114 protein-coding genes (1 of these 114 only partly in view) are annotated in these 112,806 nt (G+C 59.6%); 67 read left to right on the forward strand and 47 right to left on the reverse strand.

The features are described from left to right. Positions 1–428: 428 nt before the first annotated feature. Together M5G26_RS15120 and M5G26_RS15125 are read right to left on the reverse strand one after the other, a co-directional pair. Positions 429–1,649 carry a CaiB/BaiF CoA transferase family protein gene (locus M5G26_RS15120; RefSeq protein ID WP_273915849.1) on the reverse strand — a complete coding sequence of 407 codons (1,221 nt, stop codon included), beginning with the start codon at positions 1,647–1,649 and terminating at the stop codon, positions 429–431. A gap of 13 nt (positions 1,650–1,662) precedes the next feature. Continuing rightward, the gene (locus tag M5G26_RS15125; protein WP_007953903.1) at positions 1,663–2,844 is read right to left on the reverse strand and encodes an acyl-CoA dehydrogenase; all 1,182 of its coding nucleotides are present in this window, start codon (positions 2,842–2,844) and stop codon (positions 1,663–1,665) included. Between the two features lie 158 nt (positions 2,845–3,002). Here M5G26_RS15125 and M5G26_RS15130 point away from each other — a divergent pair, with 158 nt between their 5' ends. From M5G26_RS15130 to M5G26_RS15180, 11 genes are all read left to right on the forward strand, one after another. Then, positions 3,003–3,902, forward strand: coding sequence for a LysR family transcriptional regulator (locus M5G26_RS15130; protein WP_273915850.1), 900 nt, complete (start codon positions 3,003–3,005; stop codon positions 3,900–3,902). Between the two features lie 434 nt (positions 3,903–4,336). Next, a complete protein-coding gene (locus M5G26_RS15135) occupies positions 4,337–5,458 on the forward strand; it encodes a Re/Si-specific NAD(P)(+) transhydrogenase subunit alpha (RefSeq protein WP_273915851.1) in 1,122 nt (373 codons plus the stop codon). Between the two features lie 15 nt (positions 5,459–5,473). Beyond that, on the forward strand, positions 5,474–5,794 hold the full coding sequence (locus M5G26_RS15140) for an NAD(P) transhydrogenase subunit alpha (RefSeq protein ID WP_003187417.1): 321 nt from the start codon (positions 5,474–5,476) through the stop codon (positions 5,792–5,794). Next, positions 5,794–7,227 carry an NAD(P)(+) transhydrogenase (Re/Si-specific) subunit beta gene (locus tag M5G26_RS15145; protein ID WP_007911651.1) on the forward strand — a complete coding sequence of 478 codons (1,434 nt, stop codon included), beginning with the start codon at positions 5,794–5,796 and terminating at the stop codon, positions 7,225–7,227. Before M5G26_RS15140 ends, M5G26_RS15145 begins: the two co-directional genes overlap by 1 nt. A 215-nt stretch (positions 7,228–7,442) precedes the next feature. Then, the gene (locus M5G26_RS15150) at positions 7,443–8,936 is read left to right on the forward strand and encodes an acetyl-CoA hydrolase/transferase family protein (RefSeq protein WP_095119610.1); all 1,494 of its coding nucleotides are present in this window, start codon (positions 7,443–7,445) and stop codon (positions 8,934–8,936) included. A gap of 321 nt (positions 8,937–9,257) precedes the next feature. After that, on the forward strand, positions 9,258–9,473 hold the full coding sequence (locus M5G26_RS15155) for a DUF1127 domain-containing protein (RefSeq protein WP_007911656.1): 216 nt from the start codon (positions 9,258–9,260) through the stop codon (positions 9,471–9,473). Positions 9,474–9,730: 257 nt separating this feature from the next. Beyond that, positions 9,731–9,940, forward strand: coding sequence for a DUF1127 domain-containing protein (locus M5G26_RS15160; RefSeq protein WP_273915852.1), 210 nt, complete (start codon positions 9,731–9,733; stop codon positions 9,938–9,940). A 135-nt stretch (positions 9,941–10,075) separates the two neighbouring features. Then, the gene (locus M5G26_RS15165) at positions 10,076–10,393 is read left to right on the forward strand and encodes a DUF2388 domain-containing protein (protein WP_007911658.1); all 318 of its coding nucleotides are present in this window, start codon (positions 10,076–10,078) and stop codon (positions 10,391–10,393) included. A gap of 107 nt (positions 10,394–10,500) precedes the next feature. After that, positions 10,501–10,818 (forward strand): DUF2388 domain-containing protein, encoded by a 318-nt coding sequence (locus M5G26_RS15170; RefSeq protein WP_122596922.1) that lies wholly within the window; start codon positions 10,501–10,503, stop codon positions 10,816–10,818. Between the two features lie 43 nt (positions 10,819–10,861). Continuing rightward, complete coding sequence (locus tag M5G26_RS15175; protein ID WP_122604763.1) at positions 10,862–11,182, forward strand: DUF2388 domain-containing protein; 321 nt, start codon at positions 10,862–10,864, stop codon at positions 11,180–11,182. After that, a complete protein-coding gene (locus M5G26_RS15180; protein ID WP_273915853.1) occupies positions 11,179–13,140 on the forward strand; it encodes a DUF7844 domain-containing protein in 1,962 nt (653 codons plus the stop codon). The genes M5G26_RS15175 and M5G26_RS15180 overlap by 4 nt, the downstream gene beginning before the upstream one ends. Positions 13,141–13,187: 47 nt before the next feature. On the opposite strand, the gene M5G26_RS15185 is transcribed toward M5G26_RS15180, so the two are convergent. From M5G26_RS15185 to trpB, 3 genes are all read right to left on the reverse strand, one after another. After that, positions 13,188–13,643 carry an anti-virulence regulator CigR family protein gene (locus M5G26_RS15185; RefSeq protein ID WP_273915854.1) on the reverse strand — a complete coding sequence of 152 codons (456 nt, stop codon included), beginning with the start codon at positions 13,641–13,643 and terminating at the stop codon, positions 13,188–13,190. A 122-nt stretch (positions 13,644–13,765) separates the two neighbouring features. Beyond that, positions 13,766–14,578, reverse strand: a complete 813-nt coding sequence (trpA, locus tag M5G26_RS15190) for a tryptophan synthase subunit alpha (RefSeq protein ID WP_273915855.1) — start codon at positions 14,576–14,578, stop codon at positions 13,766–13,768. After that, the gene (gene trpB / locus M5G26_RS15195) at positions 14,578–15,810 is read right to left on the reverse strand and encodes a tryptophan synthase subunit beta (protein WP_110718260.1); all 1,233 of its coding nucleotides are present in this window, start codon (positions 15,808–15,810) and stop codon (positions 14,578–14,580) included. Before trpB ends, trpA begins: the two co-directional genes overlap by 1 nt. Positions 15,811–15,924: 114 nt before the next feature. On the opposite strand from trpB, the gene M5G26_RS15200 reads away from it, so the two are divergent. After that, a complete protein-coding gene (locus tag M5G26_RS15200; protein WP_273915856.1) occupies positions 15,925–16,842 on the forward strand; it encodes a LysR family transcriptional regulator in 918 nt (305 codons plus the stop codon). Here the strand turns inward: M5G26_RS15200 and M5G26_RS15205 are convergent. Next, on the reverse strand, positions 16,815–17,141 hold the full coding sequence (locus M5G26_RS15205; protein WP_007911686.1) for a DUF883 family protein: 327 nt from the start codon (positions 17,139–17,141) through the stop codon (positions 16,815–16,817). The two genes, M5G26_RS15200 and M5G26_RS15205, sit on opposite strands and share 28 nt — an antisense overlap. 157 nt (positions 17,142–17,298) lie before the next feature. On the opposite strand from M5G26_RS15205, the gene M5G26_RS15210 reads away from it, so the two are divergent. Continuing rightward, a complete protein-coding gene (locus M5G26_RS15210; RefSeq protein ID WP_007911688.1) occupies positions 17,299–17,514 on the forward strand; it encodes a dodecin in 216 nt (71 codons plus the stop codon). 127 nt (positions 17,515–17,641) lie between these two features. After that, entirely contained in the window at positions 17,642–17,866 is a 225-nt protein-coding gene (locus M5G26_RS15215) for a DUF1161 domain-containing protein (protein ID WP_134178483.1), read from the forward strand. Between the two features lie 158 nt (positions 17,867–18,024). On the opposite strand, the gene M5G26_RS15220 is transcribed toward M5G26_RS15215, so the two are convergent. Next, positions 18,025–19,026, reverse strand: coding sequence for an LLM class flavin-dependent oxidoreductase (locus M5G26_RS15220; RefSeq protein WP_034152274.1), 1,002 nt, complete (start codon positions 19,024–19,026; stop codon positions 18,025–18,027). Between the two features lie 241 nt (positions 19,027–19,267). Here M5G26_RS15220 and M5G26_RS15225 point away from each other — a divergent pair, with 241 nt between their 5' ends. Next, complete coding sequence (locus M5G26_RS15225; RefSeq protein ID WP_064389763.1) at positions 19,268–19,699, forward strand: OsmC family protein; 432 nt, start codon at positions 19,268–19,270, stop codon at positions 19,697–19,699. 241 nt (positions 19,700–19,940) lie between these two features. Then, positions 19,941–20,180: a DUF1161 domain-containing protein gene (locus tag M5G26_RS15230; RefSeq protein WP_134178481.1), complete on the forward strand. Its 240-nt coding sequence runs from the start codon at positions 19,941–19,943 to the stop codon at positions 20,178–20,180. A 6-nt stretch (positions 20,181–20,186) separates the two neighbouring features. Here M5G26_RS15230 and M5G26_RS15235 read toward each other — a convergent pair whose 3' ends face one another. Further along, positions 20,187–20,606 carry a PA0061/PA0062 family lipoprotein gene (locus tag M5G26_RS15235; protein WP_134178480.1) on the reverse strand — a complete coding sequence of 140 codons (420 nt, stop codon included), beginning with the start codon at positions 20,604–20,606 and terminating at the stop codon, positions 20,187–20,189. A gap of 41 nt (positions 20,607–20,647) precedes the next feature. Then, the gene (locus M5G26_RS15240; protein WP_134178479.1) at positions 20,648–21,070 is read right to left on the reverse strand and encodes a PA0061/PA0062 family lipoprotein; all 423 of its coding nucleotides are present in this window, start codon (positions 21,068–21,070) and stop codon (positions 20,648–20,650) included. Positions 21,071–21,129: 59 nt separating this feature from the next. Between M5G26_RS15240 and M5G26_RS15245 the strand changes: the two genes are divergently transcribed. Beyond that, entirely contained in the window at positions 21,130–22,221 is a 1,092-nt protein-coding gene (locus M5G26_RS15245; protein WP_273915857.1) for an aminopeptidase, read from the forward strand. 100 nt (positions 22,222–22,321) lie between these two features. On the opposite strand, the gene M5G26_RS15250 is transcribed toward M5G26_RS15245, so the two are convergent. Continuing rightward, the gene (locus tag M5G26_RS15250; protein ID WP_273915858.1) at positions 22,322–22,972 is read right to left on the reverse strand and encodes an HAD family hydrolase; all 651 of its coding nucleotides are present in this window, start codon (positions 22,970–22,972) and stop codon (positions 22,322–22,324) included. A gap of 29 nt (positions 22,973–23,001) precedes the next feature. Next, positions 23,002–23,547, reverse strand: coding sequence for a gamma carbonic anhydrase family protein (locus M5G26_RS15255; RefSeq protein ID WP_134178476.1), 546 nt, complete (start codon positions 23,545–23,547; stop codon positions 23,002–23,004). Between the two features lie 88 nt (positions 23,548–23,635). Here M5G26_RS15255 and prlC point away from each other — a divergent pair, with 88 nt between their 5' ends. From prlC to M5G26_RS15275, 4 genes are all read left to right on the forward strand, one after another. Next, entirely contained in the window at positions 23,636–25,687 is a 2,052-nt protein-coding gene (gene prlC, locus M5G26_RS15260; protein ID WP_273915859.1) for an oligopeptidase A, read from the forward strand. After that, positions 25,684–25,977, forward strand: coding sequence for a YheV family putative zinc ribbon protein (locus M5G26_RS15265; protein ID WP_134178474.1), 294 nt, complete (start codon positions 25,684–25,686; stop codon positions 25,975–25,977). Before prlC ends, M5G26_RS15265 begins: the two co-directional genes overlap by 4 nt. Before the next feature lie 111 nt (positions 25,978–26,088). Beyond that, complete coding sequence (locus M5G26_RS15270; protein ID WP_273915860.1) at positions 26,089–26,577, forward strand: hypothetical protein; 489 nt, start codon at positions 26,089–26,091, stop codon at positions 26,575–26,577. A 13-nt stretch (positions 26,578–26,590) separates the two neighbouring features. Further along, positions 26,591–28,111 (forward strand): M3 family metallopeptidase, encoded by a 1,521-nt coding sequence (locus M5G26_RS15275; protein WP_273915861.1) that lies wholly within the window; start codon positions 26,591–26,593, stop codon positions 28,109–28,111. 8 nt (positions 28,112–28,119) lie between these two features. On the opposite strand, the gene M5G26_RS15280 is transcribed toward M5G26_RS15275, so the two are convergent. Further along, on the reverse strand, positions 28,120–28,761 hold the full coding sequence (locus tag M5G26_RS15280; protein WP_273915862.1) for a dual specificity protein phosphatase family protein: 642 nt from the start codon (positions 28,759–28,761) through the stop codon (positions 28,120–28,122). 304 nt (positions 28,762–29,065) lie between these two features. Between M5G26_RS15280 and M5G26_RS15285 the strand changes: the two genes are divergently transcribed. The 5 genes from M5G26_RS15285 to M5G26_RS15305 all read left to right on the forward strand — a co-directional run bounded on the left by M5G26_RS15285 (position 29,066) and on the right by M5G26_RS15305 (position 33,953). Next, positions 29,066–29,812 (forward strand): gluconate 2-dehydrogenase subunit 3 family protein, encoded by a 747-nt coding sequence (locus tag M5G26_RS15285; RefSeq protein WP_122842075.1) that lies wholly within the window; start codon positions 29,066–29,068, stop codon positions 29,810–29,812. Between the two features lie 2 nt (positions 29,813–29,814). Beyond that, positions 29,815–31,599 (forward strand): GMC family oxidoreductase, encoded by a 1,785-nt coding sequence (locus M5G26_RS15290; RefSeq protein ID WP_007911713.1) that lies wholly within the window; start codon positions 29,815–29,817, stop codon positions 31,597–31,599. A gap of 12 nt (positions 31,600–31,611) precedes the next feature. Continuing rightward, positions 31,612–32,913, forward strand: coding sequence for a c-type cytochrome (locus M5G26_RS15295; RefSeq protein WP_273915863.1), 1,302 nt, complete (start codon positions 31,612–31,614; stop codon positions 32,911–32,913). Between the two features lie 36 nt (positions 32,914–32,949). Further along, the gene (locus tag M5G26_RS15300; RefSeq protein WP_273915864.1) at positions 32,950–33,114 is read left to right on the forward strand and encodes a hypothetical protein; all 165 of its coding nucleotides are present in this window, start codon (positions 32,950–32,952) and stop codon (positions 33,112–33,114) included. A 293-nt stretch (positions 33,115–33,407) separates the two neighbouring features. Continuing rightward, a complete protein-coding gene (locus tag M5G26_RS15305) occupies positions 33,408–33,953 on the forward strand; it encodes a hypothetical protein (RefSeq protein ID WP_150694386.1) in 546 nt (181 codons plus the stop codon). 120 nt (positions 33,954–34,073) lie between these two features. Here M5G26_RS15305 and M5G26_RS15310 read toward each other — a convergent pair whose 3' ends face one another. Then, complete coding sequence (locus M5G26_RS15310; RefSeq protein WP_134178468.1) at positions 34,074–34,376, reverse strand: hypothetical protein; 303 nt, start codon at positions 34,374–34,376, stop codon at positions 34,074–34,076. Between the two features lie 244 nt (positions 34,377–34,620). Here M5G26_RS15310 and M5G26_RS15315 point away from each other — a divergent pair, with 244 nt between their 5' ends. The 3 genes from M5G26_RS15315 to M5G26_RS15325 all read left to right on the forward strand — a co-directional run bounded on the left by M5G26_RS15315 (position 34,621) and on the right by M5G26_RS15325 (position 38,262). Then, positions 34,621–35,679, forward strand: a complete 1,059-nt coding sequence (locus M5G26_RS15315; RefSeq protein WP_273915865.1) for a PA0069 family radical SAM protein — start codon at positions 34,621–34,623, stop codon at positions 35,677–35,679. A 237-nt stretch (positions 35,680–35,916) separates the two neighbouring features. After that, the gene (locus M5G26_RS15320; RefSeq protein WP_007911720.1) at positions 35,917–36,645 is read left to right on the forward strand and encodes a carbonic anhydrase; all 729 of its coding nucleotides are present in this window, start codon (positions 35,917–35,919) and stop codon (positions 36,643–36,645) included. Between the two features lie 90 nt (positions 36,646–36,735). Continuing rightward, positions 36,736–38,262: a SulP family inorganic anion transporter gene (locus M5G26_RS15325; protein ID WP_016983437.1), complete on the forward strand. Its 1,527-nt coding sequence runs from the start codon at positions 36,736–36,738 to the stop codon at positions 38,260–38,262. Between the two features lie 122 nt (positions 38,263–38,384). On the opposite strand, the gene M5G26_RS15330 is transcribed toward M5G26_RS15325, so the two are convergent. Next, positions 38,385–39,017 (reverse strand): hypothetical protein, encoded by a 633-nt coding sequence (locus M5G26_RS15330; protein WP_273915866.1) that lies wholly within the window; start codon positions 39,015–39,017, stop codon positions 38,385–38,387. A gap of 369 nt (positions 39,018–39,386) precedes the next feature. Here M5G26_RS15330 and coxB point away from each other — a divergent pair, with 369 nt between their 5' ends. The 4 genes from coxB to M5G26_RS15350 all read left to right on the forward strand — a co-directional run bounded on the left by coxB (position 39,387) and on the right by M5G26_RS15350 (position 43,807). Then, positions 39,387–40,514 (forward strand): cytochrome c oxidase subunit II, encoded by a 1,128-nt coding sequence (gene coxB / locus M5G26_RS15335; protein ID WP_095119634.1) that lies wholly within the window; start codon positions 39,387–39,389, stop codon positions 40,512–40,514. Positions 40,515–40,596: 82 nt separating this feature from the next. Further along, on the forward strand, positions 40,597–42,183 hold the full coding sequence (gene ctaD, locus M5G26_RS15340) for a cytochrome c oxidase subunit I (RefSeq protein ID WP_064389745.1): 1,587 nt from the start codon (positions 40,597–40,599) through the stop codon (positions 42,181–42,183). Positions 42,184–42,342: 159 nt separating this feature from the next. Next, a complete protein-coding gene (locus tag M5G26_RS15345; RefSeq protein ID WP_103302941.1) occupies positions 42,343–42,894 on the forward strand; it encodes a cytochrome c oxidase assembly protein in 552 nt (183 codons plus the stop codon). Between the two features lie 25 nt (positions 42,895–42,919). Further along, positions 42,920–43,807 (forward strand): cytochrome c oxidase subunit 3, encoded by an 888-nt coding sequence (locus M5G26_RS15350; protein WP_134178466.1) that lies wholly within the window; start codon positions 42,920–42,922, stop codon positions 43,805–43,807. Positions 43,808–43,816: 9 nt separating this feature from the next. On the opposite strand, the gene M5G26_RS15355 is transcribed toward M5G26_RS15350, so the two are convergent. Beyond that, positions 43,817–44,020: a twin transmembrane helix small protein gene (locus M5G26_RS15355; RefSeq protein WP_007911731.1), complete on the reverse strand. Its 204-nt coding sequence runs from the start codon at positions 44,018–44,020 to the stop codon at positions 43,817–43,819. Between the two features lie 71 nt (positions 44,021–44,091). On the opposite strand from M5G26_RS15355, the gene M5G26_RS15360 reads away from it, so the two are divergent. Genes M5G26_RS15360 through M5G26_RS15380 form a run of 5 tightly spaced genes read left to right on the forward strand, consistent with a single transcriptional unit; the run spans position 44,092 to position 48,000 of the window. Continuing rightward, positions 44,092–44,832, forward strand: coding sequence for an SURF1 family protein (locus tag M5G26_RS15360; protein WP_273915867.1), 741 nt, complete (start codon positions 44,092–44,094; stop codon positions 44,830–44,832). After that, positions 44,798–45,391 (forward strand): hypothetical protein, encoded by a 594-nt coding sequence (locus tag M5G26_RS15365; RefSeq protein WP_273915868.1) that lies wholly within the window; start codon positions 44,798–44,800, stop codon positions 45,389–45,391. The genes M5G26_RS15360 and M5G26_RS15365 overlap by 35 nt, the downstream gene beginning before the upstream one ends. Before the next feature lie 10 nt (positions 45,392–45,401). Continuing rightward, a complete protein-coding gene (locus M5G26_RS15370; RefSeq protein WP_273915869.1) occupies positions 45,402–46,481 on the forward strand; it encodes a COX15/CtaA family protein in 1,080 nt (359 codons plus the stop codon). Next, a complete protein-coding gene (gene cyoE, locus M5G26_RS15375) occupies positions 46,469–47,368 on the forward strand; it encodes a heme o synthase (protein ID WP_134178462.1) in 900 nt (299 codons plus the stop codon). Before M5G26_RS15370 ends, cyoE begins: the two co-directional genes overlap by 13 nt. Further along, complete coding sequence (locus M5G26_RS15380) at positions 47,365–48,000, forward strand: SCO family protein (RefSeq protein WP_008081211.1); 636 nt, start codon at positions 47,365–47,367, stop codon at positions 47,998–48,000. The genes cyoE and M5G26_RS15380 overlap by 4 nt, the downstream gene beginning before the upstream one ends. A 282-nt stretch (positions 48,001–48,282) precedes the next feature. Here the strand turns inward: M5G26_RS15380 and M5G26_RS15385 are convergent, their stop codons facing one another. The 3 genes from M5G26_RS15385 to M5G26_RS15395 all read right to left on the reverse strand — a co-directional run bounded on the left by M5G26_RS15385 (position 48,283) and on the right by M5G26_RS15395 (position 50,811). Then, entirely contained in the window at positions 48,283–49,053 is a 771-nt protein-coding gene (locus M5G26_RS15385) for a MetQ/NlpA family ABC transporter substrate-binding protein (protein WP_150694375.1), read from the reverse strand. Positions 49,054–49,129: 76 nt separating this feature from the next. After that, on the reverse strand, positions 49,130–49,804 hold the full coding sequence (locus M5G26_RS15390; protein WP_273915870.1) for a methionine ABC transporter permease: 675 nt from the start codon (positions 49,802–49,804) through the stop codon (positions 49,130–49,132). Beyond that, on the reverse strand, positions 49,804–50,811 hold the full coding sequence (locus tag M5G26_RS15395) for a methionine ABC transporter ATP-binding protein (protein ID WP_016986453.1): 1,008 nt from the start codon (positions 50,809–50,811) through the stop codon (positions 49,804–49,806). The genes M5G26_RS15390 and M5G26_RS15395 overlap by 1 nt, the downstream gene beginning before the upstream one ends. Positions 50,812–51,071: 260 nt before the next feature. Between M5G26_RS15395 and katE the strand changes: the two genes are divergently transcribed. Further along, positions 51,072–53,213, forward strand: coding sequence for a catalase HPII (gene katE / locus M5G26_RS15400; RefSeq protein ID WP_273915968.1), 2,142 nt, complete (start codon positions 51,072–51,074; stop codon positions 53,211–53,213). 82 nt (positions 53,214–53,295) lie between these two features. On the opposite strand, the gene M5G26_RS15405 is transcribed toward katE, so the two are convergent. The 4 genes from M5G26_RS15405 to M5G26_RS15420 are packed head-to-tail and all read right to left on the reverse strand — an operon-like array spanning position 53,296 to position 56,095. Beyond that, entirely contained in the window at positions 53,296–54,009 is a 714-nt protein-coding gene (locus M5G26_RS15405; RefSeq protein ID WP_134176538.1) for a PA5502 family lipoprotein, read from the reverse strand. A gap of 37 nt (positions 54,010–54,046) precedes the next feature. Continuing rightward, positions 54,047–54,835: a zinc ABC transporter permease subunit ZnuB gene (znuB, locus tag M5G26_RS15410; RefSeq protein ID WP_273915871.1), complete on the reverse strand. Its 789-nt coding sequence runs from the start codon at positions 54,833–54,835 to the stop codon at positions 54,047–54,049. Beyond that, a complete protein-coding gene (gene znuC / locus M5G26_RS15415; RefSeq protein WP_007911759.1) occupies positions 54,828–55,613 on the reverse strand; it encodes a zinc ABC transporter ATP-binding protein ZnuC in 786 nt (261 codons plus the stop codon). The genes znuB and znuC overlap by 8 nt, the downstream gene beginning before the upstream one ends. Next, positions 55,613–56,095: a Fur family transcriptional regulator gene (locus tag M5G26_RS15420; RefSeq protein WP_007911760.1), complete on the reverse strand. Its 483-nt coding sequence runs from the start codon at positions 56,093–56,095 to the stop codon at positions 55,613–55,615. Before M5G26_RS15420 ends, znuC begins: the two co-directional genes overlap by 1 nt. Before the next feature lie 66 nt (positions 56,096–56,161). Between M5G26_RS15420 and M5G26_RS15425 the strand changes: the two genes are divergently transcribed. Beyond that, complete coding sequence (locus M5G26_RS15425) at positions 56,162–57,082, forward strand: zinc ABC transporter substrate-binding protein (protein ID WP_273915872.1); 921 nt, start codon at positions 56,162–56,164, stop codon at positions 57,080–57,082. A gap of 105 nt (positions 57,083–57,187) precedes the next feature. Here M5G26_RS15425 and M5G26_RS15430 read toward each other — a convergent pair whose 3' ends face one another. Further along, positions 57,188–58,141, reverse strand: coding sequence for a homoserine kinase (locus M5G26_RS15430; RefSeq protein ID WP_034152241.1), 954 nt, complete (start codon positions 58,139–58,141; stop codon positions 57,188–57,190). Positions 58,142–58,195: 54 nt separating this feature from the next. Continuing rightward, entirely contained in the window at positions 58,196–58,486 is a 291-nt protein-coding gene (locus M5G26_RS15435; RefSeq protein WP_064389732.1) for a DUF2782 domain-containing protein, read from the reverse strand. A 74-nt stretch (positions 58,487–58,560) separates the two neighbouring features. Between M5G26_RS15435 and polA the strand changes: the two genes are divergently transcribed. Beyond that, positions 58,561–61,365, forward strand: a complete 2,805-nt coding sequence (gene polA / locus M5G26_RS15440) for a DNA polymerase I (protein ID WP_273915873.1) — start codon at positions 58,561–58,563, stop codon at positions 61,363–61,365. A 408-nt stretch (positions 61,366–61,773) separates the two neighbouring features. Here the strand turns inward: polA and yihA are convergent, their stop codons facing one another. Then, complete coding sequence (gene yihA, locus M5G26_RS15445) at positions 61,774–62,418, reverse strand: ribosome biogenesis GTP-binding protein YihA/YsxC (RefSeq protein WP_008081236.1); 645 nt, start codon at positions 62,416–62,418, stop codon at positions 61,774–61,776. Positions 62,419–62,609: 191 nt separating this feature from the next. Between yihA and M5G26_RS15450 the strand changes: the two genes are divergently transcribed. The 7 genes from M5G26_RS15450 (at position 62,610) to M5G26_RS15480 (ending at position 69,975) form a co-directional block, all read left to right on the forward strand. Then, the gene (locus tag M5G26_RS15450; protein WP_038365005.1) at positions 62,610–62,900 is read left to right on the forward strand and encodes a c-type cytochrome; all 291 of its coding nucleotides are present in this window, start codon (positions 62,610–62,612) and stop codon (positions 62,898–62,900) included. Between the two features lie 43 nt (positions 62,901–62,943). Next, positions 62,944–63,555 carry a c-type cytochrome gene (locus M5G26_RS15455; protein ID WP_008081240.1) on the forward strand — a complete coding sequence of 204 codons (612 nt, stop codon included), beginning with the start codon at positions 62,944–62,946 and terminating at the stop codon, positions 63,553–63,555. Positions 63,556–63,809: 254 nt separating this feature from the next. Beyond that, complete coding sequence (locus tag M5G26_RS15460; RefSeq protein WP_273915874.1) at positions 63,810–64,451, forward strand: thiol:disulfide interchange protein DsbA/DsbL; 642 nt, start codon at positions 63,810–63,812, stop codon at positions 64,449–64,451. Between the two features lie 14 nt (positions 64,452–64,465). After that, a complete protein-coding gene (locus tag M5G26_RS15465; protein ID WP_273915875.1) occupies positions 64,466–65,344 on the forward strand; it encodes an endonuclease/exonuclease/phosphatase family protein in 879 nt (292 codons plus the stop codon). Continuing rightward, entirely contained in the window at positions 65,341–67,401 is a 2,061-nt protein-coding gene (locus M5G26_RS15470) for a GGDEF domain-containing protein (protein WP_273915876.1), read from the forward strand. The genes M5G26_RS15465 and M5G26_RS15470 overlap by 4 nt, the downstream gene beginning before the upstream one ends. A 101-nt stretch (positions 67,402–67,502) precedes the next feature. Next, positions 67,503–68,285, forward strand: a complete 783-nt coding sequence (locus M5G26_RS15475; protein ID WP_273915877.1) for an N-acetylmuramoyl-L-alanine amidase — start codon at positions 67,503–67,505, stop codon at positions 68,283–68,285. A gap of 76 nt (positions 68,286–68,361) precedes the next feature. Beyond that, on the forward strand, positions 68,362–69,975 hold the full coding sequence (locus M5G26_RS15480; RefSeq protein WP_273915878.1) for an EAL domain-containing protein: 1,614 nt from the start codon (positions 68,362–68,364) through the stop codon (positions 69,973–69,975). Here M5G26_RS15480 and M5G26_RS15485 read toward each other — a convergent pair. Both M5G26_RS15485 and algB read right to left on the reverse strand, forming a co-directional pair. Continuing rightward, a complete protein-coding gene (locus M5G26_RS15485) occupies positions 69,972–71,762 on the reverse strand; it encodes an ATP-binding protein (RefSeq protein WP_110718238.1) in 1,791 nt (596 codons plus the stop codon). The two genes, M5G26_RS15480 and M5G26_RS15485, sit on opposite strands and share 4 nt — an antisense overlap. Before the next feature lie 10 nt (positions 71,763–71,772). After that, complete coding sequence (gene algB, locus M5G26_RS15490) at positions 71,773–73,119, reverse strand: sigma-54-dependent response regulator transcription factor AlgB (RefSeq protein ID WP_038364986.1); 1,347 nt, start codon at positions 73,117–73,119, stop codon at positions 71,773–71,775. Between the two features lie 426 nt (positions 73,120–73,545). On the opposite strand from algB, the gene M5G26_RS15495 reads away from it, so the two are divergent. The 5 genes from M5G26_RS15495 (at position 73,546) to M5G26_RS15515 (ending at position 78,015) form a co-directional block, all read left to right on the forward strand. Then, positions 73,546–73,830: a hypothetical protein gene (locus tag M5G26_RS15495; RefSeq protein ID WP_095119653.1), complete on the forward strand. Its 285-nt coding sequence runs from the start codon at positions 73,546–73,548 to the stop codon at positions 73,828–73,830. Between the two features lie 72 nt (positions 73,831–73,902). Next, entirely contained in the window at positions 73,903–74,067 is a 165-nt protein-coding gene (locus M5G26_RS15500; protein ID WP_003177151.1) for a DUF1328 domain-containing protein, read from the forward strand. A 2-nt stretch (positions 74,068–74,069) separates the two neighbouring features. Further along, positions 74,070–74,534 carry an inhibitor of vertebrate lysozyme family protein gene (locus M5G26_RS15505; RefSeq protein WP_016986435.1) on the forward strand — a complete coding sequence of 155 codons (465 nt, stop codon included), beginning with the start codon at positions 74,070–74,072 and terminating at the stop codon, positions 74,532–74,534. A gap of 702 nt (positions 74,535–75,236) precedes the next feature. Beyond that, positions 75,237–76,568 (forward strand): glutamate/aspartate:proton symporter GltP, encoded by a 1,332-nt coding sequence (gene gltP / locus M5G26_RS15510; protein WP_027610250.1) that lies wholly within the window; start codon positions 75,237–75,239, stop codon positions 76,566–76,568. Between the two features lie 217 nt (positions 76,569–76,785). Further along, positions 76,786–78,015, forward strand: coding sequence for a nucleoside recognition domain-containing protein (locus tag M5G26_RS15515; protein ID WP_273915879.1), 1,230 nt, complete (start codon positions 76,786–76,788; stop codon positions 78,013–78,015). Between the two features lie 117 nt (positions 78,016–78,132). On the opposite strand, the gene M5G26_RS15520 is transcribed toward M5G26_RS15515, so the two are convergent. From M5G26_RS15520 to M5G26_RS15560, 9 genes are all read right to left on the reverse strand, one after another. Beyond that, positions 78,133–78,759, reverse strand: coding sequence for an ABC-type transport auxiliary lipoprotein family protein (locus M5G26_RS15520; protein ID WP_273915880.1), 627 nt, complete (start codon positions 78,757–78,759; stop codon positions 78,133–78,135). Then, on the reverse strand, positions 78,756–79,694 hold the full coding sequence (locus M5G26_RS15525; protein ID WP_038364971.1) for an MlaD family protein: 939 nt from the start codon (positions 79,692–79,694) through the stop codon (positions 78,756–78,758). Before M5G26_RS15525 ends, M5G26_RS15520 begins: the two co-directional genes overlap by 4 nt. Position 79,695: 1 nt before the next feature. Beyond that, on the reverse strand, positions 79,696–80,499 hold the full coding sequence (locus M5G26_RS15530) for an ABC transporter ATP-binding protein (RefSeq protein ID WP_007911797.1): 804 nt from the start codon (positions 80,497–80,499) through the stop codon (positions 79,696–79,698). Continuing rightward, entirely contained in the window at positions 80,496–81,644 is a 1,149-nt protein-coding gene (locus M5G26_RS15535; RefSeq protein WP_038364956.1) for an ABC transporter permease, read from the reverse strand. Before M5G26_RS15535 ends, M5G26_RS15530 begins: the two co-directional genes overlap by 4 nt. A 54-nt stretch (positions 81,645–81,698) precedes the next feature. Next, a complete protein-coding gene (locus M5G26_RS15540) occupies positions 81,699–82,727 on the reverse strand; it encodes a DUF5924 family protein (RefSeq protein WP_016986428.1) in 1,029 nt (342 codons plus the stop codon). A 185-nt stretch (positions 82,728–82,912) separates the two neighbouring features. Next, positions 82,913–84,292, reverse strand: coding sequence for a M16 family metallopeptidase (locus M5G26_RS15545; RefSeq protein ID WP_273915881.1), 1,380 nt, complete (start codon positions 84,290–84,292; stop codon positions 82,913–82,915). A 177-nt stretch (positions 84,293–84,469) separates the two neighbouring features. Continuing rightward, complete coding sequence (locus M5G26_RS15550; RefSeq protein WP_122596873.1) at positions 84,470–86,128, reverse strand: Na/Pi cotransporter family protein; 1,659 nt, start codon at positions 86,126–86,128, stop codon at positions 84,470–84,472. Between the two features lie 432 nt (positions 86,129–86,560). Continuing rightward, complete coding sequence (locus M5G26_RS15555; protein WP_007911817.1) at positions 86,561–87,328, reverse strand: TerC family protein; 768 nt, start codon at positions 87,326–87,328, stop codon at positions 86,561–86,563. 85 nt (positions 87,329–87,413) lie between these two features. Further along, entirely contained in the window at positions 87,414–88,721 is a 1,308-nt protein-coding gene (locus tag M5G26_RS15560; RefSeq protein ID WP_122842098.1) for a CitMHS family transporter, read from the reverse strand. A gap of 322 nt (positions 88,722–89,043) precedes the next feature. On the opposite strand from M5G26_RS15560, the gene M5G26_RS15565 reads away from it, so the two are divergent. After that, a complete protein-coding gene (locus tag M5G26_RS15565; protein ID WP_150694364.1) occupies positions 89,044–89,445 on the forward strand; it encodes a GFA family protein in 402 nt (133 codons plus the stop codon). On the opposite strand, the gene M5G26_RS15570 is transcribed toward M5G26_RS15565, so the two are convergent. Next, positions 89,446–89,772, reverse strand: a complete 327-nt coding sequence (locus M5G26_RS15570; protein WP_134176523.1) for a DOPA 4,5-dioxygenase family protein — start codon at positions 89,770–89,772, stop codon at positions 89,446–89,448. A gap of 82 nt (positions 89,773–89,854) precedes the next feature. On the opposite strand from M5G26_RS15570, the gene M5G26_RS15575 reads away from it, so the two are divergent. Beyond that, positions 89,855–90,520: an NAD(P)-dependent oxidoreductase gene (locus M5G26_RS15575; RefSeq protein WP_273915882.1), complete on the forward strand. Its 666-nt coding sequence runs from the start codon at positions 89,855–89,857 to the stop codon at positions 90,518–90,520. Between the two features lie 80 nt (positions 90,521–90,600). Here M5G26_RS15575 and M5G26_RS15580 read toward each other — a convergent pair whose 3' ends face one another. Then, complete coding sequence (locus tag M5G26_RS15580; RefSeq protein WP_273915883.1) at positions 90,601–91,551, reverse strand: choline sulfate utilization transcriptional regulator; 951 nt, start codon at positions 91,549–91,551, stop codon at positions 90,601–90,603. A gap of 114 nt (positions 91,552–91,665) precedes the next feature. Between M5G26_RS15580 and betC the strand changes: the two genes are divergently transcribed. From betC to M5G26_RS15595, 3 genes are all read left to right on the forward strand, one after another. After that, positions 91,666–93,180, forward strand: a complete 1,515-nt coding sequence (betC, locus tag M5G26_RS15585; RefSeq protein WP_273915884.1) for a choline-sulfatase — start codon at positions 91,666–91,668, stop codon at positions 93,178–93,180. A gap of 16 nt (positions 93,181–93,196) precedes the next feature. Beyond that, positions 93,197–94,117, forward strand: a complete 921-nt coding sequence (gene choX, locus M5G26_RS15590) for a choline ABC transporter substrate-binding protein (protein ID WP_105704764.1) — start codon at positions 93,197–93,199, stop codon at positions 94,115–94,117. A 257-nt stretch (positions 94,118–94,374) separates the two neighbouring features. Then, entirely contained in the window at positions 94,375–95,943 is a 1,569-nt protein-coding gene (locus M5G26_RS15595) for a SulP family inorganic anion transporter (RefSeq protein WP_273915885.1), read from the forward strand. 116 nt (positions 95,944–96,059) lie between these two features. Here the strand turns inward: M5G26_RS15595 and aroE are convergent, their stop codons facing one another. Further along, positions 96,060–96,881, reverse strand: coding sequence for a shikimate dehydrogenase (aroE, locus tag M5G26_RS15600; protein WP_273915886.1), 822 nt, complete (start codon positions 96,879–96,881; stop codon positions 96,060–96,062). Between the two features lie 9 nt (positions 96,882–96,890). Continuing rightward, entirely contained in the window at positions 96,891–97,805 is a 915-nt protein-coding gene (hemF, locus tag M5G26_RS15605; RefSeq protein ID WP_150694357.1) for an oxygen-dependent coproporphyrinogen oxidase, read from the reverse strand. Between the two features lie 149 nt (positions 97,806–97,954). Here hemF and M5G26_RS15610 point away from each other — a divergent pair, with 149 nt between their 5' ends. Then, positions 97,955–98,932, forward strand: coding sequence for an NADPH:quinone reductase (locus tag M5G26_RS15610; RefSeq protein WP_273915887.1), 978 nt, complete (start codon positions 97,955–97,957; stop codon positions 98,930–98,932). A gap of 64 nt (positions 98,933–98,996) precedes the next feature. Here the strand turns inward: M5G26_RS15610 and M5G26_RS15615 are convergent, their stop codons facing one another. The 4 genes from M5G26_RS15615 to M5G26_RS15630 form a co-directional block, all read right to left on the reverse strand. Continuing rightward, positions 98,997–99,671 (reverse strand): hypothetical protein, encoded by a 675-nt coding sequence (locus tag M5G26_RS15615; RefSeq protein ID WP_273915888.1) that lies wholly within the window; start codon positions 99,669–99,671, stop codon positions 98,997–98,999. A gap of 238 nt (positions 99,672–99,909) precedes the next feature. Beyond that, positions 99,910–100,467 carry an L-threonylcarbamoyladenylate synthase gene (locus tag M5G26_RS15620; RefSeq protein ID WP_093429535.1) on the reverse strand — a complete coding sequence of 186 codons (558 nt, stop codon included), beginning with the start codon at positions 100,465–100,467 and terminating at the stop codon, positions 99,910–99,912. 55 nt (positions 100,468–100,522) lie between these two features. Continuing rightward, complete coding sequence (gene dprA / locus M5G26_RS15625; protein WP_273915889.1) at positions 100,523–101,620, reverse strand: DNA-processing protein DprA; 1,098 nt, start codon at positions 101,618–101,620, stop codon at positions 100,523–100,525. An 83-nt stretch (positions 101,621–101,703) separates the two neighbouring features. Further along, a complete protein-coding gene (locus M5G26_RS15630; RefSeq protein ID WP_273915890.1) occupies positions 101,704–102,729 on the reverse strand; it encodes a LysM peptidoglycan-binding domain-containing protein in 1,026 nt (341 codons plus the stop codon). A gap of 160 nt (positions 102,730–102,889) precedes the next feature. Between M5G26_RS15630 and def the strand changes: the two genes are divergently transcribed. The 5 genes from def (at position 102,890) to M5G26_RS15655 (ending at position 107,602) form a co-directional block, all read left to right on the forward strand. Then, positions 102,890–103,396, forward strand: coding sequence for a peptide deformylase (gene def, locus M5G26_RS15635; protein ID WP_034152204.1), 507 nt, complete (start codon positions 102,890–102,892; stop codon positions 103,394–103,396). A 58-nt stretch (positions 103,397–103,454) separates the two neighbouring features. Next, positions 103,455–104,414 (forward strand): methionyl-tRNA formyltransferase, encoded by a 960-nt coding sequence (gene fmt / locus M5G26_RS15640; RefSeq protein WP_273915891.1) that lies wholly within the window; start codon positions 103,455–103,457, stop codon positions 104,412–104,414. Then, on the forward strand, positions 104,411–105,721 hold the full coding sequence (rsmB, locus tag M5G26_RS15645) for a 16S rRNA (cytosine(967)-C(5))-methyltransferase RsmB (protein ID WP_273915892.1): 1,311 nt from the start codon (positions 104,411–104,413) through the stop codon (positions 105,719–105,721). Before fmt ends, rsmB begins: the two co-directional genes overlap by 4 nt. A gap of 22 nt (positions 105,722–105,743) precedes the next feature. After that, the gene (gene trkA / locus M5G26_RS15650) at positions 105,744–107,120 is read left to right on the forward strand and encodes a Trk system potassium transporter TrkA (protein WP_007911861.1); all 1,377 of its coding nucleotides are present in this window, start codon (positions 105,744–105,746) and stop codon (positions 107,118–107,120) included. Positions 107,121–107,287: 167 nt separating this feature from the next. Beyond that, positions 107,288–107,602 carry a tetratricopeptide repeat protein gene (locus M5G26_RS15655; RefSeq protein ID WP_025112265.1) on the forward strand — a complete coding sequence of 105 codons (315 nt, stop codon included), beginning with the start codon at positions 107,288–107,290 and terminating at the stop codon, positions 107,600–107,602. Position 107,603: 1 nt separating this feature from the next. On the opposite strand, the gene M5G26_RS15660 is transcribed toward M5G26_RS15655, so the two are convergent. From M5G26_RS15660 to M5G26_RS15670, 3 genes are all read right to left on the reverse strand, one after another. Next, a complete protein-coding gene (locus tag M5G26_RS15660) occupies positions 107,604–107,843 on the reverse strand; it encodes a PilZ domain-containing protein (protein WP_273915893.1) in 240 nt (79 codons plus the stop codon). 73 nt (positions 107,844–107,916) lie between these two features. Further along, positions 107,917–108,804 carry a lysophospholipid acyltransferase gene (locus M5G26_RS15665; protein ID WP_273915894.1) on the reverse strand — a complete coding sequence of 296 codons (888 nt, stop codon included), beginning with the start codon at positions 108,802–108,804 and terminating at the stop codon, positions 107,917–107,919. Between the two features lie 40 nt (positions 108,805–108,844). Next, positions 108,845–109,402 carry a DNA-3-methyladenine glycosylase I gene (locus tag M5G26_RS15670; RefSeq protein WP_102902532.1) on the reverse strand — a complete coding sequence of 186 codons (558 nt, stop codon included), beginning with the start codon at positions 109,400–109,402 and terminating at the stop codon, positions 108,845–108,847. 81 nt (positions 109,403–109,483) lie between these two features. Between M5G26_RS15670 and glyQ the strand changes: the two genes are divergently transcribed. The 3 genes in view from glyQ to gmhB are tightly spaced (at most 4 nt apart) and all read left to right on the forward strand, a layout consistent with a single transcriptional unit that may run on beyond the window. Next, positions 109,484–110,437, forward strand: coding sequence for a glycine--tRNA ligase subunit alpha (gene glyQ / locus M5G26_RS15675; RefSeq protein ID WP_025112261.1), 954 nt, complete (start codon positions 109,484–109,486; stop codon positions 110,435–110,437). Beyond that, entirely contained in the window at positions 110,434–112,488 is a 2,055-nt protein-coding gene (gene glyS, locus M5G26_RS15680) for a glycine--tRNA ligase subunit beta (RefSeq protein ID WP_134176507.1), read from the forward strand. The genes glyQ and glyS overlap by 4 nt, the downstream gene beginning before the upstream one ends. A gap of 4 nt (positions 112,489–112,492) precedes the next feature. Beyond that, positions 112,493–112,806, forward strand: partial view of a D-glycero-beta-D-manno-heptose 1,7-bisphosphate 7-phosphatase gene (gene gmhB / locus M5G26_RS15685; RefSeq protein ID WP_273915895.1) — the 5' portion only. The gene runs 226 nt beyond the window's last position; only the first 314 of its 540 coding nucleotides appear in the window; its start codon is at positions 112,493–112,495; its stop codon lies off the right edge, out of view.

The raw sequence follows: 112,806 nt of genomic DNA on the forward strand, positions 1-112,806 counted from the left end.
GCGGTTGGTTAAGATCTTTCGTCTCAACCGAGGCGCGCATTCTACAGCAGCCTCATTTGCTGTCAAGTGATTATTTTCAGAAGTTTTCGAAGAATTCTTCAACAACTTCAACCACTTGCGCCTCCGATCTCTCGTCAGCGGGAGGCGAATTCTACAGCGTTACACGCTGCTGTCAACACCTCTTTTTCAACTTCCTTTCGGCTTCGATGAACTGAAGCAACCTGCTGCCGAAACCTACATAACTCATTGAATCTTAAGGAGTTTTCCGTTTCGACTGCGCCGGAAGTGGGGCGAATTATAGACATCTGAAATCTGCCGTCAACCGTTAATTGCGCTTTTCTTTCAATCACTTGCAGATTGGTTAAAAAGCGACCAGAAACATCCATAGATAGCTAGAAAACACGATCCCTTCTATATAGAAGGGATTGTCAGAGCACCCCAGCCGCCTTCAACTCAGCCACCGCCCCCGCGCCCAAGCCCAGCACACTCTGCAGAACCTCCAGCGTATGCTCACCCAATAGAGGAGGCGCTCGGCGATATTCAACCGGCGTCTGAGACAGACGAATCGGGCTAGCTACTTGGGGCACCATCCCCGCCAACGCATGCGGCAGCTCTATCGACAGGCCACGCGCTTTTACCTGCGGATCCTCAAACACCTGCGACAGATCGTTGATCGGCCCACAAGGGACACCCGCTTGCTCGAGTTCAGCAACCCATTCGCCAGTTGTCTTGAACACCGTCGCCTGACGAATCAGCGGAATCAACACCGCCCGATTGGCCACCCGCAGCTTATTGGTAGAGAAGCGCGGATCGTCAGCCCACTGCGGTTGCCCCGCCACCTCAGCAAACTTGCGGAACTGCCCGTCATTGCCCACGGTAAGAATGAAATCCCCATCGGCCGTAGGAAAGTCCTGATAAGGCACGATGTTCGGATGCGCATTGCCCAGGCGCTTCGGGGCATTGCCCGTCGTCAGGTAGTTCATCGCCTGGTTAGCCAGACACGCAACCTGTACATCCAGCAAAGCCATATCGATGTGTTGACCACCACCGTCGTGATCGCGATGAGCCAGCGCCGCCAGAATCGCCACCGTCGAATACAGACCGGTGAGGATATCCGTCAACGCCACACCCACCTTCACCGGCCCGGCACCTTCATCACCTTCGGGACGACCGGTCAGGCTCATCAGCCCTCCCAACCCCTGAATCATGAAGTCATAGCCGGCACGTTTGGCATATGGCCCGGTCTGGCCGAAACCGGTAATCGAGCAATAGATCAGATTCGGATTGATCGCCTTCAGCGACTCATAATCCAGACCATAAGCCGCAAGCCCACCGACCTTGAAGTTCTCGATGAGGATGTCCGACTTGGCCGCCAGCTCCCGCACCAGCCTCTGCCCCTCAGGACGCGTGAAGTCGATGGTCACCGATTGCTTGTTGCGGTTCGCCGATAGGTAATAAGCCGCCTCCGACGTATTCTCGCCATAGGCGTCCTTAAGGAAAGGAGGCCCCCAGGCGCGAGTGTCGTCACCATTGCCCGGGCGCTCGACCTTGATCACCTCGGCGCCAAGGTCGGCGAGGATCTGCCCGGCCCATGGCCCGGCCAACACTCGCGATAGATCCAGTACCCGCAGATGCGACAGCGCGCCCATGGTCGCTCTCCTATTAATAGAACGCCTGCAGACCGGTTTGTGCACGCCCGAGGATCAGTGCGTGGACGTCGTGGGTACCTTCATAGGTATTCACCACTTCGAGGTTGACCAAATGACGGGCCACGCCGAACTCATCGGAGATGCCATTACCGCCGAGCATGTCGCGCGCCATACGAGCGATATCCAACGATTTGCCGCAAGAGTTGCGCTTCATGATCGAGGTGATTTCGACCGCAGCGGTACCTTCATCCTTCATACGCCCCAGACGCAGGCAACCTTGCAGGGCCAAGGTGATTTCTGTCTGCATGTCGGCCAGTTTCTTCTGGATCAGCTGAGTGGCGGCCAATGGGCGACCGAACTGCTGACGATCCAGGGTGTACTGGCGAGCGGTGTGCCAGCAGAACTCGGCAGCACCCAGTGCGCCCCAGGAGATGCCGTAACGTGCGGAGTTAAGGCAGGTGAATGGGCCTTTCAAGCCGCGCACGTCCGGGAAGATGTTCTCTTCCGGCACAAACACGTTGTCCATGACGATCTCACCGGTGATCGACGCGCGCAGACCGACTTTTCCGTGAATCGCCGGAGCGCTCAGGCCTTTCCAGCCCTTCTCCAGCACGAAGCCACGGATGTCGCCGGCATCGTCCTTGGCCCAGACCACGAACACATCAGCGATCGGGCTGTTGGTGATCCACATCTTCGCGCCGGTCAGGCTATAGCCGCCGTCAACTTTGCGTGCACGAGTAATCATCGCACCTGGGTCGGAACCGTGATTCGGCTCGGTCAGGCCGAAGCAGCCGATCCATTCGCCAGAGGCCAGCTTCGGCAGGTACTTCTGTTTCTGCGCTTCAGTACCAAATTCGTTGATTGGCACCATCACCAGCGAGGACTGCACGCTCATCATCGAGCGGTAGCCAGAGTCGACACGCTCCACTTCGCGAGCAATCAGACCGTAGCTGACATAGTTGAGGCCGCTACCGCCGTATTGCTCAGGGATGGTCGCGCCCAACAGGCCGACTTCACCCATTTCGCGGAAGATCGCCGGGTCAGTCTTCTCATGCCGAAAAGCTTCAAGAACACGCGGTGCGAGGCTCTGTTGAGCAAACTGCTCGGCGGTGTCGCGGATCATGCGCTCTTCTTCGGTGAGCTGTTGATCCAGCAGCAGGGGATCGATCCAGTTGAAGCTAGCTTTACCGCCCATGAGTGTGCCCTCGCAAATCGGGTGAATTAACGTGGCATTGATCCTAGGCGCGGTTCGCCGTCGCGGCAAACGAGGATTTCGCATTCTGTTGTGCTAATTTCTCACTTCGAAACGTCGCGAAATGCCTTTTATGCGGCGCATTAGTGAGGTTGACGTACATGCGCAGGAAGATTCCCAGCACCACCGCCCTGATCAGCTTCGAAGCTGCCGCACGCCACGAGAGCTTTACCCGGGCCGCTGAAGAACTTTCCCTCACCCAAGGCGCCATTTGCCGACAGATCGCCAGCCTTGAAGAGTTCCTCAGTGTGGAACTGTTCCGACGCTCGCGACGCGGGGTAAAACTAACCGAGGCGGGACTTTCCTACAGTCGCCGTGTCGCCACGCAACTGGATGCAGTCGAACGCGACACCTTGTCGGTGATGGGCCAGCAAGGCACCAACGTGATCGAACTGGCGGTGGTGCCGACCTTCGGCACGCAATGGCTGCTACCGCGGCTCAAGGATTTCCAGCTCAAACACCCGGAAGTCACGGTCAACCTGACCAACCGCACCCGGCCCTTTCTGTTTGCCGATACCGAATTCGACGCCGCGATCTATTTCGGCGATGCCGACTGGTCCGGTACCGAATCCCATAGGCTAATGGGTGAAAATCCGATGCCGGTGTGCAGCCCGGCCCTACTCGGAAACGAGACGCTTCTGACAGCCGATGAGATTGCCGATCTGCCACTGCTGCAACAGACCACGCGCCCTTACGCCTGGCGCCAGTGGTTCAACTCGCAGGCCCTGAATATCCCCCGCGACATGACAGGTCCGCGCTACGAGCTATTCTCAATGCTCGCCCAGGCCGCGATGCACGACATGGGCATTGCGCTGATTCCACCGTTCCTGATCCAGCGCGAACTGGCCGAGAAACGTTTGGTGATTGCCAACCCGCAAGCACTCTCGAGCATCAAGGCCTATTACCTGATGATTCCAGAGCGAAAGGTCGAATCGGCGTCACTGAAAGCATTTCGTGACTGGCTGGTAAACCAGGCGCAGAGCTACAGCCTAGAAGGATAAAGGCCTACAACGATAGCTAACCCCGTAGTCAGGAATTTAAAAGCCCTACAGATATAACTATTTGTCGCAATTTCACAGACTGTATCCGAAAGTCGTACAGACGTCCCACAAGCGCCTGCCGACGTGGCTTTGAGCCTTCATCGGCGACGCATTGCTGCCTATTCACGCCACCGATGAGAAATTTTTTCATATTCGGCCAGAATCCTTACAAGGCACGGCCTGCAAGGGATTCAGCTGGCCATCTGCGACATTCGGTCACGGCATGACTTGTAGTTAATTTTCCGTCACCCGTCATAATCCCTTGAAGGGCATAAAGTTCGCCTGCAAAATGCCGCGCCCCGCCCTGATTTGGCGGGATCGTGCTGATCGGCCGCCCCAGTCGCACCATCCGTAGTGCATGGGTTTACTCAATAAGATCACGCAGGAGATTTGACGTGCACATTGGTGTTCCTCTCGAAACCCAGACCGGTGAAACACGGGTTGCTGCAACCCCGGAAACCATTAAAAAGCTGATCAGCCAAGGTCATAAGGTCACTGTGCAAACCGGCGCCGGCGTAAAAGCCAGTGTGGTCGACAGTGCCTATGAAGCGGCAGGCGCAACCATTGGCAGTGCCAATGACGCGTTTGGCGCCGAGCTGATTCTCAAAGTGGTCGCCCCGAGCGATGCCGAACTGACGCTGATCAAGCGCGGTACGGTGCTGGTGGGCATGCTCAACCCGTTCAACAACGAAACCATCGCGAAGATGGTCGAGTGCGGGATTACCGCGTTCGCCCTCGAAGCGGCGCCGCGCACCTCGCGCGCGCAGAGTCTCGATGTGTTGTCTTCGCAAGCGAACATTGCCGGCTATAAGGCTGTGTTGCTGGCCGCCCACCATTACCCTCGCTTCATGCCAATGCTGATGACCGCTGCGGGCACCGTGAAAGCGGCGCGCGTACTGATTCTTGGCGCCGGAGTGGCCGGGTTGCAGGCAATTGCCACGGCGAAACGTCTGGGTGCGGTGATCGAAGCGTCCGACGTGCGTCCGGCGGTAAAAGAGCAAATCGAATCCCTCGGCGCCAAGTTCGTCGATGTGCCTTACGAGACCGATGAAGAGCGTGAATGCGCCGTCGGTGTCGGCGGTTACGCGCGGCCAATGCCAGCGAGCTGGATGCAGCGTCAGGCCCAGGCCGTGCACGAACGCGCCAAACAAGCCGACATCGTCATCACCACCGCGCTGATTCCGGGGCGCAAGGCACCGACGCTGTTGAGCGCGGAGACTGTGGCGCAGATGAAACCGGGCTCGGTGGTCATCGACCTCGCCGCTGCTCAGGGTGGCAACTGCCCGCTGACCGTGGCCGATCAGGTCGTCGTCGAGAATGGCGTGACCATCTGTGGCCCAACCAATCTGGCCGGTGAAGTCGCTGCAGACGCCTCGGCACTGTACGCGCGCAACCTGCTGGACTTCCTCAAGCTGGTGTTCACCAAAGAAGGCCAGTTCGACGTCAACCTCGAAGACGACATCGTCGCCGCGTGCCTGATGTGCCGCGACGGCCAAGTCATCCGCAAAAACGCCTAAGCAGGGATTCAGACGATGGAAGAGCTTATCTCCCCCGGTATCTACAACCTGATCATCTTCGTGCTGGCGATTTATGTCGGTTACCACGTGGTCTGGAACGTTACACCTGCGCTGCACACGCCATTGATGGCAGTGACCAACGCCATCTCGGCGATCGTGATCGTCGGCGCCATGCTCGCGGCCGCACTGACCGTCACGCCGCTGGGCAAAACCATGGGCACCCTCGCCGTGGCACTGGCGGCGGTCAACGTCTTCGGTGGCTTCCTGGTCACCCGCCGCATGCTTGAGATGTTCAAGAAGAAAGCCCCGAAAGTAAAAGAAGAGGCGCCGAAGTAATGAGCATGAATCTCGTCACGACGCTCTACCTGATCGCGTCGATCTGTTTTATCCAGGCCCTCAAAGGCCTCTCGCACCCGACTACTTCGCGGCGCGGCAATCTGTTTGGCATGCTCGGCATGGCGTTGGCGATCCTGACCACCGTAGGTCTCATCTATAAGTTGGGCGCCGAGCTAGCGACCGCCGGTATCGGTTACGTGATCGTTGGCCTGCTGGTCGGCGGCACCGCCGGTTCGATCATGGCCAAACGCGTTGAAATGACCAAGATGCCGGAACTGGTCGCCTTCATGCACAGCATGATCGGTCTGGCAGCGGTGTTCATCGCGATCGCCGCAGTTGTTGAGCCGCAATCGCTGGGTATCGTTAAACAGCTGGGCGACTCGATTCCGGCGGGCAACCGTCTGGAGCTGTTCCTCGGCGCTGCGATTGGCGCTATCACCTTCTCCGGTTCGGTGATTGCGTTCGGCAAGCTGTCGGGCAAGTACAAGTTCCGTCTGTTCCAGGGCGCACCGGTACAGTTCGCCGGTCAGCACAAACTGAACGCTGTGCTGGGGCTGGCGACGCTGGCACTCGGCCTGACCTTCATGTTCACCGGCAACCTCACCGCGTTCGCGCTGATGCTCGCGCTGGCGTTCGTGATGGGCGTGCTGATCATTATCCCGATCGGCGGCGCCGACATGCCGGTGGTGGTGTCGATGCTCAACAGCTATTCCGGCTGGGCGGCGGCCGGTATCGGCTTCTCACTGAACAACTCGATGCTGATCATTGCCGGCTCCCTGGTGGGTTCGAGCGGTGCGATCCTTTCGTACATCATGTGCAAGGCGATGAACCGCTCCTTCTTTAATGTACTGCTCGGCGGTTTCGGCAATACGGCCGATGCAGGTCCTGCCGGTGCGAAAGAAGCCCGTCCGGTGAAATCCGGTTCGGCTGACGACGCAACTTTCCTGCTGACCAACGCCGACACCGTGATCATCGTGCCGGGTTACGGCTTGGCAGTAGCGCGTGCACAGCATGCGCTGAAGGAATTGACCGAAAAGCTGACTCACCGTGGCGTGACCGTGAAGTACGCGATCCACCCGGTTGCCGGCCGTATGCCGGGGCACATGAACGTTCTGCTCGCCGAGGCCGAAGTGCCTTACGACCAAGTGTTCGAGATGGAAGACATCAACTCCGAGTTCGGCCAGGCCGACGTGGTGCTGGTGCTCGGCGCGAACGACGTGGTCAACCCGGCCGCGAAGAACGATCCGAAATCGCCGATTGCCGGCATGCCGATCCTCGAAGCGTTCAAGGCCAAGACCATCATCGTCAACAAGCGCTCGATGGCCAGCGGTTATGCCGGTCTGGACAACGAACTGTTCTATCTGGACAAGACCATGATGGTGTTCGGCGACGCGAAGAAAGTCATCGAAGACATGGTCAAAGCGGTCGAATAATACCCCCGCTGCAATAGCGAACGCCCCGACTCGTCGGGGCGTTTTTGTTTGCGCAAACCGTCGGACAATATGCCGCGTTGTTGCAGATCCAGTAACGGTGTTTTACTTCAAACCCGCTAAATAGACGCCTCGTTTGCGACCTTGGTAGCGGGACAGGCGCCCGTCAAATTCACTAGACTGCGCATCCTGCTACTCGCTTCCCGAGATAATAATCCATGTACCGTGACCGTATTCGCCTGCCTTCGTTGTTGGATAAAGTGATGAGCGCCGCCGACGCCGCCGCTCTGATTGAGGACGGCATGACCGTCGGTATGAGCGGTTTCACCCGTGCCGGCGAAGCCAAAGCAGTCCCTCACGCACTGGCCGAGCGGGCCAAGGTCACGCCGCTGAAGATCAGCCTGATGACCGGCGCCAGCCTGGGCAACGACCTCGACAAGCAACTGACCGAAGCCGGCGTGCTGTCGCGGCGGATGCCGTTCCAGGTCGACAGCACCTTGCGCAAGGCAATCAACGCCGGCCAGGTCATGTTCATCGACCAGCATCTGTCGGAAACCGTCGAGCAACTGCGCAACCAGCAACTGAAGCTGCCGGACATCGCGGTCATCGAAGCCGTAGCCATCACCGAGCAAGGCCACATCGTGCCGACCACTTCAGTGGGCAACTCAGCGAGCTTCGCGATTTTCGCCAAACAGGTGATCGTCGAGATCAACCTGGCGCACAACGCCAACCTCGAAGGTCTGCACGACATCTATATCCCGACTTACCGCCCGACGCGCACGCCGATCCCGCTGGTAAAAGTCGATGATCGCATCGGCAGCACCGCGATTCCGATTCCGCCGGAGAAGATTGTCGCCATCGTCATCACTCAGCAGGCCGATTCGCCGTCCACCGTGTCGTCGCCGGATGTCGACACCAATGCCATCGCCGATCACCTGATCACCTTCTTTAAGCAGGAAGTCGACGCAGGACGCATGACCAACAAGCTCGGCCCGTTGCAGGCGGGGATCGGCAACATCGCCAACGCGGTGATGTGTGGCTTGATCGATTCGCCGTTCGAAGACCTGACCATGTACTCCGAGGTGCTGCAGGATTCGACCTTCGACCTGATCGATGCCGGCAAGCTGAGCTTTGCCTCGGGCAGCTCGATTACGTTGTCGGAGCGGCGCAACAGCGACGTGTTCGGCAATCTGGAGAAGTACAAGGACAAACTGGTGCTGCGTCCGCAGGAGATCTCCAACCACCCGGAAGTGGTTCGTCGGTTGGGCATCATCGGGATCAACACGGCGCTGGAGTTCGACATTTACGGCAACGTCAACTCCACCCACGTCTGCGGCACGCGGATGATGAACGGCATTGGCGGTTCGGGTGACTTCGCGCGCAACGCGCACCTGGCGGTGTTCGTGACCAAGTCGATCGCCAAGGGCGGCGCGATTTCCAGCGTGGTGCCGATGGTCAGCCACGTTGACCACACCGAGCATGACGTCGACATTCTGGTGACCGAGGTAGGTCTGGCGGACTTGCGCGGTCTGGCGCCACGGGAGCGTGCACGAGTGATCATCGATAACTGTGTGCATCCGGACTTCCGTCAGGCGCTGAATGATTACTTCACGAAGGCCTGTGCAATCGGTGGCCACACCCCGCACATCCTGCGTGAAGCGTTGAGCTGGCACATCAACCTGGAAGAAACCGGGCGCATGCTCGCGGTCTGATTCACACAGATAAACCGCCGACGCAAACACAGTTTGCGTCGGCGGACTTTCTCAAGCCCCCTACCTGACAAAAACTGTACTGCTGTACTGGTCATTTCCTACAGGCTTTGCCTACCTTTCCGAGTGAATTGAGCAAAAATGCACCACTTAAGTGCGGACAGGTACAGTTTGCTCAATTTTGACCCGTACACCCCCTATAAACAGTTAACTGGTCACTCACAATACAGTTGAACTGTATCTAGAGAGACTTGGCAAACGAGAGGATCATGGGCACCAGTCAAACCACTACCTGATCCCGCCACAAGCGGAAGGATGTCAACCATGGAACGTACACTCAGTTCCGAACTGTTCTTCGAAGACAAAGCTGTAAACACCCAGGCTTCCCTGCCTCTGCGCGTTATCGCCAACCTGATGTTGTGGCAGCGCCGCATCTCCAGCCGCCATCAACTGGCTCGTCTGGATTCGCGTCTGCTGGCTGACGCCGGTATCAGCGAAGCACAACGCTACGAAGAGCTGAGCAAGCCGTTCTGGCGCTAAGTAGCGTCGCTGGCTCTGGTCGTTAGACCCACCGCCAGCAACCCGAATTGAACAAACAAAACCCGTCGTGGGAAACCACGACGGGTTTTGTCGTTCTAGGCTCTGGAAATCTCAATACAGCTATCTGGATTGCCGACCAGTACAGTTAAACAAAATAGAAGTCTGGACAAGTACAATTTCATCCCGCTGTATCTGCCTCTTCTTCTGTCCCAGGCTCAACATGACCTTCCGCCTTCACCGGCAATAAGGAACACGTCATGAATGACTTACAGGATGTTTCAGAAAACTTCAGCCAGCCCTACCCTCGCCCAAACGCTCTGCGTCGCCTGTTTCTAGGGCTTCGGGTCAGCCTGGCACGCGCCAGAACGCGGCGACTGCTGGCTCAACTGGATGGCCGTGACCTCGCCGATCTTGGCCTCAGCCACGCCGATCGCCTCCATGAACTGGATAAACCCTTCTGGCGCTAGCATTCTGCCCACTGTGCGAATCCCGCAAAGCAGGCCTAATATCCACACAGAACGTGGCGAATGCTGTGTCACTGGCGTCTGACTCCTCAGATACCGAGCCACCTCTCTCTACGGTTTATCCACAGGAGTTACATCATGTCCCGTCTTCGTCTGCTCAGTGCCGCCGCCCTGCTGGCCGTGGCTGCCAACGCCAGCGCCACCAGCTTCATCGTGACCACCGACGCCGTTGTCGGCGCTCTGAAATCCTCTTCCGACGCCACCTCCGACGTCACTTCGTCGTTCCGTGACGACAAAATTGTCCTTGCCGCCCGTGACGACGCCGCCAGCTTCGTGGCCAGCGAAGGCGAAATCCGTGGCGTGAAACTGGAAAGCGCACTGGATCACATCCGTCACCAGGCGCCACAGCTGCAAGCCACTGACGCACAACTGGCGCAAGCCATCCTGACGATCTAAGCGTCAGGTGCAAATCGGGACACGCCCGTCGTGTCCCGATGTTTCGGCGCTGGCTCTGGCCCGGGCATTGCGCTAGCCTTTGGGCTCACCAAAAATTACCGAGTCCGATGCGCTTTCTTCCAAATCTACTGATTCCCTCCCTATTGTTCACCGCCTGCTGGACGGCGCCGGTCAATGCCTTTGATGCTTTCAACGCATCGACGCAAGGCACCGTCGTCAGTGGTTACGCCACCAGCATGGTGTCTTCCGCGCCTTTCGACCGTAAACTGCTGCTCGCCGCTCACGATGACGCGGCTGCATTTGTTGCCAGTGACGGTGAATGGCGAGGTGCCCGTCTGGAATCCGCGCTGCATTACCTGCGCAAAACCCGGCCGAAACTTCATGTCAGCGACCTTGAACTGGCAGAGGCAATTCTCGTCCAATAGTTATCCTGTACCCCCGTTATCCTTGCCCCTTCGGAGTCGTTCCATGCGTAGCCCGCTGATTGCTGCCGCCCTTGGCCTGTTTTTGTTGGCCGACGTGGCCCAGGCGCACACCCTGGTAGCCACCAGTAACATCATCGTTCGTGCCTCCCAGCGCACCATCGATTTCACCTCCGACACCACCACGTCGATTCGCGATTCGAAAATCATCCGCGAAGCACACGACGACGCTGCCAGTTTCGTCGCTACTAACGGTGATATCCGTGGCGCGCATCTGGAGGCGGCGATCAATACCTTGCGCACCCGCGTGCCGGAAGCGCGTGACGCCAGTGATCAGGTGCTCGCCGAAGCCATACTCGCACTGTGAAGTCACTCGGCACCTGGCTGCTGGCCGGGGCGTTGTTGTTGCTTGGCAACAGCGCCCACGCCGGCCTGCAATTGCAGCTCAAGACCGACGGTCTGAGCCCCGCCCAACAACAGGCCAGCCAGGCGCTGATCGATGAGGCGATGCAAAAGCTGCCGCCGAGCTTTATCGAGCGGCTGGATCGGCGCATCGATGTCGGCTGGACCGACGACATGCCCGCCAACGCCTACGGCCAGGCAACGCTGGTCGCCGAACTCGATCTGAATCGCAAACTGCTCGCCAGCCTTACCGATGGCAGCGCGGCCAAGGAAAAAACCAATCGCCCCCACGGCACTGTGCGTCAGGAACTGCTCGCCACGGTGCTGCATGAAATCACCCACATTTATGATCGCGCGCGCCTGTGGCCGACTGCCGAACGCACGCTGATCCAGCGTTGCACCCGACGCTTCAACAGCGCCGGGCTGATCGGCATACCCGACGAGTGTCGCGGTCAGAACGGCCGGCGCTTCACCCTCAGCGATGACCCGCGCCTGCTCGACCTCGCCGGTTGGCAGCAATACGTCGGCCGTCGGGGTGAACGCGAACAACACAACCGGCAGATCGCGCGTAGCCCGGACCTGTACGAAATATCCAGCCCCAAGGAGTTCGTCGCGGTCAACATGGAGTATTTCCTCCTCGACCCGAGCTATGCCTGCCGTCGCCCGGCGCTGTATCGCTATTACCAGGAGCACTTCGGCTGGGCGCCGCCAGCCAAGGACGCCTGCAGCAAGACCTTCTCCTTCCTCAATGCCGGCAACGACTTCGCCAAGCAACCCTTGGGGCAGGTCGATCCCGAGCGGGTCTACGCCGTTGACTACCTATTGGCCGAGGCCAATCAGAACTGGGTCAGCCGCTGGGGCCACAGCATGTTGCGCTTGGTGATCTGCGCACCGGGTCGCCCGCGCGGGCCGGATTGCCGGCTCGATCTGGACCAGCATCTGGTGTTGTCCTACCGCGCCTTTGTCGGCGATGTACAGCTGTCGAGCTGGGACGGACTGGTCGGCAAATACCCGTCGCGGCTGTTCGTGCTGCCGCTCGCGCAGGTCATCGACGAATACACCAAGACCGAACTGCGCAGCCTCGCTTCCGTGCCGCTGAACCTGTCACGGGACGAGATCGAAGGCGTGGTCGAACACGCCGCCGAGATGCACTGGAGCTATGACGGCAACTACTTCTTCCTCTCCAACAACTGTGCGGTAGAAGGCCTGAAGCTGTTGCGCAGCGGCAGTAACAACGCGCAGCTCACCGGCCTCGACAGCATCATGCCCAACGGTTTGCTGGAAGTGCTCAAGGGCCGCGGTCTCGCCGATACCAGCGTATTGGATGATCCGAAAGAAGCGTTGCGTCTGGGTTACCGCTTCGACTCGTTCCGCGATCGCTATCAGGCGATGTTCGATGTGCTGAAGAAGCAATTGCCGATCAAGCAGAACACCGTTGAGGAATGGCTTTCACTGACAGCCGAAGAGCGCCGTGAATGGTTCGAACGCGCCGACTTACGGACCAGCGCCGCCCTGCTGCTGTTGGAGCAGGCCAGTTATCGACGCCAGTTACTGCTGGCTCAGGATGAGGTCAAGCAGCGTTACCTCGGCGCACGGGAGCTGGAAAACGGCGGTATGGACAAGGCCAATGCGACCTTGCAGGAGATTCTCGCCAACAGCGGATTTCTTAGCCGTCCGGCGGAATTGCTCGACTCCAAGGGCTACGGATTGCCACAGCCGACCGAATTCAATCGACTCGAAGCCGAGAGCAGCCAGCGGCAGAAGAAGCTGCTGGCACTGTCCGGTGATCTGGACGCAGAAGTGCGCAAGTTGCTGGAGCCCAAACGCGCTGCCGAGATTGCCGCCAGCGAGGAGAATGTGAAGCAGATCGGCGCGCATTTGCGCAAATTGCACAAAGCCTCGGGCGGACTGGAATTGCCCTGAAAAAAAGATCGCAGCCATTGGCTGCGATCTTTTTTATTGCCTGCAGATCAGTACAAAACCCCATCGAGAATTTCGTAAATGATCCCGGTACCCACCGCGATCAGCACAATGTCGCCCCCCGCCCGGCGCCATTCGTAGCCCGGATACACCGGCAAACGACCTAACGCGCGATTATCCAGACGCTCGCCGTAATAGCCGTGCGGCAACGGCCGGCCACGCTCCAGATGAATCCCCGGAGGCGGCGGTGCACCGCGCACGAAGTAGCCATGATTGTCGCGGATGGTCTGGCGCACTGGACCAAAGTCACGCGGTGGCGGGCCACCTCGATGATCATTTTGCGGACCACGGTGATCGTCACCGTGATTGTCGCCACGGTTATCGTAATGGCCCTGCTGCGGGCCGCCGTGGTCGTGATCATCGCGCGGGTCGGCGCTGGCCAGCAGCGGCGTCGCGCTGATCATCAGCACGCCCAGTCCGGCAATCAGACGTTTCGGCATTTTCATCGGGTCTTTCCTCACGGCACAAACAGCAAAAAGGGCTTCAGAACGATGTTCTGAAGCCCTCGGTCTTGCTCATTTAGTCTGTGCCGGGAGGCGCTAATTCCTCTGTATCAGGAACTTTACCTTCAGCTGACGCGGGCCTTACGCACGCCTTCGGACAGCGCCGAACACAGGCTCAGCACACCGTCGACGGCTTGAGCTGGCGTGGTCGCGTTGGCAATGTGATCGATCAATGCCGAACCCACCACCACACCATCGGCCAGACGTGCGATGGCCGCTGCTTGCTCCGGCGTACGGATGCCGAAACCGACGCTGATCGGCAGATCGGTATGACGACGCAGACGAGTCACCGCCTCTTCGACATGCTCCAGCGTCGCCGCGCCAGCACCGGTCACACCGGCGACCGACACGTAGTAAACAAAACCGGAGCTGCCATTGAGCACTTTCGGCAGACGCGCATCGTCAGTGGTCGGCGTGGTCAGACGGATAAAGTCCAGACCGGCCGCCTGAGCTGGATCGCACAGTTCGGCGTTGTGCTCAGGCGGCATGTCGACCACGATCAGGCCATCGACACCGGCCTCTTTCGCCTCAGCAATGAAGCGCGGCACGCCATACATGTGGATCGGGTTGAAGTAGCCCATCAGCACCAGCGGCGTGTCGCTGTTGCCTTCACGGAACTCGCGAACCATTTGCAGGGTTTTCACCAGGTTCTGCTTGGCGCCCAAGGCACGGATGTTCGCCAGTTGAATCGCCGGGCCGTCGGCCATCGGGTCAGTGAACGGCATGCCCAGCTCGATCACGTCGGCGCCCGCGCCCGGCAAGCCCTTGAGGATCGCCAGGGAAGTGTCGTAATCCGGATCACCGGCGGTGACGAAGGTCACCAGCGCGGCGCGGTTCTGTTCTTTGAGGTCGGCAAAACGGGTTTGCAGGCGGCTCATCAGTGTTTCTCCTGCTTAGACTGTTCCATGTGATGCATGACGGTCTGCATGTCTTTGTCGCCACGGCCGGAGAGGTTGACCACCATCAGGTGATCCTTAGGCAGCTTCGGCGCACGTTTGAACACTTCAGCCAAGGCGTGAGCGCTTTCCAGTGCTGGAATGATCCCTTCCAGACGGCAGCATTTGTGGAACGCGTCGAGGGCTTCGTCGTCGGTCACCGAGGTGTATTGAACGCGGCCGATGTCATGCAACCAGGCGTGTTCCGGGCCGATGCCCGGATAGTCGAGGCCGGCGGAAATCGAGTGGGCGTCGATGATCTGGCCATCGTCGTCCTGCAGCAGGAAAGTACGGTTGCCGTGCAGCACACCCGGAACGCCACCATTCAGGCTGGCCGCGTGCTTGCCGGTTTCGATGCCGTAACCCGCCGCTTCAACGCCGATGATTTCAACGCTCTTGTCGTCGAGGAACGGGTGAAACAGGCCCATCGCGTTGGAGCCGCCACCGATGCACGCCACCAGGCTGTCCGGCAGACGACCTTCCTGCGCCTGCAACTGATCGCGGGTTTCCTTGCCGATGACGGCCTGGAAGTCGCGAACCATCGCTGGGTATGGATGTGGGCCGGCCACGGTGCCGATCAGGTAGAAGGTGCTGTCGACGTTGGTCACCCAGTCACGCAGCGCTTCGTTCATCGCATCTTTCAGGGTGCCAGTGCCGGCCACGACCGGAATTACTTCAGCGCCCAGCAGCTTCATGCGGAACACGTTGGCCTGCTGACGTTCGATGTCAGTGGTGCCCATGTAGATCACGCAATCCAGACCGAAACGTGCCGCAACAGTGGCAGTGGCCACGCCGTGCATGCCGGCGCCGGTCTCGGCGATGATGCGTTTCTTGCCCATGCGCCGCGCCAGCAGGATCTGGCCGATGCAGTTGTTGATCTTGTGCGCGCCGGTGTGGTTCAGCTCTTCGCGCTTGAGATAGATCTTGGCGCCGCCGCAGAACTCGGTCAGGCGTTCAGCAAAATACAGCGGGCTCGGACGTCCGACATAATCACGCTGGAAGTAGGCCAATTCTTCTTTGAATGCCGGATCTTCCTTGGCCGCTTCGTATTCGCGGGCCAGATCGAGGATCAACGGCATCAGGGTTTCTGCCACGTAACGGCCACCGAACGAGCCGAACAGGCCGTTATCGTCCGGGCCGTTACGCAGATCAGAGGTGTTCGAAGTCTGGGTCATGGGTCGCTCCAGGTGAATTCGGGTCAAAAGACAATGACGACCACTCTACCCCTGACCTTCCAGGCTGAAAACCGATAAGATCGCCACAACCTGTCAGGAAAACTCACAGATACCATGAGCCACGACCTTCCTCCGCTGAACGCCTTGCGTGCGTTCGAAGCCACCGCCCGGCTGAACAGTGTCAGTCAGGCAGCCGAACAGCTGCACGTTACCCACGGAGCGGTCAGTCGTCAGCTCAAGGTGCTGGAAGAGCACCTGGGTGTCAGTCTGTTCGTCAAGGATGGGCGCGGCTTGAAACTCACAGATGCCGGCATGCGATTACGCGATGCCAGTGGCGAAGCGTTCGACCGGTTGCGCAGCGTCTGTGCAGAGCTGACGCAAAGCACCGCTGATGCGCCGTTCGTCCTGGGTTGCTCTGGAAGTCTGTTGGCCCGCTGGTTTATTCCGCGTCTGGGGCGATTGAATGCGGATCTGCCGGACTTGCGTCTGCACCTGTCGGCGGGTGAAGGCGATCTCGATCCTCGCCGCCCGGGACTGGACGCTTTGCTGCTGTTCGCCGAACCACCGTGGCCTGCGGATATGCAGGTTTATGAACTGGCGGCAGAACGCATCGGCCCGGTCATGAGCCCATTGTTCAGTGGTTACCAACGCCTGCAAAGCGCGCCAGCCTCAGCATTGCTTAATGAACCGCTGCTGCACACTACTTCCCGCCCGCAAGCCTGGCCAAGTTGGGCACAGCAAAACCACCTCGATGCCAAAGCATTGAAGTTGGGGCAAGGTTTCGAGCATTTGTATTACTTGCTGGAAGCGGCAGTGGCAGGCCTTGGCGTGGCAATCGCGCCTGAGCCGCTGGTGACGGAAGATTTGAAGGCCGGTCGCCTGGTTGCGCCGTGGGGCTTCTGTGAAACCCCGGCGCAACTGGCGTTGTGGCTACCCAAGCGCGCCGCAGACGGGCGCGCCCGGCAACTGGCGCAATGGCTCAAGAACGAGCTGCGCCAGAGCGATCACTCGCCGCGCTTGAACAGCAAGTAAGCCGCGAGCAGACCAATCGCACCGACCGCCACACCGGCCGTCGTCCACGGATGCTCCTGGGCGTAATCACGGGTGGCAATCCCGGTTTCGCGGGTTTTCACTTTGACTTCTTCATAGGCATCGCTGAGCAGGTGACGCGAATGTTTCAGCGCGCTCTCGGCATTGCTTTTCAGCGCCTTGAGGGTCTTGCGCGACTCGTCCGAAGCGTCGTCCTTCAGGCTTTCCAACGATTTGAGCAGACTCTCGATCTCGGCTTCCATGCTTTGCAACGAGGCTTTACGTAAAGAGGTGTTGGCCATGGTGGCTCTCCTGCATTGGTGATGAGTGGCGTGTGTTGGTTGGGACTTCAGCGGTTTGAGAAAGTGCAGAAAATCTGAACTTCGCCTGCGCAAAGCCACCGAAATCAACAGTGCAGATTCACTGCTAGTCTCAAATCCACACGCCAAGGAGATCGTTATGAGTGACCATCACACGTACAAGAAAGTAGAGCTGGTCGGTTCGTCCGCCAGCAGCATCGAAGACGCCATCAACAACGCGCTGGCCGAAGCCAACAAGAGCATCAAGCATCTTGAGTGGTTTGAAGTGGTCGACACCCGTGGCCATATCAAGGACGGTAAGGCTGCGCACTTTCAGGTGACGCTGAAAGTCGGCTTCCGCATTGCCAGCAGCTGAGTTTGGTCTAGTCTTCTGAACTTGCGCGCTGGCCGAGTGCCATAGGAATGGCAAAGCGCTACAGGGTGAGTGCATCGGGTCAACGCTCGATGCCCGCCTCTTTTAATCCGACCAGGGAGTGCGACCGATGAAGAAGTTCATGTTGGCAGTAGGTTTGTTGAGCCTTGCCGGTGGTGCGTTTGCTGCCGGCAAGCCTTGTGAAGAGCTGAAAAGCGAGATCGCGGCGAAAATTGATGCCAAAGGTGCGTCCAATTACTCGCTGGAGATTGTCGATAAAGGCGCAGCGGCTGACGGTAAAGTGGTCGGCACCTGCGAAGGTGGCACCAAGGAAATCGTCTACAAACGCGGTTGATCGCGCCTGAAATACAAAAGCCGACGCCAATGCGTCGGCTTTTTTGTGTCTCATGTAGGAGCTGCGGCACGCTGCGATCTTTTGATCTTGCTTTAGAAAACAAGGATCAAAAGATCGCAGCCTCGTTTCACTCGACAGCTCCTACGGGGGGCCGCGCGTTATCCCTTCATGACTTGTGCCAGCAATTCGTAGGAATGCACGCGATCAGCATGCTCATACAAATCACTGGTAAAAATCAGCTCATCCGCCTGTGTCTGTTCAACCAACACCTCCAGCTTGGCGCGAATCTTCTGCGGGCTGCCGACCATCGCCAGACCGAGGAAATCCCCCACCGCCTCACGCTCATGGGGCAACCACAGGCCATCCATGGTTTTCACCGGCGGACGCTGCACCAGACTCTGCCCACGCATCAACGCGAGAATGCGCTGGTACACCGAGGTCGCCAGGTAATCGGCTTGTTCATCGGTATCCGCAGCCACCAGCGGCACACCGAGCATCACATAGGGCTTGTCGAGCACCGCCGACGGCTTGAAGTGATTGCGATAAACGCGGATCGCCTCGTGCATGAAGCGCGGGGCGAAATGCGAGGCGAAGGCGTAAGGCAAACCGCGCTCACCGGCCAGTTGCGCACTGAACAGACTGGAACCGAGCAACCAGATCGGCACATTGGTGCCGGTGCCCGGCATGGCAATCACACGCTGATCCGGGGTACGCGGGCCGAGGTAGCGCACCAGTTCGGCGACGTCTTCGGGGAAATCATCGGCGCTGCCGGAGCGTTCGCGGCGCAGCGCCCGAGCTGTCATCTGATCGGAACCGGGCGCGCGGCCCAGACCGAGGTCGATCCGCCCTGGATACAGGCTTTCCAGGGTGCCGAACTGCTCGGCGATCACCAGCGGCGCATGGTTGGGCAGCATCACGCCGCCGGAGCCGACACGAATGGTCGACGTTCCGCCCGCCAGATAGCCCAGCAAAACCGAGGTCGCGGAACTGGCGATGCCGTCCATGTTGTGGTGTTCAGCCACCCAGAACCGCGTGTAGCCGAATTTCTCGACATGCTGCGCCAGGTCCAGCGAGTTGCGCAGCGACTGCGCCGGGCTGCCGTTCTCGCGCACCGGCACCAGATCGAGGGTGGAAAATTTTACGTCGGACAGTTGCTTCATAAACCTGCGTCTCCGAGTCGGGAGGCAGGTTGTTGATACGAACGAAAACCTGCCGAATTCATAAGCGTGTTTTATGCAATGAGGGCATATACCCGAGTTTCAATAGCCGAGTCGAAATTTCCTACTAAAAAAGTCAACGATTCAACCGGGCTGAACTTTGTTCCGGCGTCTATCCTCAGAAGCCTTGCAAGCAAAAACCACGACGACGCGGCGTTTCCGCGCCAGAGACGAGGAGGAAGACATGGCTATCGTGAAGAAAGCATCCGCACATTGGGCAGGTGATCTGAAAACCGGTATCGGCTCGATTTCCACTGAAACCGGCGTACTCAGAGAAGCCCCCTACGGTTTCAAGGCGCGCTTCGAAGGCGGCAAGGGCACCAACCCGGAAGAACTGATCGGCGCGGCGCATGCCGGTTGTTTCTCCATGGCGTTTTCGATGATTCTGGGCGATGCGGGCCTGAAGGCCGACAGCATCGATACCAATGCGGAAGTGACCCTCGATCAGGTTGACGGCGGCTTCGCGATCACCGCGGTGAAGCTGATCCTCAAGGCGAAAATCCCGGGGGCGACGCAGGCGCAATTCGAAGAGCTGAGCAACAAGGCCAAGGAAGGGTGCCCGGTGTCCAAGGTACTGAATGCGAAGATCACCCTCGAGGCTTCGCTGGTCAGTTGATTCGGCGCTGGCTGATCTGGCGCCTTCGCGAGCAGGCTCGCTCCCACAGGGATTCGTGTGGCACACAGTTCCAATGTGGGAGCGAGCCTGCTCGCGAAGGTGATTTTAAAATCAACACAAGGTTTGAAACCTTCAGCACAACTTGTGAGCGAAGGCAGAACCCTCGCTGTCAAAATATGATCGAATACACGACAGCAGCTTCAGCGCACATCCGTGCGCGCTGCCTCAGGGAGCTTCACTCATGAAACGTATTGGCTTGGCGATCCTCTGCAGTGCACTGGCCACTTCTGTCATTGCGGCACCCAAAGACTGTGAAGAACTGAAAAAAGAAATCGAAGTGAAGATTCAGGCCAAAGCCGTGCCCTCATACACGCTGGAAATCGTCAGCAAGGAAGAGGCGGCCAAACACGACATCGCCATGGTGGTGGGTTCGTGTGAGAACGGCACCAAAGCAATCATCTATCAGAAGAACGACTCCTGATAACGCTTAAGGCACGCAGTTGATCTGCCGTTCTTCGGCAACGATCTGCCCCTGACGATTGATCAACCGGGCGCTTGGCGTGAAGGCCAGCGACCGTGCTTCGAGCCGGTAACGTTGCCCGGCTTCGAAGTGGTCATAAGGCACGGTCATGTAGCACAGGCGTTCCTGCGGATCGGTATCCATTCCCTGACCGCCGCCGAAGATCTCGAAATCAAAGCGAACCGTCAGCTCATGACTGCCCGGCGCGACCTGAAAAAAGCGCCCGTCCTGCAGGCGCACATTGTCCAGCCGTTCCGCCATCAGCACTTTGCCACCGGGTGTCGGCATCGCAAAGTCGACCCAGGCTTTGCCGGGATCCGCCGCTGGCAGCGGGCTCTGACAGCCGGCAAGCAGACTTGCAGCGAGCAACAACGTCAACCTGCGCATGATCAAATGTCCTGTGATTTGGACATCCAGCATACCGCCGATCAGGTCTTCTGGCAGCCCGCCGGTGTACCCTGCCCAACGACTTTGCGCTGCTCATCATAAAGCTTGGCCCAAGGCCGGAAACCGATGCTGCCCGCCTGCAACTGATAACGCTGGCCGGCATTGAAATCCTTGAATTTCACGTTCAACTGGCAATCGCGCCACAACGGCTCGGCATCAGGGCCGATATTGGTCGCTTCCACCGGAAACTGATAACGCACCTTCAGCTCATGGCTGCCGGGCTGCACTTCAAAATAGCGTTTGTCGGCGGTCGCCTGAGTATCGACCTGCAGCGCTTGCAGCGCCGTGTCCTGCTGCCGGGCATCAAGATCGATCCAGGCTTGCGAAGGGTCAGGATCGGGCATTCCGAATCCGGCACAACCGGCCAGCGTCAGCAGGCCTCCTGACAGCATTAACATGCGCATAGCAGTGCTCCTTTAGGCGGGATAGTCTTGCGAGCAGACTCTCCGGGGGATTTCTTATTTTGAGCAGGCCGATTCCAAGCCTTGGGTTACTTGATCGCGTTTTTCGGGTTTTGTTTCCGGGTGTGTTGTTTTTGTTGCTCAACGGTTGCGCCAGCGTCAGCTATTACGCTCAGTTGGCCAGCGGTCAGCTGCAATTGCTGCGGGCGCGCGAGCCTGTGGAAAAGGTAATCGATGACCCGAGCCGCGACGCCACACTGCGCGCACACCTGGCGCAATCGCAAAAGGCCCGCGCCTTTGCCAGCGAGCATCTGCACTTGCCGGACAACCAGAGCTATCGCCTGTACGCCGACATCCATCGACCGTATGTGGTGTGGAATGTGTTCGCCACTCAGGAGTTCTCCCTGACGCCGCAGAATCATTGCTTTCCGATTGCCGGGTGTGTGGCCTATCGCGGTTACTACAGCCAGAGTGCGGCGCGGGGTGAAGCGGCGATTCAGCGCCTGCAGGGCATGGACGTGTCGATTGGCGGCGTTGAGGCCTATTCGACGCTGGGCTGGTTCAACGACCCGATCCTTAACTCGATGATGGGCTGGGGTGATGAGCGCCTGGCCACGCTGATCTTTCACGAACTGGCGCATCAGCGCTTCTATGTAAAGGATGACACCGAGTTCAACGAGTCCTTTGCCACGTTTGTCGAGCAGGAGGGCACGCGGCAGTGGCGGGCGTTTCGTGGGTTGCCGGCGGACACCGATTCGCGGCTGAAGCAGCGCGATCAGTTTATTGAATTGGTACTCCAGACCCGTTCACGACTGGAGAAGCTCTATGCGCAACCATTGCCGTTTGAGCAGATGCGCGAACGCAAAGCGGCAGAGTTCGAACAGTTTCGCCGGGACTATCGGGTGAAGCGAGACACCCAGTGGGCTGGGGACAAGCGTTACGACGCTTGGGTGAATGCGCCGCTGAATAATGCGCGGTTGTTGCCGTTTGGGCTGTATGACCAGTGGGTGCCGGCGTTTGCGGCGTTGTTCAAAAAGGTCGGGGGGGATTGGATGAGGTTTTATGCGGAGGTGGAGAAGTTAGGGGAGCTGCCGGCCGCTGAGCGCAAAGCGGCGCTGAAAGCGTTGGCAGACTCTCAGACCTTTCGTGGCTGAATTGGCCTCATCGCTGGCAAGCCAGCTCCCACAGGGACAGCGGTGAACCTGAGTACATCACTCACCTGTGGGAGCTGGCTTGCCAGCGATGGCGTACTGATCAGCGCTGCAGAAACGCCTGATGTAACTCGTCCAGCGTTTCAAAGTGATAAGCCGGCGCCTCCGCGCTCAACTCTTCAAAACTGCCAAACCCATAACCGACCGCCGCCGCATCCAGGCCATTGCTGCGCGCCCCGATCAGGTCATGCTTACGATCGCCGATCATCAGCGTATTCGCCGGGTCCAGCCCTTCTTCCGCCATCAAGTGCGCAATCAACTCAACCTTGTTGGTGCGCGTGCCGTCCAGCTCGCTGCCATAGATCACCTTGAAGTGCCGGGCGAAATCAAAGTGCCGGGCAATCTCACGGGCAAATTCCCATGGCTTCGAGGTGGCGATGTACAACTGCCGTCCTTGGCCACTGAGGGTTTCCAGCAAGGGCGTCACGCCCTCAAATACGCGGTTCTCATACAGACCAGTGACCTTGAAGCGCTCACGATAGAAATTCACCGCCTGCCACGCCTTGGCCTCGTCAAACTCATAGAACTGCATAAATGCCTGCAACAACGGCGGGCCGATGAAATGCTCGAGTTTGCTCAGATCCGGCTCATCGATACCGAGCTTGGCGAGGGCGAACTGGATGGAACGGGTGATGCCCTCACGCGGGTCGGTCAGGGTGCCATCGAGGTCGAACAGTACGGTTTGGTAATGCATGAGTATTCCTGAGCAGTCGCGAATTCGATTCAGAGTGTGTCGTAGCCTTCGGCCAGATGCAGGTCCTTGAGCTTCACGTAGTTCGCCGCGCTGTAGGTGAAGAAGGCCTTTTCCTTATCAGTGAGCGGACGCACCTGCTTCACCGGGCTGCCCACATAAAGGAAGCCGCTTTGCAGATGCTTGCCCGGCGGCACCAGGCTGCCGGCGCCAATGATCACATCGTCTTCGACCACCGCACCGTCCATGACGATGCTGCCCATGCCGATCAGCACGCGGCTGCCGACGCTGCAGCCATGCAGCATGACTTTGTGGGCGATGGTCACGTCATCGCCGATCAGCAGCGGGAAGCCGTCCGGGTTGAACGGGCCGGCGTGGGTGATGTGTAGCACGCAGCCGTCCTGGACGCTGGTGCGCGCGCCGATACGGATGCGGTGCATGTCGCCACGGATCACGGTCAGCGGCCAGACAGAGCTGTCTTCACCGATTTCGACGTCGCCGATAACCACCGCCGAGGCGTCGACAAACGCGCCTTTGCTCAGGCTGGGGGTGTGATTCTGGTACTTGCGAACGGACACGATAATTTCTCTCTCTGTCGCCGATAGCTGCGGTGAATGCCGATTGTAATTAAGATGGGGCAATGTTTCCCCAGCCAAGGTGCCAACCGTGAGCGTGAACAACCCTCTGCTGCAGTCCTACGACCTGCCACCGTTCTCCACGATCCGTGCCGAACACGTCCTGCCCGCCATCGAAACGATCCTGGCCGACAACCGCGCCGCCATCGCCGAAATTCTCAAGACTCAAGGCCAGAACCCTACATGGGCCGGCCTGGTTCTGGCGATGGACGAACTTAACGATCGCCTCGGCGCTGCCTGGAGCCCGGTCAGCCACCTCAACGCCGTGTGCAACAGCGCCGAACTGCGCGAAGCCTACGAATCGTGCCTGCCAGCCCTGAGCGCCTACTCCACCGAGATGGGCCAGAACCGCGAACTGTTCCAGGCCTATGAAGCGCTGGCCAACAGCCCGGAAGCCGCCGGTTTCGACGTGGCGCAAAAGACTATTCTGGAACACGCCCTGCGTGATTTCCGTCTGTCGGGTATCGACTTGCCGGAAGCCGAGCAAAAGCGCTATGCTGAAGTGCAGAGCAAACTGTCCGAGCTGGGCAGCCGCTTCTCCAATCAATTGCTCGACGCCACCCAGGCGTGGACCAAGCACGTCACCGACGAAGCCGCCCTCACCGGCCTGACCGATTCGGCCAAGGCGCAGATGGCGGCCGCTGCACAGGCCAAAGGCCTCGATGGCTGGCTGATCACCCTGGAATTCCCAAGCTACTACGCGGTGATGACCTACGCGCAAGACCGTGCGCTGCGTGAAGAAGTCTACGCCGCCTACTGCACCCGCGCCTCGGATCAAGGCCCGAACGCCGGCCAGAATGACAATGGCCCGGTGATGGAAGAGATCCTCGACCTGCGCCAGGAACTGGCCAAGTTGCTGGGTTTTGCCAGCTTCTCCGAGCTGAGCCTGGCGACGAAAATGGCCGAGTCCAGCGATCAGGTGCTGAGCTTCCTGCGTGATCTGGCCAAGCGCAGCAAGCCGTTTGCCGCACAGGATCTGCAACAGCTGCGCGCCTATGCCGCCGAACAAGGCTGCGCTGATCTGCAAAGCTGGGACAGCGGTTTCTACGGCGAGAAGCTGCGTGAACAACGCTACAGCGTCGCCCAGGAAACCCTGCGCGCCTACTTCCCGATCGACAAAGTGCTGGGTGGTCTGTTCGCCATCGTTCAACGTCTGTACGGCATCGAGATCGCTGAACAGAAAGGCTTCGATACCTGGCACCCGGACGTGCGCCTGTTCGAGATCAAGGAAAACGGTCAGCACGTCGGCCGCTTCTTCTTCGATCTCTATGCCCGCGCCAACAAGCGTGGCGGTGCGTGGATGGACGGCGCTCGCGATCGGCGTCGTACCGTCGACGGCGTGCTGCAAAGTCCGGTGGCCAATCTGGTGTGCAACTTCACCCCGGCCGACAGCGGCAAGCCTGCGCTGCTGACCCACGATGAAGTGACCACGCTGTTCCACGAATTCGGGCATGGTTTGCATCACCTGCTGACCCGCGTTGATCACGCCGGTGTTTCCGGCATCAACGGCGTGGCGTGGGATGCGGTCGAGCTGCCAAGCCAGTTCATGGAAAACTGGTGCTGGGAGCCGGAAGGCCTCGCGCTGATTTCCGGTCACTACGAAAGCGGCGAGCCGCTGCCGCAGGACCTGCTGGAAAAAATGCTCGCGGCGAAGAATTTCCAGTCCGGCCTGATGATGGTCCGTCAGCTCGAGTTCTCGCTGTTCGACTTCGAATTGCACGCCACCCACGGTGACGGCCGCAGTCCGCTGCAAGTGCTCGAGGGCGTGCGTGACGAGGTGTCGGTGATGCGTCCACCGGCCTACAACCGCTTCCCCAACAGCTTCGCGCACATCTTCGCCGGCGGTTATGCGGCGGGTTACTACAGCTACAAGTGGGCAGAAGTGCTGTCGGCCGATGCCTTCTCGAAGTTCGAAGAAGACGGCGTGCTCAACGCAGAAACCGGTCGCGCCTTCCGCGAAGCGATTCTGGCGCGCGGCGGTTCGCAGGCACCGATGGTGCTGTTCGTCGACTTCCGTGGCCGTGAGCCATCGATTGACGCACTCTTGCGCCACAGCGGCCTGAGTGAGGACGCGGCAGCATGAGTGAGGCACCTGTGATTACCAAGAAACGCTTTATCGCCGGGGCGGTCTGCCCGGCGTGCAGCGAGCCGGACAAGTTGATGATGTGGAACGAAGACCTCGTCCCGCATCGTGAATGTGTGGCCTGCGGTTACTCGGACACGCTCAACGAGCAAGGTCTGTCGGTGCCGAAAGAGCTGGGCACGCGGGTCAACACCAGCGCGCTGAACAAACCTGCGCCGGACAAGACCGTGCAGGCGGTGCAGTTTTTTCCCAACCCGAAACTGAAAAAGAAACCTGACCAGCCGAATTGAGCTGTGGCTACTTCGCACCGAATCAACGGTGCGAGGTGGTATCTATGTAATGCCTTGCCCTTGCGCTTTCTCCGTAGGCTGATTTTTCAGCCTACGGTCAAGGAAGACGCGATGCCCCCTACCAATCCCCTGCTACAACACTGGCAGCTGCCGGCCTGGTCCGACGTAAAGGCCGAGCACCTGGCACCCGCCATCAATGCCATCGTGGCCGATAACCAGCGGATCATCGCCGAAGTGATCGCCACCCAGACCGACCACCCCAACTGGGATGATCTGGTGATAGCCGTCGCCGAAGCCGACGCACGGCTCGCTGAAACCATGGTTCTCATCGACGTGCTCTCGACGGTCAAAAGTGATGTCGACTGGGTAGAGCAGAGCGCCCTGTGCAGTATTACTGCGGCACGCTATCGGGTGCAGAAGTCTGCCAACCTCGAGCTCTATCACACCTATCAACGTCTGCAGCAGAGTTCGATCGCCGACAGTTTCGATGACTTTCGCCAAGCGTCGTTAGCCAACGACCCTGCGCGCTTTTCGTCTGTCGGGCATCGAATTGCCAGCCGAACAGCGCCAGCGGTTAACCGCGATAAACCTCGACATTGAGCTTCAGGAGCAATTGTTCCAAATCAATCTGGAGCGCAGCAATGCCGCCTGGAGCAAGCAGGTTGACCAAGCGGCGACGCTCGACGGCCTGTCAGCCGCGTTCAAGGATCGGCTGGCGCTCAATGCGCGTCGAACGGGAAAAAGCGGCTGGTTGCTGACGCTGGATCGCAACACTTACGAATACATCATGAAAAATGCGCGAAACCGGAGTTTGCGCGAAGAGTATTTCCGCGCCTATTGCACCCGGGCCTCGGACCAAGGACCGCATGCTCTTCAGTTCGACAACGGTCCGGTCTTGCAGAAGTTACTCGGGTTACGCCATGAAAAAGCCAGGTTGCTGGGTTTCGAGAGCTTCGCCCATCTGCGGTTTGCAAATCACATGGCCACCTCACCCACTCAGGTCGAACATTTTTTAAAGCAACAGATCGAGCAAAATCGTGCCGCACTGGATCAGGACACGCAGGCGCTGCAAGCATTCGCCGTAACGCAGGGCGTCGCAGAACTGCAGGCCTGGGATTTCGAGTTTTTTGCTGAGCAATTACGCCAGCTACGCTCGGCGAGCACACTGAAAGGACTTCGCGAGTATTTTCCGCTGGATGAAACGCTGCGCCGGTTCTGCCAGTTCAATGAATACCTGTTCGGTATCAAATTAACCGAGCAGCAAGACCTCAGCCATTGGCACGACGAGGTGCGGCTGTTTGAAGTCAGCGAATACGATCAGGTGATGGGTTACATCTACTTTGATCCGTTTCATCGTGAGGACGCCCCGGACTTTGCCTTGACCAATACCGTGCGCAACCGACGAATCAATGCCGAGGGCCGGCCGGCCCTGCCGATTGCCATCCTTCACTGCAACTTCCCGCCCGCGACCAGCGAGTATCCCTGCCTGCTTTCACACAAGAACCTGCGCGTGCTATTCCACGAGTTCGGGCATTGCCTGCAACAGGTGCTGACCCGCTCGCCCCACCACAACCTGTCGGGTATCTCGCAACTCGCGCGTGATACAGCTGAGTTCACCGGGCAACTGTTCGAACAATTGAGCCTTTCAGAAGAGCTGCTTCAGTGGCTGGCAGTACATTACAAAACCCGCGCGCCACTAAGCCGCACACGGCTAACGTCAGCACTGGCCGCGATCGCGACGCACACCAGCCGCGATACCGCCACGCTGCTGCTTGAGTCTTTACTCGATCTTGAATTGCACCGTAGCGAAAAAAATGGCCGAAACGCGCAATCGTGCTTCGAAGCGGTGCTGCAACAAATTCCGCAGCTGCAATTACCCGCCTATTGCCGCTTTGCCAACAGTTTCGATTATCTGGTGACCGGTTACGAGGCCTCGGTCTACGCCTACAAATGGTCAGGCGTATTGGCCAGCAAAGCGTTCAAGCGTTTTGAGCGTGATGGAGTATTCAATACGCAAACCGGCCGGGAACTGCGTGAAGCGTTCTTCTCCGGTGATTCGACTTCGCTGCTCAGCGCACTGGAGACCTTTATGGGTCAGCCGGTAGCTGCTGATCTGGCAGCGCAACCGGACTGACCCGCCGATCACTCGACGTGGGCGGACTTGAACCAGCTTTTCATCGAACAGGTGGCGAAAGCACTGGTACTGCAATCGCCATTGACCAACGCCGCGCGCAATTTTTCGACATCCACCTGCGTCATGTAACGCACCCCGTCCTTGAAATGAATACTGTCGCCAAAACCGCCTTGGGTCATCTCGCTCAAGGCATCCTCTTTGCTCCACCCCTGAATCACCACTCGATACATCGCCGCCATCAGACCGGTGCGGTCGGAACCGTGCTTGCAATGCATCAGCACCGGACCATTGGCTTCGGCAGCCTGAATAGCCCGCAGGGCCTTGAGTACATCGGCGTCGTCAACGTGATTGGTGCGATAGGGAAGTTGCACCTGATGAATGTCGGGGTCAGATAACCAGTCGTCTGCTTCCGGCAGAAAGTTGATCACCGTGGCGACCTTGAGACTTTTCAGCAGCGGCACCGCGCCGTCATCCGGCAAGGCACTGCGATAGAGCGTCGGTGACATCTGGAACAGGTTGTATTGCACTTCGACCGGTTGCGCCCACTCAGCGGGGCGGGCCGACGCTGTCGTCGCAGCCTGGGCCGGCATCCAAGGTAAAAGCACTACAAGCGATAAACACAAAGCAGGAAAAAAACGCACTCGGGACATGCTGGTTTAACCGTGTCGGGATTCATCGATGAGGGGAAACGTAGCTTCGGCGTTGCGCGGTCAAAGCCCTGTGAGGCGCCTGTCAAAGAAACGTGAATCCGCACGCATTCCAGCACTGCCGTAAAGAAAACCGGTGTTTTTTCCGCTGAATCGGTTCATCCGTAAGCTTAGCCTGCTACCATTTGTCACATCATGTTGCAGACGCGTCCCCTTTTTCCGGGTCAGACCGGATCCGTCTCGACGAAAAATCCTCAAGCCGTTCGCAGAAACGGCTGTCCCCTAATGCCTGATGAGGTGCACCCCCATGTCTGATGCAGATCGAGACAACCCGCGGCGTGAGTTTTTGCGCAAATCCCTGACCCTGATTCCGGTGGTCACCCTGGCCGGCACCGGTCTGGGCAGCAGCGTCCTGCAAGCCGCCCCCGAAGCCGCACCGGCTGCACCCGCGCCGCAACCACTTCGCGCGGATGCCGGCGTATATCAGCCGAGCTATTTCACCGCCGAAGAATGGGCGTTCATCAATGCCGCCGTCGCGCAGTTGATCCCCAACGATGCCCAAGGCCCGGGCGCGCTGGAAGCCGGTGTGCCGGAATACATTGATCGGCAGATGAACACGCCGTACGCCGCCGGTGCCCTTTGGTACATGCAAGGCCCGTTCAATGCCGACGCCGCGCCGGAAATGGGTTGGCAGAGCAAACTGGTGCCCAAAGAGATCTATCGCCTCGGCATCGCCGCCACGGATCAGTGGGCAAAATCCCTCAACGGTAAAGTATTTGCTGAGCAAGACAGCGCTACCCGAGACGATTTGCTCAAGCAACTCGAAGCTGGCAAGCCGCAATTCGACGCCGTTCCAGCGAAGATTTTCTTCAATCTGCTGCTGCAAAACACCAAGGAAGGATTCTTCTGCGACCCGATCCACGGTGGCAACAAAGGCATGGTCGGCTGGACCATGATCGGCTTCCCCGGCGCCCGCGCCGATTTCATGGATTGGGTGGAACGCAACGAGCAATACCCCTTCCCGGCAGTTTCGATTCGCGGCGAGAGGGCGTAAGCATGGCAACGGTAATGAAGAAGGTAGATGCGGTCATCGTCGGTTTCGGCTGGACCGGCGCGATCATGGCCAAGGAACTGACCGAAGCGGGTCTCAACGTGCTGGCGCTGGAGCGCGGGCCGATGCAAGACACCTACCCCGACGGCAACTATCCGCAGGTGATCGACGAACTCACCTACAGCGTGCGCAAAAAACTCTTTCAGGACATCTCCAAAGAGACCGTCACCATACGTCACAGCGTCAACGACATCGCCCTGCCGAACCGCCAGTTGGGCGCGTTCCTGCCAGGCAATGGTGTTGGCGGCGCCGGCCTGCACTGGTCGGGCGTGCACTTCCGGGTCGACCCGATCGAGTTGCGCATGCGCAGCCACTACGAAGAGCGCTACGGCAAAAGCTTTATCCCCAAAGACATGACCATCCAGGACTTCGGCGTCAGCTATGAAGAGCTGGAGCCGTTCTTCGATTTCGCTGAAAAAGTCTTCGGCACCTCGGGGCAGGCGTGGACCGTGAAAGGTCAACTGGTCGGTCAAGGCAAGGGCGGCAACCCATACGCGCCGGACCGTTCCAACCCGTTTCCGCTGGAAGCGCAGAAGAATACGGTTTCCGCACAGCTGTTCGGCAAAGCGGCTACGGAAGTCGGTTACAAACCCTACAACCTGCCGTCCGCGAATACGTCCGGGCCGTACACCAATCCCTACGGCGCGCAGATGGGCCCGTGCAACTTCTGCGGTTTCTGCAGCGGCTATGTTTGCTACATGTACTCCAAGGCGTCGCCGAACGTGAACATTCTGCCGGCGCTCAAACCGCTGCCGAATTTCGAGTTGCGGCCTAACTCGCACGTACTGCGGGTCAACCTCGACAGCACGAAGTCCAAAGCCACCGGCGTGACCTACATCGACGGCCAGGGTCGCGAGATCGAGCAACCGGCGGATCTGGTGATCCTCGGCGCCTTCCAGTTGCACAACGTGCGTCTGATGCTGCTGTCCGGCATCGGCAAACCGTACGACCCGATCAGCGGCGAAGGCGTGGTCGGGCGTAACTTCGCCTACCAGAACATGGCGACCATCAAGGCGTTCTTCGACAAGGACACCCACACCAACAACTTCATCGGCGCCGGCGGCAACGGCGTGGCGCTGGACGACTTCAACGCCGACAACTTTGATCACGGCCCGCACGGCTTCGTCGGCGGCTCGCCGATGTGGGTCAACCAGGCCGGCAGCCGGCCGATTGCCGGCACCTCGAACCCGCCGGGCACCCCGGCGTGGGGCAGTGACTGGAAACGCGCGACCGCCGATTACTACACCCACCAGGTGTCGATGGACGCCCACGGCGCGCATCAGTCCTACCGGGGCAATTACCTCGATCTCGATCCGGTGTACCGCGATGCCTACGGCTTGCCGCTGCTGCGAATGACCTTCGACTGGCAGGAAAACGACATCAAGATGAACCGCTTCATGGTCGAGAAAATGGGCAAGGTCGCCGAAGCGATGGGGCCGAAAGCCATCGCGGTGATCGGCAAGAAAGTCGGTGACCACTTCAACACCGCGTCCTACCAGACCACCCACCTTAACGGTGGCGCGATCATGGGCACTGACCCGAAGAAGAGCGCGTTGAATCGCTACCTGCAGAGCTGGGACGTGCACAACGTCTTCGTTCCAGGCGCCTCGGCATTTCCGCAAGGCTTGGGTTACAACCCGACCGGCCTGGTTGCCGCACTGACCTACTGGTCGGCGAAGGCGATCCGCGAGCAATACCTGAAAAACCCCGGCCCGCTGGTTCAGGCTTAAGGAGCGATGACCATGAAAAATCTCGTTATCGCGACTTTGGCGCTGCTCGGCAGTGCCTCGATCCATGCGACTGAAGTTGATCAAAGTTTGATCAAGCAAGGCGAATACCTCGCCCGCGCCGGTGACTGCGTGGCCTGCCACACCGCCAAGGGCGGCAAACCGTTCGCCGGTGGCCTGCCAATGGAAACGCCGATCGGCACGATCTACTCGACCAACATCACCCCGGATAAAACCGGCGTCGGTGAATACAGCTTCGAAGACTTCGATCAGGCCGTACGCCATGGCGTCGCCAAAAACGGTAGTACGTTGTACCCGGCGATGCCGTATCCGTCCTACGCCCGCGTCAGCGAAACCGACATGCAAGCGCTGTACGCGTATTTCATGCACGGCGTCGAACCGGTGGCACAGGAGAACAAGGCCAGTGATATTCCATGGCCGTTGAGCATGCGCTGGCCGCTGATGGGCTGGCGCTGGATGTTTGCGCCGAAGGTCGAGGATTACAAAGCGACGAGTGCCGACCCGGTGATCGATCGTGGCGCGTATCTGGTCGAAGGCCTCGGCCACTGCGGCGCCTGCCATACGCCACGTGCGCTGACCATGCAGGAAAAATCCCTCAGCGCCGCTGACGGCAAAAACTTCCTCGCCGGCAGTGCACCGCTGGAAGGCTGGATCGCCAAAAGCCTACGCGGCGACCACAAGGACGGCCTCGGCAGCTGGAGCGAGGAGCAACTGGTGCAGTTCCTCAAGACCGGGCGTAGCGATCGCAGCGCCGTGTTCGGCGGCATGAGCGATGTGGTCACCCACAGCATGCAATACATGACCGATGCCGACCTGACGGCGATTGCCCGCTACCTGAAATCGCTGCCGGCCACTGATCCAAACGATCAACCGCATCAGTACGATGAGAAAGCAGCCAAGGCGCTGTGGAACGGTGACGACAGTCAACGCGGCGCGTCGGTGTACATCGACAACTGCGCGGCCTGCCATCGCACCGATGGCCACGGTTACACCCGGGTGTTCCCGGCGCTGGCAGGCAATCCGGTGCTGCAATCGGAAGACCCGACGTCGCTGATCCACATTGTGCTCAAGGGCGGTACGCTGCCTGCGACACACACCGCGCCATCGACCTTCACCATGCCGGGTTTTGCCTGGCGCCTGTCGGATCAGGAAGTGGCGGATGTGGTGAGTTTCATCCGTGGCAGTTGGGGCAACAAAGGCGCGCCGGTAAAAGCCGCCGATGTGGCCAGCTTGCGCAAGAACGATATGCAGACCACTTCCGGGGATGACCTGGGGCAAGTCTCCTCACACAACTGACCTTGAATAACGCTGACATTGCATGGGATCTGTGCAGTGTCAGCGGGCTACTCAACGCCGGGACTGAAAGCCCGTGAATTGCGCGCAGGCATTCGCCAGCTGCAAGTAAAGCTTCTTGTCGTATTTATCGATGGCACCATCAATGGTGTCTTCGGAAATCAAGGCGTAACGGCCATTGCCTTCCTAGGAAAAAGCGAATAACGAGTACTCGTAATCCATCATTTCGGTCGCGTCTTCATCGTAATGTTAATAGCAATCTCCGGAATGCCGTCCCGATCCATATCTGCTATCTCGAGCAACATCTTGATAGCCATGGTTTTTATCCCGCCTGATTCGTGCGTATCTGGAAGTTAAAACCTGAGATGAATCCGTTCTACTGTCAGACTTGACAGGTACACCTGTCAAGTCTGACAGTGGTCGCCATTTGCGGTCTGATATACCGTGCGAAGTAACGCAATATACATCTCGGTATTGCGAAGCACGGAGCAAATCACATGAACTATTCAGTCGTGGTCGAATTCAAGGACGCTGATGCAAGCGGAGCACGAAAGGCCGTAATCTCCCGCTACAACAATGGTGACGCAATCAATTCGAAGCCCGATGTAGTGGTAACAGCCTATTCAAATACTGCCAACGGGAAATATGAAACCGTTACAGGATTCGATGATGTCGAGGGAGACGGCGACATCGATGATGATGACGCCTCTTATTACGCTCTCGCGGCCGATCTTGCCTCCGCCGTGGTTGGTTTGAGTGCAGTCGGTGAGGGTCGTCGCTACCGCTGCATTCTTCTTTCATTCGGCAGTCAGATATCAAACAGCCGATTGGCAGATGTCAACATCGGGTTGTTTAACGTTTCCAACCAGGACCTTAATCAACCTGACGCCGTTGTGACAGTCAGAGACTATAGCAACGGTCTTTATAAAACAGTGCTGGGTTCCACGGACGCAGACAGCGATGGCGATATTGATCTGGACGATCAGTTCATTTTCAGAAAGATCGCGGGCTCCTTTGCATCGATGAGGGACTTCAAGATCTGAACCTCTCGGCTATCGTCACTTCTTCATATTGACCCAAGCACGAGAAATAAAAACCCTGCATTGAGTGACTCATGCAGGGTTTTGTCATGTGCTGTTAAAACTACGCTAAAGCGTTGGAACTCATGGAGTGATGATACTCGCATAAGCCTTGGCTAGCGCTGCCAACTTGGCTTTGTCATCAGCATCAATATCACCGTCGCCGTCCACATCCGCTTTATCGGTACGAATCGTGAAAGAATTACCACGATCACTGGACACCGCGACGACATAAACAGAATCGACCAACGCCTCGGTCGACAGCTGCTCTTCGGCATCCCAGCCCAGTTCCTTGCGAGCAAGTTGCATCGAAACAATGGTATTGGGCTCAGATTGGTTCGGCAGCATCATTTGCAGAAAAACACCACGCTGATTGAGAAACGACATAAATTAAATCCTTTTAGAATTAATACACAGGCATCAGTGCCGGTAAGTTTCGAAGGCTATATTTGATAACTTCCCTTCACAACCAAACATATGTTTCCCGGGTTGTCTCTGGTTCTAACTATTTATATAAACAGCTAACAGAACCGCAGAATGATCCGCGACGGTTTTTCTTTGGCCGAACGGTACTGGATCGTCCAGGCCCTGCTCATATACTGTATGCATATACAGACACGGGATTCGCCCAATGATCAGCCCTCTCCCACCTCGCGGTCGCGGCACAGCCAGCAACCCGCACAACCGCTTCGCGCCGAACCGTTCGGTGGCCGAGGATGACGGCTGGTATCAGGAAGTGCCACTGACCCAAGGCACCGAGGTGATGATCGAAACCGCAAAAACCATCATCACTCGCAACACCTCTCCGGATCTGCCCTTTGACCGCTCGATCAATCCTTATCGCGGCTGCGAACATGGCTGCATCTATTGTTACGCGCGGCCCAGCCACGCCTATTGGGACATGTCGCCGGGGCTGGATTTCGAAACCAGGCTGATCGCCAAGACCAACGCCGCCCAGGTGCTGGAAGAGCAGCTCGGGAAAAAAGGCTATCAATGTGCACCGATCAATCTGGGTTCCAATACCGACCCGTATCAGCCGATCGAACGTGAACACAGAATCACACGCCAGACCCTCGAAGTGCTGCTGCGCTATAAGCACCCGGTGACTATCGTCACCAAGGGTTCGCTGATCCTGCGCGATCTCGACCTGCTCACCGAACTGGCGCAGCAACGGTTGGTGGCGGTGATGATCAGCCTGACCACGCTGGACGATGAACTCAAACGCATCCTCGAACCGCGCGCCGCTGCTCCCAAGGCGCGATTGCGCGCTATTCGGGTCATGCGTGAAGCAGGGATTCCGGTCGGCGTGTTGTGTTCGCCGATGATTCCGATGATCAACGACAGCGAAATCGAGAGTCTGCTCACTGAAGCACACGCGGCCGGTGCGCAAAGTGCGGCGTACATGATGTTGCGCTTGCCGCTGGAAGTGGCGCCGCTGTTCGAAGAGTGGCTGAACGCGCACTACCCGCAACGCGCCGCACATGTGCTGAGCCTGATCCGCCAGAGCCGTGGCGGCGAGCTCTACGACAGCCGTTTCGGCGCGCGGATGCGCGGCGAAGGGCCGTTTGCCGACCTGCTCGCGCAACGTTTTGCCAAAGCGATCAAGCGTCTTGGCATGAATCATCGCGAAGGCTATAACCTAGATTGCACGGCCTTCTGTCCGCCGGGTCGCCAGATGTCTTTGATTTAGCGACAATTGGCTTATGGTTGAGGGGTTGGAATCCTTCCGCCGAAATCACCCAGTCAAGTTTTTTGTGACCTGGAACACACGTTCTAGAGCGTTTGATTCAGTTTGAGTTAAGTTTCGGCGGCTACCTTGTTCATCGAGTGACTGACGGGTCGGGATGGCCCGGATGTTTAAACAGCCACTGGCTTCATACCGGAATACATGGGAATGACTCCCCTAATCCGCCAAAGAGGATGAATCATGAGTGACAAGGATAAACAGCCGTTGGCTGCGTCGGCGCAAACCCCTGAAGCGGAATCCGCCGATGCAGCGCTGCGCCAGATCGTAGACGGCTTTTTGCATTTTCATCATGAGGTCTTCCCACAGCAGGAAGAGCTCTTCAAGAAACTTGCCACGGCCCAAGCGCCCAAGGCGATGTTCATTACTTGCGCCGACTCGCGCATCGTCCCTGAGCTGATTACCCACAGCTCGCCCGGCGATCTGTTCGTAACCCGTAACGTCGGCAACGTCGTGCCGCCTTATGGGCAGATGAACGGCGGCGTTTCCACCGCAATCGAATACGCGGTACTGGCGCTCGGCGTGCAGCACATCATCATCTGCGGCCACTCCGATTGCGGCGCCATGCGTGCAGTGCTCAATCCGGACAGCCTGGAAAAAATGCCGACGGTCAAAGCCTGGCTGCGCCACGCTGAAGTCGCGAAAACCATGGTGCATGAAAACTGTAACTGCGCCGACGAAAAAGAAAGCATGCCGATCCTCACCGAGGAAAACGTCATCGCCCAACTGCAGCACTTGCGTACCCATCCTTCGGTAGCCTCGCGCATGGCGAACGGTCATCTGTTCATCCATGGCTGGGTCTACGACATCGAAACCAGCGAAATCAAAGCTTACGACGCGGATCAGGGACGTTTCCTGCCGCTCGACGGTAGCCATCCGATTCCGGTGGCGACGCCCAAAGCGCGCTTCTAGATCTTCCTAAACATCTGTGTGGTTTGACGCCGGCCGCTGTTTCAGCGGTTCGGCGAAGCCATGCCTGAAGAAAACTTCGGGAGAATCGCCATGCGTGCGGCTCAATTGAAAGCGGTGTTGCCACGGGAGTTGCTCGCTTCAGTGGTTGTGTTTCTGGTCGCGTTGCCGCTGTGCATGGGTATCGCGATTGCGTCAGGGTTGCCACCGGCTAAGGGTTTGATCACCGGGATCATCGGCGGTCTGGTGGTCGGTTGGCTGGCGGGTTCGCCGCTACAGGTCAGTGGGCCGGCGGCGGGCCTGGCGGTGTTGGTGTTCGAACTGGTGCGCCAGCACGGCATCGAGATGCTCGGGCCGATTCTGCTCCTGGCCGGATTTCTGCAATTGGTGGCCGGGCGCTTGAAACTCGGTTGCTGGTTTCGGGTTACGGCGCCAGCGGTGGTTTACGGGATGCTGGCGGGGATTGGCGTATTGATCGTGCTGTCGCAGGTGCATGTGATGCTCGATGCATCACCGAAGCCCTCGGGGCTGGATAACCTTACGGCGTTCCCGGCGGCAGTGGCGCAGGCCTTGCCGTCGTTCGGCTGGCAGGCCGGGCTGCTCGGACTGTCAACGATTGCGGTGATGTGGCTGTGGGAAAAATTCCGCCCACATTCGTTGCGCTTCGTTCCGGGTGCCTTGCTCGGTGTCGGTCTGGCGACCGGGGCAAGTCTGTTGCTCGCTTTGCAGGTCAAGCGCGTTGAAGTACCGGCGAATCTGGCGGAGGCCATCGATTGGCTGAAACCTGCTGATCTGCTCAGTCTGGCCGATCCGACGCTGCTGATCGCCGCGTTCGCGGTGGCCTTCATCGCCAGTGCCGAAACGTTGCTGTCCGCCGCTGCGGTGGATCGCATGCACAGCGGCGTGCGTTCGGATTTCGACCGGGAACTGTCGGCGCAAGGAGTCGGCAATATGCTCTGCGGTCTGCTCGGTGCGCTGCCGATGACCGGGGTAATCGTGCGCAGTTCGGCCAACGTCCAGGCCGGTGCGACCACGCGTTACTCGACGATCTTCCATGGCCTGTGGCTGCTGGCGTTCGTGTTGTTGCTGTCGAGCGTGCTGCAAAGCATTCCGGTGGCGAGCCTGGCGGGTGTGCTGGTGTATACCGGGTTCAAGCTGGTCGATCTCAAGGCATTTCGAGGCTTGGGTCGTTATGGACGCATGCCGATGTTCACTTATGCGGCGACGGCGCTGGCGATCATCTTCACTGACCTGCTGACAGGTGTGTTGATCGGTTTCGGTTTGACGATGTTGAAACTGGCGTTCAAGGCGTCGCGGTTGAAGATCAGTCTGATCGATCTGCCCCAGGACGGTGAGATGGAGTTGCGTCTGGTCGGCGCGGCGACATTCCTCAAGGTGCCGGCGCTGACCCAGGTACTGGGCAGTATTCCGCAGGGGACGACGGTGCATGTGCCGCTCAACAATCTGAGCTACATCGACCATTCGTGTCTGGAGTTGCTGGAGGAGTGGGGCCGGGCGAATGCGGCGAAGGGTTCGAAGCTGTTGATTGAGTCGCGGGGGTTGAAGCGCAGGCTTGAAGGACGGATTCGAACCACTACCGGTATCGGTGCTGCCGGCTAAATCTCCGGTTGAACTCAACCCCTGTAGGAGCTGCCGCAGGCTGCGATCTTTTGATCTTGTTTTTTACAATCAAGATCAAAAGATCGCAGCCTGCGGCAGCTCCTACAATGGATCGTGTGAAATCAGGCAGCGGGTTGATCGAGTTCCAGGCCTACGCCCAGTCGGCGGCTCATGCACGGCCAGCGCTTCCACGCGGCGCCGGTGTCCGGGCTGCTGAGTTTGTCGCGATAGGCTTCTACCGATTCCAGCGCAAAGCTGTCGTCGTCGAGCATGCTGTCTACCGCGTGGTGCACGACTTCATCCAGTTCGTTGGCAAATTTCTCACCGAGCAACTGGTGAGCAATCAGGTTGGCGACCGTCATGTCCAAGGGGATCAGTGGCTGGCCGAAATGCTTGATGTACAGGTCGTTGACCTCTTCGACAAAGCGGTGCGCCAGATAGGCCTCGTCCAGCAGATGTTCCAGGCCAACCGGAGGCTGGAGGAAATACTGCTCGGCGATTTTCAACACCGGTTTGATCTGTGACTCGATTCCCGCTTCCCTGGCGACTTCATTGGCTGCGTCCAGCAGGTCAGGTACTTCATCGATGTAGGCTTCGACAAAGCGCGTCAATACAGCCTTGGCGTCCGTCTCCGGCAATTGAATCGACGGGTGCAGGTGAGGCAATTGTTCTTCCAGCTGACGGGTCAGCCGTCCGGTTTCGTTTTCGGTTTGTCGGGCTTTTTGGATCTGCTCGCGCAATGCGGCGGTGTTCATGAAAACTCCAGGAAACAAGGCAATGAAATAGGGAAGACATAAGTTAGCTGGCTTACGAAAAATGCTAAGACGCATTTGTCATAATTATTTCATCCTTGATGCGCCTGCGTTATATCGGTTTGCCACCACTCGTCTGCATCCTTCTCCATTCGTGCCCTTGAACGCAAGTCCCGGCTGTTTCAGTTCATTTACGTGTGCACATTGCAATTTCCCGCCGCTGTCTATACTCGCCAGTGAATGGAGTTAGCTGATGACGCCCGACTGCACCCGCAGCAAGGCCCGGCGATTCAAGTTCGTAGTCTGATGCAGCCGCTCCCTTGCCGCAGGCGAAAGCCGGCGGGATAACAAGAACGATAAGGGGAACCCGCAATGATGCGACATCCACACGTCTGGATGGGCCTCCTGTTGTGGTCGATTTTCAGCCAGGCCAACGCCGCCTGGACTGTGAATATGGCGCCTGGAGCGACTGAAATCAGTCACGCAGTATTCGACCTGCACATGACCATTTTCTGGATCTGTGTGGTGATCGGGATCATCGTCTTCGGCGCCATGTTCTGGTCGATGATGGTGCACCGCCGTTCTACCGGGCAGGTCGCCGCAAAATTCCACGAAAGCACCGGCGTCGAAATCATGTGGACCGTCGTGCCGCTGCTGATTCTGGTGGCTATGGCCGTACCGGCGACCGCCACCCTGATCAAGATGTACGACACCAGTGAGCCGGACATCGATATCCAGGTCACCGGTTATCAGTGGAAGTGGCACTACAAATACCTGGGCCAGGACGTCGAGTTCTTCAGCAACCTGGCCACCCCCGCCGAGCAGATCCACAACAAGGAAGCCAAGGGCGAGCACTATTTGCTTGAGGTCGACAAGCCATTGGTGCTGCCGACCGGGGCCAAGGTGCGCTTCCTCGTGACCTCCGCCGATGTTATCCACTCCTGGTGGGTGCCGGCGTTTGCGGTCAAGCGCGATGCGATCCCGGGGTTCGTCAATGAGGCCTGGACGCGTGTCGACAAGCCCGGACTTTACCGTGGCCAGTGCGCCGAGCTGTGCGGCAAGGATCACGGCTTCATGCCGATCGTGGTCGAGGTCAAGGACAAGGCCGACTACGACAAGTGGCTGGCCGAGCGCAAGGCCGAGGCCGCGCAGCTTAAAGAGCTGACCAGCAAGGATTGGACCCTCGACGAACTCAAGGAACGCGGCGACAAGGTTTATCACACCACCTGCGTTGCCTGTCACCAGGCCGAAGGCCAAGGCCTGCCGCCGATGTTCCCGGCGCTCAAGGGCTCGAAAATTGCCACCGGCCCGATCAAGGATCACTTGAGCATTGTCTTCCACGGCAAACCCGGCACCGCCATGGCGGCGTTCGGCAAACAGCTGTCGGAAGTCGATATCGCAGCGGTCGTGACCTACGAGCGTAACGCCTGGGGCAACAACAAGGGCGACATGGTCACGCCAAAAGAAGTGCTGGAGCTGAAACAGGCGGAAAGCAAATGAGCCGGTCTATCGCGTACCTCGTGAACCGGCCGGGACACCACGCCCCGGCCCGCCCCGCCCACTCACGTAAAGGAGACCGGCCATGAGCGCTGTCATCGATGACCACGGTCATGCCGACCACGCCCACGGCCCCGCCAAAGGCCTGATGCGCTGGGTGCTGACCACCAACCACAAGGACATCGGCACGCTGTACCTGTGGTTTGCGTTCCTGATGTTCCTGCTTGGCGGCTCGTTCGCCATGGTGATCCGTGCCGAGCTGTTCCAGCCCGGTTTGCAGATCGTCGAACCGGCGTTCTTCAACCAGATGACCACCATGCATGGTCTGGTGATGGTTTTCGGTGCGGTGATGCCGGCGTTCGTCGGCCTCGCCAACTGGATGATTCCGCTGATGGTCGGCGCACCGGACATGGCCCTGCCACGGATGAACAACTTCAGCTTCTGGCTGCTGCCGGCGGCGTTTCTGCTGCTGGTCTCGACCCTGTTCACCCCCGGTGGCGGGCCGAATTTCGGCTGGACCTTTTATGCGCCACTGTCGACGACTTACGCGCCGGAAAGCGTGACCTTCTTCATCTTTGCCATCCACCTGATGGGGATCAGTTCGATCATGGGCGCGATCAACGTGATCGCGACCATCCTCAATCTGCGCGCCCCCGGCATGACCCTGATGAAAATGCCGCTGTTCGTCTGGACCTGGCTGATCACCGCGTTCCTGCTGATCGCGGTGATGCCGGTGCTGGCCGGGTGCGTGACGATGATGCTGATGGACATCCACTTCGGCACCAGTTTCTTCAGCGCTGCCGGTGGCGGTGACCCGGTGCTGTTCCAGCATGTGTTCTGGTTTTTCGGGCACCCCGAGGTGTACATCATGATCCTGCCGGCGTTCGGCGCGGTCAGCCAGATCATCCCGACCTTCGCGCGCAAACCGCTGTTCGGCTACACCTCGATGGTCTACGCCACGGCGAGCATCGCGTTCCTGTCGTTCATCGTCTGGGCGCACCACATGTTCGTGGTCGGCATTCCGTTGGTGGGCGAGCTGTTCTTCATGTACGCGACCATGCTCATCGCGGTGCCGACCGGGGTCAAGGTGTTCAACTGGGCCAGCACAATGTGGCAAGGCTCGATGACCTTCGAGACGCCGATGCTGTTCGCGGTGGCGTTCGTGATCCTGTTTTCCATCGGCGGTTTCTCCGGGCTGATGCTGGCCATCGCCCCGGCAGACTTCCAGTATCAGGACACCTACTTTGTGGTCGCGCACTTCCACTATGTGCTGGTGCCGGGGGCGATCTTCGGGATCTTCGCTTCGGCCTATTACTGGTTGCCGAAATGGACCGGGCACATGTACGACGAAACCCTCGGCAAGCTGCATTTCTGGCTGTCGTTCGTCGGCATGAACCTGACCTTCTTCCCGATGCACTTCGTGGGCCTGGCGGGGATGCCGCGACGGATTCCGGACTACAACCTGCAGTTCGCCGACTTCAACATGGTTTCGTCGATTGGCGCGTTCATGTTCGGTGCCACGCAGATCTTCTTCCTGTTCATCGTGATCAAGACGATTCGGGGTGGCGAGCCTGCACCGGCCAAGCCTTGGGATGGCGCGGAAGGCCTGGAGTGGAGCGTGCCGTCACCGGCGCCGTATCACACCTTCACCACGCCGCCGGAAGTGAAATGAACACCATCAGTCCTGTGACAAACCCTATGGGAGCTGCGGTGCGACGATTCGACTTGCCAGCGATAGGGCCAGCGCAGTGTGTCAGGCAGGCAGCCATCGCTGGCAAGTCGAATCGTCGCACCGCAGCTCCCACAAGGATTCATGTGGAGGCTGAAAATCATGGCTGACTCGATCTCGATGAAAAAACTCGTCACCCGTCTGCTCGGTGTAGTGGTGGCGATGTTTGTCTTCGGCTTTGCCTTGGTGCCGATCTACGACGTGATGTGCAAGGCCTTCGGCATCAACGGCAAGACTGCCGGGCAGTACGAGGGCGAGCAGGTCGTCGACACTTCGCGTCAGGTGCGCGTGCAGTTTCTGTCGACCAACACCGCCGATATGCCATGGGACTTCTACCCCAAGCATGACGAACTCACCGCCAACCCCGGCGCGGTCAACGAGATGATCTTCATCGCGCGCAACCCCACCGATAAACCGATGAGTGCGCAAGCCGTGCCGAGCATCGCGCCGAGCAACGCCGCGGCGTATTTCCACAAGACCGAATGCTTTTGTTTTACCCAGCAGGTGTTGCAGCCCGGTCAGCAGATCGAGATGCCGGTGCGCTTCATTGTTGACCGCGACATGCCCAAGGATGTGAAGCACCTGACGCTGTCCTACACGCTGTTCGATATCACCGCCCGACATCCGCCGGTGGCTGTAAACACTGGCGGTTGAGCGTGCCCGATAAGGAGAACAATAAATGGCAACTCATGAGCATTATTTCGTTCCGGCCCAGAGCAAATGGCCGATCATTGCCACGGTCGGGATGCTCGTCACCGTGTACGGCCTGGCCACCTGGTTCAACGATCTGAAGGCCGCGCGCCCGGAATCCCACGGCCCGCTGATATTTTTCGTCGGTGGCCTGCTGGTGGCGTACATGCTGTTCGGCTGGTTCGGCACGGTGATCAAAGAAAGCCGCGCGGGACTTTACAGCGCACAGCTGGATCGCTCGTTTCGCTGGGGCATGAGTTGGTTCATCTTCTCCGAGGTGATGTTCTTCATCGCCTTCTTCGGTGCGCTGTTTTACGTGCGACACATCTCTGGGCCGGCGCTCGGCGGTGAAGGTACCAAAGGCATCGCGCACATGCTCTGGCCGAACTTCCAGTTCACCTGGCCGCTGCTGCACACGCCGGATCCGAAACTGTTCCCGCCACCAAAAGACATCATCAGCCCGTGGGGCCTGCCGCTGATCAACACGATCCTGCTGGTGAGTTCCAGCGTGACCATCACCATTGCCCACCATGCCCTGAAGAAGGGTCATCGCGGCGCACTGAAAATCTGGCTGGCGATCACCGTGCTGCTCGGCTGCGCGTTTCTCGGTTTCCAGGCTGAGGAATACATTCACGCCTATCACGAACTGGGGCTGACCCTCGGTTCGGGCATTTATGGCGCGACGTTCTTCATGCTCACCGGTTTCCACGGCGCCCACGTGACCATCGGCACGATCATTCTGTTTGTGATGCTGATGCGCATCATGAAGGGCCACTTCGACAACGAGCACCAGTTCGGCTTCGAAGCGGCGAGCTGGTATTGGCACTTCGTCGACGTGGTGTGGATCGGCCTGTTTATCTTCGTTTACGTGCTCTGAGGACCAGAGCTACCAAGGCGCATGCGACACCAGTTGGCCGCTGTAAAAGCCCCAGGCGATCAAGCCGACGGTGGCAGCGGCCAATGCCACCCGAACACTCAAGGCGATGACCAGGCGATTCGAGCTGCTGTCGTCCTTGACCAGGAAAAACAGGCCGCTGAACAGGCTGATCACCGTGGCAATCAGCATCAGGACGATCGCTGTTTTGAGCATGGGAAGAACTCCGGGGGACAGGCGATGCAGTTGAGTATAGCGATCGCAACGACTGACTTTGTGGCGCAGCCATGAAGCGTTTTCGCCCGGGCGTGATACCGACCGTGGTGGTGGCGTTGTTGCTGCCGCTGCTGGTGTCGCTGGGCTTTTGGCAACTGAGCCGGGGCGCCGAAAAAACCGCCCTGCTCGCCAGTTACGCCGAACGCCGCGCCGCGCAACCGATGGCCAGCAGCGAGTTGCTCAATAGCGCGGATCCCGCTTATCGCCGTGTGCATCTGCACGGCCAGTTCGATGCCGCGCACAGTCTGTTGCTCGACAACCGTCAGCGCGACGGCAAGGTCGGCGTCGAGTTGCTGCAACCGTTTCAGGATCAACGCAGCGGTTTGTGGCTGCTGGTCAATCGCGGCTGGTTGCCGTGGCCGGACCGCCGCGTGCCGCCGCAATTCACCACGCCTTCCGAAGCCTTGAATGTCGACGCCTGGGTCTACGTCGCCCCCGGCGCGACCTTCCAGTTGCACGCCGATCCGGTCAGCAACACCTGGCCGCAAACCATCACTGCTGTCGAGCCCGCAAAGCTGTGGAAAACCCTCGAGCGCGACGGCTTCGCCTATGAATTACGCGCCGAACCCGGTCCGGCCAGCTACCAGACCGATTGGCCGGTAGTCGCGATGGGCCCGGAAAAACACCTCGGTTACGCCGTGCAGTGGTTCGCCATGGCCACCGCCCTGCTCGGCCTCTACGTCTATTTGGGCTTGCACAACGCAAAGGAGAAACACCATGGGAACGGCCATGAATCCACCCAGCATGTCTGAGGCGAAACCTGCCGCCAGCCGCCGTCGCGGGCGCATTCAGTTGTTGCTGATCGTGCTTGGCGTGGTCGGCCCGATGCTGCTCGCCACCGGCATGTACAAATTGCAGTTCTGGGTACCGGAAGGTCGCAGCTATCACGGCGAACTGATCGGCAACGGCCAGACTCGCGCCGACCTCGGCGTGCAAGCCGATGAAGAACGCTGGCAGATGCTGGTCACCGCGCCGAAAGATTGCGCGGTGGACTGCCAGCAACTGGTGTATCTGGCGCGGCAGATCCAGATCGGTCTCGGTCGTGAGGCTGGCCGCGCCAGCCACGCCCTAGCCGTGGCGCAACCGGTGAGCGCCGATTACGAGGCCAAGCTGAGCCGTGAATATCCACAGCTGCAACGCTATCCGCTGGACGCTGGCGTGTTCAGCAAAACCACTGGCGACAAAGCCACGCCGCAGCTGTGGATCATCGACCCCCACGGCAACCTCGTGCTGCGCTACGAGCCGAATGTGAAAGGCAAGGATCTGCTCAACGACCTGCGTCACCTGCTGAAACTGTCGAACATCGGATAAGGGCATCGTCATGGCCAAACCTGGATTTCGCCTCGCGCTGTTTGCCACCCTGCTGGCACTGATTGTGGTGCTGCTCGGCGCCTATACGCGCCTGACCCACGCCGGCCTCGGCTGTCCGGACTGGCCGGGCTGCTACGGCTTTATCAGCGTGCCGAAAAGCGAAGCCCAACTGGCTCATGCCGAACTGCATTACCCCGATTCGCCGGTGGAGGCGCACAAGGGCTGGAACGAGATGATCCACCGCTACTTCGCCGGCACCCTCGGCCTGCTGATTTCGCTTCTCGCCGGGCGCGCGTGGGTCAATCGGCGTCATCCGGGGCAGCCGTTGAAGCTGCCGTTGTTTCTGCTGGCGGTGGTGTTTGCGCAAGCGGCGTTCGGCATGTGGACGGTGACGCTCAAGCTCTGGCCGCAGGTGGTCACCGGGCATTTGCTCGGCGGCTTTGCGACGCTGAGCCTGTTGTTTTTGCTGACGTTGCGATTGTCCGGCGTGCTGCCGGCGCTGACCGTGCCCAAGCGTTTGCAGTATTGGGCGACGGCGGGATTGTTGCTGGTGATCGGCCAGATCGCGCTCGGTGGCTGGGTCAGTTCCAACTACGCGGCGGTGGCGTGCATCGATTTTCCGACCTGCCACGGGCAATGGTTGCCGCCAGCGGATTTCGCCAATGGTTTTCACCTGACTCAACATATCGGCCCGAATTACTTGGGCGGACAACTCGACAGCGATGCGCGCACGGCGATTCACCTGACTCACCGGATCGGCGCGTTGCTGGTGACGTTGGTTCTGCTCGGCTTGGCGTGGCAATTGAAAGTGGTCGGCATGACGCGGCTGGCCGGTCTGGTGCTGATCGCCCTCGCCGCACAGATCAGCCTCGGCATCAGCAACGTGTTATTCCATCTGCCGCTGCCGGTGGCGGTTGCGCATAACGCCGGCGGTGCGGCGCTGTTGCTGACCATGGTGCTGGTCAACTATCACGCGCGCACCAGTCTGGTTCGGGTCAAACAACCGGTGCTCGCACGCTGGCGCTTGAGCCCGCGTAAACACGCGGCCGCGCCCATCACCATAAAAGGAGAAACGCCGTGGCGATTCTGATTGGCGAACGTCCGCATCAGGCGATCTGGCGTGATTACCTGGAGCTGACCAAACCGAAAGTCGTGGTGCTGATGCTGATCACCTCGCTGGTCGGCATGTTCCTCGCGACCCGTGCCGGGGTGCCGTGGACGGTGCTGGTGTTCGGCAATCTGGGGATTGCGTTGTGTGCCGGCGGCGCGGCGGCGGTTAACCATGTGGTGGATCGGCGCATCGATGCGGTGATGGCGCGTACGCATAAACGGCCATTGGCCGAGGGCCGGGTTTCACCAGCGGCGGCGCTAACCTTTGCGTTGGTGCTGGCGCTGCTCGGTCAGGCCTTGTTGCTGACCTTCACCAATCCGCTGACGGCGTGGCTGACCCTCGCTTCGCTTCTCGGTTATGCGGTGATCTACACCGGTTTCCTCAAACGCGCGACGCCGCAGAACATCGTCATAGGAGGCCTTGCCGGCGCCGCCCCGCCGCTGCTCGGCTGGACCGCTGCCACCGGCCATGTCAGCGCCGAACCGTTGTTGCTGGTGCTGATCATCTTCGCCTGGACGCCGCCGCACTTCTGGGCGCTGGCGATCCATCGCAAGGAGGAATACGCCAAGGCCGACATCCCGATGCTGCCGGTCACCCACGGCGAGCACTACACCAAGGTGCACATTCTGCTCTACACCTTCGCGCTGCTGGCGGTGAGTCTGCTGCCCTACGTGATCCACATGAGCGGCATGCTCTACCTGATTTGCGCCCTCGTCCTCGGCGCAAGGTTTCTGCAATGGGCCGTGGTGCTGTACCGTGGCACTCGGCCGCACGCGGCGATCAACACCTTCAAGTACTCTATTTGGTACTTGTTTCTGCTGTTCATTGCCCTGCTCGTAGACCACTACTTACTGTTGAACCTATGACTCGAACCCAGAAAACCGTCTTCATCCTCGTCGCCGTGATCGCGCTGATCCTCGGCCTGACCGTCAACAAAGTGCTGAGCGGCAAGGGCCAGGGCGACCCGACGGCGCTGATCGACGCCGGCATTATTCTGCTGCCGCAGAGCCGCAACCTGCCGGACGTGACGATGACCGATCAGGACGGCAAACCGGTGGCGATCAATGAGTTGAAGGGTAAGTGGAGTCTGTTGTTTTTTGGCTATACCTTCTGCCCGGACATCTGCCCGACCACATTGGCGCAGCTGCGGCAGATCAAGAGTGAGTTGCCGAAAGACGCTGTGGACAAGTTGCAGATCGTGCTGGTCAGCGTTGACCCGAACCGCGATAACCCGAAGCAGTTGAAGCAGTATCTGGGCTATTTTGATCCGCAGTTCATTGGCCTGACGCCGACTTCGATCGAAGAGCTGCAGAAGGTGGCGAATGCGGTGAGTATTCCGTTTATTCCGGCGGATACGAGTAAGCCGAATTACACGGTGGACCATAGCGGCAATCTGGCGGTGATCGGGCCGGATGGCACGCAGCGTGGGTTTATTCGAGCGCCGTTGAATAATGCCAAACTGGTTGCGCAGTTGCCGGTGATGCTTAACCGCAAATAAAAGCTGAAGAGCGAAAAGCCCCTCACCCTAGCCCTCTCCCGGAGGGAGAGGGGACTGAATGGGGGATATTCAAGAATTACGCCGAAATGAACGTGCTGCTTTGAATCCATAATCGACTGGATCTTTCAGGTCGATGTATGACACCCGACACCTCGGTCGGCCCCCTCTCCCTCCGGGAGAGGGCTGGGGTGAGGGGCAGCTTCACAACAGTTCCAAAGCCGAACACAAGACACAAAAAAGGGGACGCTCATGGCGTCCCCTTTTCGTTGCAGCATTCCTGAATCAGAACGCCGGCAATACCGCGCCTTTGTACTTCTCGGTAATGAATTTCTTCACTTCCGGGCTGTGCAGCGCAGCCGCCAGTTTCTGCATGGCATCGCTGTCCTTGTTGTCCGCGCGGGACACGAGGATGTTCACGTACGGCGAATCATTACCTTCGATTACCAGCGCATCCTTGGACGGATCGAGCTTGGCTTCCAGCGCGTAGTTGGTGTTGATCAGCGCCAGATCGACCTGGGTGAGCACACGCGGGATGGTCGCGGCTTCCAGTTCACGGATTTTCAGGTCTTTCGGGTTCTGCGCGATGTCTTTGACGGTCGACAGGATGTTGGTCGGATCCTTCAACGTGATCACGCCAGCCTTGGCCAGCAGCAACAGGGCACGGCCGCCGTTGGTGGCGTCGTTCGGAATCACCACGTTGGCACCGCTTGGCAGATCCTTCAGATCCTTGAGCTTGCTCGAGTAAGCGCCCAGCGGCTCCAGGTGCACACCGGTCACGGCGACCAGGCTGGTGCCCTTGGCCTTGTTGAACTCATCGAGGTACGGCTGGTGCTGGAAGAAGTTGGCGTCCAGACGCTTTTCGGCGACCTGTACGTTCGGCTGAATGTAGTCGGTGAAGACCTTGACCTTCAGATCCACGCCTTCTTTGGCCAGCGCCGGTTTCACGAACTCGAGGATTTCCGCGTGCGGCACTGGAGTGGCGGCAACGGTCAGGGTTTCGGCGTGGGCCGAGAATGCTGCAACGGCAGCAAAAGCAGCGATCAGTTTTTTCATTCAGCTAACTCCTTATGAGGCGCCCGTCTGGCGCCTGCCAGCGAATGGCCGGCTCATCTGTTCAATACAAAACCGCTTATTTGCGCGAGAAATGCACGACCAAACGGTCGCCCACCATCTGCAGCACTTGCACCAGAATCAGCAGCAACACCACAGTGACGATCATCACGTCAGTCTGGAAACGCTGGTAACCGAAACGGATCGCCAGGTCGCCCAGACCACCGGCGCCAACCACACCGGCCATTGCCGTGTAGGACACCAGTGTAATCGCCGTCACCGTAATCGCTGCGAAGATGCCCGGACGGGCCTCCGGCAGCAGGGCGTTCATGATGATCTGCCGCGTGGTCGCGCCCATCGACTGGGTCGCTTCGATGATGCCGCGATCGACTTCACGCAGCGCGGTTTCCACCAGACGCGCGAAGAACGGTGTCGCACCGACTACCAACGGCGGAATCGCACCGGCCACGCCCAGCGACGTGCCGGTGATCAGCACGGTGAACGGGATCATCACGATCAACAGAATAATGAACGGCAACGAACGCAGAATGTTCACCGCCAGCGACATGAATGCGTAGAGGCCACGGTTTTCCAGCAACTGACGCGGGCTGCAGAGGAACAGCAACACGCCCAGCGGCAGGCCGAGCAGCACGGTGAACAGCAGCGAACCACCGAGCATCAGCATCGTGTCGCCGGTGGCCAGCCAGATTTCGTACCCGTCGATGTTGGTGAAGAAACTGATCAGGTCTTCCATTAGCGCAATACCTCCATGTGAACGTCAGCGGCGGTGAAGCGGGCGAAGGCCGCTTCCATGTCGCCACCGGTGACGGCGAGGGTCAATTGCCCGTAAGGGATGTCTTTGATGCGGTCGATGCGACCGGCGAGGATGCTGTAGTCGACGCCGGTTTCCCGGGCGACGGTGCCGAGCAACGGCGCGTAGGTCGCTTCGCCCTGGAAGGTCAGACGCACGATGCGGCCCGGCACGTGAGCGAAGTCATCACGCTGCTCGCTTTCGTCGATCTGCTCGCTTTCCTGAACAAAGCGCTTGGTGGTCGGATGTTTTGGATGCAGGAACACATCGGCCACCGAACCTTGCTCGACGATCACGCCGGCATCCATCACCGCCACTTGATCGCAGACGCGACGGATCACATCCATCTCGTGGGTGATCAGGACGATGGTCAGTTTCAGCTCGCGGTTGATCTCGGCCAGCAGTTGCAGGACCGACGCCGTGGTCTGCGGGTCGAGGGCACTGGTAGCCTCGTCGCACAGCAGAATCTTCGGCTTGGTCGCCAAAGCGCGGGCGATGCCGACGCGCTGCTTCTGACCGCCGGACAATTGCGCCGGGTACTTCTTGGCGTGGTCGGACAAACCGACGCGCGCCAGCAATTCGGCAACACGCTTGTCGATTTCGCTGCCCGACAGTTCGCCGGCCAGGGTCAGCGGCAACGCAACGTTGTCGGCCACGGTCTTGGAGGCGAGCAGGTTGAAGTGCTGGAAGATCATCCCGACTTGCTGACGGAAACGGCGCAGGCCGTTGGCGTCCAGCGCGGTGACTTCTTCGCCGTCGACGATGATCTTGCCGCCGCTGGAGTTCTCCAGGCGATTGATCAGACGCAGCAGGGTACTTTTGCCCGCGCCGGAATGACCGATCAGGCCGAACACTTGCCCGTTCTCGATAGAGAGACTGGTCGGGTGCAGCGCGGGAATATCCTTACCGGCGACGCGGTAAGTCTTATGGACGTTTTGAAACTCGATCACGTAGCGAACCTTGTGGGGCGCGTTAGAAAAGGATCAGCGGTTAGCCGGGCGCGCATTTTAGCCTGTCCGTATAGAGGTTCTTAGCATTTATTTCGCAATTAACCTTCGATTTGGCAATAACAAGATCAAAGGTCATAAAAAAGGAACGTCCAAAGCAGCCCATCAGTCACTAAGTAAGCGACTTGAAAACCCTGGGTGCCGTGCCCGGGAACCACTCAAGAGTCCCCGGCCAGCATCGGGGTCAACCGAGGAGTTTACGACTGATGAGCAAGAAGCCTACGTCCGACAAAAGCCAGATGGCCGGAACCGATGCCCCGGATCGCGCCAACACCAACGCCAAACTCGACAGCCTGGAAAAGTTTCGCTCCGACGCCACCGGCCAGGCGCTGCGCACCAACCAGGGTGTGAAGATCGCCGACAACCAGAACACGCTCAAGGCCGGCCCGCGCGGGCCGTCGCTGCTTGAAGACTTCATCATGCGGGAAAAGATCACGCATTTTGACCATGAGCGGATCCCGGAACGCATCGTTCACGCGCGCGGCACTGGCGCGCATGGCTTCTTTCAGACGTACGAGAACCATTCGGAGCTGACCAAGGCCGGTTTCCTACAGGATCCGGGGAAAAAGACCCCGGTATTCGTGCGCTTTTCCACGGTGCAGGGGCCGCGTGGCTCCGGCGACACCGTGCGCGACGTGCGCGGCTTCGCGGTGAAATTCTTCACCGATGAAGGCAACTTCGATCTGGTCGGCAACAACATGCCGGTGTTTTTCATCCAGGACGCGATCAAGTTTCCCGACTTCGTCCACGCGGTGAAACCCGAGCCGCACAATGAAATCCCTACCGGCGGCTCGGCCCACGATACCTTCTGGGATTTCGTCTCGCTGGTACCGGAATCGGCGCACATGGTCATCTGGGCGATGTCCGACCGCGCGATCCCGAAAAGCCTGCGCAGCATGCAAGGCTTCGGTGTGCACACCTTCCGGCTGATCAATGCCGAGGGCAAATCGCGCTTCGTCAAATTCCACTGGCGCCCTACCGCCGGCACGTGCTCGCTGGTCTGGGACGAGGCGCAGAAGCTCGCCGGTAAAGACACCGACTACCACCGTCGCGACCTCTGGGAAGCGATCGAGATGGGCGATTACCCGGAATGGGAACTCGGCGTGCAGATCATCGAGGAGGAAAACGAGCACGACTTCGATTTCGACATCCTCGACCCGACCAAGCTGATCCCCGAAGAAATCGTGCCGATCACGCCGCTGGGCAAGATGACGCTGAACCGCAACCCGGACAACTTCTTCGCCGAGACCGAGCAAGTCGCGTTCTGCCCTGGCCACATCGTGCCGGGCATCGACTTCTCCAATGACCCGCTGCTGCAGGGCCGACTGTTTTCCTACACCGATACGCAGATCAGCCGACTCGGCGGGCCGAATTTTCATGAGCTGCCGATCAACCGCCCGGTGGCGCCGTTCCACAATGGCCAGCGCGATGCGCAGCACCGCACGGTGATCGACAAGGGCCGCGCTTCGTATGAGCCGAACTCGATTGATGGCGGCTGGCCGAAAGAAACGCCGCCGGCTGCGCAGGAGGGTGGTTTCGAGAGTTATCCAGAACGAATCGATGCCAACAAGATTCGTCAGCGCAGCGAGTCGTTCAGCGACCACTTTTCTCAGGCGACATTGTTCTTCAACAGCATGAGCGACCACGAGAAAGAGCACATCATTGCGGCCTACAGCTTCGAGTTGGGCAAGGTAGAGCGTGAATTTATCCGTGCGCGGGAGGTGAACGAGATTCTGGCCAATATCGATCTGGAACTGGCCAAGCGTGTGGCGGCCAACCTGGGTCTGCCGGCACCGAGCAAAGGCACGGTGGATGTGCGCAAGGTGTCGTTCGATCACTCGCCGTCATTGAGTCAGGCCAATTTGCTACCGGAAAACATCAAGACGCGAAAAGTGGCGATTCTTGCTGCCAACGGCGTCGATGGTGCAGCGATTGATGCAATGAAGAAAGCATTGGCGGCTGAGGGAGCGCACGCCAAGTTGCTCGGCCCGACTTCGGCGCCGGTGAAAACCGCGGACGGCAAAATGTTGCCTGTGGATGCTTCGATGGAAGGCATGCCGTCAGTGATCTTCGATGCGGTGTTTGTGCCGGGTGGCGCGGCGTCGGTCAAAGCGTTGAGCGGCGACGGCGTGGCGTTGCATTACCTGCTGGAGGCGTACAAGCATTTGAAGGCGATTGCGCTACACGGGGATGCCAAGCAGTTGCAGGATCTGCTGAAGCTGGAGGCGGATGCTGGTTTGCTGCAGGGCAAGGATGTGCCGTCGTTGACCAAGCCATTCTTTGCGGCGATCGGGCAGCATCGGGTTTGGGATCGGGAGCCTAAGGCGAAAGCCATCCCTGCGTAAAAAGCAAAAGATCGCAGCCTTCGGCAGCTCCTACAGGGTGTACCTCATTCCCATGTAGGAGCTGCCGCAGGCTGCGATCTTTTTACGGTTTACGCGGGCTCAAAACCATCTGCGCCGGCACGGTGCGCACAATCTGCTTCTCAATTTTCAGTTCAAAATCCGGATTCAGTTTCTTGACCCGCTTGGTCAGCAACGTCGCCAACCAAGGATAGTCATTGGTGCGTGGCGCCTGAATCGTCACCCCACACTCATAATTCACCACATCCGCAGCGATCGCATCGAGTTGACGGCGAAGTTTGCGGCTATCAGTGATATTCAACGCAACCGTAGTGCTCTCGGCAGTCGGATCAATCACCTTGGCTTTCGGTTTGGCTTCGGCTGCCAACAGCGCTGCTTCGGCTTTTTCCAGCTCAGCCTTGCGCGCTTCGGTGATGGCGCCATTCACGCCACCGGTCAGCGCCGGTGCTTTCGGCATCAACGCGCGAGCACGGCTCAACGCCGTAGCCGCTGCATTCACATCACCCTTCTGCAGCACGATCTGGCTGCGGCGCAGATACGCCTCGGCCAGTTGCCGCTGGTATTGCTCCAAGGATTGGTCGTTTGGGGTTTCTTTCTGCAAAGCGGCCAATTGATCTTCGGCAGTGGCCAATTCGCTGCTGGCCAGGCTTTGTTCCAGCTGTGCGATGGCCGTAGCCCGCGCATCGGGGACTTCAGCCACCGGCGGGGTACTTTGGCAGGCGCCCAGCAGCACTGAAAATGCGACAAGGAGCAGATAACGGGAGGCGAACGGCTTCATTCCTGCGACTCTCTATTTGCGCAAAAAGCGGCCAAGTCTACACCCCGCGACGGGGCAGAACAAAACTCAACAGAAACAGTGCGGCCGCCGTCACAACGATGGACGGCCCGGCCGGGGTGTCCTTGAACCACGACAAGGCCAGCCCGCCACACACCGCGAGCATGCCCAGCAGGCTCGCGCCCAGTGCCATCTGCTCCGGCGAACGGGCGTGACGCTGTGCCGCAGCCGCCGGGATGATCAACAGCGAGGTAATCAGCAACACACCGACGATTTTCATCGCCACCGCGATTACTACCGCAATCAACAACATCAGCGCCATGCGCAGACCTGCAACCGGCAGGCCTTCGACCTTGGCCAACTCTTCGTGCACAGTGATCGCCAGCAATGGCCGCCACAGCGTTATCAGCAACACCAGCACCGCCGCGCTGCCGCCGAGGATCCACGCCAGATCGGTCGGGCTGATCGCCAGCAGGTCGCCGAACAGATAGGCCATCAGGTCGATCCGCACTTCATGCATGAAGCTTAGTACCACCAGACCGAGAGAGAGCGTGCTGGGTGCGAGAATTCCCAAAAGCGTGTCAGACGCCAGCGGTTGACGCTGTTGCAGCGTGACCAGCAGCACCGCCAGCAACAGGCAGCCTACGGTCACCGCAACGGTCGGGCTGACATCCAGCAAAAAGCCCAACGCCACGCCGAGCAATGCGGCGTGGGACAAGGTGTCGCCGAAATAGGCCATGCGCCGCCAGACCACGAACGAACCCAGCGGACCTGCAACAATCGCCAACGCCAGACCTGCAAGCAGGGCATACAACAGAAAATCAGCCATGCTTGCAGTTGTCTCCGTGAACGTGAGGTTGGCCAATAACCGGCCCTTTGACCACCGAGCCGTGCAGGTCGTGAGCGTGGTCGTGATGGTGGTGATAAACCGCCAGGCTCTGCGCGTTCTTGCCGAACAGCTCGACAAACGCCGGATCGCCACTGACCTGCTCGGGATGCCCGGAGCAGCAGACGTGACGGTTGAGGCAGACCACTTGGTCGGTGGTGCTCATCACCAGATGCAAATCGTGGGACACCATCAGCACGCCGCAGCCATGGCGGTCGCGCAGACGGGTGATCAGGCTGTACAACTCGGCCTGGCCGGCGACGTCGACGCCCTGCACCGGCTCGTCGAGCACCAGCAATTCAGGTTCGCGCAGCAACGCCCGAGCCAGCAGCACACGCTGCATTTCACCACCGGAAACGCTTTGCACCGGGCTGTCGATGACGTGTTCGGCACCCACTTCTTTCAATGCGGCCAGCGCACGCGGACGATCAACGCCCGGCACCAGGCGCAGAAAGCGCAGCACCGACAGCGGAAGAGTCGGATCAACGTGCAGTTTTTGCGGCATGTAGCCGACGCGTAGCTTCGGCTTGCGCCAGACGCTGCCGCTGTCCGGTTTCAACAGTCCGAGCACGGCGCGCACCAGCGTAGTCTTGCCGGCGCCGTTGGGGCCGATCAGGGTGACGATCTGCCCCGGCTCGACGCTCAACTCGATGTTGTCCAGCACAGCCTGCCCGGCAAACGTGACGGCGACCTGCTCCAGACGGATCAGCGCGTTGCTCATCAAGCCCCCTGACAACCGGAGCACAGGCCGACGACTTCGACGGTCTGCGCTTCGACGATGAAACCAACGTCTTTGGCGCTGTTGATGATTGCGTCGCTGATCACTTTTTGCTCAAGCTCGATGGCAGCATGGCAATCGCGGCAAATCAGGAACTGGCCCTGATGCGCATGCTCCGGGTGCACGCAGCCGACGAAGGCGTTGAGCGAGGAGATGCGGTGCACCAAGCCGTTTTCCAGAAGGAAATCCAGCGCACGGTACACAGTTGGCGGCGCAGCGCGGCGGCCGTCCTGCTCGCTGAGCACGGCAAGAATGTCGTAAGCGCCCAGCGGCTTGTGGCTCTGCCACACCAGTTCCAGCACCCGGCGGCGCAACGCGGTCAGGCGCAAGCCTTTCTGGGCGCACAAGGTATCGGCCTCGGACAAAGCGCTGTGCACGCAATGTGAGTGGTCGTGGGGACGGCTGGCGATCGGTGTAATAGGCATGGGCGGCGACGAGTTTTGATAGAGACGTTATTATGTTACCCGTTCTCGCCTCCTTGAGTGGTCATCGTGTCCCGACTTTTTTCTGTTTTTGTGGCTTTTGTCGCCAGTTTTCTGCTGATCGGTTCGGCTCAGGCCGAGGTCAAAGTCCTCACCAGCATCAAACCGTTGCAGCTGATTGCAGCGGCCGTGCAGGACGGCGTGGCGATTCCCGAAGTGCTGCTGCCGCCGGGTGCTTCGCCACACAATTACGCGCTGCGACCATCCGACGTACGGAAGGTGCAATCGGTGGATCTGCTCTACTGGATCGGCCCGGACATGGAAGGTTTCCTGCCGCGCGTGCTCAGCGGTCGTACGCTGCCGAGCGTCGCCGTGCAGGATCTGCCGGGGATGAAACTGCGGCGTTTTGCTGAAGACAGTCATTCCCACGCCGAAGACGCCGACGAGCATGATCACGATCACCGTCCGGGCACGCTGGATGCGCATTTGTGGCTATCGCCGGTCAATGCGCGGGTAATCGCCGACAAAATGGCCGCAGACTTGAGCACCGCAGATCCGGCCAATGCCGAGCGCTATCAGAAAAACGCCAAGGCGTTTGACGAACGTCTGGACGCACTGGATCAGCGTTTGAAGAAGCGTCTGGCCAATGTTGAAGGCAAACCCTACTTCGTCTTCCACGAAGCATTTGATTACTTTGAAGAGGCTTATGGCCTGAAGCACGCCGGTGTGTTCAGCGTGGCTGCCGAAGTGCAGCCGGGCGCGCAACATGTCGCGGCGATGCGCAAGCGTTTGCGGGAAGTGGGCAAGACGTGTGTGTTCAGTGAGCCGCCGTTGCGCCCGCGTTTGGCCGAGACTTTGGTGGCTGGGCTGCCGGTGAAACTGGCTGAGCTGGATGCGTTGGGCGGGTACACCCCGGCGACGGCTCAGGGTTATGAGCAGGTGCTGGAAAAGTTGGGCAATGATTTGGCGGGATGCCTGGAATCTCTGTAACCCCATAGAAAAAGATCGCAGCCTTCGGCAGCTCCTACAGGGTGTACATCAATCCCATGTAGGAGCTGCCGAAGGCTCGGGCCGCGTTCGGACGATCTTTTGATCTTAAAGGGCGAAAGGTAGCGGCGTGTGTACCTGCTGCCGCTGCGCCAAGCGCTGCTCAAACTCCTTGGGATCGTGAATCAACACGTCCTGCCCGGCAAACTGCTCCGCCGCGATCAACCGCGACAGCCAGAACCGCACACAGGCCACGCGCAGCATGGTCGGCCACAACTCAGCCTCCGCCGCCGTGAACGGGCGCAGCGCCGCATAGGCACCAAGGAATGCTCGGGCACGCGGGCCATCAATTAAACCGTCCTCATCAGAACACCAGTCGTTCAAGGCAATCGCCACGTCATAAAGCATCGGCCCCGAGCAGGCGTTGTAGAAGTCGATCAGTCCGGTCAGGTGCGTGCCTTCGAACATCGCGTTGTCGCGGAACAGGTCGGCGTGGATGTTGGCGCGAGGCAGCGCAAGAATCTTGTCTTTGCGCTCGGTGATTTCATCCAACGCCTTTTGCAGCAAGGCACGCGGTTCATCGCTCAGGTGCGAAAGAAACTCCGTGCCCTCCTCCAGCATCCAGTCCAGGCCACGATCGGTCTTGCGCTTGATCATGCGCTCGCCCTGGGTCGCCAGGTGCAAGTGCGCCTGCAACTCGCCGACCTGCGCGCAATGCTGCGCGTTGGCGACCTTGATGTGCTTGCCGGACAGGCGCGGTTGCAGCAATGCCGGTTTGCCTTTGAGTTCACGCAATGCCACGCCGTCGGTGGTGCGCAGCGCGTACGGCACCGGCAGATCGGCTTCGTGCAGGACATCGAGCAGGTCGATGAAAAACGGCATCTCCTGCACCGGGCCGCGTTCGACCAGGGTCAGGACGAATTCGCCCTGCTCCAGGCTGATAAAGAAATTGGTGTTTTCGCTGCCGGCGGCGATCCCCTGGAAATCAAGCAGACGGCCAAGCCCGTAAGGGGCGAGAAAGGTTTCCAGCTCGGGCCGAGCCAGGGGAGTGAACACAGACATGTTTAAACTGCCAGTACGGGCACCGCAAATGGCGGCGCCGGGTGAATTAAAAACTTACTTCCATTCGAAAATCTTCCATGACGGAATCAGCATATCCGGCTGATCCGAGCGGATGAAGTTGGCATCCGTCCCGTCTGCGCGCACCAGAAAGTAAGGCGGCGCGCCCTTTGGCGTGACTTTGATCGCGTACAGGAACCCGTTTTGCCGGTACTCCTGAATCGTCTTGTCGCCTTCCGTGCGAATGGTGACTTCAGGATCTCCCGACGGCGCATCATCCGCCGCCATCGCGGCCAACGGTGAGGCAGCAATCAGACCGACCAGCAGCAAGCGATTTAACGTACGCATGATAACCTTGTCCCTTTGTCGTCAACGGTCCCGCTATTCTAGCGCCGGACCCGCCGAAAAGGTTGATCCTGCTCATGAGCCAAGCCCCCCTCGTCCTGGTGGACGGTTCGTCTTACCTATACCGCGCCTTTCACGCGCTGCCACCACTGACCACCTCCAAAGGCCTGCCGACCGGTGCGGTCAAAGGCGTGCTGAACATGCTCAAGAGTCTGCGCAAGCAGTACCCGGACAGCCCGTTCGCCGTGGTGTTCGACGCCAAGGGTGGGACATTTCGCGATGAAATGTACGCCGAATACAAAGCCAACCGCCCAAGCATGCCCGACGACATGCGCGTGCAGATCGAGCCGCTGCACCAGAGCGTGATCGCTCTTGGTTTCCCGCTGCTGTGCGTGGAAGGCGTCGAGGCCGACGACGTCATCGGCACCCTCGCCCGCAGCAGCGCCGCGGCAGATCGCCCGGTGGTGATCTCCACCGGCGACAAGGACATGGCGCAACTGGTCGATGGCCACATTACCTTGGTCAACACCATGTCCGGTAGTTCGATGGACGTGGAAGGCGTGAAGGAGAAATTCGGCGTCGCACCGGAGCAGATCATCGATTATCTGGCGCTGATGGGCGACTCGTCCGACAACATCCCGGGCGTTCCGGGCATCGGCCCGAAAACCGCCTCCGGGCTGTTGGTCGGCGTCAATGGCGGCCTCACCGAGCTGTACGCCAATCTCGACATCGTCCCGACCCTGCCGATTCGCGGCGCGAAAACCCTGCCGGCCAAGCTTGAGGAGCACAAGGAGATGGCGTTCCTCTCCTATCAACTGGCGACCATCAAGGTCGACGTGCCGCTGGACGTCGAACTCGACGATCTGCAAATGGGCGCGGAAGACCCGGCCAAGCTCTACGAGCTGTACTCGCTGCTGGAATTCAAAAGCTGGATCAATGATCTGGATCGCGACGCCAAGCGTCTGGAACTGAGCGCGGCCGCCGAGCCTGCTCCGGCCGGCGATCTGTTCAGCGCGCCAGATATCGAAACTCCCGCTGCTCCGACCGAAGCGGCATACGAGACGATCCTCGATCAGGCGCGTTTTGATGTCTGGCTGGAAAAGTTGAACAACGCCAAGCTGTTCGCCTTCGACACCGAAACCACCGGCATCGACGCGCAGCAGGCGCAACTGGTCGGCCTGTCGTTCGCCGTGCAGGCCAACGAGGCCGCGTACATTCCGCTGACCCACTCCTACATCGGCGTGCCGGAACAGCTGGATCGCGACACCGTGCTGCGCGCACTCAAGCCGATTCTCGAAGACCCGAGCAAGCTGAAGGTCGGCCAGCACGCCAAGTTCGATATGAATATTCTGGCCAACTGCGCCATCGGTGGCGACCAGAACAACGGCATCACCGTGCGCGGCATCGCCTTCGACACGATGCTTGAGTCCTACGTGCTCAACTCCACCGCGACCCGCCACGACATGGACAGCCTCGCGCAGAAGTATCTGGATCACACCACCGTGAGCTTCCAGGACATCGCCGGCAAAGGCGCCAAGCAGCTGACCTTCGACCAGATCGCCCTGGAACAGGCTGGGCCGTATGCCGCCGAAGACGCTGACATCACCCTGCGTCTGCACCAGACTTTGTTCGAAAAACTCAGCGCGATCCCGAGTCTGGCCAGCGTGCTGACCGACATCGAGATCCCGCTGGTGCCAGTGTTGGCGCGCATCGAACGCCAAGGCGCGTTCGTCGACGCCGAGCTGCTCGGCATCCAGAGCATCGAGCTGGGCAACAAAATGGTGGCGCTGGAGCGCGAAGCGTTCGAGATCGCCGGGGAAGAATTCAACCTTGGCTCGCCGAAGCAACTGGGCGTGATTCTCTACGAGAAACTCGGCCTGCCGGTGCTGAAAAAAACCGCCAAGGGTCAGCCGTCGACCGCTGAAGAAGTGCTGGCGAAACTCGCCGAAGACGATCACCGCTTGCCGAAGGTGCTGATGGAGCACCGCTCGATGAGCAAGCTGAAAAGCACCTACACCGATCGCCTGCCGGAGCAGATCAACCCGCGCACCGGGCGTATTCACACCTCGTACCATCAGGCTGTAGCGTCGACCGGGCGCTTGTCCTCCAGTGATCCGAACCTGCAGAATATTCCGGTGCGTACGGCTGAAGGTCGACGCATTCGTCAGGCGTTCGTCGCACCGAAAGGCTACAAACTGCTGGCGGCGGACTATTCGCAGATTGAGTTGCGGATCATGGCGCACCTGTCCAAGGACGAAGGCCTGATGAATGCCTTCCGCAACAACCTGGACGTGCACACCGCCACCGCTGCCGAAGTGTTCAAGGTCGAACTCAACGAGGTGACCTCCGACCAGCGCCGTGGCGCCAAGGCGATCAACTTCGGTCTGATCTATGGCATGGGCGCGCAGAAGCTCGGCAAGGACATCGGTGTCGATACCAAGACCGCCAAGGCTTACATCGACACCTACTTCGCCCGTTATCCGGGGGTTCGCGAATACATGGAGCGCACCCGCGCGCAGGCGGCGGATCAGGGTTATGTCGAAACCTTCTTCGGTCGTCGCCTGTACCTGCCGGAAATCAACTCGAACAAACCGCAGGAACGCGCCGCCGCCGAACGTACGGCGATCAACGCGCCGATGCAGGGCACGGCGGCCGACATCATCAAGAAAGCCATGGTGGCGGTGGATGAGTGGCTGGCGACGTCTGGCCTGGACGCCCGAGTCATTCTGCAGGTACACGATGAATTGGTGCTGGAGGTTCGCGAGGATCTGGTCGAGCAGGTCAGCACCGAGATTCGCGTGCACATGAGCGAAGCGGCGAAACTGGATGTACCGCTGCTGGTCGAAGTGGGCGTGGGAAACAATTGGGATGAGGCTCATTGAGCCATTTGCAGACGGTTTTGCCGCGACATGACGTCGCGGCAGCCGCTGAAAATCTGCTTATTTCGAAAAGCGCTTGGGATTATTCCAAAGCTTTTTGAAAAAAATCTGAACTAATCTGGAAGGACACCACTCAGAGTTACTGAATGGCTGGTGAAGCCCTTCGATGCTCCTATGTTGTGTTAAGTGTTGGCAGATATCTGAACCCCGCCCTAGCGGTTCGGAACTTAAACCCCGGAACTTCTCCCTCCCCAATGAAGTCCGGGGCTTTTTTTGCCCCAAAACTGGCTGTGATGCCGTCATGCTGCGTTAAAAGCACCGCTAAAAATGCTCATTTAGGTACCCTAAACTCCGCTTTTTAGCGGTGCTTTCGCCTTGCCTGACAGCACCACAGCCAGTTTTGAAATTGTCTTACTCGGCTGCCGCCTCGGCGCCTTTGTCTGCCAGTTCCATCCAGCCGGCCAGTACAGTGTAGGCCTCTTCCAGGCCCATGCGTTTTGGCGCGGAGAACAGCTGGATGGTGACCAGATCGCCCCAACCCTTGCGGATTTCCGACTGCACTTTGAGCAAGGTGTTCTTAGCTGCGCCGTAGGTGAGCTTGTCGGCCTTGGTCAGCAGGATGTGCATCGGCATGCCGGCCGCAACAGCCCAGTCGAGCATCAGCAGGTCGAAGTCGGTCATTGGATGACGGATGTCCATCATCAGAATCAAACCCTTCAAACTCTCACGGCCACCGAGGTAAGCCTCAAGGTGACGCTGCCAGTGCATCTTCAGCGGGATCGGTACTTTTGCGTAACCGTAGCCCGGCAGGTCGACCAGACGCCGATCTTCGTCTAGCTTGAAGAAGTTCAACAGCTGTGTGCGACCCGGGGTTTTCGAGGTGCGCGCCAGGCTGGCGTGAGTCAGGGTGTTCAGTGCGCTGGATTTGCCGGCGTTGGAACGACCGGCGAACGCCACTTCGAAGCCTTCGTCGTCAGGGCATTGATCGACTTTGGCGGCACTGAGCATGAACGTGGACTGTTGGCACAGGCCGAGGATGGGATTCTTGAGTTGCATGGGATTTCCGATGTGGGCGGCGCCGGGATTGGGCGCGGAACGCGGTGTCGCTTCCGTTTCAGTGACGCCAGTATATAATGCCGCAGATTTTGTGTGTGCTTTGTCCCAGCGTAGGATGAAGTTCACGAGAGCGACAGACCTTGATTGCGCATTAGAACGCAGAACGCTCTCAACCCTGAAAAGGTCGTTTTATGACGAAATGGCTGCTGGCTGCCGGAGTCTTGATGCCGCTTTACAGCGCACAGGCTACACAGGATCCGGAAGCTGTGTACAACCGTGTTTGTGGTGCCTGTCATTCCGGCCAACTACCCATGGCGCCCAAAAGAGGCGATCAGGAAGCTTGGACGCCGAGGTTGGCGAAAGGTATGGGGACGCTGGTGCAACACGTGACCCAGGGTTTCAAGGCGATGCCGCCGCGTGGTTTGTGCATGGACTGCAGTGCCGAGGATTACCAAGCCATCATCCTTTGGATGAGCGAGTAAACCCGGTCCATAACTTAACCCTTAGCCGTAGTTGGATTAGCTGATGAACAAATTGATCGTGAGTCTGCTGTTGACCGTGGGAATCTCAGGCTTCGCCCATGCTGCCGGTGATGCCGCAGCAGGCCAGGCAAAAGCCGCCGTATGTGGAGCCTGCCATGGCCCGGACGGGAACAGCATGGCGCCAAACTTTCCGAAACTGGCCGGTCAAGGTGAACGCTACCTGACCAAGCAACTGCACGACATCAAGTCGGGCAAGCGCACCGTTCTGGAAATGACCGGCCTGCTGACCAATCTGAGTGATCAGGACCTGGCCGACATCGCCGCCTACTTCGCCAGCCAGAAAGGCAGCGTCGGCGCCGCCGATCCGAAGATCGTCGCGCGCGGTGAAGCGCTGTTCCGTGGCGGCAACCTGGCCAAGGGCCTGCCAGCCTGCACCGGCTGCCACTCGCCGAACGGCGCCGGCAACGCAGCTGCCGGTTTCCCGCACTTGGGTGGCCAACACGCTCAATACATCGCCAAGCAACTGACCGATTTCCGCAAGGAAGAAGGCGGCCGCACCAACGACGGCGACACCATGACCATGCAGACCATCGCCAAGCGCCTGAGCGACGAAGACATCGCAGCGGTCTCCAGCTACATTCAGGGTCTGCACTAAGCGCGCCGGATCGGGTGTTGAGCGAGGCTGAAGATCAAAAGATCGCAGCCTTCGGCAGCTCCTACAGGGGGTTACGTGACCCAATGCAGGAGTGCAATGTTAACGCTCGATTAATCCGTCGCAGCAAGTATAAAAAGGGTGGCTTTGGCCGCCCTTTTTTGTGGCCGCTACCGTTACACTACAGAACTCATGCCCGCCAGGATCTGTCTGAAAACAGGTCGCGCGAGGCGACCCAAATTGTCCAGGAGTAAAGCATGCGTAATCTGATCATCAGCGCCGCTCTCGTCGCTGCCAGCCTGTTCGGCGTGACCGCTCAAGCCGCCGAAGCACCTGCCGCCCCTTACGTGGAGCTGGCCAACCCGGTTCCGGTTGCAGAGCCTGGCAAGATCGAAGTGGTCGAGCTGTTCTGGTACGGCTGCCCGCACTGCTACGCCTTTGAGCCGGTGATCAACCCTTGGGTTGATAAACTGCCGTCCGACGTCAACTTCGTACGTATCCCGGCCATGTTCGGCGGCCCGTGGGACGCTCACGGTCAAATGTTCCTGACCCTCGAAGCCATGGGTGTCGAGCACAAGGTTCACAACGCCGTGTTCAACGCAATCCAGAAAGAACACAAGAAGCTGACCGACAAGAACGACATGGCTGACTTCCTCGCCACTCAAGGCGTGGACAAGGACAAGTTCCTCGCCACCTTCGACTCGTTCGCCATCAAGGGTCAGATCGTAAAAGCTCGCGAACTGGCCAAGAAGTATGAAATCACTGGCGTTCCAACCATGATCGTCAACGGCAAATACCGTTTTGACATCGGCTCTGCCGGTGGTGCCGAGCAAGCGCTGAAACTGGCTGACCAACTGGTCGCCAAAGAGCGAGCGGCAACCAAGGCTGCTGCCAACTAAGCGCGGCAACCGCCATGCGCCGCTGGAAGTCTGAACGCATCGTTGGCCTGCATGACCCGCAGGTCAACGAGCATCACCTGGAGTCCACGGGCCTGCCCGCAGACCAGCGTCTGCGTCTGCTCAGTTTCAATATCCAGGTCGGCATCAGCACCGAGCGCTATCGGCATTACCTGACGCGTAGCTGGCAGCACCTGCTGCCGCACAACGGCCGCTCAGGCAACCTGCAAAAGATCGGCGACCTGCTGGGCGACTTCGATCTGGTCGCCCTGCAGGAAGCCGATGGCGGCAGCCTCCGTTCGGGCTACGTCAATCAGGTGGAACATCTGGCGCAACTCGGCGCCTTCCCTTACTGGTATCAACAACTCAATCGCAACCTCGGCCGACTGGCCCAGCACAGCAACGGCGTGCTCAGTCGTCTGAAACCGTCGGCGATTGAAGATCACCCGCTGCCCGGCCCGAAAGGTCGCGGGGCGATTCTGCTGCGTTTCGGCGAAGGCCCGGAAGCGCTGGTGGTGGTGATGATGCACCTGGCCCTTGGCGCGCGAACCCGCAGCCTGCAACTGGCCTATATTCGTGAGCTGATCGGTGGCTATAAACACCAAGTGTTGATGGGCGACATGAACACCCATGCCAGCGATCTGCTACAACATTCTCCGTTACGCGATCTCGGCCTGCTGGCCCCGCAGGTGGAAGCGACATTCCCCAGCTGGCGCCCGCAGCGTTGCCTTGATCATATTTTGCTCAGCCCGACCCTGACCCTGGAAAAGGTCGAAGTGCTGGCACAACCGATTTCCGATCACCTGCCGGTCGCGGTAGAGATTCGTCTGCCGGGTTCGCTCACGGCCGATGCATTGCCCGCGTTGAGTCCTGCCCCTCGCGGAAACCCTGAATGAGCGACGACGCCCAGCGCTGGAAAGAGAAGTACCTCAAAAGCATCGAACAACAGGACAAACTCGAACGTCGCTGGGCCGCCAGGCTCGATTTGTTGCGTCGCGGCCTGGTGCGCAGCACGCTAGCGGCCGAAGGCACCGATAAAGTCGTTGATCAGTGCATGAAAGAGATGCGCGACGTGGTGCGCACTGACGACATGGACGCCGGCCTCGCCGCCCTGCTGCCGCGCCTGGAAAAAGCCGTGCTCGACTCCGAGCAGCGCCGCGAAACCCGCATCGATCAGGTCAGCACCGCGCTGACGTCGCTGGTCACCCAGTTGCAGGCATTGCCGTTGCCGCGTGAAGTCGCTCAGCCACTGAAGAAATTCGCCAAACAACTGGATGGGCGCGTTGGGTCTGCGCGGGAAATGCCATTGCTGTTGAGTGAACTCAGCGGCTTGCAGGGCAAGGCATTGAGTCAGCTGGAAACGCCCGCAGAGCCGGGTCGTCCGGGCCTGTTGCAGCGTTTGTTTGGTAGCCGTGATAGCGAAGAGGCGCCCGCCAAAGAATCACCCGCACCGACTCAGGTCGCGCAGCCGCTTGCTGCCCCACTGCCTGAACCGGAAACCGCAGAGCCGGCCCCTATCGCAGCGATTGAACCGGTGACGGCGGTTCCCGCCCTCGAAACCCCAGTGCCTGTCGAAAAAACAGCGCCAGCCACGCAAAACCGGCTGGAAGTGGAAGAAGTGGTGGCTTTCGAGCCGCCCACGGTCGTCAGCGAAGTTATCAGTGACCCGACCGAGCCCAAGGCCGAGCACTTTGAACCCGAGCCTGTTTTCGCGGCAGCTCCAGCTCACACGCAGATCACGCCTGCCGCCATCAATCCTGATGAACTGATCCTCCCCGGTGATCCAGCGCCGCTGATCCTCGACAGCCTGCCCCTTCCTGAACCCATCGCGCAGGCGCTGGCCGCCATCGACCCGGAGCAATCCGAACACGACATTCTGTTCGCCCTGCCGGACACCCCGGAGCCGTCCTACAGCTCCGTGGCCAAGCACATCGAGGACACCCTGATCGGTCTCCTCGACGACCTGACCCTGCCAGAACGTCACCGCCCGCAAGCCGAAGCCATGCGCGAAAGGCTCAAACACGGTTTGAACTGGTACGAACTGATCCCGATCCTCGACGATCTCGCGACATTGATGCTGGCAATCACCGACAGCGGTCAACACGAGTTCGAAGCGTATCTGCAGCAACTCAACGAACGCCTCGAAGCGTTCCAGAGCAATCTGCAAGCCGCCAGCGAAGGGCATGCCGACAACAGCTCGGCGGCGCGGGCCATGGATACGCAGATCCGCGAGCAAGTCGATGGCTTGCAGACCAGTGTCCAGGAAGCCGCCGACCTCGATGACCTCAAGCAAGTGCTGGAGAACCATCTCGAAGGCCTGCTCGGCACCATGGACCAGCACCAGAAGCAGCGTGACGCTCGTGAACAGGAAGTCGCCACGCGACTGAAAAGCCTGTCCGAGCGCGTGGCGCACATGGAGCAGGAAGCCCAGGGTTTCCGCGAACACCTTGAAGTACAACGCCAGAAAGCCCTGATCGACCCGCTCACCGGCCTGCCTAACCGCGCCGCGTGGAGCGAACGCCTCGAGCATGAAATCAAGCAGTGGCAGCAACACGGCAACACCCTGAGCCTGGCGATGCTCGACCTTGATCACTTCAAACGGATCAATGACAACTACGGCCATCTGGCCGGCGACAAGGTCCTGAAAATCATTGCCACTGTGTTGCGCAAACGCCTGCGCGGCTCCGACTTCATTGCCCGTTTCGGCGGGGAAGAGTTCGTTCTGTTGATGCCGGCAACGCCGCCAGCCGTCGGCGCCAAACTGCTGGAAACCCTGCGCGCAGCGATCGAAGCCTGCCCGTTCCACTTCAAGGGCGAGCGGGTGACCATCACCATCTCCATGGGACTGGCAACATTCCGCGCTGGAGAACACAGCGATCTGGTACTGAAAAGAGCCGATCAGGCGCTTTACCGCGCTAAAAATGCAGGACGCAATCGGGTCGAGCTGGGCTGAGCAAATTGTTCCATTTTGTTTAAATCCGCCCGCTGACCGTCGAGACGCAAGGCAGTACGTTACACTGTTGCATTACTGTCTTGCGTGTACTGCCCTCTGCCATGAAATTCTTTGCCCTCCTCGCTTCGCTGCTTGTTCTGGCCGGTTGTACCAGCGCCCCGCGCTACGACACCAGCCATCCTTCGGCCAATTACGACAGCCGTATCCAGTTCGTGGTCGTCCACTACACCTCGACATCGCTGGAGCGCTCGCTGCAATTGCTGACCCATGGCGAAGTCAGCAGCCATTACCTGATCGGCGACGACAAGAGCGGCACCATTTACAAACTGATGGATGAAAACCAGCGCGCCTGGCACGCCGGCGAAAGCCAGTGGCAGGGCCGCACCTGGCTGAACTCAAGCTCCATCGGTATCGAAATCGTCAATCCGGGCTTCAAGGACACGCCGACCGGGCGACTGTGGTATCCGTACAGCGAAGCGCAGATTCAATCGCTGATCGTCCTGCTCAAGGACATCAGCAAACGCAACGGTATCAGCCCCCGACACATCATTGGCCATAGCGACATCGCGCCGCTGCGCAAACTCGATCCGGGGCCAATGTTCCCGTGGAAGCGCCTCGCCGCTGAAGGCCTGGGCCTGTGGCCAAACGAACAAGCGGTGGTGCGCCAGCAGGCGCTGTTCAACAGCAGTGAACTGCCGAGCATCAGCTGGTTCCAGGCGCAATTGGCGCACTTGGGTTACGACACGCCGCAGACCGGCGAACTCGACGTTGCCACACGCCACGTCCTCGCCGCGTTCCAGATGCACTTCCGGCCTTCGCGCTTCGACGGCACGCCGGATGCGCAAACGGCAGCCCTGTTGCTGGTACTCAATCAGACAAAATAATGACGCCCGCCCGACGGTCAGGGCGAAATTGCAATCAGCAGCTATAACTCATTGGTAATTCTTCGGATATTCCATAATGGTTGCTACCCGAGAGACGCTGCGTAGCTGGTTTTATCGCCCCTGGTTTTTGGCGATGATCGCGGCTGTCCTCAGTGCCTGCCTGCTGATCGCCGGCGGTATGTTCGTGGCGATGCGTCAGGTCGAGCAAAGCGAAAGCCAGCAAATGAACGCGCAAGGCGAGCGTTTCCTCGCCCGCCTCGAACAATTGTTCGGCCAGTTGCGCGAAAGTCTCGACGACCTCGAAGCGCAACCATTGCGCAGTTGTGACGATGAAATGATCGCCACCCTGCAACAAGTCACCTTCAACTATCGCTTCGTCTATGAAGCGGCCTATATGGACGCCTCGCGGATCTGCTCCAACCGTCCGCGTCAGGAAGGCGTGTCGGTAGTACGGGCGCCGGATATCAGAGGGCCGACTTACAGTTATTGGCTCAATACCACCACCGAACCCGATGAAAACCGCGCCGCGCTGATGCTGGGCCGCGGCAATTTTCGTGTGGCCACTTCACGCGGGCATCTGACCGACATGGTCGATCTGTCGCCCGGCAGCAGCCTGCTGGTGGTACTCGACCATGGTGCCCGTGCGATACCGGTGCTCGGCACAGCGCAGGTCTGGCCACCGACCGAACATTGGCCACCGAAAAGTCGCGAGTCATTACAGGTCACTCAGACCCGGCTGATCTACCGCATGCCCACGGATAATCCGGAGTATCAGTTGGTGCTGATCACACCCAGAACCAGCATGCACATTCCGGCTGTCTGGTGGTGGATGATCCCGGTGTGTCTGCTGCTCGGCGCCTTTGTCGGATTTTTCGTGTTCTTACTGGTTCGCCAGCGCCAGTCACTGGATGCCGAACTGCATGGCGCGATTCGTCGCGGTGAGTTGCAGGTGCTCTATCAGCCGATCTTCGATCTCGACAGCCGCAACTGCGTGGGCGCCGAAGCCCTGCTGCGCTGGCGCCGCCCGGACGGCACACTGACCAGCCCTGACCTGTTTATCCCGATGGCGGAAAACACCGGGCAAATCCGCCAGATGACCGACTTCGTCCTGCAGCGCCTGCTGGAGCAACTGGGCCAGTTGCTGCGCGCCAATCCGCAGCTGTACATCTCGGTCAACCTTGCCGCGTGCGACGTGATGGTGCCGCGCATCGGTCTGGTCATGGCGCGCTTGCTCACATTGCATCGAGTGGCCGCGCGGCAGATTGCCTTCGAGGTTACCGAACGAGGTTTGATTGATGTGGTAGTGGCGCGGGAAAACCTGCAAGCCTTGCGTGATGTCGGCCATCAGGTATTGATCGACGACTTCGGTACCGGCTATTGCAGCCTCGCCTACCTGCAAACCCTACCGGTCGATTGCCTGAAAATCGACAAAGCGTTCATTGATGCACTGGGCCATGACGCCGCCAGCAGCGGCGTCGCCCCGCACATCATTCACATGGCCCAGGCGCTGGATCTGAAGGTGATTGCCGAAGGCATCGAGCTGGAATCACAAGCGCAATTGCTCCGCAGCGAAGGAGTGAAGTTCGGTCAGGGCTGGTTGTTCGCCCATGCGCTGAGCGCGGTGCAATTCATTGAGTTGATCACCCGGGGCCGACGCCTCGCGGGAAGGCGCATGGACGACGAAGCCTAAACGGCGAGCGCCATATAGAACTGCGTGCCCTGCCCCGGCCGCGAATAAACCCCCATACGTCCGCCATGCAGCTGGACGATTTCCTTGCACAGCGCCAGACCCAGTCCGGCGCCGCCCTTCTTGCGCCCCACCTGCACGAACGGTTCGAAGATCCTTCCTTGCTGGCCGTAGGCAATGCCTTCGCCGTTGTCTTCGACACTGATAATCACCCGCTCGCCATGTCGGCGAGCCTGTAAACGGATCTGACCGTCGCGGGCGGTATGGCGCAAGGCATTGTCGATCAGGTTGTCGAGCACGCGATCGAGTTGCGCCTGATCGGCCTGCAAACGTGGCAGCGGTCCCTGCACTTCGACATTCAGGGCAATGCCCTTGGCCGCCGCCGAATCGGCAAAACGCAATTGCGCCTGCTCCAGCAAGTCTTCGATGGAGCACGGTGCCAGCGTGAGCTTCTGCAGGCCGTTCTGATAACGCGAGAAGTTGAGCAGGTCATTGATCAACTGCATCAGGCGCTGCATTTCCTCGTTCACGGTGTCGAGCAGATCAGCCTCGCGGGACTCTGCTGGAAACTTCGCCCGCTCACGGAACAAACCGAACGCCATATGCATGCCGGTGACCGGCGTGCGCAGTTCGTGGGAGGCACGCAAGACGAATTCGCTGCGCACTCGCTCGAAGGCGCGCTGCTCGGTGACATCGTGCAGCACCATCACTGCGCCGAGGATATGGCCTTGGGTATGACTGACCGGCGTCAGGCTATAAGTCAGCAGGCGGGATTCGCCGTCGACCTCGATACTCAAATCTTCCGGCGCCCGCTCCAGCGTGCCGCCGCGCAGCACCAGTTGCAGCTGCGCATCCAGCTCCGGCCGCTGCAGCGCCGTACCCAAGCCTTGGCCGAGACGATCATCGTCCCAACCCAATTGCCGCTGGGCGACCGGATTGAGGTGCTCCAGATGCCCTTCCCGGTCGATCATCAGCAAGCCGTCATCGATGCTGTCGAGCACCGCCTGCAAGCGTTGCTGGCCGGCCAGCAGCTCATCGACATTGGTCGCCTGATGCTCGCGCAGTGCCTCGGCCATCAGGCCGAAGCGTTTGGTCAGCTGATTCATTTCCATCGCTGAAGAGATCGGCAGAGTCACTTCAAAATTGCCTTGGCCGATATTGTCCGCCGCTTGCGCCAGCGCCTCGATCGGCGCGCCGAAACGCCTGGCAATGCCGTGGGCCGTGATGAAACCGATGATCAGCACCGCCAACCCGACAAATCCAAGCAGACCGGCGATCAACAAGGCTCGGTCACGCGCCTCACTCTGTACCGCGTTGATGTTGTCCAGTGCATGCTTGTGCTCGGTGATCAGTCCGTTGCGCAGCGTGTTGAAGCGCTCCCGGAAGTCAGCGCTGCTGCTTATGGAGCCGGCCGGGTCACGGGACAAATCGAATGCTTCGAGAAAGCTCAGATAATCCGCTTTTGCCCGACTGAAGCCATATAGCCGGCCATCGCCCTCTTGCTCTTGGGCGATGCCTTGATCCAGCAACTCGAAGTAATGCTGTTTCGACGCTTCGAACGCCACGGGATCAGGCTTTTCCGCCAGCATGATGATCAGTTGATCACCCAGCGTCTGCCGCAACTTGAGCCCCAGATCCAGAGTGACGAAGTTGCTGCGCACCAAAGCTTCTTGAGTACCGGCCATCTGCATCACGCTGACCAGCCCGAGCAGCAGCCCGAGCAAAGCCACGGTGATCAGCGCGGAAATGCTCAGGAACAAACGGGTCCGCAACTTCATCGCCAGTTTCATCGTCGATCGCTCACAGGTTGTACTGCTTGCGCTTGCGGTACAGGGTCGAAGCATCGATACCGAGGGTTTTTGCCGCTTGATCCAGGGTGCCGGCGGTGGCGAGAACCGCGCCGATGTGGGCTTTTTCCAACTCGTCGAGACTCAGCGCCGCGCCGACGCGAGGGGCGTTGTTGGCCGGTTGTTCGGCCATGCCGAGGTGGCTGATTTCCACGCGCTCCTGCGGGCAGATGATGCTTGCCCGCTCGACAACGTTACGCAGCTCACGAATATTGCCCGGCCAGCGATACCCCAGCAGCGCTTCACGCGCCTCGTCGCTGAAGCCCCTCGCCGGGCGTGCGTACTCTTTGACGAAGCGCGCGAGGAAGCGATCGGCCAAGGTCAGAATGTCCTCGGTGCGCTCGCGCAGTGGCGGCAAGTGCAGGGTGATGACGTTCAGGCGATAGAGCAAATCCTCACGGAAACGCCCGTCACGAACCATGTCTTCGAGATTGAGGTTGGTCGCCGCCAAAATACGTACGTCAGCGCGACGGGTCACCGGATCCCCTACCCGTTCGTATTCCTTGTCTTGAATGAAACGCAGCAACTTGGGTTGTAAGGTCAGGGGAAAATCGCCGATCTCGTCGAGAAACAGCGTGCCACCGTCCGCTTGATTGACCCGGCCCAACGTACTTTCGCTGGCCCCGGTGAACGCGCCGCGACTGTGACCGAACAGCTCGCTTTCCATCAATTCCGCCGTCAGCGACGGGCAGTTGATGGTCACGCAGGATTTCTTCTCGCGCTTGCTCCAGCCATGAATCGCCCGGGCCAACTCACCTTTACCAGTACCGGATTCGCCAAGGATAAGGATGTTGGCGTCGGTGCTGGCAACCTGGCGAGCCGTTTCCAGTACGACCTTCATCGCCGGGCTGTGGGAATCGAGGCCGTCCTTCGGTTTGCGGATCTCGCCTTCAAGCGCTTCGAGACGCGCCGACAGTTGGCGCACTTCCAGTTGCTTGGCGGTGGCCAGACGCAACTGATCCGGGCTGCACGGTTTGACCAGATAGTCGGCGGCGCCCGCCTGGATCGCATCGACGGCGGTATCCACGGCCGAATGCGCGGTGACGATCACTACGCGCATCCACGGCGCCTGAATGCGCATCTGCGCCAGCACGTCGAGGCCATTGTCTTCGCCCAGACGCAGATCAAGGAAGCACAAGTCGAAAACCTGCCGTTGCAGTAAGGCATCAGCCTGGGCCGCGCTATTGGCAGTGGCGACCGTATAGCCTTCGTCTTCGAGGCAATAACGGAAGGTACGCAGGATGGCGGATTCGTCGTCCACCAGCAGAATGCGGCCTTGATGCTCAGTGGCAGATTCCATTTTTCCTACGCTCCATAGTGATTGGTCTTGGGTTAGTCCCGGAAAAATCGGGCAAGTTGCATGGTTGATTCTGAACGATGCCAGCCATAGGAGGGTAGCTCTCTCCTGCGTTTACAGCCAATACGTTGATTTTGTTGGTTTTTTAAACAAATGCCGATTTGCAGGCATTCCCTGCGTACTTTTCTGACATCTGCGCCCTGCTCTCAATTCCATAAGAATGAAATCTCCTACGAAAAAATCGTGCATTGCGCACGATCCCAGAAGACCCATCGTGCAGGATGCGTCGCAAACGATTTTCTGCATACGCATAACTTATTGATTTTATTGGATATTTTTCAAGTAAAAAACTGGCATGCAGGCTGCAATACCTCATTCAGCCCGGGCAGAAATGAATTGCCCTAACCGAATAAGAGTGAGGAACCCAGGATGACTCGCCAACGTGCCGCCCAAGTGCGTATCTCGCCACTGCATATCCAGCAAGGTCTGTTTGGCGTATTGGCGCTGTTGATCACCCTGATCGCCTGTCAGCAATACCTGCGCTGGGAAAACAGCCAGAAAGTTGAGCCGCTGATCTCGATCCAGCACAGCACGCAATCGCACTTCAGCGCCGTCAGCAGCAGCCAGGCCGAGAGCGCTTCGATGCGCATGATGGATGTCGATCAGGCGCAGCCGCTGGATCAACTGCCACGTGAAGAGCGTTGGGTTTTCTAAAGAACAAAAGAATTCGGGCGCGCAGCGCCGGAACACGTAACACCCCTAAATAGAGAAGTAAGGAGAATCACCATGTTGAGCTGGGCAATTACATTCTTGATCATTGCCATCATCGCTGCAGTACTGGGCTTCGGTGGTATCGCGGGCACCGCCACGGGTATCGCCAAGATTCTCTTTGTCGTGTTCCTGGTGATGTTCATCGCTTCCTTCTTCTTTGGCCGTCGCGGCCGAGGTTAACGATGAGTGCTTTAAAGACACTGGCAGCCGCCCTGCTTCTGGGCGGCAGTGCCATGGCGATGGCGGCCAATGACGGCCAGACGCGGGTCAACGAACTGTTGAGTTCCGACCCGCAATACCGCGAAACCTGGGAAGGCGTGGTGAAGAAGGAAGAACGCCTGCCGGAATGGGTGATGAACCTGTCCGGCACGCCTGACCAACAGATGAATGCCGTGACTGAAGATGGCGACCAGTATCTGGTCGGCCCGCTCTGCGAATCCGCAGACAAGTGCCTGAACCACCGCTTGATCGTCGCGTTCAGTTTCGACAAGAAAGACGCATACGCCATGCTCGTCGATGTGCCCGAAGGACTGCCGGCCGACAAGTCGCCAACGCGACATGCGACCTACCGCTTCCTCGGCAAACCCGATCAGGGCATGCAGGATCTGCTGATGGAAACCCTGAAGAAAGATCCGAAGTGGTACTGATTCGAACATGAAGGCAGCAGCCCTGCTGCTTTCCATTGCGCCCACCTGAGGAAGGCAGGCGCATGACCAAGGGGCCGGGACGTTCTGACTGTTACAGGGTCGGAGTGACCTACGGGTACAAGGAGTGCCTGCGCAAGGGCCGGGTCAGGGTAAAAGCTGCGCCGCAGGTTCGCCGACCCACAGTGGTTCGACGGACTTGCGCAGAGCTTTCAATCAGTCAAAACATTGATCCAGAGCGTCCAGCTCGTGGATTTTATCGCTGACACTGCGCGCGAAAACATTACGCGGTGTTTCCTGGCGACCGTATATCGACAAAAAAACCGTTTAAACAGTAGGACTTCTAGTCTTCCAACGTAGGCTTTTTCCTAAGTTTTTAGTCGATTTTTCTTGTTCAAAAAACAACCAATCTCCGCTGTGATGGCCGGTTCACGGCACTTATGCCGGCCGAAATGTCACAATCGAACCGGTTGGGACGCCAGTTTCATTAAAAAAAGCTCATGCCGATTCGGCATAGGGTAGGCGTTTACGGCATTAGACGGCGCAACCTTGCATCGGAATAGTTGCGCCTTTTTTCGCCTGCCGAAGAGCCGTAAATACGCGCTTCGGGGCACCTTATACGGAGGCAGATGCACAGACTTTTCCGCTAAAGAGCGTTCCAGTTCCTGCATGTGCCTGAGTCAAACGCAAGTAAGGGTAAAGATAATGAAGAAGGCAAAACTTAGCCTCGCCTGGCAGATCCTCATCGGTCTGGTATTGGGTATTGCAATTGGTGCGTTGCTCAACCACTTCAGTGCCGAGAAGGCCTGGTGGATCAGCAACGTCCTGCAACCAGCAGGCGATATCTTTATCCGTCTGATCAAGATGATCGTGATCCCGATCGTCATCTCCTCCCTGATCGTCGGCATTGCCGGCGTGGGCGACGCCAAGAAGCTCGGGCGCATCGGCCTGAAGACGATCATCTATTTCGAAATCGTCACCACTATTGCCATCCTCGTTGGCCTGGTGTTGGCAAACGTGTTCCATCCGGGCGCCGGCATCGACATGAGCACCCTGGGCACGGTGGATATCTCCAAGTACCAGGCGACCGCCGCCGAAGTGCAGCATGAACACGCGTTCATCGAGACCATCCTCAACCTGATCCCGTCGAACATCTTCGCGGCCATGGCCCGCGGCGAAATGCTGCCGATCATCTTCTTCTCCGTGCTGTTCGGTCTCGGTCTGTCGAGCCTGCAGTCGGACCTGCGCGAGCCGCTGGTGAAGATGTTCCAGGGCGTCTCGGAAAGCATGTTCAAAGTCACCCACATGATCATGAACTACGCGCCAATCGGCGTGTTCGCCCTGATCGCGGTGACCGTGGCCAACTTCGGCTTCGCTTCCCTGCTGCCGCTGGCCAAACTGGTGATCCTGGTTTACGTCGCCATCGCCTTCTTCGCCTTCGTGGTGCTGGGCCTGATCGCCAAGCTGTTCGGTTTCTCGGTGATCAAGCTGATGCGCATCTTCAAGGATGAGCTGGTGCTGGCCTACTCCACCGCCTCTTCGGAAACCGTGCTGCCGCGCGTGATCGAGAAGATGGAAGCCTACGGCGCACCGAAAGCCATCTGCAGCTTCGTGGTACCGACCGGTTATTCGTTCAACCTCGACGGTTCGACCCTGTACCAGTCCATCGCAGCAATCTTCATCGCTCAGCTGTACGGCATCGACCTGTCGATCAGCCAGCAACTGCTGCTGGTCCTGACTCTGATGGTCACCTCCAAAGGTATCGCCGGTGTACCGGGTGTGTCCTTCGTGGTGCTGCTGGCCACTCTGGGCAGCGTGGGTATTCCGCTGGAAGGTCTGGCGTTCATCGCCGGTGTCGACCGCATCATGGACATGGCCCGTACTGCACTGAACGTGATCGGGAATGCCTTGGCCGTGCTGGTTATCGCACGCTGGGAAGGTATGTACGACGACGCCAAGGGCGAGCGCTACTGGAACTCCCTGCCGCACTGGCGCAGCAAGGAAAAACTGCCAGCAGGCGAAATCTCGAAGAACTGACACACCCCTGTAGGAGCTGCCGCAGGCTGCGATCTGTTGATCTTGCTTTTTAAAAACAAAATCAAAAGATCGCAGCCTTCGGCAGCTCCTACAGGAGATTGAGGTCAACCCGGTAAATGGGGTGGCAGCAGGTACACACAAACCCCGGAGAAATCCGGGGTTTGTCGTTTCTGGCGACCCCGCTATCATTCGCCGCATTCTTCGGGGGATTTGACTGATGCTTAATGGCCTGTGGCTTGGCTTCTTCATCGTGGCAGCCGTGTCGGCGCTGGCGCAGTGGCTGATCGGCGGCAACGCCGGGATCTTTGCGGCGATGGTGGAAAGCATTTTCGCCATGGCCAAGCTCTCGGTCGAAGTCATGGTGCTGCTGTTCGGCACCCTCACCCTGTGGCTGGGCTTCCTGCGCATTGCCGAGAAGGCCGGGATCGTCGAATGGCTGGCCAAGGTGCTCGGCCCGCTGTTTCTGCGGCTGATGCCGGAAGTCCCGCCCGGTCACCCTGCCCTCGGCCTGATCACCCTGAACTTCGCTGCCAACGGTCTGGGCCTCGACAATGCCGCGACGCCCATCGGCCTGAAAGCCATGAAGGCGCTGCAAGAGCTCAATCCCAGCGCCACCATCGCCAGTAACGCGCAAATCCTCTTCCTGGTGCTCAACGCCTCCTCCCTGACCCTGCTGCCGGTGACAATCTTCATGTACCGCGCCCAGCAAGGCGCGCCGGATCCGACGCTGGTGTTCCTGCCGATCCTGCTGGCGACCAGTTGCTCGACGATTGTCGGCTTCCTCTCGGTAGCGTTCATGCAACGGCTGCGGATCTGGGATCCGGTGGTGTTGGCGTATCTGATCCCCGGTGCGCTGATTCTCGGTGGCTTCATGGCGCTGTTGGGTACTCTTTCGGCAACGGCATTGGCGGGATTGTCGTCGATTCTCGGCAATCTCACGCTGTTCGGGTTGATCATGCTGTTTCTGATCATCGGCGCTTTAAGGAAAGTGAAGGTTTACGAAGCGTTCGTTGAAGGCGCGAAGGAAGGCTTCGACGTCGCGAAGAACCTGCTGCCGTATCTGGTGGCGATGCTCTGTGCGGTGGGCGTACTGCGCGCATCGGGGGCGCTGGACTTCGGTCTGGATGGCATTCGTCATCTGATCGAGTGGGCTGGCTGGGACACGCGGTTTGTCGATGCGTTGCCGACGGCGATGGTCAAACCGTTTTCCGGCAGTGCAGCGCGGGCGATGTTGATCGAGACGATGAAGACTTCGGGCGTCGACAGCTTCCCGGCGCTGGTCGCGGCGACGATTCAGGGCAGTACCGAGACCACGTTTTATGTGCTGGCGGTGTATTTCGGCGCGGTGGGGATTCAGCGGGCGCGGCATGCGGTGGGGTGTGCGTTGTTGGCGGAGTTTGCCGGTGTCGTGGGTGCGATCTTCGTCTGCTACTGGTTCTTCGGCTAAACAAATATCCAATGTGGGAGCGAGCCTGCTCGCGAAAGCGGTGTGTCATTCACGTTGATGTGTCTGACACGACGCCTTCGCGAGCAGGCTCGCTCCCACAGGGATTGGTGTTGGGGCTTAAGGTCTTTGGGGGGCGAGCGTTTGGCCTTGGTCGACGGCCCAGGCGACGACTTTGGCGGTCAGGCGATCACTGGCCTGACCAAACCCGGCGACCACCGCTGGCACCTGCACATCGCTCAACGGCTGGCGCTCTTCAAAGCGGCGACTGGCCAGAATCCGCTGGTCATAACCGCGCACGAGCAACGCATCAACCCGCACCACGACGCTGGCCTGCGCGCCCTGATACTCGGTCTGAAACGCTTGCAAACTCCCACCCAATTCCAGATCCGCAGCAAAGTTGCTGTCATCGGTACTGAGTAGCGTCACCCGACCATCACGCGCAAAGCCGTCGAGCAAACGATTACGCACCAGTACCGTTGCCGGATCGCTCCAGCGCGAACCCTTGTAGCTGCTGATCACGTCACCCTGCGGAATCACCGCAATCGTCGGCCGGTTCAACGCTTCACTGGCCTGCAGCTTGTTCAGCCGCAGCGACCAGGACTGAGTTGCCGGTGAAATGGTCGAGGCGGGCGCCTGGGCAGTCGGCAGGCGATAGACATCCGACGGCTCGGACTTAGGCAGAATCGAGCAGGCGCTGATCAAGGCAAAACCGGCAGCGAAGAGGGCGAGTCGAGTCAGCTTCATGGCGTGAATTCCTTGTTCTTGTCACGGCCCAGCAGATAGCCGCTGGGGTTGGCCTCAAGGCGTTGGGAAATAGCGCGCAGCGAGGTCAGCGTCTCACGCAGTTCGCGGATCGCCGGGGCCAGGCCATTGAGACCCTGCATGCCGTTGTCGAGGGAGTTTTCGTTTTTGCTGAGCAAGGTGCTGATGGTGGTCGTGCTTTGTTCCAGCGACTTCATCGCTTGCTCCGCGCTGCCCAGCGCCTGTTTGCCCTGATCGTTGATCAAACCGTTGGCGTTGCGCATCAGCAGCGACGTCTGTTCGAGCATGCTGCCGGCCTGTTTACCGACGGTCGCCAGTTGCTGCATGGCTTGCTTGATGTCACCGCGCTGATCGTTGATGGTGCCGGTGGTTTGCTCCAGATGCGCGAGGGTCTTGCTGACGCGCTCGACATTCTCGGCAGAGAACATCTGATTGGCGTTCTGCAGCAACGCAGTGATGCCGGTCATCAAATCGTTGGAGTCATTGAGCAAACGCGAAATAGGCGAGGGCGAGGCGACAATCAGCGGCAGTTTGCCGTCATGGCCGGTCAGTTTCGGGCTCTCGGGCGTACCACCGCTGAGCTGGATGATCGAAGTGCCGGTGATCCCGGCCAGCGCCAGTTTGGCCTGAGTGTCTTCCTTGACCGGGGTGTCACCGGCCAGACGAATCCGCGCCAGCACCCGTCGTGGGTCTTTTGGATCGAGGCGCAGGTTGATCACATCGCCGACCTTGATCCCGCTGTACTGCACCGGGCTGCCCTTGGACAAGCCACTGACCGCCTCGCTGAAGACAATCTCGTAATCCTTGAACTCGGTGTCGACACTGGACTTGGCCAGGAACAGACCGAAGAGCAGGGCGCCTGCCACCACGATCACGGTGAACAGGCCGATCAACACATGATGCGCTCGGGTTTCCATGTCAGACCTCGTTGAGCAATTTGGCGGCGTCCAGCGCCGAGCGGCCGCGCGGGCCGTGGAAGTATTCGTGAATCCACGCGTCATCGGTTTCCGAGACGACGTCGATAGGCCCTGCGACCAAGACCTTTTTCTGCGCCAGCACCGCCACGCGGTCAGTAATGGTGTAGAGCGTGTCGAGGTCGTGGGTCACCAGAAACACGCTAAGGCCGAGCGCATCGCGCAGGGTCAGGATCAATTGATCGAATTGCGCCGCGCCAATCGGATCGAGGCCGGCGGTGGGTTCATCGAGAAACAGGATGTCCGGATCCAGCGCCAGCGCCCGGGCCAGCGCGGCGCGCTTGATCATGCCGCCGGACAGCGACGCCGGGTATTTGTCCGCCGCCGACAACGGCAGACCGGCCAGCGCCAGCTTCACCGCCGCCAGGTGCTCGGCGTCGTTGCGGCTCAAGCCGGCGTGTTCGATGAGGGGCAGGGCGACGTTTTCGGTGACGGTCAGCGAGGAGAACAGCGCGCCTTTCTGGAACAGCACGCCAAAACGCCGCTCGACCAGCGAACGCTCATGCTCGGACAGGCTCGGCAGGTTCTTGCCGAACACTTTGACCATACCTTCGCTGGGCCGGCGCAGGCCGACGATACTGCGCAACAGCACCGATTTGCCACTGCCGGAGCCACCGACCACGGCGAGGATTTCGCCTTTGTACAAATCCAGATCGAGGTTCTCGTGCACGCTCTGGCTGCCGAAGCGATTGCACAGGCCACGGACTTCGATCACCGCCTCCGAGGGCGCACGGGGTAGACGACTCACCAGCCCATCTCCATGAAGAACAGCGCGGCCACCGCGTCGAGCACGATCACCACGAAAATCGACTGCACCACGGCGGACGTGGTGTGGGCGCCGACCGATTCGGCACTGCCGCTGACCTTGAAGCCTTCCAGACAGCCAATCGCGGCAATGATGAAGGCGAAGATCGGTGCCTTCACCAAGCCGACCAGAAAGTGCTGAACGCCGATGTCCGACTGCAGGAGCGTCAGGAACATCGCCGGTGAGATATCCAGCGACACTGCGCAGACCACGCCGCCGCCGATAATCCCGCAGAGCATCGCCAGGAAGGTCAGCATCGGCAACGCCACCAGCATCGCCAGCACGCGCGGCACCACCAGCAGCTCCATCGGGTCGAGGCCGAGGGTGCGGATCGCATCGATTTCTTCGTTGGCCTTCATCGAGCCGATCTGTGCGGTGAAGGCACTGGCGGTGCGCCCGGCCATCAGGATCGCTGTGAGCAGTACGCCGAACTCGCGCAGGAACGAGAACCCGACCAGGTCCACGGTAAAAATCGTCGCGCCGAAACTGGCCAGCACCGTGGCGCCGAGAAACGCCACCACCGCGCCGACCAGAAAGGTCAGCAAGGCCACGATCGGCGCGGCGTCGAGGCCGGTCTGTTCGATGTGCGCGATCATCGGCGTGATCCGCCAGCGCTTGGGCCGGAACAGGCTGCGCGCGATGGTTTCCATGATCAGGCCGACGAAGCCGAGCAATTGCAGGGTGTCTTGCCAGACGGTGTCGACGGCGCGACCGATGCGCGTGAGCAATTGCACACTGACGCTGATTTCCGGTTCCTTGATCGGCACGCAGAAATCGGTCATCGAGCAGTACACGGTTTGCAGCAGCGCGCGGTCGGCGGAGGTCAGGGTGCAATCGGGGTGTTCGGCGGATTGGCCCAGGCGTTCGGAGCCGAGCAGTTCGACCAGCAACGAAGCGCCAGCAGTGTCGAGAGCGCCGAGGCTGTTGAGGTCGATCGGGGTGTTGCCATCGTACTGGCCGTGGAGCTTTTCGCTCAGTTGCTTGAGCTCGGCGTAATGGGCAAGCGTCCAGTCCCCCGTGACCCGCAGACGAGCAGGGGTTATCGACGTGTCCAGTTGGGCATTACCGCTGATCGAGCTGCTGGTCATAAGCTCCGTGCTTGTTCGGCCTTTATGCGAACTAACGTAATAGCACGAACCGGATTACTTTTCTTTGATCGCTGTGCTGTCCGTGACTTCGAAGCGCAGTACGCCAATCACCTGGCCATCCTCGGTCAGCACGCGCACCTGCCATTTGCCCGCCGGGTTACCGGGGAAGTTCTGCTTGTGCGTCCACGCCCGGTAGCCTTCCTTACGCCCGCCGTGGATATCGAGGGCGATGCGGTCGACCTCTTTGCCGTTGAATTGCCAAACGTGATAAATCCGCTCATCCAGCCCGCGCGGCGCATTGATCGCGGTGTAGGCATACAGGCCATCGCCACGAATCTGCTCGGCGCTGACCGTGTCGAGGCTGGCGCCGGGGGTGCGATCCTGCATTTGCGTGCTGATCGCCACATCCGTCATCCACAGCGTCGCCGGCGGCACCCACGAACGCAGCGCCCAACCAACGCCACCGATGCCGACGGTGATGCACAAGATCGCCAGGGCATTGCGCACCGTGCGGATCGGGAAGATCGACGCCAGACTCGGGAACGACAACAGCACGGCAATGCCAAGCGCCCACTTGAAGCTTTGCGCGGTGGTCAGGTGCATGATCACCGGCAACGCGGTGAGCAGGGCGGCGAACAGGGTCAGGGTGTGCAGTGCGAGAAACGCCCAGCGCCGTGGCGCCAGCCATTTGTAATAGAGCGGATCGACGATCGAGATCAACGCGGCGACGCTGAGCAGGCCGGTGAAAAACAGCTGTCCGCTATTCCACGTCGTGGTGATGAAAAAGAACGGCAGGACGAAAAACAGGCTTTCCTGATGGATCATCTGCGTCGCGTAACGCAGCAGTGGCTGGGGAATCTCGCGTTTGAATACGCGGGTGAAGAGGCCGGTCAGGGTGTTTTCCAGCATCAGCCAGATCCAGCTGAGCAGCATGATCACGGTGATCCAGCTCGCCAGCCCTTGCTGACGATCGACCATGATGAAACTGCCGACCCCGGAAATGAAACCGCCGAGCGCAATAACCCCGGGATAGCGCTTCATCAGTTCGAGGATGCGCTGGATCAGGAGCTGTATTTTTGGCATTTGGGCAGTTCACGACTTGAGGGGAAAAAACCTCGACAGAGTAGCGCCCGCCGGGCGTTGTGGCGAGGCTGCCGGTCACTTATTCGGTGCATTTCAGGGCCTCAAAAGATCGCAGCCTGCGGCAGCTCCTACATTTGGAACGCAATCCCCTGTAGGAGCTGCCGCAGGCTGCGATCTTTTGATCTTCAACCCCGCTTGCGGTGCAAACGCCAGCCGATCAGGATCAACAACACCAGACCCAACCCACCCGCACTCAACCACAACAGCTGATCATCACTGATCAACGGCTTCTCGATCCGCAAATACCCCGGTTGCAACAGCAACTCACGCATGGCCTTGTTCGCCGCTTCCAGGGTCACTCCTTGCAGCTCGCGCGCGGGGTTGGCAAAACGGCCGTCCTGGTAATCACCGAGGGCGCTCCAGTAGTAATCCGCCATCGCGCTGTTGCCCTGGACCGCCCAGGCCTGATGGGCGATCGAGGCTTGTTTGATCCGCGCAAAGGTGTCCGGGTCGAGGCCGTTTTTCAGCAGATCAGCCTTGAGGTCTTCCATCACCTGAATGGCCTCGTCGACATCATCGCGATCGAGGTCGGCATTCAGGCTCATGAAGCCGACGCCGCCAAATACTTCACGCTCAGCCCACGGCCCGTAGGACAAACCGTGGTTGAGGCGGATCTGTCGGTACAGCGCCCAGTCGAGGTAATCCTTGAGAATGTCGAAGGTCTGGTCGTACTGATCATCGATCACCGGCTCCGGCACCAGCCAGTGCAGCTTGGCGCTGTCGCCGATAAAGCCACGGGTGAGGGTGCGTTCATGGGCGGCGCTGGTACGGATGTCCGGCAGCGGGCGGTGCTCGCTCGGATCGACCGCTTCGAGGGCGCCCCAAGTGCGTTCCAGATAGGCCGGCAGCAGTTTGTCGAGTTCGCCAACGACGATCAGGGTCATGTTGTTCGGCGCGTACCAGGCCTTGCGCACCTTCTCCAGTTGTTCCTGAGTCAGATGGCCGACTTCGGCCCGTTGCGGGCATTTCAGGCCCAGTTCGACGGCGAGCTGATTGCTCGCGGTGTGGCCGAGATCCTGACGATCGAGAAAGCGTTGCAGGCGTGTGTAGTGGCCGCCGTCCTCGCGCTCGACCACACGTTTGGCGGCGTTGATCGCGTTGTCGTCAATGCGCGTTTGCGTAAGCAGAGCGAGCAGCAGGTCGAGCACTTTGCGCTGGTTTTTCGCCGGGGCCTCGATGACAAACGTGGTGTCGGCGTTGCTGGTGAACGCATTCCAGTCACCACCCAGCGCCTGCATGCGTTCTTCCAGACCCCCTTCGCCAGTGGCATCGATGCCGCTGAACAACAAGTGCTCGAGCAAGTGTGGCAGCTCTTTGTCATCGCAGTCGAAATCATCGAGGCCGACGCCGACCACCAGCCGGATCGCCACATGCCCGCGCTCGGTGCCGGGCTTGAGCAGCAACTGCAAACCGTTGGGCAGCGCATAGCCTTCGACCTGAAAACGATCCAGGGCGAATGAGGGCAGGGAACCGAGCAACAGACAGGCGAACAACAGGCAACGCATAACAGGCTTCCGTACGGCTGATTTGGAGATCCGTGTCGTCAGTCAGGGCCCCATCGCTGGCAAGCCAGCTCCCACAAGGATTTGCGGCGTTCACAAAACCCTGTGGGAGCTGGCTTGCCAGCGATGAGGCCCTTGAGGCTGAACTCTGTGTTACTGACTGACCTTAACCCCAGTCGTTCAAGGCGAATGCGTAATGTCGGCAATATCATCCGCCGCCAGCGCCCCGGTATCCGCCGTTTCCAGCACCACATAAGCACTGCCGCAAAACAGCGAATTCAAGCGTTTCATGTCGGCAATCAACTCCAGGTGCAGCGAACTGGTCTCGATACTCTGCACGATCTTGCGTTGCAAACGGCTGACATGCGCATGGGCCAGACGGCGCTCCTGCGCGCGAAAGCGGCGCTTCTCGCGCAACAACTGCCGGGCACTTTCGCGGTCACCACTGAGGAACACCGAAAGGCCCAAACGCAGGTTGGAAATCAGTTGCTGCTGCAGTCCGGCGAGATCTTCCAGACCTTCTTCAGAAAACGAGCGGCGCTGCGAGGTCTTCTGCTGCTGGATCTTGCGCAGCATGCGTTCGATCAGGTCGCTGGCCAGTTTCAGGTTGATTGAAAGCTCGATGATCTCGGCCCAGCGTCGACTGTCCTGCTCGCCGAGGTCTTCGCGGGGCATCTGCGCCAGATAGAGTTTGATCGCGCTATACAAGGATTCGATGTCATCGGTCAGCCGACGTATTTCCTGGGTAACAGCGGTCTGCTTGCCGCGCAACACATCGAGGGTGGCGTCGAGCATGTTCTCCAGCAAATCGCCCATGCGCAGGGTTTCCCGCGCGGCGTTGGCCAGCGCCAGACTCGGTGTGACCAGTGCGGTGGCGTCGAGGTGACGCGGCTTGGCGGTGCCGTTGACCTCGGGGCGCTCCGGCAGCAGCCACGCGCAGAGTCGCGCCATCGGCCCTACCGACGGCAGCAGAATCAGGCAACGCGCAGTGTTGTAGAGCAGATGAAAGCCGATGACCATTTCCTGCGGGCTGAAATCGAGGCTGTCGATCCAGTGCACCAGCGGGTCGAGCACCGGAATGATCAACAGCAGACCGATCAGTTTGTACAACAGACTGCCCAGCGCCACTTGCCGGCCGGCGGCGTTCTGCATGCTGGTGCTCATGAAGGCGAGAATGCCGCTGCCGATGTTGGCGCCAATCACTAGACCGATCGCCACCGGCAGGCTGATCACACTGGCGCCGGCCAGGGTCGCGGTGAGCAGTACGGCGGCGAGACTGGAGTAGGAAATCATCGCGAACAACGCGCCGACCAAGGCGTCGAGGAGGATATCGCCAGTCAGCGAGGCGAAAATCACCTTCACGCCTTGCGCATGGGTGATCGGTGCGGCGGCCTCAACGATCAATTGCAGCGCGAGAATAATCAGCCCCAGCCCGATGGACACCCGGCCCATCTGCCCAAGGCGCGTCTGTTTGCGCGACAGAAAGAAAATCACCCCAAGGAAAATCAGCAGCGGCGACAGCCACGACAGGTCGAACGTCAGCACCCGCGCCATCAGCGCGGTACCGACGTCGGCACCGAGCATGGTCGCCAGCGCCGGGGTCAGCGCCATCAAACCCTGACCGACGAAAGACGTCACGAGCATGGCGGTGGCGTTGCTGCTCTGCACCATCGCGGTCACGACAATGCCAGCGACGAAGGCCAGCCAGCGCTTGGACATGTTCTGGCCGATCACATGCCGCAAGTTGGTGCCGTACACCCGCAGAATGCCGGTTCGGACGATGTGCGTGCCCCAGATCAGCAGGGCCACGGCGGAAAGCAGATTGAGCAGGGTGAGCATGCAGACCCCCTGTAGTAGCAGCGCCCCAGAGGGGCAAGTGGACGGTACCGCGCGGTTTCTACGTTTTTGATACTTAAGCTGTAGTTGGCTAACGGTCTGGGCGCCAGCATTGCACAGCTAAAGTGCCGATTGAAACAAAAGTGTCATGAAAAGCGCTTCATACACTCCCTTTAAATCAACGCCGTCTCCTGTGGGAGCTGGCTTGCCAGCGATGGCGTCGGCACAACCAACATTGATGTCGCCTGACACTCCGCTATCGCTGGCAAGCCAGCTCCCACAAGGTCCGCAGTGACTGAATGTTGCACAAACAACTGTGGGAGCGAGCCTGCTAGCGAAAGGGGTGGATCAGCCAACTTTTCAGTCGACTGACACTCCGTCTTCGCGAGCAGGCTCGCTCCCACAGGGGGTACTGCGTATTGCCGGACTAGCAGATTACTGGCCCGGGATGTCCTTGCGCAGTTTCACCGGATCTTGCTGCTGTCTCTTCTTGGCCATCGCGCCGCGCAGCTTGATGTTGATCGCTTCCACCGCCAGCGAGAACGCCATGGCGAAGTAGACGTAGCCTTTCGGTACATGCACGTCGAACGACTCGGCAATCAGCACGGTACCGACCACCAGCAGGAACGACAGCGCCAGCATTTTCAGCGACGGGTGCTTGTCGATGAACTCGCTGATCTTGCCCGAGGCCAGCATCATCACCAGCACTGCCACGACAATCGCCGCGACCATCACCGGCACATGAGAAACCATGCCGACGGCAGTGATCACCGAATCCAGCGAGAAGACGATGTCGATGATCGCAATCTGGATGATGGTGTAGAGGAAGTTGCCGCCCTTGCCACCCGGGGTTTCGTCGCTTTCGTCTTCGCCTTCCAGCGCGTGGTACATCTCTTGCGAGCTCTTCCACAGCAGGAACAGACCACCGAAGAACAGAATCAGGTCACGGCCGGAAATGCCCTGACCGAACACTTCGAACAGGTCGGCGGTGAGGCGCATGACCCAGGTGATCGACAGCAGCAACAGGATGCGGGTGATCATGGCCAGGCCAAGACCGAAGATCCGGGTGCGCTGCTGCATGTGTTTCGGCATGCGGCTGACCAGGATCGAAATCATGATGATGTTATCGATGCCGAGGACGATTTCCAGGGCGGTCAGGGTGAAGAAGGCAACCCAGATTTCGGGGTTGGTCAGCCATTCCATGTGTATTCCTTTGAGCGATTGTTAAACCGAAAAAGGTCCGGGCTTCAAACCGCGAAGCCAGGACCCGAAACGGTGAGTCTTGGGCTTATAGAGTGCTGAACATCGGGAAAGTCCCCAACAGCAGTGCAGCAATCAGAATGCAGATACATACCAGGATCGCCCATTTCAGGGTGAAACGCTGGTGGTCACCAAAATCAATGCCGGCCAGGGCTACCAACAGATACGTCGATGGCACCAACGGGCTCAGCAAGTGGACGGGCTGACCGACGATCGAGGCACGGGCCATTTCCACTGCGGTGATCCCGTAGTGACTGGCGGCCTCGGCCAACACCGGCAACACGCCATAGTAGAACGCATCGTTGGACATGAAGAAAGTGAACGGCATGCTCACCAGCGCCGTGATCACGGCCAGATACGGGCCGAGGAAATCCGGAATCACTGCCAACAGGCTCTTCGACATCGCATCGACCATGCCAGTGCCGCTCAGGATACCGGTGAAGATACCCGCCGCAAAGATCAGCCCGACCACTGCCAGCACGCTACCGGCGTGAGCCGCAACGCGATCCTTCTGCATCTGCAGGCAAGGGTAGTTGACGATCATGGCAATACTGAACGCGACCATGAACAACACCGGCAATGGCAGCAGGCCGGCGATCAGCGTGCACATCAGGCCGAAGGTCAGCGCACCGTTGAACCAGATCAGTTTTGGACGGCGTGCGTCGGGGAATTGCGAGACGCTGATTTCGCTGTGATCGACATCATCGCCAACCAGATGCAGCTCACCGAGACGTGCACGCTCACGCTTACCGTAAAAGTAGGCGATGACCAGGATCGCCAGAACACCAGCCGCCATCGCCGGAATCATCGGCACGAAGATGTCCGACGGGTCGACATGCAGCGCACTGGCGGCACGGGCAGTCGGGCCGCCCCACGGGGTCATGTTCATCACACCACCGGCAAGGATGATCAGACCGGCCATGATCCGCGGGCTCATGCCGATGCGGCTGTACAGCGGCAGCATCGCGGCCACGCAGATCATGTAGGTAGTCGCGCCGTCACCGTCGAGGGACACCACCAGCGCCAGCACGGCGGTGCCGACCGACACCTTCAGTGGGTCGCCCTTGACCAGTTTGAGGATCTTGCGCACGGCCGGGTCGAACAGGCCGGAGTCGATCATCAGCGCGAAGTAGAGAATGGCGAACATCAGCATCACGCCAGTCGGCGCCAGCTTGGTGATGCCTTCGAGCATCATCGGGCCGATCTTCGGTGCAAAGCCACCGAACAGCGCAAACAGGATCGGAATAATGATCAGCGCGATCAGCGCGGACAGGCGCTTGGTCATGATCAGGAACATGAACGTGATGACCATGGCGAAGCCAAGGAAAGTCAGCATGGGAATACTCCAGGCGTAGCGCGGCTAGTTAAATGAGCGGATCGGGCCGATCAGCGCAGAACGGGAAGCACGAGACGTACGGGCGGAGTTGAAGCGAGGAGGCGGGTTACAGAGGACATCAGAATCACCATTGTTGTTGTTAATTGGGCCGTTCGTGCGAGGTATCACACGCGTTGGCCAACCGGTCTGTTGCCGGAAGTGGAGGCGATGCTAATCGCGGAAGCTTTCAGCTACCTTTCGCTGAAGAAAGCTTTGGGTGAACGGTCAACCGGTCGTCGGATGCGAACCAGAGTCAATAAACACGGGAAGGAGGGCGTTCGACATGAGCGAATTGCACAGCGGCGGCTGCCATTGCGGACACATTCGTTATCAGTTCAGCGGGGCGTTGCAGGATATCGCCCATTGCCATTGTTCGATTTGCCGCAAGGTCAGCGGTGGGATTGTCACAACCTGGATCACCGTGCCGGCGGCAAATTTCCAATGGCTGGCCGGTACGCCGTCGCGTTACGACTCGTCCGCCAGTTGTGCGCGGTTCTTTTGCCCGCAGTGCGGCGCGCAACTGGCGCTGGTGACGTTGCTCAGTCCTGAAAGCATCGACGTGACCATCGCCACACTTGATCACCCAGAGCAGGCACCCGCCGAGCGACACATCTGGACGGACAGCCAATTGCCCTGGCTGCACCTGGACGAGCATCTGCCGGGCGAAGCCGAAGAAACGCTGTGATCAGAAAACAGACAGATTCAGCGGCCTGATCGCCCCCATCCAGATCGCATGCTCAGTGTGGTCGAGCAAATCATTGCCGGTGTCCGGGTGCAGGAATACCACCAGGCCTTGGCGATTGAGCGCCAGCCACGGCAGTACATCGGCGATCAGCTCCGGGCCGAAGGCCAATTGGCAGCTCCAGTCCGGATGCGGGCCGACCGGGCGTTCGTGGACGCGGCCCATTTTCAATGGAAACAACTGCGCGGCTTGCTCACACAACGCGCGCGCCTGATCGATGGTGTCGGCGTCGAAATAGACGTGGGCGTGGTAACCCTTGATCGCTTGCATCTGAAAGCCTCTGAATCGGTTCGAACCCTCGGCGTTGCCCGTATGTCACACGCCATACAAGGGATAACAAAAGGGATCAGCCATGAAAAATGCCGAAACCCCGGCGGTAAAAGTGGTGCTCTATGGTGCCATGAGTAGCCTGGGCTGCGCGTTGATGGCTGAATTGCTGCGCCGTCAGCATGAAGTCATCGCCATTCTCGACGATCTGACAGCGCTTGCGCCGCGTCCGGGCTTGCGCACCAAAACGGGTGATCTGTTCGATCTGGAGCGGGTCAATCAGAGTGTGGCGGGCAGCTCGGCGGTCATCTGCTTACTGGATGCGCCGGGCTTGCCGTTCAGCAGCGATCATGTGGAACGCTCGGTCGTGCTAGGCCCGGTCGAACAGGTGTTGGCCGTCGACGCGTTGGTCGATGGCCTGCAAGCGGCCAATGTTTCGCGGCTGTTTCTGGTGGGGGATTTTGCCGTGCTCGATGAGCCGGATGTCGATGATCGCCTGCAACGCCATGCCGCCGAAGAAATTCTCGAAGCCGTGCAAAGCAGCCCGCTGCACTGGACGCTGGTGAATGCGCCGCACGGCGTGGCCGGGCTGACCATTGAGCATTTCAGTCAGGTTGGCGGCAATCTCGAACCGGGTCTGGCCGAACCCCTGGAGCGCTTGAATCGCGTAGCGGTGGGGATTGCCGATGAGCTGAGGCTGAATTTACATGTGGGTGAACATGTAAATTTTGTGGCGGCTGCAGGTTCGTAAAAGATCGCAGCCTTCGGCAGCTCCTACAGGGGACCGCGTTCCAGATGTAGGAGCTGCCGCAGGCTGCGATCTTTTGACTTTCAAACCGCGATAGAAGGCAGTGCGAGTCCATTAAGCGACTCAGCGCTACTCGCCTGCTCCACCATCAACCAATCGACAAACTGTTGAATCAACGCCCCTCGCCGTTTGCGCTGCGGCAGCACCACGTAATAACCCAACCGCGACAGGGTCGTTTCAGCAATCGGCCGGCATAACAAACCCTGCGTGAGCAAGTTATCCACAAGGTGCCGCCAGCCAATGGCCACGCCTTGGCCGCCAATCGCCGCTTGAATCAACAGCGTGTAATTGTCGAAGCGCAATTGCCCCGGCGCCGGCGGTGTATTGATACCGAGTTCACGGAACAGACCACTCCAGTCAAACCAGTTGCTGCTGTTTTCCCCGCGCAGGTGCAACAACGGAAACTCCAGTAACGCCTGAGCAGGCAGGGGCAGGGCGCGATCCTTGAGCAACTGCGGACTGCACACCGGGAATACTTCTTCGCTGAACAGCCAATGGCTTTCGCCCTGTTTAAAACGCCCATCGCCAAACAGGATCGCCACGTCGATGTCGGTGCGCAGCATGTTGTGGTTGCGTTCGCTGGTGACGAGGCTGACGTCGACGTGCGGATTCGCTTCATGAAAGCGATGCAGGCGCGGCATCAGCCAATACGCGGCGAAGGCGAAATCGGTAGCGACCTGCAGCACCTCATGCTGCTGTTGTGCGCTGATCGCACTCAATCCTGCGTCGATATTCTGCAAACCCAGGGCAACTTGCTCGAACAGGATCACCCCGACTTCCGTCAGTTCGATGCCTCGGTAGATTCGGTCAAACAGCCGCGTGCCGAGCTGTTCTTCCAGCCGTTTGATCTGCTGGCTGATCGCCGGTTGCGTGGTGCCAAGCTCAACCGCGGCCGCAGTAAAACTGCGCTGCCGAGCCGCCGCTTCGAACGCGCGGAGCAGGTCGAGCGACAGATCACCCAAGGCTTCATACATAAGCGGTGCTTATCCTAGTCATTGTCCGGCGCGGGCTTTACCGGATACAGCATGGACTCCATGCTCGATCGCAGCAATGTCGCATAAATATTCACTATGGAATGCCGCGATCACATGAAGCGCAAGAATATTCTTTTCATCATGGCCGATCAGATGGCCGCGCCAATGTTGCCGTTCTACGGCCCTTCGCCGATCAAACTGCCGAATCTTTCCCGCCTCGCCGCCCAAGGCGTGGTGTTCGACGCCGCTTACTGCAACAGCCCGTTGTGCGCGCCGTCGCGTTTTACCCTGGTCAGTGGCCAGTTGCCGAGCAAGATCGGCGCTTATGACAACGCCGCTGATTTCCCTGCCGATGTGCCGACTTACGCCCATTACCTGCGCCGCCTCGGTTACCGCACAGCGCTGTCGGGCAAGATGCATTTCTGTGGCCCCGATCAATTGCACGGCTACGAAGAACGTCTGACCAGCGATATCTACCCGGCCGATTACGGTTGGGCGGTGAACTGGGATGAGCCGGATGTGCGGCCGAGTTGGTATCACAACATGTCTTCGGTGCTGCAGGCCGGGCCCTGCGTGCGCACCAACCAACTGGATTTCGACGAAGAGGTGGTGTTCAAAGCGCAGCAATACCTGTTCGATCACATTCGCGAGGAGGGCGATCAGCCGTTCTGCCTGACCGTATCAATGACTCATCCACACGACCCGTACACCATTCCCAAAGCATTCTGGGATTTGTATGACGATGCTGATATCCCGTTGCCTACAGCGCCGGATCAACACGAACTCGATCCGCACTCGCAACGTCTGCTCAAGGTTTACGACCTGTGGGACAAGCCTTTGCCTGTGGATAAGATCCGCGACGCACGCCGGGCGTACTTCGGTGCATGCAGCTATATCGACGCCAACGTCGGCAAACTTCTGCAAACCCTCGAAGAAACCGGGTTGATAGACGACACCATCATCGTGTTCTCCGGCGACCATGGCGACATGCTCGGCGAGAAAGGCCTCTGGTACAAAATGCACTGGTACGAAATGGCAGCCCGTGTGCCCCTGTTGATAAGTGCCCCGGGGCAGTTCGAGTCAGGCCGCGTCAGCGCAGCCGTGTCGACCGCCGACCTGCTGCCAACCTTCGTTGAACTGGCCGGCGGCAGGCTGGAGCCGGGTTTGCCGCTGGACGGCCGCTCACTGGTTTCTCACCTGCAAGGGCAGGGCGGCCATGACGAAGTGTTCGGCGAATACATGGCCGAGGGCACCGTCAGCCCGTTGATGATGATCCGTCGCGGTGCCTACAAATTTATCTACAGTGAAAGCGACCCTTGCCTGCTCTTCGACGTAGACAACGATCCGCGCGAACTGGAAGAACTCAGCCAATCGCCGCAGCATCGCCAGATTTTCGACGATTTTCTCGCCGAAGCGCGGGCCAAGTGGGACATTCCGGCGATTCACCGGGAAGTCCTCGCCAGCCAGCGCCGGCGGCGTTTTGTTGCCGACGCGCTGACCATCGGCAAGCTGAAGAGCTGGGATCACCAGCCACTGGTGGACGCCAGTCAGCAGTACATGCGCAACCACATCGACCTCGATGATCTGGAGCGCAAAGCACGTTATCCACAACCCTGCCAAAACCAATAATGTTAAGGGGAAGTCCATGCGTAAGTTATCCACAGTAGTGACGGTTGGCCTGCTCGCGCTAAGCAGTGCTTCGGCGTTCGCCGAGCAAAGCTGCGACACGGTGAAAATGGCCGACCCGGGCTGGAGCGACATTGCCGCGACCAATGCGATCACCGGGTTTCTGCTGGACGGCATGGGCTACAAGGCCAAGGTCGACACACTCGCGGTGCCAATCACCTTTGGCGGGTTGAAGGATGGCCAGGTGGATGTGTTCCTCGGCAACTGGATGCCGGCGCAGCAGGGCTTCTACGACAAATTCGTCGCCACCGGTGACGTCACGCAATTGGCGAAGAACCTCGACGGCACCGAATTCACCCTCGCCGTGCCGGACTACGTGTGGGACGCGGGTGTGCATAACTTTGCCGACCTGAACAAATACGCGGACAAATTTGAGCGCAAGATCTACGGCATCGGCTCGGGCGCGCCGGCAAACATCTCGCTGCAGGAGATCATCAAAAAGAACGACTTCGACATGGGCCAGTGGAAGCTGATCGAGTCCAGTGAACAGGCAATGCTGGCTGAAGTATCCCGAGCGGTGAAGAAGCAGAAATTCGTCACCTTCCTCGGCTGGACCCCGCACCCGATGAACGTGCAGTTGAAGATGCATTACCTGAAAGGTGGCGAGAAGTACTTTGGCGATACCGGCAGCGTGTTTACGTTGACGCGCAAGGGCTACGCCGAGGCCTGTCCGAATGTGGGTAAATTGCTGACCAATCTGTCGTTCACGCAGGAGATGGAGAACAGCATCATGGCCGAAGTGGTGAACAAGAAGGTCAGCAATGCCGAGGCGGCGAAGGCGTGGATCAAGGCGAATCCGGCGGTGTTGGACAAGTGGCTGGATGGGGTGAAGACCGTAGATGGCAAGGATGCGTTGGCGGCGGTCAAAGCCAAGCTCTGATCGTGGGATTGCTGGAATTGTGCACTGCTTGAGATTTTTGCCCCCTCACCCCAGCCCTCTCCCCCAGAGGGGGCGAGGGGGAAAGGGAGCCGATATTTGTTGCATTCAAAACTTGCGCTCAACTTTGAAATCGCATGTTGATGAATCTCTGACAGACACCTCGGTCAGTCCCCTCTCCCTCTGGGAGAGGGCTAGGGTGAGGGGCCTTTCCCCTGACACCCTGATAACCTTGAACAAAACCCCAACCGCGAGGACCCATGGCCTTCCCCAGCCGCCACTCTCTCTTGCCCTTCCTCACCTGGCTACCGCGGCAAACCCGCGCAAGCGTCGGACGGGATCTGATCGTCGGCCTCAGCGGCGCAATTCTCGCGTTACCCCAGTCGATTGCCTACGCGCTGATCGCCGGTCTCCCACCTGAATACGGCCTCTATGCCGCAATCATCCCGGTGCTGATTGCCTGCCTGTGGGGCTCGTCATGGCATTTGATCTGTGGCCCGACCGCGGCGATTTCGATCGTGCTGTACGCCAGCGTCAGCCCTTTGGCCGTACCAGCATCGCAGGACTACATCACGCTGATCCTGCTGCTGACCTTCCTCGCCGGGCTTTTCCAGTGGCTGCTTGGCTTGCTGCGCTTCGGTGCGCTGGTGAACTTCGTTTCGCATTCGGTGGTGCTGGGGTTCACCCTCGGTGCGGCAGTGGTGATTGCCATCGGGCAGTTGCCTAATCTTTTAGGACTCGAGCTGCCGGCCAAAGCCACGGCGCTGGCGAGTCTGATGGATCTGCTGCACCACCTGCGGACTGTGGATAAACCTTCGCTGGTATTGGGTTTGGCCACGGTGGTCGTCGGTCTACTGCTCAAACAATGGCTGCCACGCTGGCCGACGCTGCTGATCACGCTGGTGCTGGCCAGTCTGCTGGTGTGGCTGTGGCCGGCGATGTTCGGCCACGTGCATCTGGTCAGCGCCTTTGTCGGGCGTTTGCCGCCGTTCAGTGCGTTGCCGCTGGATCTGGATTTGATCTTGCGCCTGCTGCCCAGCGCTGTGGCGGTAGGCATGCTTGGACTGGTCACCAGTCTGTCGATTGCGCGCTCGATTTCGGCGCGGTCGCAACAGCTGCTCGATGCCAATCAGGAAGTCCGCGCGCAGGGACTATCGAATATTGTCGGCGCGTTTTTTTCCGGATCATTGTCGGCAGGCTCGTTTACTCGCTCGGGACTGAGTTATGAGGCAGGCGCCTGTTCGCCACTGGCCGGGGTGTTTTCGGCGATCTGGGTTGCGCTGTTCGCGATATTCGGCGCCGGGCTGATCGCGCACATTCCGATCCCGGCGATGGCCGGGAGCATTCTGCTGATTGCCTGGGGACTGGTGGATCACCGCGGCATTCGTGCCTTGTTGCGGGTCAGTCGTGCCGAGTTCGTGGTCATGGCCCTGACCTGTCTGGCGACCTTGTTGCTGGAATTGCAGACGGCGATTTATGCCGGTGTGCTGGCCTCGCTGTTCTTCTACCTCAAGCGCACCTCGCAACCGCGCGTGCAGCATTGGCGAGATGGCGAGGACGATGTTTTGCGCGTCGGTGGTTCGATCTTTTTCGGCGCCAGCCATTACCTGCAAGTGCGTCTGCAACGGATGCATGGCGCGCGGGTGGTGATCGAGGCGCAGCAGATCAACTTCATCGACTATTCAGGGGTAGAGATGCTGCATCAGGAGGCGCGACGCCTGCTGGGCCAGAATCGCAGCCTGACCTTGCGCCGGGCGCGGCCGCAGGTGGTGGAGGAGTTGCGCAAGCTTGAAGGGCCGGAGAAATGCCCGATCCGGTTTGAGGATTGATTGGCGATCGAGGTAATCCTTGTGGGAGCGAGCCTGCTCGCGAAGACTGCGGCACATCCAACATTGATGTGTCAGACAGACCGCTTTCGCGAGCAGGCTCGCTCTCACATGGGAATTTATTGCGCCAGTTGGCGGCGCAGTTCGGCGAGTACCGGTGCGGTATCAGGGCGCACACCGCGCCACAGGAAAAACGCCTCGGCCGCCTGTTCAGCGAGCATGCCCAAGCCATCCATCGACACTGCCGCGCCATGCTCACTGGCCCAACGGCAGAACGCCGTCGGCTCTTTGCCGTACATCATGTCGTAGCACAGGGTTTTACCCGGCTCGATCAGGCTCGGCGCAATCGGCGGCACATCGCCGGTGAGACTCGCCGACGTGGCGTTGATGATCACGTCGACCGGTTCACGCAACCAGTCGAAACCACTGGCCGACACCGGCCCGAGGTCGCAGAACAACTCGGCCAGCAATTCAGCCTTGTCCACTGTGCGATTGGCGATGATCACCGACGCCGGTTGCTCTGCCAGCAACGGCTCCAGCGCACCGCGCACCGCGCCACCGGCACCGAGCAGCAGGATACGTTTGCCGTTCAGGCTGAACCCGGCATTCACCGTCAGATCACGCACCAGCCCGGCGCCGTCGGTGTTGTCACCGAGCAGAGAGCCGTCAGCCAGTTTGCTCAAGGTGTTCACCGCACCGGCACGCTGCGCGCGCGCGGTCAGGCTATTGGCCAAACGGTAAGCGTCTTCCTTGAACGGCACGGTAACGTTGGCACCGCGACCTTCCTGGAAAAACGCCGTGGCGCAGCCAGCGAAATCATCAAGCGGCGCCAGCAAGGTGCTGTAGTCGAGTTGCTGACCGGTCTGCGCAGCGAACAGCTTGTGAATCATCGGCGATTTGCTGTGGCCGATCGGGTTACCGAAAACGACGTAACGATCCATCAAAAATCCTCAGGCTTCGCCTAGCCAGTCGCGGTCTTGCAGGAAGTACTCGGTCAAACGCGCCTCTTCGCTGCCAGGCTCGGCCTTCCAGTCGTAGCCCCAGCGCACTTGCGGCGGCAGCGACATCAGGATCGACTCGGTACGCCCGCCCGATTGCAGACCGAACAGCGTGCCACGGTCGTACACCAGGTTGAACTCGACGTAACGACCACGGCGGAATTCCTGGAATTCACGCTGCTGCGCGGTGAAGGCATCGTTTTTACGGCGCTGCACGATCGGCAGGTAGGCGTCGATGTAAGCGTCGCCGATGGCGCGCATGAAGGCGAAGCTGGTGTCGAAGTCCCACTCGTTCAGGTCATCGAAGAACAGACCGCCGATGCCGCGCGGTTCGTGGCGATGCTTGATGTGGAAGTAGGTGTCGCACCAGGCTTTATAGCGCGGGTAGACATCCGCCCCGAACGGCGCACAGGCCTGCTCGGCGACGCGGTGCCAGTGGATGCAGTCTTCTTCGTTGCCGTAATACGGGGTCAGGTCGAAGCCGCCGCCGAACCACCAGACCGGCTCTTCACCTTCCTTCTCGGCGATGAAAAAGCGCACGTTGGCGTGGGACGTTGGCACATGCGGGTTGTGCGGATGGATCACCAGCGACACGCCAAGGGCTTCAAAACCGCGACCGGCCAGTTCCGGGCGATGGGCGCTGGCCGATGGCGGCAGGCCGCTGCCGAACACGTGGGAAAAGTTGACGCCACCCTTTTCGATCAACGTGCCGTTCTCGATCACGCGGGTGCGTCCGCCACCGCCGGCGGGCCGGGTCCAGGCGTCTTCGACGAAGCGTGTGCCGCCGTCCTCGGTTTCGAGAGCCGCACAGATGCGGTCTTGCAGATCGAGCAGATAGGCCTTTACGGCGTCGGTGCGGGTCGTCATGGCTTCACCTTGAATCGAGCGGCGCCCCGCAGGCGGGCGACGCAAATGGGCGCGTAGCATACCACCGCACAACGACCCGCCGCAGTTGACGAAGATCAAGCATGGGAGTTGGATAGGGGGCTTAGAACAGACCCAAGGAGAGCAGGCAGATGGCAAAGCGTATCCAGTTCCGCGCCCACGGCGGCCCCGAAGTGCTCGAATATGTTGACTACCAACCCGCCGCCCCCGGCCCGACTCAGGTGCGCGTGGCCAACAATGCCATCGGCCTGAACTTCATCGATACCTATTACCGCAGCGGTCTGTATGCGCCGCCCGCCTTGCCGTCCGGCCTGGGGGCGGAAGGCGCGGGCATTGTCGATGCCGTGGGCAGCGACGTCACCCGGTTCAAGGTCGGTGATCGCGTCGCCTATGGCAGCGGCCCATTGGGCGCTTACAGCGAATTGCATGTGCTGCCCCAGGACAATCTGGTGCACCTGCCCGACGAAATCAGTTTCGAAACGGCTGCCGGGGTCATGCTCAAAGGCCTGACTGTGCAATACCTGCTGCGCCAGACCTATGAGCTCAAGGGTGGCGAAACCATTCTGTTTCATGCCGCTGCCGGGGGTGTCGGTTCGCTGGCCTGCCAATGGGCCAAGGCACTGGGCGTGAAGCTGATCGGCACCGTCAGTTCCAAAGAGAAAGCTGAACTGGCAAAGGCCAACGGCGCGTGGGCGACGATCGATTACAGCCACGAAAACGTTGCGCAGCGCGTGCTGGAATTGACCGATGGCAAGAAAGTCCCGGTGGTTTATGACGGCGTCGGCAAGGACACTTGGCTGACATCTCTCGACAGCGTGTCCCCACGCGGCCTGGTCGTGAGCTTCGGCAATGCCTCCGGTGCGGTGGACGGCGTGAATCTGGGGATTCTCTCCGCCAAGGGTTCGCTGTACGTGACCCGACCGACGCTGGCGACCTACGCCAACAGTGCAGAGAACCTGCAGCAGATGGCCGATGAACTGTTCGAGATGATCATCAGCGGCAAGCTGAAGGTGGACATCAGCCAGCGTTATTCACTGGCTGATGCGGCGAAGGCGCAAACCGAACTCTCGGCGCGACGCACCACCGGCTCCACCGTTCTGCTGCCTTGATACCTCCCGGCGTCCTGCCAGTCAGGGTTTCACAATCATGACTGGCAGGACGCTTAGAGCGTATTCAAAACCTCGATGGATGACTCGCCAACGGTTTTTGCGCCCGATGACCGACAGGCGCGGGATCAGGCTGTTGAACCGCTGCGAGGATTTGCCGCCACTCGGCTGACAACACCCAGTAATCACCGCGTGCGCGCTGTTCAATCTGCATGGGATTGGAGGCGACCGGCATCAGACCGAAACGCTGGTACAGGCGCAACTGCGATGCCCTGCACAACGCTGTGACACCTTCATAGCCCTGTTTTATCGCCCACTCGGCAGCGGCCGCCAGCAGACTGTTGACGACGATGGGCTGTTGGCTGGGCACGTGCGAGATCAAGCGACTGAGTTCGACATGGCGTGACAACGCCACTGTAGGCGAAACATGTTGCTGCGCCAGCGATGCCCACTCGAACGGCGCCGGAGTGGCCCTCAATACTGCCTGCAACTGATCGTGCCGATACAACAGAAAGTGGGTACTGCGCGAGCGTGTCGCCAGTCGGGATTCGAGCATCCGCGCCCTGGACGTCAGCATGTAATGCTGCAGCCGAAGCCGAAATTGCCGTTCGATAAACCGATCGAACACTTGGGTATCCGACCCCGCTTCCAGCATCACGATACGGCATCCCTCCTGATGACTGTTTAACGTCACCTGGAGCGCCTGCAGGTAATCCGTGAGTTGCAAATCCGTAGTGTCCATTCTTTCTCCGCAGTCCATAACTTATCGAAGTGTTCCGAGTGCAGGGAAAGGATGGTTGCTTTTGACGATACCGCCACGAAACGCGGTCTGATAATCAGGTGGGAAAATTCAGTTGATCCAAGCAGTTGAGGACTTTTCCGACGCAACAACAAGCATCATTGCAGGATAAATCGCAGGCACGTGTAGTACTCCTCGCTCAAGGCGATGAGTACTCACGTTACAAATGTTCGAGGCTGGATCAGTCGGGACGAATGACTTTGCCGGTCGCCAGATCACGGATCACGCTGGGGTTCTTGCGCCCACCCAGTTGCCCGCCCAGTATCAGATCGATCTGCCCACGGAAATACTGCTCGACACGCAATCGGGTGCGCGCCGCCGGGCGACCCTGCGGGTTGGCAGAGGTCGAAATCAATGGCCCGACCATCGAACACAGATCGCGCACCTGCGGGTGATCACTGACCCGCAGCGCCACGGTGTCGTGCATACCGGTCACCCATTCCGGCAACAAGCCTTGGTGCGGTACCAGCCAGGTGTTCGGTCCCGGCCAGGTGCTGGCCATGCGGTCGATCCATTCTTGCGGGAAGTCTTCGAACAGGAAGTCGAACTGGCGAATGTTGTCGGCAACCAGAATCAGCCCTTTGACCACCGATCGATTCTTGATCGCCAGCAACCGATCCACTGCCTCTTCGTTCCACGGGTCGCAACCCAGCCCCCAGACGGCTTCGGTTGGATAGGCAATCACCGCCCCGGCGCGAATCTCTCGTGCGGCTTGTTGCACACGCCAACTGTTGACCATGAAAAAACTCTCCGCAATCAGGTTTCGCGCAGTTTACCGATCTTCCTTGTAAAACCTAGCGTGTCCTGGCCAACCAGCGGCCGTTTTCGCAGACCGCGCGGCCATCCATTTCCAGTTCGGTGAGCGCCGCCAACACTTTGGGCAATGTCCAGCCGCTGCTGTCGGCCAAGCCTTCGCTGGTGTGCGGGGCGGCGTGGAGCAGGCTGAGCAACGGGTGATCGACGTTCGCCGTGTCATTAGATAGCGGCAGATGCTGCCAACCGCGCAGGGCTTCGAGGATGTGCTCGATGGTTTCCACCAGCACCGCGCCGTCGCGAATCAATTGATGGCAACCGCGCGCGCCGGGATGATGGATCGAACCGGGAATGGCATAAACCTCGCGACCCTGTTCCGCGGCCAGCCGCGCGGTGATCAATGAACCACTGGCGACACTCGCCTCGACCACCAGTACGCCAAGGGACAAACCGCTGATGATCCGGTTGCGGCGCGGGAAGTTGCTCGCCGTCGGCCCGGCGTCCAGCGGAAACTCGGAAAGCACCGCACTGCCGGATGCAATCATCGCGTCAGCCAAGCGTCGATTGCGCTGTGGATAAAAGTTTTCCAGCCCCGTGCCAAGCACCCCGACCGTCAGCCCACCGACATCCAGCGCGGCCTGATGCGCTGCGGCATCGATGCCCAGCGCCAGACCGCTGGTAATGACAAATCCGGCCCCGGCGAGGCTGCGGGAAAACGCCGCCGCCGTGTCCATACCCGGACGCGAGGCGCGGCGACTGCCGACCATCGCCAGTTGTGGTTTTTCCAGGATCAATGGATCACCCGCTACAAACAATAGTGGTGGCGGATCGGGAATCTGCGCCAGCAACGCCGGGTAATTCGCTTGGTCCCACATCAGCAAATGATGCTCCGGACGCTCTAGCCAGCGCATTGCATGGCTGGCGCCATCGCGAACCTCGGGACAGCGCCGTGCTTCGGCGCACGTCGCCGGCAAACCCAGCGAACGCCAGGCGCTGGCCGGTGCGCTGATGGCTTTGGACGCCGAGCCGAAAGCCTCGAGCAATTTGGCAAAGCGCTTGGGGCCGACATCGGGCAAGCGATGCAGGCGCAAACGCGCTTCCAGTTCCGCCGGGGAAACTGGTGTACAGACAGACAACATGATGGATCATCCTTGATCGTTATAAGCCCCGAACCATTCGGAACAAGCTGTGGATAACTCTGTTGGTAACTTGTGAAGCACGCTTACGGATTTCGCACCTTGTCGAGCACCGCCAACGAGCGCGATGCGTTGAGGACGAGGCCGTAGCTGAGTTTGTCGTAAGTGCGGAACACCATCAGCAACCCGGCGCGTTCATCGGGAATCTTCAGTGGCTGGCCGGTGATGCGGTCACGCACGGTTTCGCCGGTTTTCATCACCACCAGCACGTTGCCTTCGGCCAGACCGTCGCGCTTGCCTTTGTTCAACGTGACCACGTCCATCACGCCAATCTGGGTGACGCCGCGCGGTACATCGATGATCACGCCGTTGATACTGGTGGTTGGCGCGCTGGGCATGAAGGTCGAGTTGATCGAGCGCTCTTCGCCGCTGAACAAACGGTCGCCGAGGCGCACTTCCTGGGTGGTACGTTGCAGGGCGAGGGTGGCGACGTCGCCTTCGGTAGCGACGATTTCGCCGCCGCCGATGTCGTCGGCGTTGATTCCCAGGAACTCCTTGGTCTGTGGATCGGTGTAGACCTTGCCCTGACGGAAGATGCCGTAGACCGGTTGATCAGGATCAAAATGGCCGCGAGCGAAAATTCGATCACCGGTACCGCTGAGCACGCGCTCGGCATCGCCGGCGACGATGTACGGCGCCTTGTCGAAGTCCTCGACCTTGTCGACGATGCGGTTGCTCAGCAAAAAGCTGTTGATGGATTTCAGCGGAATGCTCGGAATAGCCTCGGCCACCGGGCTGGTGCGGATCCGTGGAGAGAGCTTGATGGTGCCGCGCGACTCGCCACGATTGACGGTCAGACGCGGCTGGCCATCGACATAACTGAGCGTCAGCGTGTCGCCGGGATAGATCAGGTTGGGGTTTTCGATTTGCGGATTGACTCGCCACAGTTGTGGCCATTGCCAGGGCTCGCGCAGGTATTTGCCGGAAATGTCCCAGAGCGTGTCCCCCGAAACCACCGTGTATTGCTGTGGAAAACCATCCCTGAGTTGCACTTGCCCTTGCGCCACGCCGGCCGAAGCCAACAGCAGCAGGGCGAGTAGTGTTTTCCTCATGCAGTGAATCCCTTTATCATGTGCATTCGCGTGAACCGTCAGAGCCCCCGTGGCTCGCTTGTGCAAAATGCACAAGCTACGCTTCACAACGGTAGCCTGCATCTTCGGACCTGCCAGGCCATCGCCCGACTTTACTCAACGTGTGCAGCAATCAAAGCCTATGGCCATTTTAAACATCCTCGAATTCCCGGACCCGCGTCTGCGCACTATCGCCAAGCCTGTGGCTGTAGTGGACGACGAAGTGCGTCAGTTGGTCGATGACATGTTTGAAACAATGTATGAAGCGCCGGGCATCGGCCTTGCCGCGACCCAGGTCAACGTGCACAAACGTATCGTCGTGATGGACCTTTCCGAAGACCGCACCGAACCGCGGGTGTTCATCAACCCCGAGTTCGAATCGCTGACCGACGAAATGGACCAATACCAGGAAGGCTGCCTGTCGGTACCGGGTTTCTACGAAAACGTCGACCGCCCGCAAAAGGTCAGGATCAAGGCGCTGGACCGCGACGGCAAGCCCTATGAGCTGATCGCAGAAGGCCTGCTCGCGGTGTGCATCCAGCACGAATGCGACCACCTCAACGGCAAATTGTTCGTCGATTACCTGTCCACGCTCAAACGCGACCGGATCAAGAAGAAACTGGAAAAGCAGCACCGCCAGAACGCTTGATGCCCCTCCTTCAAAGGCTTGCTGCGGCAAGCCTTTTTCTTTTTATGAGACGCCCTTCATGACTGAGCCACTGCGCATCGTTTTTGCCGGCACCCCGGAATTCGCCGCCGAACACCTCAAGGCCCTGCTGAACAGCCCTTACGAGATTGTTGCGGTCTACACCCAACCGGATCGTCCGGCCGGTCGCGGGCAAAAACTGATGCCGAGCCCGGTCAAACAGCTCGCCCTGGAAAATAATATCCAGGTGTTGCAACCGCCGACTTTGCGCAACGCCGATGCACAGGCTGAACTGGCCGCGCTGAAACCGGACTTGCTGGTGGTGGTCGCCTACGGCCTGATCCTGCCGCAAGTGGTGCTGGATATTCCGCGTCTGGGCTGCATCAACAGTCACGCGTCCCTGCTGCCACGCTGGCGCGGTGCGGCGCCGATTCAACGCGCCGTGGAACACGGTGATGCGGAAAGCGGCGTGACCGTGATGCGCATGGAGGCCGGCCTCGACACCGGACCGATGCTGCTTAAGGTCGTCACGCCGATCACCGGTGAAGACACTGGCGGCAGTCTGCATGACCGCCTCGCCGAAATGGGCCCGCCAGCCGTGGTGCAGGCGATTGCCGGTCTGGCTGCCGGCACCCTGGAAGGCGAAGTGCAGAACGATGAGCTCGCCACTTACGCACACAAGCTGAACAAGGACGAAGCACGCATCGACTGGAGCCGTCCGGCGGTTGAGCTGGAACGCCTTGTGCGCGCCTTCAATCCATGGCCGATCACCCACAGCACCCTCAGCGGTGAAGCGCTGAAAGTCCTGGCGGCAACACTCGCGGACGGCAAAGGCGCACCGGGTGAAATCCTCAGCGCCAGCAAGGACGGTTTGGTCGTCGCCTGCGGCGAACAAGCGCTGTGCCTGACCCGTCTGCAATTGCCCGGTGGCAAAGCGTTGAACTTCAGCGACCTGTTCAACAGCCGCCGTGAGAAATTTGCTGTCGGCACCGTACTCGGCGCAGCGGTGGACACGCAATGAATCCGCGTCTGGCCGCCGCCAAGGCACTCGCCGCCGTGCTCAGCGGCAAAGCCTCGCTGAACAGCTCCCTGCCGACGCAACTGGACAAGGTCGAGGATCGCGATCGCGGTTTCACTCAGGATCTGGCCTTCGGCACCGCACGCTGGCAGCCGCGTCTTTCGGCGCTGGCCGAGAAACTGCTGCAGAAACCGTTCAAGGCCGCCGACGCCGATGTCGAAGCGCTGCTGCTGGTCGGTCTCTACCAATTGCTCTACACCCGCGTCCCGGCACACGCCGCCATCGGCGAAACCGTCGGTTGCGCCGAGAAGCTGAAAAAGCCGTGGGCCAAGGGTCTGCTCAACGCCGTGCTGCGCAATGCCCAGCGCGAAAGCGAAACGATTTTCGCCGAGCTGGAACGTGATCCGGTGGTGCGCACCGCTCACCCGCGCTGGCTGCAAAAATCCCTCAAGGCGTTCTGGCCGGAACAGTGGGAGGCCATTTGTGAGGCGAACAACGCGCATCCGCCGATGATCCTGCGGGTCAACCGCCGTCATCACAGCCGCGATGCTTACCTCGGTTTGTTGACCGAGGCAGGGATTGCCGCGACGCCGTGCGTTTACAGTCGCGACGGCATCATTCTCGAAGCCGCTGCCGACGTGCGCAGCCTGCCGGGTTTCGCCGAAGGCTGGATCAGCGTGCAGGACGAGGCCGCGCAACTGGCTGCCGACCTGCTTGATCTGGCGCCGGGCCAACGCGTGCTCGACGCTTGCTGCGCTCCCGGCGGCAAGACCTGCCACATCCTCGAAGCCGAACCGGCGCTGGCCGGCGTAGTCGCGGTGGATCTGGAAGCCAAGCGTCTGGTGCGCGTTAAGGAAAACCTGGAACGCCTCGGTCTAAACGCTGAACTGATCGCCGCCGACGGTCGCGACATCGAGAAATGGTGGGACGGCAAACCGTTCCAGCGCATTCTGCTCGACGCACCATGCTCGGCCACCGGCGTGATCCGCCGCCATCCGGACATCAAGCTGACCCGTCAGCCCGACGACATCGTCGCCCTCGCGCAATTGCAAGGCGAACTGCTCGATGCGATGTGGAAAACCCTTGAGGTCGGCGGCATCCTGCTCTACGCCACTTGCTCGACATTGCCGACCGAGAACACTGAAGTCATCGCTGCGTTCCTCGAGCGCACCCCAGGTGCCCGCGAACTCGATCTGGCCACCACGGCCGGAATCAAACAGCCCCATGGTCGCCAATTGCTGGCCCAGCAGGGCGGGCATGACGGGTTCTACTACGCCAAGCTGATCAAGATCGCTGCCGCGCGCGGCTAAACGGATTCAACGGAGTGACTGGATGAAAATCATCATCCTCGGTGCGGGACAGGTCGGCGGTTCGCTGGCCGAGCATTTGGCCAGCGAGGCCAATGACATCACGGTGGTCGACACCGACGGCGAGCGCCTGCGCGACCTTGGCGACCGCCTCGACATCCGCACCGTGCAGGGCCGTGGCTCGCTGCCGTCGGTGCTGCGTCAGGCCGGCGCCGACGACGCCGATATGCTGGTGGCGGTGACCAACAGCGACGAGACCAACATGGTCGCCTGCCAGGTCGCCCACACCCTGTTCCATACCCCGACCAAAATTGCCCGGGTGCGCGAAGCGTCTTACCTCAATCGCGAGGAGCAACTGTTCCAGAACGAAGCGATTCCGGTCGACGTACTGATCAGCCCCGAGCAAGTGGTGACCAACTACATCAAGCGCCTGATTCAGCATCCCGGCGCCTTACAGGTGATCGACTTCGCCGAAGGCGCGGCGCAACTGGTCGCGGTGCGCGCCTATTACGGCGGGCCGCTGGTCGGTCAGCAACTGCGCCAGTTGCGTGAACACATGCCGAATGTCGAAACCCGCGTCGCCGCGATTTTCCGCCGCGATCGGCCGATCCTGCCGCAAGGCGATACGGTGATCGAGGCGGATGACGAAGTCTTCTTCATCGCTGCCCGTGAGAATATTCGCGCAGTGATGAGCGAAATGCGCCGCCTCGACGAAACCTACAAACGCATCGTCATTGCTGGCGGCGGGCAAATTGGCGAGCGTTTGGCCGAGGCCATCGAAAGCCGGTATCAGGTGAAGATCATCGAGATGAGCCCGGCGCGCTGCCGTTATCTCTCCGACACCCTCGACAGCACCGTGGTCTTGCAGGGCAGCGCTTCTGACCGTGATTTGCTGCTTGAGGAGAACATCGCCGACGCCGACATTTTCCTAGCGCTGACCAACGACGACGAAGCCAACATCATGTCGTCGCTGCTGGCCAAACGGCTGGGGGCGAAGAAGGTCATGACGATCATCAACAACCCGGCCTACGTTGATCTGATCCAGGGCGGCGACATCGACATCGCCATCAGCCCGCAACTGGCGACCATCGGCACGCTGCTGGCCCACGTGCGCCGTGGCGATATCGTCAGCGTGCACTCATTGCGTCGCGGTGCAGCGGAAGCGATCGAGGCGATTGCCCACGGTGATGCGAAATCGAGCAAGGTCATCGGTAAACCGATCGAGAAGATCGGCCTGCCACCGGGCACCACCATCGGTGCGGTCATTCGCAACGAACAGGTGATCATCGCCCACGATGACACGGTGATCGAGGCGGGCGACCATGTGATTCTGTTCCTTGTGGATAAAAAACATATTCGCGATGTGGAGAAGCTGTTTCATGTGGGCCTCAGCTTCTTCTGATCCTGAATGAGCGATGCCTTCATTGGCCCCATCGCTGGCAAGCCAGCTCCCACAGGTTTTTCGGTTGTTCACAAATGTGATGTGCACCCGAGATCCTTGTGGGAGCTGGCTTGCCAACGATGGCGGCACCGCAGATCTTTCTGACGCACTAGAAAAGGAATCCACCGATGCTCGAATCCCTGGAAAAAATGCTCGCCAAGGGTGTGGATAACTCCTTGCTGCGCTTCGGCCTGGGCAAGGGTTATCTGGATCTGGGCGAAAACGCCAAGGCCGCCGAGCATTTCCAGCGCTGTGTCGGTTTTGATCCGAAGTATTCGGCGGCATGGAAACTATTGGGCAAGGCGCATCTGGCGCTGGGCGATCACGCCGCCGCGCGGCAAGCCTGGGAACAAGGTCTGGAAGCGGCCCGCGCCCATGGCGACAAGCAGGCCGAAAAGGAAATGACGGTGTTTCTAAAGAAACTCGATCGTCAGGCGCAGTGAATCAAAGGTAACGAAGACCGATACCGTCGGCATTCACTGTCACCACTTCCATGCGCACCCGTGGCGCGCCTGTGGGTAACCCCTGCACCTGGCCGTAAACCACTGCACCTTTGGGCAAAGAAGCCAAAACCGGATGCTGCACAAACACACCGGTAGGCGACAGGTTGCGCGTCTGCCCGAGGCATTCGCCAAAGCTGTCGTGGGTGATCTTGATGCGGAAGGATTTGCGGTGTTCGGACATCTTGTTGCGCCCTTTGATGAACGGTTGTGGATAACCTCACCAGAGAAGTTATCCACAGATCATGCCAATGAGCTCAATACCAGCGCTCTTCGCCCGGCGGGCGTTTCTTGAAGCGCTTCATGCTCCACATGTACTGGCTCGGATACGCCGCCACATAACGCTCGACGACTTTACTCATCGCTGCGCAGGATTCGGCGGTATCGGTGCTGTACATGGCTTCCGGCGCGGCTTCGAGGATGACTTTGTAGCCAGAACCGTCGGGCAGGCGCAGCGCGTGGAGGAACACGCCTACGGCTTTGCCACCGGCCAACATGTTCGGTACGAATTTGCTGGTCAGCGCTTGGGTGGCGAAGAACGGCACGAAGATCCCGGCGGATTCGGCCGGTTCCGGGTCAGCGGGAATGCCTACTGCACCACCTTTGCGCACTTCCTTGATGACGCTGAGGATGCCTTCCTTGGTGGAAGCAGCGACCTTGTTGCCCAGTTGCACGCGCTGTTTGCGCAGCAATTCGTCCACAGCCTTGAGCTTCGGCGGCCGGTAGAAAATGATCGGTTTGCACTGGCTGCAATAGAAGTGGTTGAGCACTTCCCAATTGCCCAGGTGGCTGGTGATGCCGACCACGCCTTTGCCCGAGGCCAGTGCATCCTTGAGAACGTCGAGACCTTCGACTTCGCGCACTAGATCAATCGAACGCTGCGCTGGCCAGATCCACGCGCAGGCGCTTTCGGTCAACGACTTGCCGATGTCTTTCAGGCTCTGCCCGACCAGACGCTCACGTTCGGCCGGATCCATCTGTGGAAAACATTTCGCAAGGTTGATCCGCACCACTTCGCGGGAGCGGTTGGGGGTTTTCCACATGATCCAGCCGATCGCCGAACCCACGGCCTGCACGGCCCGCCATGGCAGCAGGGCAAACAGCCGCAGAGCGCCTACCAGCAAGGCGCCTTTAAACTTTTCCACAGGTCACTCCTGATCTTGTGCGGTGCGCGAGGCGGCCATTCTAACCGCCGTTGACGAGCTGCGCGTAGCGGTCGCAGTCCTGAGTGTGGTCCATGACCATGCCCGAGGCCTGCATCAGTGCGTAGCAAATGGTCGGGCCGACGAACGTGAACCCGGCCTTTTTCAAGGCTTTGCTCATCGCCAGCGCTTCGGGGGTGATCGCCGGGACTTCGCTGCGATCCTTGAAATGATTGATGATCGGTTGGTCGTTAACGAACGACCACAGGAACGCCACCGGATCCTCCAGCGCCAGCCAGGCCTGGGCATTACGGCGGGCGGCGTTGAGTTTTAGGCGATTGCGGATGATCCCCGGATCGAGCATCAACTCGTCGATTTCGGCGTCGCTCATCTGCGCCACGCGCTGCACATCGAAGCCGAACAACACCTCGCGATAACGCTCGCGTTTGCGCAGCACGGTGATCCACGACAGCCCGGCCTGGAACCCTTCGAGCAAAAGCAACTCGAACAAACCCTGCGCATCGCGTAGCGGCGTGCCCCACTCCTGGTCGTGATAAGCCATGTACAGCGGATCTTCGGTACACCAAAAGCAGCGTGGCATAAGGCTCCAGGGGGCGTGCGCAGCAATGAATCGGGTATACTCCCGCTCTTTAAATCGCAGCCCAAGAAACAGGTGAATTTCGTGAGCCAGCCTACGCCAGCCGTGCGTACCTTCCAAGACTTGATCCTCGCGCTCCAGCAATACTGGGCCGAGCAAGGTTGCGTGGTACTTCAGCCCTACGATATGGAAGTAGGCGCCGGCACTTTCCACACCGCGACCTTCCTCCGCGCCATCGGCCCGGAAACCTGGAACGCCGCCTACGTACAGCCAAGCCGCCGTCCGACTGACGGCCGTTACGGCGAAAACCCGAACCGTCTGCAGCACTACTATCAGTTCCAGGTCGTCCTGAAGCCGAACCCGGACAACTTCCAGGAACTGTACCTGGGCTCGCTCAAGCATGTCGGCCTGGACCCGCTGGTCCACGACATTCGCTTCGTCGAAGACAACTGGGAATCGCCGACCCTCGGCGCCTGGGGTCTGGGCTGGGAAGTCTGGCTGAACGGTATGGAAGTGACCCAGTTCACTTACTTCCAGCAGGCTGGCGGCATCGAGTGCTACCCGGTGACCGGCGAGATCACTTACGGTCTCGAGCGTCTGGCCATGTATCTGCAAGGCGTGGATTCGGTCTACGACCTGGTCTGGGCTGACGGCCCGATGGGCAAAGTCACCTACGGCGACGTGTTCCACCAGAACGAAGTGGAGCAGTCCACTTACAACTTCGAACACGCCAACGTCGACAAACTGTTCGAACTGTTCGACTTCTATGAAAGCGAAGCCAAGCGCCTGATCGAACTCGACCAGCCGCTGCCGTTGCCGAGCTACGAAATGGTGTTGAAGGCTTCGCACACCTTCAACCTGCTGGATGCGCGCCGGGCGATCTCGGTGACCGCGCGTCAGCAATACATTCTGCGCGTACGCACCCTGGCGCGTTCCGTTGCGCAAGCCTACCTGCTGGCACGCGCCAAGCTGGGCTTCCCGATGGCGACCCCGGACCTGCGTGACGAAGTACTGGCCAAGCTGGAGGCAGCACAATGAGTGCGCAAGATTTTCTGGTTGAACTGGGCACCGAAGAACTCCCGCCAAAAGCCCTGAACACCTTGGCTGAAGCGTTCCTCGCCGGTATCGACAAGGGCCTGCAAGCCGCTGGCCTGAGCTACGAGACTAAAACCGTCTACGCCGCACCGCGTCGTCTGGCTGTGCTGATCACCGCGCTGGCTACCCAGCAACCGGATCGCAGCATCAACCTCGATGGCCCGCCACGTCAGGCGGCATTCGACGCTGACGGCAACCCGACTCAGGCAGCACTGGGCTTTGCCAAGAAGTGCGGCGTTGATCTGAGCGAAATCGACCAGAGCGGTCCGAAACTGCGTTACAGCCAGAGCATCGCCGGCAAGCCGACCGCGAGCCTGCTGCCGACCATCGTCGAAGATTCGCTGAACGACCTGCCGATCCCGAAACGCATGCGTTGGGGTGCGCGCAAGGAAGAGTTCGTGCGTCCGACCCAATGGCTGGTGATGCTGCTCGGTGACCAGGTCATCGACTGCACCATCCTCGCGCAGAAGGCTGGCCGTGACTCCCGTGGTCACCGCTTCCATCACCCGCAAAGCGTGCGCATCGGTTCGCCGTCGAGCTACCTCGCCGACCTGCGTGCCGCTTACGTGCTGGCCGACGCCAACGAGCGTCGCGAAATCATCAGCAAGCGCACCGAAGAACTGGCCACCCGTCAGGAAGGCACGGCAATCGTTCCGCCGGCACTGCTCGACGAAGTGACCGCGCTGGTTGAATGGCCGGTGCCGCTGGTGTGCTCGTTCGAGGAACGCTTCCTCGACGTACCGCAAGAAGCGCTGATCACCACCATGCAGGACAATCAGAAGTACTTCTGCCTGCTGGATGCCGACGGCAAGTTGCTGCCACGCTTCATCACTGTGGCCAACATCGAAAGCAAAGATCCGCAGCAGATCATCGCCGGTAACGAGAAAGTGGTTCGCCCACGTCTGACCGACGCCGAGTTCTTCTTCAAGCAAGACAAGAAGCAGAAGCTCGAAGCTTTCAACGATCGCCTGAAAAACGTGGTGTTCCAGGAAAAACTTGGCAGCGTCTACGACAAAGCCGAACGCGTATCGAAACTGGCTGCGTACATCGCCGCACGCATTGGCGGCAACGCTTCGTGGGCTGCTCGCGCTGGCCTGCTGTCGAAGTGCGACCTGGCCACTGAAATGGTCGGCGAATTCCCGGAGATGCAAGGTGTCGCCGGTTACTACTACGCCCTCAATGACGGCGAGCCGGAAGACGTCGCGCTGGCGCTGAACGAGCAGTACATGCCACGCGGTGCCGGTGCAGAACTGCCAGCCACCCTGACCGGTGCGGCCGTCGCGATCGCTGATAAGCTCGACACCCTGGTCGGTATCTTCGGTATCGGCATGCTGCCAACCGGCAGCAAAGACCCGTATGCCCTGCGCCGTGCGGCACTGGGTGTGCTGCGTATCCTCATCGAGAAAAAACTCGATCTGGACCTGAACGACGCCGTCGCATTCGCGGTGAATGCGTTCGGTGCCAAGGTCAAGGCAGCCGGTCTCAACGAAGCCGTGCTGGAATTCATCTTCGACCGTCTGCGTGCGCGTTACGAAGACGAAGGCGTCGAAGTGGCCACTTACCTGTCGGTACGTGCTCTGAAGCCGGGTTCGGCGCTGGACTTCGACCAACGTGTGCAAGCGGTGCAGGCCTTCCGCAAACTGCCGGAAGCGGCAGCGCTGGCGGCGGTGAACAAGCGTGTATCGAACCTGTTGAGCAAACTCGAAGGCGCGGTACCGACCGAGGTGCAAGCCAAGTACTTCGACAACGCCAACGAGTTCTCGCTGTACTCGGCGATCCAGCAAGCGGATCAAGCGGTGCAACCAATGGCCGCCGCGCGTCAGTACAACGAATCGCTGGCACGCCTGGCAGCATTGCGCGAGCCGGTGGATGCGTTCTTCGACGCGGTGATGGTCAATGCCGACGACGCCAATGTGCGGGCCAACCGTTATGCGCTGCTGGCGCGTCTGCGTGGCCTGTTCCTGGGTGTTGCCGACATTTCGCTGCTGGGTTGAGGGATTGCTGTTGAAACTGCTGATTCTCGATCGGGACGGAGTGATCAATTACGACTCCGACGCTTACATCAAGTCAGTGGCGGAGTGGATTCCGTTGCCCGGCTCGATCGAAGCGATTGCGCAGTTGAGCAAGGCCGGCTGGACGGTGGCGGTCGCCACCAACCAGTCGGGCATTGCTCGCGGCTATTACGACCTCGCCACCCTCGACGCCATGCACGCGCGCCTGCGCGAGCTGGTCGCGGAGCAGGGCGGTGAAGTCGGGCTGATCGTGTATTGCCCGCATGGGCCGGACGAGGGTTGCGAATGCCGCAAGCCGAA

Origin of the sequence: Pseudomonas sp. TNT2022 ID642, from assembly GCF_028656995.1 — a bacterium.
Taxonomy (GTDB): Bacteria; Pseudomonadota; Gammaproteobacteria; order Pseudomonadales; family Pseudomonadaceae; genus Aquipseudomonas.

Coding starts and splice junctions, on each gene's coding strand:
- M5G26_RS15120 (WP_273915849.1), bottom strand. CDS start 1,649: ATGGGCGCGCTGTCGCATCTGCGGGTACTGGATCTATCGCGAGTGTTG.
- M5G26_RS15125 (WP_007953903.1), bottom strand. CDS start 2,844: ATGGGCGGTAAAGCTAGCTTCAACTGGATCGATCCCCTGCTGCTGGAT.
- M5G26_RS15130 (WP_273915850.1), top strand. CDS start 3,003: ATGCGCAGGAAGATTCCCAGCACCACCGCCCTGATCAGCTTCGAAGCT.
- M5G26_RS15140 (WP_003187417.1), top strand. CDS start 5,474: ATGGAAGAGCTTATCTCCCCCGGTATCTACAACCTGATCATCTTCGTG.
- M5G26_RS15145 (WP_007911651.1), top strand. CDS start 5,794: ATGAGCATGAATCTCGTCACGACGCTCTACCTGATCGCGTCGATCTGT.
- M5G26_RS15150 (WP_095119610.1), top strand. CDS start 7,443: ATGTACCGTGACCGTATTCGCCTGCCTTCGTTGTTGGATAAAGTGATG.
- M5G26_RS15155 (WP_007911656.1), top strand. CDS start 9,258: ATGGAACGTACACTCAGTTCCGAACTGTTCTTCGAAGACAAAGCTGTA.
- M5G26_RS15160 (WP_273915852.1), top strand. CDS start 9,731: ATGAATGACTTACAGGATGTTTCAGAAAACTTCAGCCAGCCCTACCCT.
- M5G26_RS15165 (WP_007911658.1), top strand. CDS start 10,076: ATGTCCCGTCTTCGTCTGCTCAGTGCCGCCGCCCTGCTGGCCGTGGCT.
- M5G26_RS15170 (WP_122596922.1), top strand. CDS start 10,501: ATGCGCTTTCTTCCAAATCTACTGATTCCCTCCCTATTGTTCACCGCC.
- M5G26_RS15175 (WP_122604763.1), top strand. CDS start 10,862: ATGCGTAGCCCGCTGATTGCTGCCGCCCTTGGCCTGTTTTTGTTGGCC.
- M5G26_RS15185 (WP_273915854.1), bottom strand. CDS start 13,643: ATGAAAATGCCGAAACGTCTGATTGCCGGACTGGGCGTGCTGATGATC.
- trpA (WP_273915855.1), bottom strand. CDS start 14,578: ATGAGCCGCCTGCAAACCCGTTTTGCCGACCTCAAAGAACAGAACCGC.
- trpB (WP_110718260.1), bottom strand. CDS start 15,810: ATGACCCAGACTTCGAACACCTCTGATCTGCGTAACGGCCCGGACGAT.
- M5G26_RS15200 (WP_273915856.1), top strand. CDS start 15,925: ATGAGCCACGACCTTCCTCCGCTGAACGCCTTGCGTGCGTTCGAAGCC.
- M5G26_RS15205 (WP_007911686.1), bottom strand. CDS start 17,141: ATGGCCAACACCTCTTTACGTAAAGCCTCGTTGCAAAGCATGGAAGCC.
- M5G26_RS15210 (WP_007911688.1), top strand. CDS start 17,299: ATGAGTGACCATCACACGTACAAGAAAGTAGAGCTGGTCGGTTCGTCC.
- M5G26_RS15215 (WP_134178483.1), top strand. CDS start 17,642: ATGAAGAAGTTCATGTTGGCAGTAGGTTTGTTGAGCCTTGCCGGTGGT.
- M5G26_RS15220 (WP_034152274.1), bottom strand. CDS start 19,026: ATGAAGCAACTGTCCGACGTAAAATTTTCCACCCTCGATCTGGTGCCG.
- M5G26_RS15225 (WP_064389763.1), top strand. CDS start 19,268: ATGGCTATCGTGAAGAAAGCATCCGCACATTGGGCAGGTGATCTGAAA.
- M5G26_RS15230 (WP_134178481.1), top strand. CDS start 19,941: ATGAAACGTATTGGCTTGGCGATCCTCTGCAGTGCACTGGCCACTTCT.
- M5G26_RS15235 (WP_134178480.1), bottom strand. CDS start 20,606: ATGCGCAGGTTGACGTTGTTGCTCGCTGCAAGTCTGCTTGCCGGCTGT.
- M5G26_RS15240 (WP_134178479.1), bottom strand. CDS start 21,070: ATGCGCATGTTAATGCTGTCAGGAGGCCTGCTGACGCTGGCCGGTTGT.
- M5G26_RS15250 (WP_273915858.1), bottom strand. CDS start 22,972: ATGCATTACCAAACCGTACTGTTCGACCTCGATGGCACCCTGACCGAC.
- M5G26_RS15265 (WP_134178474.1), top strand. CDS start 25,684: ATGAGTGAGGCACCTGTGATTACCAAGAAACGCTTTATCGCCGGGGCG.
- M5G26_RS15270 (WP_273915860.1), top strand. CDS start 26,089: ATGCCCCCTACCAATCCCCTGCTACAACACTGGCAGCTGCCGGCCTGG.
- M5G26_RS15280 (WP_273915862.1), bottom strand. CDS start 28,761: ATGTCCCGAGTGCGTTTTTTTCCTGCTTTGTGTTTATCGCTTGTAGTG.
- M5G26_RS15285 (WP_122842075.1), top strand. CDS start 29,066: ATGTCTGATGCAGATCGAGACAACCCGCGGCGTGAGTTTTTGCGCAAA.
- M5G26_RS15290 (WP_007911713.1), top strand. CDS start 29,815: ATGGCAACGGTAATGAAGAAGGTAGATGCGGTCATCGTCGGTTTCGGC.
- M5G26_RS15295 (WP_273915863.1), top strand. CDS start 31,612: ATGAAAAATCTCGTTATCGCGACTTTGGCGCTGCTCGGCAGTGCCTCG.
- M5G26_RS15305 (WP_150694386.1), top strand. CDS start 33,408: ATGAACTATTCAGTCGTGGTCGAATTCAAGGACGCTGATGCAAGCGGA.
- M5G26_RS15310 (WP_134178468.1), bottom strand. CDS start 34,376: ATGTCGTTTCTCAATCAGCGTGGTGTTTTTCTGCAAATGATGCTGCCG.
- M5G26_RS15315 (WP_273915865.1), top strand. CDS start 34,621: ATGATCAGCCCTCTCCCACCTCGCGGTCGCGGCACAGCCAGCAACCCG.
- M5G26_RS15320 (WP_007911720.1), top strand. CDS start 35,917: ATGAGTGACAAGGATAAACAGCCGTTGGCTGCGTCGGCGCAAACCCCT.
- M5G26_RS15325 (WP_016983437.1), top strand. CDS start 36,736: ATGCGTGCGGCTCAATTGAAAGCGGTGTTGCCACGGGAGTTGCTCGCT.
- M5G26_RS15330 (WP_273915866.1), bottom strand. CDS start 39,017: ATGAACACCGCCGCATTGCGCGAGCAGATCCAAAAAGCCCGACAAACC.
- coxB (WP_095119634.1), top strand. CDS start 39,387: ATGATGCGACATCCACACGTCTGGATGGGCCTCCTGTTGTGGTCGATT.
- ctaD (WP_064389745.1), top strand. CDS start 40,597: ATGAGCGCTGTCATCGATGACCACGGTCATGCCGACCACGCCCACGGC.
- M5G26_RS15345 (WP_103302941.1), top strand. CDS start 42,343: ATGGCTGACTCGATCTCGATGAAAAAACTCGTCACCCGTCTGCTCGGT.
- M5G26_RS15350 (WP_134178466.1), top strand. CDS start 42,920: ATGGCAACTCATGAGCATTATTTCGTTCCGGCCCAGAGCAAATGGCCG.
- M5G26_RS15355 (WP_007911731.1), bottom strand. CDS start 44,020: ATGCTCAAAACAGCGATCGTCCTGATGCTGATTGCCACGGTGATCAGC.
- M5G26_RS15360 (WP_273915867.1), top strand. CDS start 44,092: ATGAAGCGTTTTCGCCCGGGCGTGATACCGACCGTGGTGGTGGCGTTG.
- M5G26_RS15365 (WP_273915868.1), top strand. CDS start 44,798: ATGGGAACGGCCATGAATCCACCCAGCATGTCTGAGGCGAAACCTGCC.
- M5G26_RS15370 (WP_273915869.1), top strand. CDS start 45,402: ATGGCCAAACCTGGATTTCGCCTCGCGCTGTTTGCCACCCTGCTGGCA.
- M5G26_RS15380 (WP_008081211.1), top strand. CDS start 47,365: ATGACTCGAACCCAGAAAACCGTCTTCATCCTCGTCGCCGTGATCGCG.
- M5G26_RS15385 (WP_150694375.1), bottom strand. CDS start 49,053: ATGAAAAAACTGATCGCTGCTTTTGCTGCCGTTGCAGCATTCTCGGCC.
- M5G26_RS15390 (WP_273915870.1), bottom strand. CDS start 49,804: ATGGAAGACCTGATCAGTTTCTTCACCAACATCGACGGGTACGAAATC.
- M5G26_RS15405 (WP_134176538.1), bottom strand. CDS start 54,009: ATGAAGCCGTTCGCCTCCCGTTATCTGCTCCTTGTCGCATTTTCAGTG.
- znuB (WP_273915871.1), bottom strand. CDS start 54,835: ATGGCTGATTTTCTGTTGTATGCCCTGCTTGCAGGTCTGGCGTTGGCG.
- znuC (WP_007911759.1), bottom strand. CDS start 55,613: ATGAGCAACGCGCTGATCCGTCTGGAGCAGGTCGCCGTCACGTTTGCC.
- M5G26_RS15420 (WP_007911760.1), bottom strand. CDS start 56,095: ATGCCTATTACACCGATCGCCAGCCGTCCCCACGACCACTCACATTGC.
- M5G26_RS15430 (WP_034152241.1), bottom strand. CDS start 58,141: ATGTCTGTGTTCACTCCCCTGGCTCGGCCCGAGCTGGAAACCTTTCTC.
- M5G26_RS15435 (WP_064389732.1), bottom strand. CDS start 58,486: ATGCGTACGTTAAATCGCTTGCTGCTGGTCGGTCTGATTGCTGCCTCA.
- polA (WP_273915873.1), top strand. CDS start 58,561: ATGAGCCAAGCCCCCCTCGTCCTGGTGGACGGTTCGTCTTACCTATAC.
- yihA (WP_008081236.1), bottom strand. CDS start 62,418: ATGCAACTCAAGAATCCCATCCTCGGCCTGTGCCAACAGTCCACGTTC.
- M5G26_RS15450 (WP_038365005.1), top strand. CDS start 62,610: ATGACGAAATGGCTGCTGGCTGCCGGAGTCTTGATGCCGCTTTACAGC.
- M5G26_RS15455 (WP_008081240.1), top strand. CDS start 62,944: ATGAACAAATTGATCGTGAGTCTGCTGTTGACCGTGGGAATCTCAGGC.
- M5G26_RS15460 (WP_273915874.1), top strand. CDS start 63,810: ATGCGTAATCTGATCATCAGCGCCGCTCTCGTCGCTGCCAGCCTGTTC.
- M5G26_RS15465 (WP_273915875.1), top strand. CDS start 64,466: ATGCGCCGCTGGAAGTCTGAACGCATCGTTGGCCTGCATGACCCGCAG.
- M5G26_RS15470 (WP_273915876.1), top strand. CDS start 65,341: ATGAGCGACGACGCCCAGCGCTGGAAAGAGAAGTACCTCAAAAGCATC.
- M5G26_RS15475 (WP_273915877.1), top strand. CDS start 67,503: ATGAAATTCTTTGCCCTCCTCGCTTCGCTGCTTGTTCTGGCCGGTTGT.
- M5G26_RS15480 (WP_273915878.1), top strand. CDS start 68,362: ATGGTTGCTACCCGAGAGACGCTGCGTAGCTGGTTTTATCGCCCCTGG.
- M5G26_RS15485 (WP_110718238.1), bottom strand. CDS start 71,762: ATGAAACTGGCGATGAAGTTGCGGACCCGTTTGTTCCTGAGCATTTCC.
- algB (WP_038364986.1), bottom strand. CDS start 73,119: ATGGAATCTGCCACTGAGCATCAAGGCCGCATTCTGCTGGTGGACGAC.
- M5G26_RS15495 (WP_095119653.1), top strand. CDS start 73,546: ATGACTCGCCAACGTGCCGCCCAAGTGCGTATCTCGCCACTGCATATC.
- M5G26_RS15500 (WP_003177151.1), top strand. CDS start 73,903: ATGTTGAGCTGGGCAATTACATTCTTGATCATTGCCATCATCGCTGCA.
- M5G26_RS15505 (WP_016986435.1), top strand. CDS start 74,070: ATGAGTGCTTTAAAGACACTGGCAGCCGCCCTGCTTCTGGGCGGCAGT.
- gltP (WP_027610250.1), top strand. CDS start 75,237: ATGAAGAAGGCAAAACTTAGCCTCGCCTGGCAGATCCTCATCGGTCTG.
- M5G26_RS15515 (WP_273915879.1), top strand. CDS start 76,786: ATGCTTAATGGCCTGTGGCTTGGCTTCTTCATCGTGGCAGCCGTGTCG.
- M5G26_RS15520 (WP_273915880.1), bottom strand. CDS start 78,759: ATGAAGCTGACTCGACTCGCCCTCTTCGCTGCCGGTTTTGCCTTGATC.
- M5G26_RS15525 (WP_038364971.1), bottom strand. CDS start 79,694: ATGGAAACCCGAGCGCATCATGTGTTGATCGGCCTGTTCACCGTGATC.
- M5G26_RS15535 (WP_038364956.1), bottom strand. CDS start 81,644: ATGACCAGCAGCTCGATCAGCGGTAATGCCCAACTGGACACGTCGATA.
- M5G26_RS15540 (WP_016986428.1), bottom strand. CDS start 82,727: ATGCCAAAAATACAGCTCCTGATCCAGCGCATCCTCGAACTGATGAAG.
- M5G26_RS15545 (WP_273915881.1), bottom strand. CDS start 84,292: ATGCGTTGCCTGTTGTTCGCCTGTCTGTTGCTCGGTTCCCTGCCCTCA.
- M5G26_RS15550 (WP_122596873.1), bottom strand. CDS start 86,128: ATGCTCACCCTGCTCAATCTGCTTTCCGCCGTGGCCCTGCTGATCTGG.
- M5G26_RS15555 (WP_007911817.1), bottom strand. CDS start 87,328: ATGGAATGGCTGACCAACCCCGAAATCTGGGTTGCCTTCTTCACCCTG.
- M5G26_RS15560 (WP_122842098.1), bottom strand. CDS start 88,721: ATGCTGACTTTCCTTGGCTTCGCCATGGTCATCACGTTCATGTTCCTG.
- M5G26_RS15565 (WP_150694364.1), top strand. CDS start 89,044: ATGAGCGAATTGCACAGCGGCGGCTGCCATTGCGGACACATTCGTTAT.
- M5G26_RS15570 (WP_134176523.1), bottom strand. CDS start 89,772: ATGCAAGCGATCAAGGGTTACCACGCCCACGTCTATTTCGACGCCGAC.
- M5G26_RS15575 (WP_273915882.1), top strand. CDS start 89,855: ATGAAAAATGCCGAAACCCCGGCGGTAAAAGTGGTGCTCTATGGTGCC.
- M5G26_RS15580 (WP_273915883.1), bottom strand. CDS start 91,551: ATGTATGAAGCCTTGGGTGATCTGTCGCTCGACCTGCTCCGCGCGTTC.
- betC (WP_273915884.1), top strand. CDS start 91,666: ATGAAGCGCAAGAATATTCTTTTCATCATGGCCGATCAGATGGCCGCG.
- choX (WP_105704764.1), top strand. CDS start 93,197: ATGCGTAAGTTATCCACAGTAGTGACGGTTGGCCTGCTCGCGCTAAGC.
- M5G26_RS15595 (WP_273915885.1), top strand. CDS start 94,375: ATGGCCTTCCCCAGCCGCCACTCTCTCTTGCCCTTCCTCACCTGGCTA.
- aroE (WP_273915886.1), bottom strand. CDS start 96,881: ATGGATCGTTACGTCGTTTTCGGTAACCCGATCGGCCACAGCAAATCG.
- hemF (WP_150694357.1), bottom strand. CDS start 97,805: ATGACGACCCGCACCGACGCCGTAAAGGCCTATCTGCTCGATCTGCAA.
- M5G26_RS15610 (WP_273915887.1), top strand. CDS start 97,955: ATGGCAAAGCGTATCCAGTTCCGCGCCCACGGCGGCCCCGAAGTGCTC.
- M5G26_RS15615 (WP_273915888.1), bottom strand. CDS start 99,671: ATGGACACTACGGATTTGCAACTCACGGATTACCTGCAGGCGCTCCAG.
- M5G26_RS15620 (WP_093429535.1), bottom strand. CDS start 100,467: ATGGTCAACAGTTGGCGTGTGCAACAAGCCGCACGAGAGATTCGCGCC.
- dprA (WP_273915889.1), bottom strand. CDS start 101,620: ATGTTGTCTGTCTGTACACCAGTTTCCCCGGCGGAACTGGAAGCGCGT.
- M5G26_RS15630 (WP_273915890.1), bottom strand. CDS start 102,729: ATGAGGAAAACACTACTCGCCCTGCTGCTGTTGGCTTCGGCCGGCGTG.
- def (WP_034152204.1), top strand. CDS start 102,890: ATGGCCATTTTAAACATCCTCGAATTCCCGGACCCGCGTCTGCGCACT.
- fmt (WP_273915891.1), top strand. CDS start 103,455: ATGACTGAGCCACTGCGCATCGTTTTTGCCGGCACCCCGGAATTCGCC.
- rsmB (WP_273915892.1), top strand. CDS start 104,411: ATGAATCCGCGTCTGGCCGCCGCCAAGGCACTCGCCGCCGTGCTCAGC.
- trkA (WP_007911861.1), top strand. CDS start 105,744: ATGAAAATCATCATCCTCGGTGCGGGACAGGTCGGCGGTTCGCTGGCC.
- M5G26_RS15655 (WP_025112265.1), top strand. CDS start 107,288: ATGCTCGAATCCCTGGAAAAAATGCTCGCCAAGGGTGTGGATAACTCC.
- M5G26_RS15660 (WP_273915893.1), bottom strand. CDS start 107,843: ATGTCCGAACACCGCAAATCCTTCCGCATCAAGATCACCCACGACAGC.
- M5G26_RS15670 (WP_102902532.1), bottom strand. CDS start 109,402: ATGCCACGCTGCTTTTGGTGTACCGAAGATCCGCTGTACATGGCTTAT.
- glyS (WP_134176507.1), top strand. CDS start 110,434: ATGAGTGCGCAAGATTTTCTGGTTGAACTGGGCACCGAAGAACTCCCG.